This is a genomic window from Vibrio sp. YMD68, assembly GCF_029958905.1.
GTDB lineage: Bacteria > Pseudomonadota > Gammaproteobacteria > Enterobacterales > Vibrionaceae > Vibrio.
The window spans coordinates 1,438,642-1,553,984 of record NZ_CP124614.1 but is presented as its reverse complement, the minus strand read 5'-3'; the positions used below and the strand labels follow the sequence as shown (position 1 = coordinate 1,553,984).

The 115,343-nt window shown below is 44.5% G+C and carries 76 protein-coding genes, 1 pseudogene and 1 riboswitch; of the genes and pseudogenes, 42 read left to right on the top strand and 35 right to left on the bottom strand.

Features of this window, described 5'->3' with window-relative positions; all coding sequences use genetic code 11:
• Positions 1-151 precede the first annotated feature (151 nt).
• Both QF117_RS13175 and QF117_RS13170 read right to left on the bottom strand, forming a co-directional pair.
• Entirely contained in the window at positions 152-892 is a 741-nt protein-coding gene (locus tag QF117_RS13175; RefSeq protein WP_282389342.1) for a chromosome partitioning protein ParA, read from the bottom strand.
• Between the two features lie 19 nt (positions 893-911).
• Positions 912-1,070 (bottom strand): hypothetical protein, encoded by a 159-nt coding sequence (locus QF117_RS13170; protein WP_017034069.1) that lies wholly within the window; start codon positions 1,068-1,070, stop codon positions 912-914.
• A 362-nt stretch (positions 1,071-1,432) separates the two neighbouring features.
• Positions 1,433-1,544, top strand: a riboswitch (glycine riboswitch).
• Between the two features lie 114 nt (positions 1,545-1,658).
• Between QF117_RS13170 and QF117_RS13165 the strand changes: the two genes are divergently transcribed.
• Positions 1,659-3,029 (top strand): sodium:alanine symporter family protein, encoded by a 1,371-nt coding sequence (locus QF117_RS13165; protein ID WP_282389341.1) that lies wholly within the window; start codon positions 1,659-1,661, stop codon positions 3,027-3,029.
• 157 nt (positions 3,030-3,186) lie between these two features.
• Here the strand turns inward: QF117_RS13165 and QF117_RS13160 are convergent, their stop codons facing one another.
• Positions 3,187-3,831 carry a LysE family translocator gene (locus tag QF117_RS13160; protein WP_282389340.1) on the bottom strand — a complete coding sequence of 215 codons (645 nt, stop codon included), beginning with the start codon at positions 3,829-3,831 and terminating at the stop codon, positions 3,187-3,189.
• A 187-nt stretch (positions 3,832-4,018) separates the two neighbouring features.
• Here QF117_RS13160 and QF117_RS13155 point away from each other — a divergent pair, with 187 nt between their 5' ends.
• The gene (locus QF117_RS13155) at positions 4,019-5,500 is read left to right on the top strand and encodes a carboxypeptidase M32 (protein ID WP_282389339.1); all 1,482 of its coding nucleotides are present in this window, start codon (positions 4,019-4,021) and stop codon (positions 5,498-5,500) included.
• A gap of 161 nt (positions 5,501-5,661) precedes the next feature.
• Here the strand turns inward: QF117_RS13155 and QF117_RS13150 are convergent, their stop codons facing one another.
• From QF117_RS13150 to QF117_RS13140, 3 genes are all read right to left on the bottom strand, one after another.
• A complete protein-coding gene (locus QF117_RS13150; RefSeq protein ID WP_282389338.1) occupies positions 5,662-6,234 on the bottom strand; it encodes a hypothetical protein in 573 nt (190 codons plus the stop codon).
• Positions 6,235-6,683: 449 nt separating this feature from the next.
• Positions 6,684-8,870 carry a malate synthase G gene (locus QF117_RS13145; RefSeq protein ID WP_282389337.1) on the bottom strand — a complete coding sequence of 729 codons (2,187 nt, stop codon included), beginning with the start codon at positions 8,868-8,870 and terminating at the stop codon, positions 6,684-6,686.
• 117 nt (positions 8,871-8,987) lie between these two features.
• Positions 8,988-9,941, bottom strand: a complete 954-nt coding sequence (locus QF117_RS13140) for a LysR family transcriptional regulator (RefSeq protein ID WP_282389336.1) — start codon at positions 9,939-9,941, stop codon at positions 8,988-8,990.
• A 130-nt stretch (positions 9,942-10,071) separates the two neighbouring features.
• Between QF117_RS13140 and QF117_RS13135 the strand changes: the two genes are divergently transcribed.
• From QF117_RS13135 to QF117_RS13120, 4 genes are all read left to right on the top strand, one after another.
• Positions 10,072-11,670 carry an isocitrate lyase gene (locus QF117_RS13135; protein ID WP_282389335.1) on the top strand — a complete coding sequence of 533 codons (1,599 nt, stop codon included), beginning with the start codon at positions 10,072-10,074 and terminating at the stop codon, positions 11,668-11,670.
• A gap of 213 nt (positions 11,671-11,883) precedes the next feature.
• Entirely contained in the window at positions 11,884-12,462 is a 579-nt protein-coding gene (locus QF117_RS13130) for a hypothetical protein (protein ID WP_282389334.1), read from the top strand.
• A gap of 336 nt (positions 12,463-12,798) precedes the next feature.
• The gene (locus tag QF117_RS13125; RefSeq protein ID WP_282389333.1) at positions 12,799-13,713 is read left to right on the top strand and encodes a DMT family transporter; all 915 of its coding nucleotides are present in this window, start codon (positions 12,799-12,801) and stop codon (positions 13,711-13,713) included.
• A 416-nt stretch (positions 13,714-14,129) separates the two neighbouring features.
• The gene (locus tag QF117_RS13120; RefSeq protein ID WP_017033112.1) at positions 14,130-14,339 is read left to right on the top strand and encodes a hypothetical protein; all 210 of its coding nucleotides are present in this window, start codon (positions 14,130-14,132) and stop codon (positions 14,337-14,339) included.
• A gap of 256 nt (positions 14,340-14,595) precedes the next feature.
• Here the strand turns inward: QF117_RS13120 and QF117_RS13115 are convergent, their stop codons facing one another.
• Positions 14,596-16,062, bottom strand: coding sequence for a di-heme oxidoredictase family protein (locus QF117_RS13115; RefSeq protein WP_282389332.1), 1,467 nt, complete (start codon positions 16,060-16,062; stop codon positions 14,596-14,598).
• 70 nt (positions 16,063-16,132) lie between these two features.
• Positions 16,133-17,404, bottom strand: coding sequence for an imelysin family protein (locus QF117_RS13110; RefSeq protein WP_282389331.1), 1,272 nt, complete (start codon positions 17,402-17,404; stop codon positions 16,133-16,135).
• Between the two features lie 456 nt (positions 17,405-17,860).
• Here QF117_RS13110 and QF117_RS13105 point away from each other — a divergent pair, with 456 nt between their 5' ends.
• On the top strand, positions 17,861-18,712 hold the full coding sequence (locus QF117_RS13105) for a sterol desaturase family protein (protein WP_282389330.1): 852 nt from the start codon (positions 17,861-17,863) through the stop codon (positions 18,710-18,712).
• Between the two features lie 77 nt (positions 18,713-18,789).
• On the opposite strand, the gene QF117_RS13100 is transcribed toward QF117_RS13105, so the two are convergent.
• Positions 18,790-20,136, bottom strand: a complete 1,347-nt coding sequence (locus QF117_RS13100) for a hypothetical protein (RefSeq protein WP_282389329.1) — start codon at positions 20,134-20,136, stop codon at positions 18,790-18,792.
• Positions 20,137-20,290: 154 nt separating this feature from the next.
• Here QF117_RS13100 and QF117_RS13095 point away from each other — a divergent pair, with 154 nt between their 5' ends.
• From QF117_RS13095 to QF117_RS13085, 3 genes are read left to right on the top strand one after another with little or no spacing between them, the layout of a single operon-like run.
• Positions 20,291-21,625: a serine/threonine-protein kinase gene (locus QF117_RS13095; RefSeq protein WP_282389328.1), complete on the top strand. Its 1,335-nt coding sequence runs from the start codon at positions 20,291-20,293 to the stop codon at positions 21,623-21,625.
• A gap of 13 nt (positions 21,626-21,638) precedes the next feature.
• Complete coding sequence (locus QF117_RS13090; RefSeq protein ID WP_282389327.1) at positions 21,639-23,072, top strand: hypothetical protein; 1,434 nt, start codon at positions 21,639-21,641, stop codon at positions 23,070-23,072.
• Positions 23,073-23,079: 7 nt separating this feature from the next.
• A complete protein-coding gene (locus QF117_RS13085) occupies positions 23,080-23,631 on the top strand; it encodes an ECF-type sigma factor (RefSeq protein ID WP_282389326.1) in 552 nt (183 codons plus the stop codon).
• Between the two features lie 177 nt (positions 23,632-23,808).
• Here QF117_RS13085 and QF117_RS13080 read toward each other — a convergent pair whose 3' ends face one another.
• On the bottom strand, positions 23,809-23,937 hold the full coding sequence (locus QF117_RS13080; RefSeq protein WP_282389325.1) for a hypothetical protein: 129 nt from the start codon (positions 23,935-23,937) through the stop codon (positions 23,809-23,811).
• A gap of 20 nt (positions 23,938-23,957) precedes the next feature.
• Here QF117_RS13080 and QF117_RS13075 point away from each other — a divergent pair, with 20 nt between their 5' ends.
• Together QF117_RS13075 and QF117_RS13070 are read left to right on the top strand one after the other, a co-directional pair.
• Positions 23,958-24,176: a hypothetical protein gene (locus QF117_RS13075; RefSeq protein WP_282389324.1), complete on the top strand. Its 219-nt coding sequence runs from the start codon at positions 23,958-23,960 to the stop codon at positions 24,174-24,176.
• Between the two features lie 268 nt (positions 24,177-24,444).
• Positions 24,445-26,052, top strand: coding sequence for an ABC-F family ATPase (locus tag QF117_RS13070; protein WP_282389323.1), 1,608 nt, complete (start codon positions 24,445-24,447; stop codon positions 26,050-26,052).
• 174 nt (positions 26,053-26,226) lie between these two features.
• On the opposite strand, the gene QF117_RS13065 is transcribed toward QF117_RS13070, so the two are convergent.
• Positions 26,227-27,150 (bottom strand): glycosyltransferase, encoded by a 924-nt coding sequence (locus QF117_RS13065; RefSeq protein WP_282389322.1) that lies wholly within the window; start codon positions 27,148-27,150, stop codon positions 26,227-26,229.
• Positions 27,151-27,459: 309 nt separating this feature from the next.
• Here QF117_RS13065 and QF117_RS13060 point away from each other — a divergent pair, with 309 nt between their 5' ends.
• The 4 genes from QF117_RS13060 to QF117_RS13045 all read left to right on the top strand — a co-directional run bounded on the left by QF117_RS13060 (position 27,460) and on the right by QF117_RS13045 (position 32,467).
• Complete coding sequence (locus QF117_RS13060; protein WP_282389321.1) at positions 27,460-28,731, top strand: glycosyltransferase family 4 protein; 1,272 nt, start codon at positions 27,460-27,462, stop codon at positions 28,729-28,731.
• Between the two features lie 267 nt (positions 28,732-28,998).
• Positions 28,999-30,909: an arginine decarboxylase gene (gene speA / locus QF117_RS13055; protein WP_282389320.1), complete on the top strand. Its 1,911-nt coding sequence runs from the start codon at positions 28,999-29,001 to the stop codon at positions 30,907-30,909.
• Positions 30,910-31,839 carry an agmatinase gene (gene speB / locus QF117_RS13050; RefSeq protein ID WP_282389319.1) on the top strand — a complete coding sequence of 310 codons (930 nt, stop codon included), beginning with the start codon at positions 30,910-30,912 and terminating at the stop codon, positions 31,837-31,839.
• Positions 31,840-32,173: 334 nt separating this feature from the next.
• Complete coding sequence (locus QF117_RS13045) at positions 32,174-32,467, top strand: isoamylase early set domain-containing protein (RefSeq protein WP_282389318.1); 294 nt, start codon at positions 32,174-32,176, stop codon at positions 32,465-32,467.
• Between the two features lie 283 nt (positions 32,468-32,750).
• Here QF117_RS13045 and QF117_RS13040 read toward each other — a convergent pair whose 3' ends face one another.
• From QF117_RS13040 to QF117_RS13030, 3 genes are all read right to left on the bottom strand, one after another.
• Positions 32,751-46,016, bottom strand: a complete 13,266-nt coding sequence (locus QF117_RS13040) for a retention module-containing protein (RefSeq protein ID WP_282389317.1) — start codon at positions 46,014-46,016, stop codon at positions 32,751-32,753.
• Between the two features lie 326 nt (positions 46,017-46,342).
• On the bottom strand, positions 46,343-46,582 hold the full coding sequence (locus tag QF117_RS13035) for a hypothetical protein (protein WP_282389316.1): 240 nt from the start codon (positions 46,580-46,582) through the stop codon (positions 46,343-46,345).
• Between the two features lie 137 nt (positions 46,583-46,719).
• The gene (locus QF117_RS13030) at positions 46,720-47,748 is read right to left on the bottom strand and encodes a diguanylate cyclase (RefSeq protein ID WP_282389315.1); all 1,029 of its coding nucleotides are present in this window, start codon (positions 47,746-47,748) and stop codon (positions 46,720-46,722) included.
• Positions 47,749-48,238: 490 nt separating this feature from the next.
• Here QF117_RS13030 and QF117_RS13025 point away from each other — a divergent pair, with 490 nt between their 5' ends.
• Positions 48,239-50,002 carry a glycerophosphodiester phosphodiesterase family protein gene (locus QF117_RS13025; protein ID WP_282389314.1) on the top strand — a complete coding sequence of 588 codons (1,764 nt, stop codon included), beginning with the start codon at positions 48,239-48,241 and terminating at the stop codon, positions 50,000-50,002.
• Positions 50,003-50,142: 140 nt separating this feature from the next.
• Here the strand turns inward: QF117_RS13025 and QF117_RS13020 are convergent, their stop codons facing one another.
• From QF117_RS13020 to QF117_RS13005, 4 genes are all read right to left on the bottom strand, one after another.
• A complete protein-coding gene (locus QF117_RS13020) occupies positions 50,143-51,525 on the bottom strand; it encodes an ATP-binding cassette domain-containing protein (RefSeq protein WP_282389479.1) in 1,383 nt (460 codons plus the stop codon).
• Between the two features lie 79 nt (positions 51,526-51,604).
• Positions 51,605-52,426 carry an ABC transporter permease gene (locus QF117_RS13015; RefSeq protein WP_282389313.1) on the bottom strand — a complete coding sequence of 274 codons (822 nt, stop codon included), beginning with the start codon at positions 52,424-52,426 and terminating at the stop codon, positions 51,605-51,607.
• Complete coding sequence (locus QF117_RS13010; RefSeq protein ID WP_282389312.1) at positions 52,426-53,364, bottom strand: ABC transporter permease; 939 nt, start codon at positions 53,362-53,364, stop codon at positions 52,426-52,428. The genes QF117_RS13015 and QF117_RS13010 overlap by 1 nt, the downstream gene beginning before the upstream one ends.
• Positions 53,364-54,974 (bottom strand): ABC transporter substrate-binding protein, encoded by a 1,611-nt coding sequence (locus tag QF117_RS13005; protein ID WP_282389311.1) that lies wholly within the window; start codon positions 54,972-54,974, stop codon positions 53,364-53,366. Before QF117_RS13005 ends, QF117_RS13010 begins: the two co-directional genes overlap by 1 nt.
• Before the next feature lie 600 nt (positions 54,975-55,574).
• Between QF117_RS13005 and QF117_RS13000 the strand changes: the two genes are divergently transcribed.
• The 10 genes from QF117_RS13000 (at position 55,575) to QF117_RS12955 (ending at position 64,407) form a co-directional block, all read left to right on the top strand.
• Positions 55,575-55,961, top strand: a complete 387-nt coding sequence (locus QF117_RS13000; RefSeq protein ID WP_282389310.1) for a GntR family transcriptional regulator — start codon at positions 55,575-55,577, stop codon at positions 55,959-55,961.
• Positions 55,958-56,830 (top strand): ABC transporter ATP-binding protein, encoded by an 873-nt coding sequence (locus QF117_RS12995; protein WP_282389309.1) that lies wholly within the window; start codon positions 55,958-55,960, stop codon positions 56,828-56,830. Before QF117_RS13000 ends, QF117_RS12995 begins: the two co-directional genes overlap by 4 nt.
• On the top strand, positions 56,815-57,645 hold the full coding sequence (locus QF117_RS12990) for a hypothetical protein (RefSeq protein WP_282389308.1): 831 nt from the start codon (positions 56,815-56,817) through the stop codon (positions 57,643-57,645). Before QF117_RS12995 ends, QF117_RS12990 begins: the two co-directional genes overlap by 16 nt.
• 275 nt (positions 57,646-57,920) lie before the next feature.
• Positions 57,921-58,532, top strand: coding sequence for a thermostable hemolysin (locus QF117_RS12985; RefSeq protein WP_282389307.1), 612 nt, complete (start codon positions 57,921-57,923; stop codon positions 58,530-58,532).
• Between the two features lie 7 nt (positions 58,533-58,539).
• Entirely contained in the window at positions 58,540-60,099 is a 1,560-nt protein-coding gene (locus tag QF117_RS12980) for an AMP-binding protein (protein WP_282389306.1), read from the top strand.
• A gap of 10 nt (positions 60,100-60,109) precedes the next feature.
• Complete coding sequence (locus QF117_RS12975; RefSeq protein WP_282389305.1) at positions 60,110-60,808, top strand: iron-containing redox enzyme family protein; 699 nt, start codon at positions 60,110-60,112, stop codon at positions 60,806-60,808.
• An 8-nt stretch (positions 60,809-60,816) separates the two neighbouring features.
• Positions 60,817-61,641, top strand: coding sequence for an SDR family oxidoreductase (locus tag QF117_RS12970; RefSeq protein WP_282389304.1), 825 nt, complete (start codon positions 60,817-60,819; stop codon positions 61,639-61,641).
• 14 nt (positions 61,642-61,655) lie between these two features.
• Complete coding sequence (locus tag QF117_RS12965) at positions 61,656-62,345, top strand: hypothetical protein (RefSeq protein ID WP_282389478.1); 690 nt, start codon at positions 61,656-61,658, stop codon at positions 62,343-62,345.
• A 3-nt stretch (positions 62,346-62,348) separates the two neighbouring features.
• Entirely contained in the window at positions 62,349-63,005 is a 657-nt protein-coding gene (locus QF117_RS12960; RefSeq protein WP_282389303.1) for a response regulator, read from the top strand.
• Complete coding sequence (locus QF117_RS12955; protein WP_282389302.1) at positions 62,995-64,407, top strand: ATP-binding protein; 1,413 nt, start codon at positions 62,995-62,997, stop codon at positions 64,405-64,407. The genes QF117_RS12960 and QF117_RS12955 overlap by 11 nt, the downstream gene beginning before the upstream one ends.
• Before the next feature lie 54 nt (positions 64,408-64,461).
• Here QF117_RS12955 and QF117_RS12950 read toward each other — a convergent pair whose 3' ends face one another.
• Positions 64,462-65,121, bottom strand: a complete 660-nt coding sequence (locus QF117_RS12950) for a carboxylesterase (protein ID WP_282389301.1) — start codon at positions 65,119-65,121, stop codon at positions 64,462-64,464.
• 178 nt (positions 65,122-65,299) lie between these two features.
• Between QF117_RS12950 and QF117_RS12945 the strand changes: the two genes are divergently transcribed.
• A complete protein-coding gene (locus tag QF117_RS12945; RefSeq protein WP_282389300.1) occupies positions 65,300-65,920 on the top strand; it encodes a LysE family translocator in 621 nt (206 codons plus the stop codon).
• An 81-nt stretch (positions 65,921-66,001) separates the two neighbouring features.
• On the opposite strand, the gene QF117_RS12940 is transcribed toward QF117_RS12945, so the two are convergent.
• Complete coding sequence (locus QF117_RS12940; protein ID WP_282389299.1) at positions 66,002-68,392, bottom strand: EAL domain-containing protein; 2,391 nt, start codon at positions 68,390-68,392, stop codon at positions 66,002-66,004.
• Between the two features lie 168 nt (positions 68,393-68,560).
• Here QF117_RS12940 and QF117_RS12935 point away from each other — a divergent pair, with 168 nt between their 5' ends.
• The gene (locus QF117_RS12935) at positions 68,561-68,752 is read left to right on the top strand and encodes a hypothetical protein (protein ID WP_282389298.1); all 192 of its coding nucleotides are present in this window, start codon (positions 68,561-68,563) and stop codon (positions 68,750-68,752) included.
• 177 nt (positions 68,753-68,929) lie between these two features.
• Here the strand turns inward: QF117_RS12935 and QF117_RS12930 are convergent.
• A pseudogene (locus QF117_RS12930) lies at positions 68,930-69,321 on the bottom strand (nitroreductase family protein); the annotation flags it as partial.
• Positions 69,322-69,480: 159 nt separating this feature from the next.
• On the opposite strand from QF117_RS12930, the gene QF117_RS12925 reads away from it, so the two are divergent.
• Entirely contained in the window at positions 69,481-70,641 is a 1,161-nt protein-coding gene (locus QF117_RS12925) for an MFS transporter (RefSeq protein ID WP_282389297.1), read from the top strand.
• A gap of 75 nt (positions 70,642-70,716) precedes the next feature.
• Here the strand turns inward: QF117_RS12925 and gnd are convergent, their stop codons facing one another.
• From gnd to ptsG, 5 genes are all read right to left on the bottom strand, one after another.
• Complete coding sequence (gene gnd, locus QF117_RS12920) at positions 70,717-72,165, bottom strand: decarboxylating NADP(+)-dependent phosphogluconate dehydrogenase (RefSeq protein WP_282389296.1); 1,449 nt, start codon at positions 72,163-72,165, stop codon at positions 70,717-70,719.
• Between the two features lie 28 nt (positions 72,166-72,193).
• The gene (gene pgl, locus QF117_RS12915; RefSeq protein WP_282389477.1) at positions 72,194-72,910 is read right to left on the bottom strand and encodes a 6-phosphogluconolactonase; all 717 of its coding nucleotides are present in this window, start codon (positions 72,908-72,910) and stop codon (positions 72,194-72,196) included.
• Positions 72,907-74,409, bottom strand: coding sequence for a glucose-6-phosphate dehydrogenase (gene zwf, locus QF117_RS12910; protein WP_282389476.1), 1,503 nt, complete (start codon positions 74,407-74,409; stop codon positions 72,907-72,909). The genes pgl and zwf overlap by 4 nt, the downstream gene beginning before the upstream one ends.
• Before the next feature lie 494 nt (positions 74,410-74,903).
• On the bottom strand, positions 74,904-75,167 hold the full coding sequence (locus QF117_RS12905) for a YdcH family protein (protein WP_282389295.1): 264 nt from the start codon (positions 75,165-75,167) through the stop codon (positions 74,904-74,906).
• A 234-nt stretch (positions 75,168-75,401) separates the two neighbouring features.
• Entirely contained in the window at positions 75,402-76,844 is a 1,443-nt protein-coding gene (gene ptsG / locus QF117_RS12900) for a glucose-specific PTS transporter subunit IIBC (protein ID WP_282389294.1), read from the bottom strand.
• 441 nt (positions 76,845-77,285) lie between these two features.
• Between ptsG and QF117_RS12895 the strand changes: the two genes are divergently transcribed.
• The 5 genes from QF117_RS12895 to QF117_RS12875 all read left to right on the top strand — a co-directional run bounded on the left by QF117_RS12895 (position 77,286) and on the right by QF117_RS12875 (position 91,367).
• Positions 77,286-77,990, top strand: a complete 705-nt coding sequence (locus QF117_RS12895) for a response regulator transcription factor (RefSeq protein ID WP_282389293.1) — start codon at positions 77,286-77,288, stop codon at positions 77,988-77,990.
• A 24-nt stretch (positions 77,991-78,014) separates the two neighbouring features.
• On the top strand, positions 78,015-79,451 hold the full coding sequence (locus QF117_RS12890) for an ATP-binding protein (RefSeq protein ID WP_282389292.1): 1,437 nt from the start codon (positions 78,015-78,017) through the stop codon (positions 79,449-79,451).
• Between the two features lie 176 nt (positions 79,452-79,627).
• Positions 79,628-80,821, top strand: a complete 1,194-nt coding sequence (locus QF117_RS12885; RefSeq protein WP_282389475.1) for an ABC transporter substrate-binding protein — start codon at positions 79,628-79,630, stop codon at positions 80,819-80,821.
• A gap of 249 nt (positions 80,822-81,070) precedes the next feature.
• A complete protein-coding gene (locus QF117_RS12880; RefSeq protein ID WP_282389291.1) occupies positions 81,071-82,324 on the top strand; it encodes a leucine-rich repeat-containing protein kinase family protein in 1,254 nt (417 codons plus the stop codon).
• 274 nt (positions 82,325-82,598) lie between these two features.
• Positions 82,599-91,367, top strand: coding sequence for a VCBS domain-containing protein (locus tag QF117_RS12875; protein ID WP_282389290.1), 8,769 nt, complete (start codon positions 82,599-82,601; stop codon positions 91,365-91,367).
• A 198-nt stretch (positions 91,368-91,565) separates the two neighbouring features.
• Here QF117_RS12875 and QF117_RS12870 read toward each other — a convergent pair whose 3' ends face one another.
• The 6 genes from QF117_RS12870 to QF117_RS12845 form a co-directional block, all read right to left on the bottom strand.
• Positions 91,566-92,861 carry an HlyD family type I secretion periplasmic adaptor subunit gene (locus tag QF117_RS12870; RefSeq protein ID WP_282389289.1) on the bottom strand — a complete coding sequence of 432 codons (1,296 nt, stop codon included), beginning with the start codon at positions 92,859-92,861 and terminating at the stop codon, positions 91,566-91,568.
• Positions 92,851-94,899 (bottom strand): ABC transporter transmembrane domain-containing protein, encoded by a 2,049-nt coding sequence (locus QF117_RS12865; protein WP_282389288.1) that lies wholly within the window; start codon positions 94,897-94,899, stop codon positions 92,851-92,853. Before QF117_RS12865 ends, QF117_RS12870 begins: the two co-directional genes overlap by 11 nt.
• Positions 94,896-96,512 (bottom strand): ABC transporter ATP-binding protein, encoded by a 1,617-nt coding sequence (locus QF117_RS12860; RefSeq protein ID WP_282389287.1) that lies wholly within the window; start codon positions 96,510-96,512, stop codon positions 94,896-94,898. The genes QF117_RS12865 and QF117_RS12860 overlap by 4 nt, the downstream gene beginning before the upstream one ends.
• A gap of 297 nt (positions 96,513-96,809) precedes the next feature.
• Positions 96,810-97,295: an outer membrane beta-barrel protein gene (locus QF117_RS12855; protein WP_282389286.1), complete on the bottom strand. Its 486-nt coding sequence runs from the start codon at positions 97,293-97,295 to the stop codon at positions 96,810-96,812.
• Between the two features lie 142 nt (positions 97,296-97,437).
• A complete protein-coding gene (gene hrpA, locus QF117_RS12850) occupies positions 97,438-101,394 on the bottom strand; it encodes an ATP-dependent RNA helicase HrpA (protein ID WP_282389285.1) in 3,957 nt (1,318 codons plus the stop codon).
• A gap of 120 nt (positions 101,395-101,514) precedes the next feature.
• On the bottom strand, positions 101,515-102,918 hold the full coding sequence (locus tag QF117_RS12845) for a MipA/OmpV family protein (protein ID WP_282389284.1): 1,404 nt from the start codon (positions 102,916-102,918) through the stop codon (positions 101,515-101,517).
• 123 nt (positions 102,919-103,041) lie between these two features.
• Between QF117_RS12845 and QF117_RS12840 the strand changes: the two genes are divergently transcribed.
• Both QF117_RS12840 and QF117_RS12835 read left to right on the top strand, forming a co-directional pair.
• Positions 103,042-103,407, top strand: coding sequence for a hypothetical protein (locus QF117_RS12840; RefSeq protein ID WP_282389283.1), 366 nt, complete (start codon positions 103,042-103,044; stop codon positions 103,405-103,407).
• Between the two features lie 285 nt (positions 103,408-103,692).
• Entirely contained in the window at positions 103,693-104,139 is a 447-nt protein-coding gene (locus QF117_RS12835; RefSeq protein WP_282389282.1) for a TerB family tellurite resistance protein, read from the top strand.
• Between the two features lie 145 nt (positions 104,140-104,284).
• On the opposite strand, the gene QF117_RS12830 is transcribed toward QF117_RS12835, so the two are convergent.
• Positions 104,285-104,815 carry a 3'-5' exonuclease gene (locus QF117_RS12830; RefSeq protein WP_017033434.1) on the bottom strand — a complete coding sequence of 177 codons (531 nt, stop codon included), beginning with the start codon at positions 104,813-104,815 and terminating at the stop codon, positions 104,285-104,287.
• A gap of 328 nt (positions 104,816-105,143) precedes the next feature.
• On the opposite strand from QF117_RS12830, the gene QF117_RS12825 reads away from it, so the two are divergent.
• The 5 genes from QF117_RS12825 to QF117_RS12805 all read left to right on the top strand — a co-directional run bounded on the left by QF117_RS12825 (position 105,144) and on the right by QF117_RS12805 (position 112,799).
• Positions 105,144-105,776: a DUF2760 domain-containing protein gene (locus QF117_RS12825; RefSeq protein WP_282389281.1), complete on the top strand. Its 633-nt coding sequence runs from the start codon at positions 105,144-105,146 to the stop codon at positions 105,774-105,776.
• Complete coding sequence (locus QF117_RS12820; protein WP_282389280.1) at positions 105,776-107,725, top strand: Hsp70 family protein; 1,950 nt, start codon at positions 105,776-105,778, stop codon at positions 107,723-107,725. Before QF117_RS12825 ends, QF117_RS12820 begins: the two co-directional genes overlap by 1 nt.
• A gap of 51 nt (positions 107,726-107,776) precedes the next feature.
• Positions 107,777-110,611 carry an Hsp70 family protein gene (locus tag QF117_RS12815; protein WP_282389279.1) on the top strand — a complete coding sequence of 945 codons (2,835 nt, stop codon included), beginning with the start codon at positions 107,777-107,779 and terminating at the stop codon, positions 110,609-110,611.
• Positions 110,612-110,895: 284 nt separating this feature from the next.
• The gene (locus tag QF117_RS12810; RefSeq protein WP_017033441.1) at positions 110,896-111,105 is read left to right on the top strand and encodes a cold-shock protein; all 210 of its coding nucleotides are present in this window, start codon (positions 110,896-110,898) and stop codon (positions 111,103-111,105) included.
• Between the two features lie 332 nt (positions 111,106-111,437).
• Positions 111,438-112,799: a DEAD/DEAH box helicase gene (locus QF117_RS12805; RefSeq protein ID WP_282389278.1), complete on the top strand. Its 1,362-nt coding sequence runs from the start codon at positions 111,438-111,440 to the stop codon at positions 112,797-112,799.
• A gap of 123 nt (positions 112,800-112,922) precedes the next feature.
• Here QF117_RS12805 and QF117_RS12800 read toward each other — a convergent pair whose 3' ends face one another.
• Both QF117_RS12800 and QF117_RS12795 read right to left on the bottom strand, forming a co-directional pair.
• Positions 112,923-114,269, bottom strand: coding sequence for a diguanylate cyclase (locus tag QF117_RS12800; protein WP_282389277.1), 1,347 nt, complete (start codon positions 114,267-114,269; stop codon positions 112,923-112,925).
• Positions 114,266-115,255 (bottom strand): ABC transporter substrate-binding protein, encoded by a 990-nt coding sequence (locus tag QF117_RS12795; protein WP_282389276.1) that lies wholly within the window; start codon positions 115,253-115,255, stop codon positions 114,266-114,268. The genes QF117_RS12800 and QF117_RS12795 overlap by 4 nt, the downstream gene beginning before the upstream one ends.
• Positions 115,256-115,343 lie beyond the last annotated feature (88 nt).

Below are 115,343 nucleotides of genomic sequence, written 5' to 3'. Positions count from 1 at the left end.
ACTAAGAGCCTCTAATGTTGAGGCTCTGAGGTAAGTCACAATTATTTATAGGGTTTTATTTACAGGGTCTTATTTACAGGGTCTTATTTACAGCGCAACTGGGGCCAGGGTCTTGTTGACAAGGTCCAACTACATTTCTCTATGACTGATACTATAGGCCCAGATCATCAGATAGCGCTTTAATTTGTTCAAGATCCATTCTGTGGACTTGCAGCATTTGATCGACCTGACTAAGGCGAGAGTTTGCCTCATCTTGTTTATCACAAGAATCCGATGTCGCATCCCATGATGTGCCTTCTAAATAAATATCACATTGCGCTTTTAGCGACTCAATCACCGGAAGTAATTTCTCACGTTCCGTCTCTAAGCCTTCTACTTCTTGCTTTATACGCAGTTCTTTTTGGAAAAGCTCTCTAGACCGTTCGAACATCGTCGCTTGTATATCCGCTTGTCGATTGAGCCGGTTATTTTGCGTGTCGGCATCAGATAGCTGAACAGCCTGATTAGCTAACTGTGCATTAAGTGATAAGTTCGCTTTTTCAAGTTCAGTGACCAGCTCTTCGAGTTTTTTAATGTCCGATTGATATTGTTCTTGTTGCTTTGTTAACTCCAGGCTCAGTTGCTCAGCCAATTGCTCATCGACCTTAGCGACCTTTTTCTCCACTTGAACCACCAGCTGCTTCTTATCTTGAAGCAGTGTTTGATATTGAGCTTCTAACTTATGGTATGTCTCTTCCCATTTTTTCGCGGTCGTCGCAGAGCCAATGAGCCCGCCTGCTGCTAACCCAAGTAAACAAGCAATAACAATATAGGTGTAGGTTCTCTTATCACGTTCTTCGACCACAACAACATCGTCACCATCAAATTCTTCAGTCTCATTTTGCTTGTTCAACTTTCTCTCCTAGACACCGTTATCGTGTTAGCTCGGCAATCATGACTGATCCGGCGTAAACTAGAAAGCTCACAACCAGGGTCACAATGATGCCTTTTTGGATTTTTTCATTGGTGCGATACCGAATCAAAACAAACGCCAGTGCAGAAATAAATACAATCGCAATTAACCTTGTCATCCCATTTCCCTCTTACATCGCGTACCTACGTCATTGCTTTGTGACTGCGCCTGAGCGACGTAGACAGTTAGCATGTTCTTCTATTTTATACTATTTAGTCTGGCTGAATAAGACAAGAATAGGCTTTATGGCATTTAACTGAAGAATATGTGTTCAATTCATTTATTTTGCCCGTGACATCTCTTTTCCTTTTCCGTAGAATCTACAGCGCAAATTACCGTTATTAGGTAATTGTTCCGATGAAGACTGTAGGAGAGCGGTATTTAACCAATTATTAACACTTGGTTAGCATTACCCACCGAAGAAGTAAATCTTTCAGGTGCTTTGTACTAATGAGAATTAGAAAAGCGTGGACTGTAGTTGGAGGAACCTCTGGAGAGAGCCGTACTACTTTTTTGTAGAAATCGGCCGCCGAAGGAGCAAGCTTTGTGTACGCAAAGTGAAACTCTCAGGCAAAAGGACAGAGGAGTGGAAAGAACAATCAACAAGCGTCTATTCATAACACATGAATAGAGGTTGTGTGATGCTTATTCAATCGTCACACCCTTTCCCTCTTCTCCTTATATTTTGTTTTTTTAAGGGGAAACCATGAACAACCTTCAATCTGTATTACAAACAATCGACCATTTTATTTGGGGCCCACCGCTGCTCATTTTACTGGTAGGAACTGGCATCTATTTCACCTTTAGTTTGGGTTTACTCCAATTTAAGCACCTTCCTACTGCGCTCAAACTGGTGTTCACTAGAGACGCAAGTTCATCAAGTAAAGGGGATGTGTCGAGTTTTGCTGCGCTTTGCACTGCACTCTCTGCCACTATTGGTACAGGCAATATTGTTGGGGTCGCAACCGCCATTAAGCTCGGAGGTCCTGGCGCACTTTTCTGGATGTGGTTAGCAGCCGTATTTGGGATGGCGACCAAATATGCCGAATGTTTACTCGCTGTAAAATACCGTAAAGTGGATGACAACGGCCAAATGATCGGCGGACCAATGTACTATCTTCAATACGGTGTGGGCTCAAAAGCACTCGCGGTGATGTTTGCTATTTCTGCGCTCGGAGTCGCCTGCTTTGGTATTGGTACTTTCCCGCAAGTGAACGCCATACTCGATGCTAGCGAGATTTCATTTGGCATCACGCGAGAAATTTCTGCCCCCATCTTAACCCTATTAGTGGCAGGCGTAACGCTCGGTGGAATTCAATCGATCGCTAAAGTAGCGGGAAAAGTCGTGCCAGTCATGGCGGTGTTTTACGTGGTTACCTGTGCCAGCGTTATTCTTCTTAATATAGACAAGCTCTATGATGCTGTCGCTTTGGTTTTCGTGTCCGCTTTTACCTCTTCAGCGGCGACAGGTGGTTTCTTAGGCGCAAGCATCATGCTGGCGATTCAATCTGGTATTGCTCGTGGTGTCTTCTCGAACGAATCCGGACTAGGCAGCGCTCCAATGGCTGCGGCTGCGGCAAAGACTGATTCCTGTGTGAAGCAAGGCCTTATCTCTATGACAGGGACTTTCTTTGACACCATCATCATTTGTACCATGACAGGACTGGCTCTGATTTTGACCGGCGCATGGCAAAGTGAATTCTCAGGTGCTGCGATGACAACGCATGCTTTCGCTCAAGGTTTGAACTCGGATACTTTAGGACCAATGCTTGTTTCCATTGGCTTGATGTTTTTTGCCTTTACGACAATTCTTGGCTGGAACTATTATGGTGAACGATGCGTGGTTTACCTACTGGGTACAAAAGCGGTCCTCCCTTACAAAATTATCTTTATTGCTTTAGTCGCTTCCGGTGCGTTTCTTCATTTAGATATGATTTGGATTATTGCAGACATTGTGAATGGATTAATGGCTATCCCTAACCTGATTGGTTTAATCGCCCTACGCCACGTGGTGATTGAAGAGACAAAACGCTATTTTTCTGCCGCTGTACATTCCAAAGCCGTGGATGCTTTTTAAGACACTGAAAGCTTTTTAAGACACTGAAAGCTTCGAACACTGTACGTGTTGCCTAGGACATCAGTACCGCAAACTAAGATTAAAGACTAACGCTATTATCAAAGGCAAACAGATTCCATTGTTTGCCTTTTTATTTACCAGCGAAAAAAACATCCAATTAAGATTCTATAATAGGATCTTCTAGCATTAGCTTGACGCCTAACGCAACTAGCACGGCTCCCGTTGTGCCTTCCATCCACTTTAAGAATCGGACATTATTCAACAGAGACTTGGCGCGCACTAACACACTAGACAAACTGCATTGCCAAATCATTGCAATGACAAAATGAATCGATGCCATAAAAAGCGATTGAAGTAACGCAGAGCCTTTCGGATCAATGAACTGGGGAAGAAACGCCAAATAAAACACCGCTGTTTTTGGATTCAATACATTGGATAAGAACCCCTCACGCAAAGAGCGTAAAGCAACAAGCCCACTCCCATTAATTTGCGTGTCAACGGCAGTAGGAGTCGTGTTTCGAAGCGATAACAGACTGTTTGCCCCCAACCAAATCAAATACGCTGCCCCAACAAATTTCACGAACTGAAACAGCTCGGCTGATTGCGCCAAAACCGCTGAAATCCCTATTGCGGAAAAGAGCGCGTGAACATAAAGGCCGCTACAAATACCAAAACTGGTCATTACCCCATCAGACAACCCACCTCTTGTGGTATTTCTGATCACCATAGCCGTATCAAGCCCAGGCGTCAGGGTTAGGATGGTAATAGCAAGTATGAAAGCTTCAATATTTAAAATGGACATCAGAACATTGCTCAAAGGTGAATAAATCAGTCATTCAAAATAACCAGTTCCGTTCAAAAATACCATCAAAAAGACAAGCTGATGGAATATTAAATCAAAACAGTTTGTTAGGTTAGCTCGTCACCCTTGAGAATCAACGCAACATTGCTACACTGTGCATTCTTCCCTTTGTCACGGACGGCTTACCATGAGCGCATTCCAAAAATTAGTTGAACATTCAAAAACCATCTCTCACTTTAATCATCTCGCAGCGATTTGTGGCTGGGATCAAGCTTCTATGATGCCTTCTGGTGGGAACCAAGCTCGCTCTGAAGCCATGGCGCAGTTGTCTGTGCACATTCACGGCCTTTTAACTCAACCGCAACTTTCGGAATGGTTTGAACAGGCTGAATCTGAAGCACTGAATCCTCAAGAGGCGTCTTCTCTGCGCGAGCTAAAGCGTCAATGGCAACAAGCAAATGTCTTACCTGAAACACTGGTACAAGCGAAATCACTGGCTGGTTCTAAATGTGAGCATGCATGGCGAACACAACGTGGCAACAATGATTGGCTTGGCTTTGAAAAAAATTGGGCTGAAGTCGTTCAGTTATCTCAGGAAGAAGCGCAAATTCGTGCAGAAGCGACCGGGCTTTCCCCTTACGACGCTATGCTGGATATCTACGAGCCTGGCACAACATCAGCCTCATTGGACATTTTGTTTGCCGATGTTAAAACGTGGCTACCATCGCTAATTGATGATGTGATTGAAAAGCAAAAAGCGGAGTCTTTCATTACCCCATCAGGTCAGTTTGAAACAGATAAACAAAAAGCGCTAGGGTTAGAAGTCATGAAACTGTTGCAGTTTGACTTTGAGCATGGCCGACTCGATGAAAGTGTCCACCCTTTTTGTGGCGGTGTCCCTTCTGATGTCAGAATCACAACCCGATACGACGAATCTGAATTTGTGCAATCGTTAATGGGGATCGTGCATGAAACAGGGCATGCTCGCTATGAGCAAGGGTTGCCAAAACAACTCGCAGGCTTGCCGTCAGGTGAAGCTCGCTCTATGGGCATTCACGAGTCTCAGTCGCTATTTTTTGAAATGCAGGTGGGTCGAAGTGATGCTTTCATCCAACACTTATCTCACTTCGCAGGTAAGCAATTTACCTCACACGATCCAGCCCTGTTTGGATTTGATAACTTTCAAAAGCTATATACACGCGTTAAGAAAGATTTTATTCGTGTCGATGCTGATGAGCTTACCTACCCTGCTCACGTTATTCTTCGCTATGAAATTGAACGTGACTTGATCAACGGAAAAATCAAACATACCGATGTACCTGAACTCTGGAACGATAAAATGCAGCAATATCTTGGCCTTTCTACTCAAGGCAATTTTAAAAATGGCTGCATGCAGGATATTCATTGGACAGACGGCGCATTCGGCTATTTCCCTAGCTACACATTAGGTGCAATGTATGCCGCTCAGTTTATGGCGACAATGAAACAAACCGTCGACGTAGACAGCGCAATCCGCAGCGGTGACCTCTCCCCTATTTTCGCTTGGTTATCGGAAAACATCTGGAGTAAAGGCAGCTTGCTCACAACGGATGAGTTAGTTAAGTCAGCGACAGGGGAAACGTTAAACGCCCAGTTCTTCAAAGAACATTTGATTAACCGCTATCTATAAGTAAGTTGAGCACCCACAACATGAAGTCGTAAAAATGGATTGCTAAGCCTGAATGATCATTCGTCAATGATCATTCCGTTTTAGAATCTCTTTTGGTGGAATGCTCACAAAAAACCCCGCTATAGGGAGCGGGGAAATAACCAAAAATAAAACCTAATACATTAAAGAGCGAAGCTGAAACCAAGGTTATAATCTTCACCATTTTTTGCTGTAAACTCTTTATCTTCACTTGATGCATTTGTTCGACCGCTTTCATCGCTTTTCACCAAGCTAACCCAGTGTCTAATTCCAGACGAACGACTAGCGGTAGTTTGAGAAAAGGTAGTACATGTCTCTAGCTGAATATCTTCAATATCGACCAACTCTAAACACCCCGTGCCCTTGCTAGCACCTATCGTCACTTCAACATGTGTTCCGCTCTCATCACGAAATAGGATTGCGGTAGGCTTCGACTTGTCACCAGTGTAAGCCACAAAGTGTTTAGCGCGTTTCAGACCCGTGTGTTCGCCATTTTTGAAGTAAACCTGAATGTGTCTGTAGTCAATCTCATAGCTCACTGCATCTTCATGAGATCCCGACTCGAGAGGAAATAGAGTATCAAGCAACTGTTTCGCCATTGTCTGTTTTTCTAGCTGCTTGTCTGCTTTCACCATTTCTACGGCAAAGACAGCTTCAGCAATAAAAGTCGAATGGTTTCTGTGAAGTTCTGTTTTGTCTAGTGTCAGCATATTCATAATCGTTCCCTCATACGGCTTTGAATTTTATGTAGGCCAAAAATCCTGATTGACCCTTTTTAAAATTATTCTTTACTGTGTAATTTTCATGCTTTTCATACTACCTTCATTTTTAAAACAATTTCACAACAAAAATTTCACACTGTGAATTTTACTAAATCGTTTTTTACACACACCGGTATTTTTAGCCCCGAGCCCTTTATTTAACTGGGCTGAGAGCTCACTAGAGTCACTTTTACGTGTTGTTTGAATTTGTGTAATAACCCACTCCGACCAACTTATTATCGATTACTCGATGTTAGGTATGCTGAGTCTCTATTTTACTCGACGGCGGATTTAACAAAAAAAACCGCGCTATAAAGCGCGGCACCTTGGGCTCGGTTAAAGAGTTTTCTTTTTTAGTCGTTCATGTTCTTTGTTTTCGTTATTGGTTTGCTGCGCTATGTCATCTAGGCATTTTGTGCTTTCAGTTTTAGGCGCATCGCGTGTAACACGGGCTCAGTATAGCCATTCGGCTGAGCCCCACCCTCAAATACCAACTGACAAGCCGCTGAAAATGCAATGCTGTTTTCAAAGTCAGGTGCCATATTACGGTAGCTCGGGTCGCCAGCGTTTTGCTCGTCAACGACGGCCGCCATGCGTTTCATGGTTTTCATGACTTGGGCTTCATCGCAAATCCCATGGCGTAACCAGTTAGCAATATGTTGGCTAGAAATACGCAGTGTTGCGCGATCTTCCATCAAGCCCACATCGTTAATATCAGGTACTTTAGAGCACCCTACGCCTTGGTCAATCCAACGAACCACGTAACCTAGAATACCTTGCGTGTTGTTATCCAATTCGTTTTGGATATCTTGAGCGGTCAGCTTTTGATTACCTAATAACGGAATAGTAAGAATATCATCGACATTGGCTCTCACTCGCTCACGAAGCTCTTTCTGGCGGCTTGGTACACTCACCTTGTGATAGTGCAGCGCGTGCAAAGTCGCGGCGGTTGGGGAAGGAACCCAAGCCGTATTCGCGCCCGCTTGTGGATGACCAATTTTCGCGTCCATCATCTTCGCCATATTATCTGGCTCTGGCCACATACCTTTACCTATCTGGGCTTTACCTTGCAGGCCACAAGCCAAGCCAAGATCAACGTTTTGATCTTCGTATGCGCCAATCCAAGTCATGGTTTTCAGCTGTGTTTTAGGCGCAAATGGCCCCGCTTCCATACTCGTGTGAATCTCATCACCCGTTCGATCTAAGAAACCGGTATTGATGAACACAACACGATCTTTAGCCGCACGAATACATTCTTTCAGATTGACCGAAGTACGACGCTCTTCATCCATGATGCCGACTTTGATGGTGTAGCGGTCTAGCCCTAGTGCATCTTCAATGCGGCCAAACAACTCATTGGTAAACGCCACTTCTTCAGGGCCATGCATCTTAGGTTTTACAATGTTGATGCTGTTTGCGGTCGAGTTTTGGTAAGCGCTATTGCCTTTTAAATCATGCATCGCGATGAGCGATGTCACCATGCCATCCATAATACCTTCAGGTACTTCATTGCCTTCGGCGTCAATGATCGCAGGGTTGGTCATCAGGTGGCCCACGTTACGTATAAATAACATGCTGCGGCCTTTGAGCGAGATCTCACCGCCAGTGACACTGGTGTATTGGCGATCTGGATTCAAACTACGAACGATGGTTTTGCCATTTTTCTCTAGCGACTCTTTCAGGTCACCTTTCATCAAGCCTAACCAGTTACGGTAAGCCAGTGCTTTGTCTTCACCATCAACCGCAGCAACCGAGTCTTCACAATCCATAATGGTCGTTAAGGCAGCTTCAACTAATACATCTTTAATGCCCGCAACATCAACGCTACCAATCGGTGCGCTCGGGTCAATTTGAATTTCGATATGCAGGTTGTTGTGTTTAAGCAAAATGCAGGAAGGGGAACTTGCATCACCTTGATAGCCAATGAACTGGTCGCTATCAATGAGAGTGACTTCCTCACCGTTATCCAGTGTCGCTATCAGCTTATTGCCAATGCTAGCGTTACTGATGCTGTATTTGGTGACGTCTTTATGGGAAACGCCATTTAGTGGCGCTGCATCATCAAGGAACTCACGAGCATAAGTCACAACTTTAGCGCCACGAACAGGGTTAAAGCTTCCGCCCTTTTCCGCGCCGTCACTTTCGCTGATGACATCGGTGCCGTAGAGCGCATCATATAAGCTGCCCCAACGCGCGTTGGCTGCGTTAAGTGCAAAACGTGCATTCATAATTGGAACGACAAGCTGTGGCCCTGCTTGGGTGGCAATTTCTGGCTCGACATTTGCTGTTGTCACTTGAAAATCATCGCCTTCAGGGACTAGGTAGCCGATCTGTTGTAGGAACTGTTTGTACTCTGCCGCATCTAGCGTTTGTCCAGCACGCTCTTGGTGCCAGACATCAATTTGATGTTGAAGATCGTCGCGCTTTATAAGCAATGCGCGGTTCTTAGGAGCCAAATCTTCAAGGATGGTTGCAAAAGATTGCCAAAAGTCTTCAGCGACAATGCCTGTTCCAGGGATTACCTGCTCATTAATTAATTGGTAGAGGGTGCTATCAATGTTCAAGCTTCCCTGTTGAATACGACTGCTCATAAAATCTCTCTCAAGCTAACTGATGACTACTGAATAAATTTACGCAACGGACATAAATTTAGCTAATTTATGCCAGTTATATTGGATATTCATATAAAAAATACCCTACAAACTGTGTTATTCCGTCACTCCGCTCTCGATTTCATTGGCAACACTTTTAATCAAGCGACGCATCCACTGGTGGTCTGGATTGGTTTGTAATAATGGACTCCACGCCATTTTCACTTCAAACGGTTCAATCGCAAAAGGAGCGGGTTTGATCAACAGCCTTGGATTATTTCGCTGCAGTTGCGCGGCTTTGGTTGGAATGGTCAGGATCAGATTCTTCTGTTGAGCGAAGAGAATGGCTGATAGGTAATGTCGAGTAAACACCGTAATATTGCGTGTTTTTCCGATACGAATAAGGGCTTCATCTATCCAACCGAGCTTTTGTGCTTCACTTGGATTTACTCCCACCCCCGTACCCATACCCGTCTTACTTACCCAGATATGTTGCGCCTTTAAATAGGACAGAATATCGAAGTTGTCTGCAATTGGGTTGTCACAACTAAATAGACAAGAAAACCCGTCGTGCCAAAGGCTCATCTGGTGAAATGACTGAGGAATATCGTCAAAACGGTTGATAATTATATCAACAGTACCCTGCTCCACATCCTGATAGCTCACATCACTTGGCGTCATGATATCCAGCCGTATTTTCGGTGCTATCTCGCTCAACTTTTTTAATAACGGCTGAATAATGGTCGATTCCGCATAGTCACTCGCCATGATACGAAACACGCGTTCACTGTCTTCTGCATTAAACTCTGTGGTCGGTTGGAGTGTCTTTTCTACATTGGCCAGGATGTTTCGAATCAGTGGTTGCAACTTATGTGCTCGTTCGGTTGGTATCATCCCTTCACTTGTTCTCACTAATAGCGGATCCTCAAACAGATCACGCAATCGGCGAAGGCCATTACTCATGGCTGGCTGAGTAATACCCAATTGATTTGCCGCTCGTGTAACGTTTCTTTCACGTAGCAACATGTCTAAATACACAAGCAAATTAAGGTCTATACGAGCAATATTCATAAGAAAAATACCGAATATAATAACTATAAATTAACAAAATTATCACATGCGTGGTTATTCTTTGTCCATAGCAAAGTTTTAATCCAAGCCAATTTGGCAACCATACCCCACGTGAAACTAAGGAATAGTTATGTCGCAAATTACACAAGATATCGAAATGATAGAAGTTGCAAAAAGCGCTGCAGGTGCTCCATGGGATGCAATCAATGCTGAATCTGCTGCTCGTATGCGAGCTCAAAACAAATTCAAAACAGGTCTGGATATTGCGCAATACACGGCTGATATCATGCGTGCAGACATGGCGACTTACGACGAAGACAGCTCTCAATACACCCAGTCTCTGGGTTGCTGGCATGGTTTCATCGGCCAACAAAAGCTGATTTCTATTAAAAAGCACTTTGGTGGCAAGACAGACCGTCGTTACCTATACCTTTCTGGTTGGATGGTTGCTGCACTTCGCTCTGACTTTGGTCCACTTCCAGACCAATCTATGCATGAGAAAACATCCGTTGCTGGCCTAGTAGAAGAGCTATACACCTTCCTACGCCAAGCCGATGCTCGTGAATTGGGTGGTTTATTCCGTGAATTGGATACAGCTCGTGAAGCAGGCGATGTGGATCTACAAAACCGTATCCAAGACAAAATCGACAACCACGTGACACACGTAGTACCAATCATTGCCGATATCGATGCTGGCTTCGGTAACGCAGAAGCGACTTACCTAATGGCTAAGCAGATGATTGAAGCGGGTGCTTGTTGTCTACAAATCGAAAACCAAGTAGCCGATGAGAAGCAATGTGGTCACCAAGACGGCAAAGTAACGGTTCCACACGCTGACTTCCACGCGAAGCTTCGTGCCCTTCGTTACGCATTCCTTGAACTAGGCATCGATAACGGCATCATTGTTGCTCGTACCGATTCACAAGGTGCTGGTCTAACAAAAGAAATCGCAGTAGTGAAAGAGCCTGGCGACCAAGGTGACATCTACAACTCATACCTAGATGTTGAAGAGATTGATGTTGCTGATATGGCTGAAGGTGATGTTTGCTTCAACCGTGACGGCAAGCTAGTTCGACCTAAGCGTCTACCTTCAGGCTTATACCAATTCCGCGAAGGTACCGGCGAAGATCGCTGTGTATTTGACTGTATCGAAGCCATCAACGCGGGTGCTGACCTACTTTGGATTGAGACTGAGAAGCCACACATTGGTCAAATCAAAGAGATGATGGACGGCGTACGTGAAGTACACCCTAATGCGAAACTGGTTTACAACAACTCTCCATCATTCAACTGGACGCTAAACTTCCGTCAGCAAGCTTACGATGCAATGGTAGCAGAAGGTAAAGATGTTTCAGCTTACGACCGTGCAAACCTAATGAGTGCGGAATACGATGAAACTGAACTGTCTGCAAGCGCTGACGATAAGATTCGCACATTCCAAGCGGATGCATCTCGTGAAGCGGGTATCTTCCACCACTTGATTACTCTACCGACTTACCACACTGCAGCGCTGTCTACTGACAACCTTGCAAAAGAGTACTTCGGCGACCAAGGCATGTTGGGTTACGTTGCGAATGTTCAACGTAAAGAGATCCGCCAAGGTATCGCATGTGTTAAACACCAAAACATGTCTGGTTCAGACATCGGTGATGATCACAAAGAATACTTCGCTGGTGAGAATGCACTAAAAGCCGCGGGTGAAGCGAATACGTCTAATCAGTTTGATTAACCGCTAGCAATAAAGCCTCCTCCGCTATTGTTTCTTACTTGAGTAAGGAACCGGGGGAAGGCTTTGAGATAAAGCTACGACTGCCAGCTTTATCTCAAAGCCTAAGAATTGTGTTCTACACCACGGTCTGCTAAGCAACATCTGTTTAAGCTAACTGTATTCATGTTTGTTGAGATTCATGTTTGTTGATATTCCTTTTGATTGAGAGTGCCTATGACTTCAATACCGAAACACCTAAAAGATGCAAAAACGCTGCTATCAGAAAATGGATTCGAAACGGGTGATACTTGGTATCACGGCACATCTTCAGCTTTATTGGCTTCTATTCAGGGCCAAGGTCTAAAACGATCTGGAGACAAAGCGCTCAACGAAGCTGCTTCAAAAACCATGGCGACCATCGGCAACAACTACACAGAATCAGTCGAACCTGTGTTCCTTACTCAGAGTAAAGAGCTAGCATATTACTGGGCGCAACAAACTGTTCGTGAGCGTAGTGTTCGTTTCGAAGGAGAAGAACAACCTATCGTGTTAGCGGTAAACCTGTCTGAAAAGCAGCGTGCCAAAGTAAGACCGGACGTAGGAGCAATGAGCTTATTGATGATGAGTGTTGGCGAGCAGTTCATGTCTCACCTCACTGAAATTTATCAAGCCAACAACATTACAGGTCCCGACATCGATCTTCGCACTGCCGATCGCATGGACTACCTCAATAAACTCGGTATGGCTTACATTGATGAAGACATCAGCCGTGCTTGTGTAAAAGTGCTATCTGAACCTGAACTGGCTATCTAGAGCTGACGGGCTACTAAGCAAGCAAAGCCTGAATAGTTGGTACTAACAACGACGTTGCCACGCCATCAGGCCTCGCTTTATACGTCAATAGTTCATCCATCATCTAAATATCAAGATTAACTGCATACGCCAGCCCGGTAGAAGAGCCTTAGAATTTATTAAGGAAGGATAAATAGATGGTGGTTTCTATATCACCACATAAAACGAATAAGCTTTTGATGTGCTTGTTTTAATTTGACTGTGTAAAAATTTCGTTGTGAAGGATCATTCAAATAAGAGCGGTTCACCACTTTAGGTGTTACTATTTCCCTCCACACAAATTAGATCTGTCACTTTATGCCCTCTTTCTCTTTAACGCTTATCCCTGTTGGGGTTAGGTTTATGCTTCTTTCTGCATTTGGATTTGCGCTGATGTCCGCTTGCGTGAAGTACATCAGCAATTATGGCATTCCGGTATTTGAAATCGTTGCAGCTCGAGCATTAGTCTCTTTAATCATTAGTTATTTGGATGTAAAGCGAAAAGGCATTTCTGTATGGGGGAACAATAAGCCGCTGCTCTTTGTGCGTGGCGCGGTAGGAACCGCAGCATTGATGTGCGTGTATTATGCGGTTACAACGTTACCTTTAGCCGAAGCGACGATCTTGCAATACGTTCATCCTATATTTACTGCATTGCTCGGGGTTCTATTTCTCAAGGAACGTATTCAGCAATCAACCGTTATTTGTATCGCGTTCTGCTTGGCGGGTTTATTCGTCATGGTTCAACCTAACATCAGCAACGAAGTGTCAAGCGATCTACCAATGTTGAGCATTCTGATAGCATTATGCGGCGCGTTTGGCAGTTCTATCGCCTATGTAATCGTGAGAAAACTGAGTCAAACAGAAGACAGTTCGGTGATCATATTCTATTTCCCATTGGTCGCTTTGCCTATCTCGACTCTTCTTATCTGGAACCACTTTGTGTGGCCGAGTCTGTTTCTCACCGTCATGCTCATTTTAGTCGGTATCTTCACGCAAATAGGTCAATATGGCCTAACTAAAGCGATGCAAACCCAAGCAGCAGGAAAAGCGTCTGCCTATTCTTATATACAGATTGTATTTTCCGCACTCCTTGGGGTTTGGATATTTAACGAGATCCCTTCGGTGTGGACGTATTTAGGCGGTGGTTTGATTGTTACAGGGGCGCTAATCAACGTGTTTGGCAAACAGATTTTAGCCCCACTCACAAGAAAAACACGTAAAGTCTCATGATTTCAATTAGTTAATACACACGTGCATTTATTTTACTTCAACTCGAAATTAACGATAGCTTTTTATAAAACTAAGCGTATAGTTACTGCTTGGCTCTTGCATAAGAGTTGTTAATGTAAAATTCAGTCCAAGTTCCCTCATAGACAGTTCTCGATAAACCTCGTTACACCATCTTTGCGTCAGCTTTACCTCAATCGATCATTCAATAGCTTTACACCAACAGCCTCACTAAGACTTCGCCGATTTCCGTTGCCATTCATTGCGTAAAATTCATGCGCTTTAATCGCGATCTGTCATCGGCACTCAATAAACCTGTAATAAATAAAAGGCACACTTATGTCGAAAAGAACAACACGACAAATCCATTGGTATAAATTGTCACGAGAAAAATCACTCACTAAATCACAAGGTATTAAATGTTCAAAATTGAAATAAACTTGCTTAATGAAGACCTATCTTGGGTCGCAGAAATACGACAGTTAAACAGCGATATTTTACATCGCCATATATTGCCAAAGCTTCAAGACACAAGCTACCTGATCGACTTTGAATTCAATGATCGAGACAGTACCGGTACGATTTTATCAAATACCGGCAGCACGCTAGGACATTTCACAGTCCTATAGCGACAGAGACAACGCCATGTCTCTCATCGTCAAAATTAAGACCTATATAAAGCAAAAAAGAATCAAACCTAGTCACCGGCATTTCACCTCGCGGCTCACGCTAACTAGGTTATCCTCTTCTTTTTTGCTGAACTTTTTCATTCCCAAACACACCTTTCCTTTTGCGCCAATACAAGAACACGTCTTGCGATTAACAAGAAATACGTGTGACAAGAAATGCGTGTGGCAAGAAATATCTGAGGCAAGAAAGCCAGCGTTACAAATCGTTTAAGAACGCGATCAAACTTTCTCTTTGCGCTTTATCCAATTGCAATACTGCTTGTTGCTGAGTGCTCGCCTCACCACCATGCCATAGAACAGCTTCCATAATGGTTCGCGCTCGGCCGTCGTGTAAGAAGGTTGCGTTTGGATCCACGGTTTGCGCCAAACCCAACCCCCATAAAGGTGCAGTACGCCATTCGTTGGCTTGTGCCAAGAACTCAACTTGAATATCCCCTTGAACAAACTCGCTGTGTTTATCAAAGTCCGTTAATTCTAGCCCCATGTCATGCAGCAACATATCGGTATATGGGTAAATCTTTTGTCCGGACAGTTCTGGAAACTCTTTTGATTGTTGTGTCGTATAACTTTCGGTATGGCATTGATGACAACCAATATCATTAAAGAGTGCTTTGCCCGCCAATACCTTTTCATCATAAGCGTTACGGCGCTCGGGGACGGATAAATGACTAGAGTAGAAAACCACTTTTTCCAGCACTTTTGACGATACTTCATGGCTGTATTCGCCCGTCATATCCCCATTTCCACTCGGTGCCGCCAAACAATCTTTTTGATGTGGCATGCAATTTTCAGTCGTAAACAACTCCGTGGTGAGCCCCATATCCCCTAAGAACGCGCCAGCGGTTTGTTGTCGAATGGTTGGCTGACCCGCTTTCCAACCAAAGCGTCCCAAAGCAACCGCATCATCGTCAACCGACCACACAAAGTTTGCTCGGCCAGAAATGCCATTATTATCTTTATCTTCAATATCTTGCTGAGCGAGGATCTGAGCGTCATCGATCAATGCGAGTAAACCTAAACCGATCATCTGAGGGGCCACACGAGCAGATAACACGGTATCGTTATTGATTTCGCAACCATGCGCTTTGACATGCCATGTTGGGCGGCGTAATTCCACGCTTTCACCATCACTAAACTCGACATGGTAATATTGGTAGCTGACGGCTTGGCTTGCTTCTTTTACTATCCCAAAATTTGATTGATGCTGAAGCTGACCGCCGATACAAGTGTCAGGAACATTGGCCATCAACGACTGGTTGATCGCGTCTTTTTGATCTTGAGTAATGTCACTTTTCGATGCACGTAACAACATGCTGTTAAAATCGGTACCACGCACGCCTTTTTCTGCTTTAGATGCATGGCCTCGTCCATCACGAATATGACAATCTTGGCAGGCGTTATTGTTAAATAGTGGGCCGAGACCATCTTGTGAGCTAACGGAACCAACGGCTTGCGCCCAAGGCTCTTCAAAGAATTTGTTGCCGCCGTGGAATTTTAGAATATTTCTACCAGCGGTTAAATTCGCTGACGGTTGAGAGAATGCAGAGGCATGAACAGATTTTACTGAGGTCTCTCCAGCAGACAGGTGCTGCTGTTGATCAATGTCATTCGTCATGACGCAAGTGGAAAACAGGCCAATGAACGAGAATACTATTTTAGTCATTTTTTGAGTCTTTTAACGTGAAAAAGACAACCCGCAGGTTGCCTTGAAATTACCATTTAGAAAGGTGCAATTAGTCGCCACTTCCATCAAGCGTTAACGGCTGGATAGAAAGCAACTCTTCTACTGATGCAAACGCTGAAGTCAATTCAACAAGCTCGTAAACCGCGGCCAATGCTGCTTGCTTCTCTTTACCATTTTCATCTTGACCAATAATCTGGTCAAAGCGAATTGGGTTTGCTTGTTCACCTGCATCATAAACCACTCTCATATTTGTCTCGATGCTGTTCAACGCGTCATCAAACTGCTTGTAAAGAACTGGGCTTTTTTGCTTGATTAGGTCAGAGACACTGGCACCAGAGACAACAGAACCGTCCAGTTTTTCATAACGGCCGTAAAAAGCGTTACGTACACTTTGGTGGTTGTAATAAATAGCAACATGGCTTAAGTCACTAAAGCAATCATGCTCTTGTTCTGGATCGACACCTTCTAGGCCTTCATTCATTCGCGCAGAAGCCAGTTCGTCAGTCGCCATCGCTTTCATTGCGAATAAGATGTAACGGATGCCATCTTCTGAGTTATTGAAGTTATTCGCCAGTGTCCCTTCTGTCATCACCGCTTTTTCTGTCCATTCGGCTGTCATCGCTTTCAGGTCATCAACGACAAGTTGGGTTGCAACACTAAGGTATTGACGACGACGGTCACAATTAGACGCACTGCATTGACCGCTAGCGTCTGTTTGGAAATCATTGACACTGCGTTCGCCAGCCCCTGGGTTGGTTCCGTTCAAATCCTGGCCCCATAAAAGGAACTCAATGGCATGATAACCAGTGGTAACATTGGCTTCACCACCAACACCATTTTGATCAATCAAGTATTGCGCTGTAATTGCTGGACCATTTACTTGGTTGATGATGCCCGCATTCGCGTTGCCTTGAACATAATCAATCGCTTGTTCATCGAGTGGCCACGCATTGACTTGCCCTTCCCACTCATCAACACTGACTAATCCACCGTCTTTGTCTAACCCTGCTTCAAGCGTAATATCGGTATCCCAACGCATAATTTCAGACTGCTGATAAGGCACTCTCGCCAGCTTATAAGCGGCTTTGGCATTCTCTAAATTTTGCTCTGTCGGTTTCGCTAAAAGTGCTTCGATAGATTGTTGTAATGTCAGCGCTGTCGTCAGTGAATCCGCATAAGCCGCATGTGCCATGTTGATGTAGTTTGCTTTTACATCTTGCTCTGTCACAGGACTTACTTGCTTGGTTTCAGTCTCGTTAGTGCACCCGACGATGGCGGTCATTGATAAAACCGCAGCCGACATAGATTTTTTTGTAATCATTAAACTATCTTCCTGATATTGATTGAAGTTACGTTAGAGAATAAATGATTGATAATGGTTATCATTTAAATAATGATAGTGATTTGCATTTACAATTGCAAACATTTTGTTACTATCCTTAACGCCCGAGTTAACAATGCGTTATGGGCAATGCGATATGGACAATGCGTTATAAGCTTTACATTAAGAGTTAAGCATGCAAGACCAAACGTTAACGACAACGTATGACGACGAATGCTAAAGGCGTGTCTATTGGCATGCTCAGTTTCAAAGTGCTTAGGTTAAAAGTGCTCAGTTTCAAAATGCTTAGGTTTAAAGCACTTAAATGAAAATGGTGAAGTCGACGTTATTTCGATTAAGGCCGTTAGATTGAGACCGTTAGAATGAAGATAGCGAGGTTGAGATTCAGTAGTTTGGAAATCAGTAGATTGAAAAAAGTGATGTTAGGAAGAAGCCATGGCTTGGTATGACACGTTATTATCACCATTGACGTTTCTCGTGTCCGCCGAGAAGCGTATTTATTGGCTCTATCTAGTCAGCAGTTTCCTGATTGCATACTGGTTCTCAGGTACCCAATTATTCAGGCTGAAGTTATGGTTTAACGCATCAAGTGTCGTTGACGTAACTTGGCTATTCATCAATCAATGGCTTTTCAAGTTACTCATCTTGCCCTTGATGGCACTTCAAATCAGCTACGCCCTATCGGTCAATCAATGGTTGGTGCAAACTTTCGGCCATGGCAATTTCTGGAAAATTGATCAGGCACTGTTAATGTTGCTGTTTTCATTTTCCTTATTTGTAGTACAAGATTTTTTTAAATTCCTTGTCCATTTCTGTTTCCATAAGATCCCATTTCTATGGCGCTTTCACGCGGTTCATCACAGTGCAACCAGTATGACCCCGCTAACCTTGTACCGTATTCACCCTGTCGAAATGTGCGTTAATGCAGCTCGAAGTCTTATCGTTGGTGCCAGCGTTACTGGGCTATTTTTGTACCTTTTTGAGAACTCTCTTGCGGTGAGCCAAATCATAGGCGTCAATGTGTTCATCTTTGCCTTTAATCTTTGCGCCAGTAATTTAAGGCACAGCCCAGTTTGGCTCGGATTTTCCAAATTTGAACACCTTTTTGTTAGCCCCGCCCAGCATCAAATACATCACAGCAGTCAAACAAAGCATTTCGACAAAAACTTTGGTTCAGCATTAGCGATATGGGACAAACTTTTTCGTTGTCATGTCCTTAGTGAAAGGCAACAGGTGACGGAGTTTGGGTTAGATCAGTCTTTGGTTAATCGCCAAACCGTCAAATAACAATGGTCGGGAATAGGTCAGTAACTTCTGCTACTGACCTTTTACACAAACGCACATGTTGTAGCGTAAATCTTAGATTATTTCGTCCACTCAGCAAAAATAGCTTCTGCTAGTGCTTCATTTTCTGTCATGAAGTAAGGGACGTTAAGCGTGCCGTGACGACCTTCATTAAATATAATGAAATCTTCACTGGCGATAGTGGTGCGAGAGATTATCCAATCTCCACCATCTAGAGCACCTTTTATGACCAAATCATTCCCTTGAATGAGCCAATCTAAAGAACGAGTTTGGCCATCTTCAGTCAACTCGAGGCGGGTACCTTGCTCCGCAAAACTCAGCTTAACAAAAGAAGGATTTGGCGTGCCGGTGGTTGAATCATCCCAAAAGTGGTAGAACGTTTTCCCTTGATAGTCACTGGCAGAAACGTCTTGGTAAGCATTAACATAACCGGTTTTAACATTGGTTTTCGTCATAAATCCAAGCTCACCAAAACCCGTCACTAATATCGTAATATCGTCACTGACATAAATCACCTCATCCAAACGATCCGTCCCAACTTTAAATCCCTTGGCAAAGTATTGAATCGGCAAAGTGAACGTCCGGCCGCTACCATTGGTCACAGTTTGTTCAGTTTCTGCGAAATCCAGCTCAAAAATACCTTCATCATTAAATTCATATTGGTTGGTATGGACGTAATAAAAGGTACCCTCTAAGAAATGAGCTTTGAGCGTTTTAGGCATATCAACCGTAGAAATAACCCCACCATTGCCTACCTTATATAAGAGTTTGTCTAAGTTCTTTCCTGCATTTACATCACTGTCGATTTCACTTTTGATGCTACGCGCCACATCAATAAACTCAGATTGAGGAGCATCACTGCCAATGACTTGAGTTAGCGCTCTTGCCAATGCGTGTGCTTGCGACGCCACATCACCATTGCCTGCTGAAACCTTCTGCGACACATAGTCACCATTGATCACCTCAACAGGGAGGTTAACCTGGCTAGCAAGCTCTTCCAAAGATAGATTCTCATTACTTGCAATCGTAGAAAATGGGGTGACCAGGTTAATTCGGCTGTCCGCTATGAATTCAAAACTGCTCTTTAATCGTCCAGCTTTATCGGAATCATACGTTTGCCCCGCAACGGCTCTGATAATTACAGGGTATTGCTTATCCGCTTCATCAAGAACAAACTCCCCATTCTCATCCGTTTTAGTCGGGAGTAATTCACTCCCATCAGCCACACGGTTTTTGTTCCTATCTACATAAACGTCAGCCCCAATTAGGTAACCGTCTATCGCCTTATAGACTTCATTTCCTGAACCACTGGCACTTGGAGCAGTAACGCTTTCGTTATCATCACTACCACATGCACTAAGCGTAAGAGTCGCCATAATGGCCAAAAATAGATTCGTTTTTTTCATCGATTTCATTCCTAGTAATCGTATTTCTCTGCTTGATTTAAAGAGAGAATCTTCTGTAAAATCAGCGCCATCATAATGAATGGCCAGATATTCATTCAAGGAACGAATGTTATGGAAAAAACCGTAAATTTAATTCTCGTTTTGTGGACTCGAAATGAGTTCTACTGAAAATACGACCTCTCTGTTTTACGATTATTTGGATGTTAATGACAAAGATGCTTGGTTACATAAGCTGCAATCTGTTAATCCTACCGACTTCATGAAGTTGCAACCTCTCATTCAGGCTCACACGCTCGATGAATTACAATTAACCGCCATCATTGATGATCAGCTTGTCCAATGCGTCGATTCTGTGCCTAATCTCTCAGGTCATACCGTCGACAAATTCAAAGTTGGCGAACCGCTAGATGAAGGTGGAATGAGTGTTGTCTATCTAGCAGAACGCCAAAACAAGACCTTTGATCAGTCCGTCGTGATTAAGTTTTTTCGACGTTCCCTACATAAGCTGCTTGACCGCTCTACCATGTTTAATGAAGCCAAAATGTTGGCTCGCCTCAATCATCCCAACATTGTTAAAGTGATAGATGGCGGCAGTTATCAGGGCGTCAACTATCTGGTCATGGAACGGATTGAAGGACGAAAGCTCAATGAGTTTTTAGCGCAAACGCCTTATAGTAAAAAACAACGTCTTGAGCTGTTTCTTAAGATCTGTTCTGCAATCAGTCACGCCCATAAGCACCAAACACTGCATGCTGACCTCAAGCCCGAAAACATACTAGTCGAAGCGTATGGAACGCCAAAAGTGATTGATTTCAATATGATTCAACGGGATGACCAAGGTTCTAGAGAATCGTCAATTATTGCTCTTAGTCACCGTTATGCCGCCCCCGAACAAAAAAAAGGAGACTATCTCACCAATTCAGCCGATATCTATTCCTTAGGCGTGATCTTAAAAGAGTTACTCAGTGGTGTTGATGCTCAGGATGAAACGAATCAAAAGGATGAACTTAGGTTAATCATAGATAAAGCCACTCAATTAGACATCGGTGAGCGCTATCAATATGTCGAACAGTTTGCCGACGATATCCGCTGTTATCTAGCGTATCAACCCACTTCGCTCAATCGTTCGTTTAGCAAACGCTTGAGTCTTTTATGCCGTCGACGACCAATCGTAACCACCCTCTCTTCACTATTGGTCGTTTCAACGTTTGGCTTTCTAGCATTACTACTTGTTGCCAATCAAAAAATTGAACGCGAAAAAGCGACCGTTGAGAAGATGTTACTCGAACTCACTGCCATTTTTCATTACGAAAGTCGTCACCCGATCGTCACCAAAAATATCATTGATGTCGCTAAGAAACGATTGCTTTCCAACCCCTCGTTACCTGAAGAAATTCGTCACAAGTTGTTATTAAGTGATTTCATTGAACCAGAACAAAAACCCGACTCATTAATAAATTGTGATTCATCCCATTCATGTAAAGAGTAAAGGAGTCTCTTAAATGAAAGCTATCATCGCTGTGTTAAGCGCGGCACTACTGCACTGCACACAGGCAATTGCCGCCGTTCAAACTGGTTATTTTATTGACGCCCCCATCACTGGTATTCAATACATCACCAGTTCCGGAATAGAAGGACAAACGGATCAAGGCGCTTATCAATTTTCAGACGGCGATGTAGTGGAGTTCTATCTTGGTGAAGGCCCAAGTACATTTCACCTAGCTTCTGTATCTGCTGAGAAATGGGTTTCCCCTAACTCAATGTCGGTCACGCCCACGCGCACAATCAATATGACGCGTTTGTTATTGGCCATGAGTCATTTCAATAAAAGCGACAACGTTCTAATCGTTGACCAAGCCAAAATTTCGCAACCTGCGATTCAAGATTTTCTAGGGGAACTCAACTTAATTGAATTGGATACACTGGCTCAACGTTATGATATTGAGATCCCTTCCGTAGGTGAAGCGGCCGCTCATTTACAGTCCAGTTACCAATACATCAAACAATCCCTTTCATCGGACGAAATAGTCTTTGCTCCGCGTGATACAGAGTTGCGAGATATCTTAATCAAAACTCGCGACTATCAAGGTCAATTGTGTTTCTACAATGTTGATGACATCGATAACCCAAGCTATGTCGGCCCCGTTGGCAGTACGACGTATAAAATCACCAATAAAGGCATATTTGAGTACCCAGATAACGGCGATCGATACGGCAGTAACGACGGCGTCATTGCGAGCTGTGATGTTGATTTAAGAGCCAAAAGAACCGAAGAAGAGTTCCATGAAGTATCCAGTTTTGAGGGATGGTCCGGTTTGTTTGCGTGTGCTCTTAAAGGGTGTACTCGTACTAACCTAAGCGGCTATGTGGTGGAAGAGTACGATTCTGGCAACAGCTATAAATATCGAGCCAATGCGATGACTTTCAACCCACGCACACAAATCGTTCTTAATAAAAAACAAGGATTGGGACAACACGAAAAAGTAGATGGACCAAATAATGCTGAGTTCATCTGGTTTACCTTTGCCAGCCGTGATGTCACGCCCCTAGCATTTGAAGGGCAATGGCAAGAAAAACAGATAAACAAAGAAGGCGTAAGCTATCGTTGTCTAGACATTAAACAGGGCCAAGTTTGGGCTACGCCATTCACAGAGTCGCGTTGTGGAGCATGGAACAGCCATAGCTTTAAAAATGCCAGCGCAGAATTTGGTGACATGTGGTGGCTCCAAAACAGCGCTAAAGACCTGTACTTTTATCACCTAAATATCCCTGTGGCTTGGAAAGATAGTCATCAAATACAACACTACACAACGTGGGAATACCTGCCAGTGAGTGACAGCCTAGATAACGGCATCATCTACCGTTATCAGCAGATTTTGGATAAGAAAGATCAGTCACTTCGCACCTCTCAGGTGTCCGAACTAACCAAGCTGTGAGACAGACATGGACTTAACCGACCTAATTCTGAGGTGGCAATCGGGTGAGAAAGAAGTGGAACAACAACTCTATCTTTACGCTTACGAACACTTAAAAGTGATTGCTCAACGAGAAAGATTACGCTGCTCACACAAATTTGGAGAGCACAATCAAGTATTCAACGAGTTATCGAACAACACCACCGCGCTCATCAATGAGGCTTATGTGAAACTCAGCCAGTATTCTGATTGCAATGTGAGCAATAGAAAGCAGTTCTACCTGCTGGTGAGTAAAGTCATCCGGCAAATACTCGTGGATCAGGCTAGGTACTTTGGTGCTCAAAAACGCCAAGAAACACCCATGAGCGAGCGGCCTAAAGACTTGAACAGTATCATGGAGATCAATCAGGTTATCGATTCATTTTGTAGGAAATACCCTACCCAAGGAGAGGTGGTTAAGCTTAAGTACTTTCTAGGAATGAGCGTTAAAGAGATAAGCACTCTCTTACAAAGCAGCGCCAGTAAAATTGAAAAAGATCTCAGCTTTTCAAAAAGTTGGCTACGAGTAAATTGCTCGTAACTCTGACTCGCAGAGACCTAATCTGTATTTTCAATCCAGGCAACGCCTCATAAAAAGAGCAGCGGATTCACTGCTCTTTTCCATGCCTTTTTAGACCTGGCGACCTAGCAATGTCATCACGCCTTTTGCCTTCAAGCATAAACATACAAATACCTGGCATCACTCAACACTTCTAGATTAAGTATGGTATTGTGCGTCTTCCTTACCCCATTTTGCAGAGCGTTCAGCTTCATCTTGCCACAAGTATTTCAGTAACAAGTATTTCAGTAACAATGAAGCCACCACAGGCTGTTTACTTCGAGCCATCACCAATATTAGGAAATCAAATGGACGCAAAAGAGCACGAATTCTTTAATCTACTCAATGATATGATGCTACTGACATTCACCACTCTGAACGCTTGGGAAAAAACGTTCATCTCAGATATGCACCACAGAGCGATGACCAAGCAGTTGATTTCACCCAAACAAAAAATGTCAGTATTAAGCATCTCAGAAAAAGCGAGTAAAAGGCGTAAACCTTCCTCTAGAAAAGCCAACAGGTAGTGACAGCGTAACGTAGTGCTTATTCAATGAATCAGCATCGCATATTGCATCAGCAGCTCTGAACCGATGATTGATGAATGCCTTATACCGCTTTAACAGCACTTTATTGACCCAATCCCCCTTTTTACTATTCGTGACTTAGCTCTCAGAACTGTTCTTTCCCTAATAACTCTGTATAATTCGCCGCCTATTCATTCTTACTTTCGTTTTAGCTGAATTGGCGTCTACTACATGTGATTAGCCAGTCCCTACACCTAGGAATATTTCTTTGATATCTACTGCTAACATCACTATGCAATTTGGCGCCGAGCCACTATTTGAAAACATTTCGGCTAAATTTGGTAACGGGAACCGTTACGGCCTAATCGGAGCCAATGGATGTGGTAAATCAACGTTCATGAAGATCCTAAGTGGCGCACAAGCACCAAGCTCAGGTAACGTTTCGATAACACCAGGGTTAAAACTCGGCGTTCTTAGCCAAGACCAATTTGCTTTTGAAGAGCACAGCGTGATTGATGTCGTGATCATGGGCGACAGAAAGTTATGGGAAATCAAACAAGAACGTGACCGTATCTATTCGTTGCCAGAAATGAGCGAAGAAGACGGCATGAAAGTCGCCGAGCTTGAAAGTGAGTTTGCTGAAATGGACGGCTACACAGCGGAAAGCCGTGCTGGAGACATTCTCATTCAAGCAGGTATTGAAGAAGAGTTCCATTTCGGCCTCATGCAGCAAGTCGCTCCTGGTTGGAAACTTCGTGTGCTCTTGGCTCAAGCTCTGTTTGCCAATCCAGACATCTTGTTACTCGATGAACCAACCAATAACCTGGACATCAACACCATTAACTGGCTTGCGGAAGAACTGAATCAACGTAAGTGTACGATGATCATCATTTCTCACGACCGTCACTTCTTAAATTCAGTGTGCACTCACATGGCCGATATCGACTATGGTGAGCTTCGTATCTACCCAGGTAACTATGAATACTTCTTGGAAGCGTCTGGGCTTATTCGTGAACAACTTCTGTCAAGTAACGCAAAGAAAGCGGCTGAGATCAGTGAATTACAAGACTTTGTTAACCGCTTCGGTGCAAACGCATCTAAGGCCAAACAAGCAAGCTCACGCGCTAAGAAAATGGATAAAATCAAACTGGATGACGTTAAGTCGTCAAGCCGAATTAGCCCATCTATTGATTTTGGCGAAGGCAAAAAACTCCACCGTTTAGCGCTAGAATTGCAAGATTTGGGGCATGCATTTGATGACGAGTTACTGTTTGAAAAGGGCAACCTGCTGTTAGAGGCTGGAACCCGCTTAGCGGTCATTGGTGAGAATGGCGTCGGTAAAACCACCTTGCTTCGCTGTCTAGTTCAGGATTTAGAGCAAAAGCAAGGCATTGTAAAATGGTCAGAAAATGCGTCTGTCGGCTATTGCCCACAAGACAGCACCGCTGATTTCGATAATGACCTCTCTATTTTTGATTGGATCTCACAGTGGCGTACAGCCAAGCATGATGACTTGATGGTTCGTGGCATTTTGGGCCGCTTACTGTTTACCGCTGACGACGCGAATAAGAAAGCGAAAAACTGCTCAGGTGGAGAGAAGAACCGTTTGTTGTTTGGTAAGTTAATGATGCAAGACATCAACGTTCTCGTTATGGACGAACCAACCAACCACATGGACATGGAAGCCATTGAAGCGTTGAACAATGCGCTTAAAGGCTACCAAGGTACGCTTATTTTCGTGAGTCACGACCGTGAGTTCGTTTCTTCTTTAGCGACCTCGATTATCGATGTGAAAGACAAAAAACTCGTTAATTTCCAAGGCACCTACAACGAATACCTAGCCCATCAGAAAAAAGAACTGGCGGCTGCGGTATAAAATCATTGCGCTCCAGCTTTGTACTGGAGCGCGATTCAATCTTGCAATCGATGGACCTATGTTCTGCTTCTCGGCCTTCTATCAATCTGTCTTCTACCAATCTGTCTTCTGCCAATTAGCTTCTGATGATCACTTTTATACCTATCTGTCGCGCTGTGTTGCGAATGGTTTTTCTTAAGCGAACCAAAGCAAACTTTTACAATCTCCGAGTAAGCTTCTTATTCTTCGAGCTTTTGGGGCAAGCATCAGTGAAGCGATACCAAAAGAAATGGCTGTTGCATTCTGATGTAAGCCTCTATGGTAATCGGCATACCCTTCCATTAAGCGCGCTCTGGCACTTTTTAACGTAGACGGTGACAAATTCCATCGTTCACTTTCCTCCTCGTACCGCTGCAAAATCAACTCTATCGACTGTAAGTTCTTAAGCCGAAAACGGTGAGATTGAGTCGCCGAATTCTGGCGCATTAAGTAGCCTGATTGAACTGAATTCAGTACCCCAACGCCATGGCTTTCGCATATCCTCAGCCACAACTCCCAATCTTCCCCATAACGAATTTTGGTATCAAACAGATCTATCTTCGACACCACATTGGCTTTAAGCATAACGGTTGAAGTACCAATAACGTTGTTTTTAATGAGCAGCGCCAACGGGTTTTCTACTAAAAAAGACTCTTGAGTACAATCTTGGAACTGCTCCCAATAAGTAAAACTGTCGATGATCACCTGATTGCTCTCAGTGAAGTGATCGTAGTTGGTAAAGCTCAATGCCAAATCGGGATTGTTGTTATGGAGTTTCAGCTGCAACGACAATTTTTCTGGATACCAAAAATCATCGGCATCCAAAAACGCGATGAATTCACCACTCGATCTTTGTATTCCTAGATTACGTGCTTTAGAGGCGCCTACCCCATGTGTGGTCAAAATGTTTATCCGTGGATCACTCAATGCCTCTAAATAGTGAGCGGTGTCGTCACTGCTGTTATCGTCGATGATCAACAATTCAACATCTTGATGCGTCTGCTCAAGCACGCTACTTATCGCTTTTGGCAAATAATCCCGACAGTTATATGTTGGAATAATCACTGATACTTTAGCCATAATCCATTTCTCTTCATGAAGTTAACCCTGTACGAGTACGAAAAATGACAATGCATAGTTCAAGCCAAAACCTAACCAGTTGAATTAAAATAAATTTCACTGTCTTTTCTTTAAATGGGACATTGAAAATAGCAATGTCACCTCTGTAACGTCATATTGATTTTCATTTTGAGAATGGTCTCTCCATATTGACGACTTTCTGACCGCTTAAACTTAACCACTTGATTTTAATAATTAAATTAATTGGCGCGCCATTTGCTAACTTCTTACTGTACCGTTTAAGTGTTGAAATGTTCATAGGGCTTAATTATGAAAAAAGTGGCGTTCATTACCCCGACGTATCCCGTACTCAGTGAAACCTTTATTCAAACTGAAATAGACGCCATCAAACAATGTGGGCATCGCGTCTGCGTTTTAACCTTTGAAATAGAACAAAGCCAACAAACGTTTGATTACAGCGTCGTAAAGATTGGAGCGAAGGTCAACGCGGGCCTATACAAACATGTTCATCTCCCAGGGATATTAGACGCCATCAGATTTGTTCAGCAGCAAAAGAGCATGCCTAAACGGTCGCTTTTCAATTACGGCGTGAAGCTCGCTCTTCAACTTGCTGATCTTAACGTAGAGCACGTTCATGCTCACTTTTGTCAACATACCGCTGCTCATGCCATCGTGGCGGCTAAATTACTCAATATCACCTGTTCCTTTGTTGCTCATGGACACGATGTTTATGAGTCGGCTTACGACATTGAGCAAAAAATTCAGGCCAGTGACTTCGTTGTCGCGGTCTGTAAAAGCATGCACAGTGACTTTGTCAGTATGATGAGTGACAACAGCACACATAACGAATCAATAAAGAACCGATCAATAAAGAACCAATCAATAAAGAACCAATCACCAGACAGCAAATCACCAGACAGCAAATCACCAGAAAATAAAACAGCAAGCGCTAAGATTAAGCTCTTACACTGTGGGGTAAAAACCGATCAGTTCGTTCTAGAAACAAAGACAAGAGCCACACAACTTAGGCTAATTTTTCTAGGTCGGTTAGTTGAACAAAAAGGCATTCATCACCTCATTGAGGCGCTGGCGCCTATCGCTAAACCACTGTGTATACGCTTGGATATTGTCGGTACTGGAGAAATGCGCAATGAATTAGAACAAAAAGTGAGAGAATATAAATTAACAGAAGACGTGCATTTTTTAGGGGCCAAACCACACGAGTGGGTAAAACAGAATTTGGCCAAGTACGATTGTTTAGTTGCCCCATTTTGTTTCTCACAGACAGGTTGTGTTGATACGGGGCCATTAGTCTTAAAAGAGGCAATGGCGGTTGGAACACCAGTCATCACCACCAATATTATGGGATGCAAAGAAATTGTCGCCCCTGGAACGGGGTTCTTAGTCAACGAAAAAAGCGTTGATGAACTGAAACTGAGTATCATGCGATTTTCTCAATTCAGCATTCGAGAACGTACTCACATGAGTCAAAAGGCTCGAAAACATGTCACTGAGAATTTTGATGCTTTTTTACAAGCACAACAATTGTCTAGCTGGATTGAAGCACCAGCAACAGCGTAGTTTTTCTATCCTTACCCTCACTCTTTGCCCCCCACATTGGCTATCAATGTCCTTTCTCAATACATCAATTTTGAGATGTTCGTTTTTCTATCATAACGACAAAATCCTTTTGTTAGACAGAGCCTCGTTTTTATCCGTTAATGCGCCCCATAGTCGCACCCCAAACCTGCGAGATATTAAGTGTGATGAACACATAAAACATCACAATACATCCATCAAATGATGCAGATAATTAGTGTAAGTGCATCGAAATATGAGACTAACTTCGTGACCAAACTTTCTAAGCTAGACAACATTCGCGCTGACTACAATGTCCAATATTGGAGTCAAGATTTCTTTGGCATTAATGACAGTGGTGAAGTGTTTGTATCGCCTAGAAGTGACAAGCAACACTCAGTACCATTGGTTTCAATTGCTAATGAACTTGAGAAAAAAGGCTTAAACCTGCCTGCATTAGTTCGCTTTCCACAAATTATTCACCAGCGCGTGCACAACATTTGTGATGCGTTTAATCAAGCTATTGATGAGTATCAATACGATAATAACTACTTGCTGGTTTACCCAATAAAAGTGAATCAACAAAAAGAAGTGGTCGATCAAATACTCTCAAGTCAGGCACAGCTTGAAACAAAGCAGTTAGGCTTAGAAGCGGGCAGTAAACCAGAACTTCTTGCCGTCTTGGCTTTAGCGCAACAAGCGAGTTCGGTGATTGTCTGCAATGGCTATAAAGACCGTGAATACGTGCGTCTTGCTCTTATCGGCGAAAAGCTGGGGCATAAGGTGTTCATTGTTTTAGAGAAATTGTCAGAGCTCGACATTGTGCTTCGTGAAGCGAAAAACCTAGGAGTCAAACCCCGCTTGGGCTTGCGCATTCGCTTAGCCTCTCAAGGTGCAGGAAAATGGCAATCCAGCGGAGGCGAAAAGTCAAAGTTTGGCCTTTCTGCATCGCAAGTTCTCACTGTTTTAGATCGTCTAAAGCAAGAGCAACAGCTAGAAGCGATGCAATTGGTGCACTTCCATCTCGGGTCTCAAATGGCCAATATTCGCGATGTTAGAAATGGGGTCAATGAAGCCGCTCGTTTTTATTGCGAGCTTCGTGAACTGGGCACGCCACTGGATTATTTTGATATTGGCGGTGGCTTAGCGGTGGATTACGACGGTACACGTAGCCAGTCATCTAACTCGATGAACTACAGCTTAGCCGAGTACGCGAGAAATGTAGTGAGTACCATCAGTGATGTGTGTAATGACTACCAGCAACCTAACCCCGTTATTATTTCGGAGTCGGGCCGTTCACTGACCGCGCATCACGCTGTATTAATCACCAATGTGATTGGTACCGAGAGCTATGCCGTTGAGAAAATTGACGCGCCGAATGAAGACGCTCCCGTGCTATTACAAAACATGTGGCGCAATTGGCAAAACTTAACCGAACGCACCGATGCACGAGCGCTGATTGAAATTTACAACGACACGCAAAGTGATTTGGGGGAAGCGCATACTTCGTTTTCAACAGGGGTGATCAATTTAGAACAACGCGCCTGGGTTGAGCAGCTATCCCTGCGTATTTATGCTGAACTGCGTGAACTAATGAGTAACAAAAACCGCTTCCATCGACCTATTTTAGACGAGCTAAATAGTCGCTTGGCCGATAAGTTCTTTGTCAATTTCTCGTTGTTTCAGTCGCTACCTGATGCCTGGGGCATTGACCAAGTATTCCCTGTCTTGCCGCTTTCTGGCTTGCAGGATGTCGACGGTAAGCGTGCGGTCATTCTTGACATCACCTGTGATTCAGATGGTGTTGTCGAACATTATGTTGAGGGCCAGGGTATCGAAACAACCCTTGCAGTCCCTGAATGGAATAAAGATAAGCCGTACCTTATGGGCTTTTTCTTAGTGGGTGCCTATCAAGAGATTTTAGGTGATATGCATAACCTATTTGGCGATACACACAGCGCAGTGGTCACGATTGATGAGCAAGGTAATACGGTCTTTGAATCCATCGACGAAGGCGACTCCGTCGAAGACATGATGCGCTACGTTCATATCGACCTCGACACTATTCGCAGCAACTATCGTCAACTGGTTGATCGCTATGTTGATATCGATGAACAAAGCCTTGTGTTGCAAGAGCTTGAGCAAGGTTTAACGGGTTACACCTACCTAGAGGATTTTTAAATGAACGATTTGTTTACTAAAACGGATTATTCACTGTATTCAAATGCGATGACCTTTGTTCGCCGTCCATTGGTTAAAGATCCGATTAGCTGTGAAGCTGACGTCGTGGTTCTAGGCGTCCCTTTAGACATGGCCACGTCTGGTCGCCCAGGTGCTCGCATGGGGCCTGATGCTATTCGGAGAGCATCGGTCAATCTTGCTTGGGAAGGTAAGAAATTTCCATGGGACTTTAACGTATTTGACAACAATAAAGTCATCGATTGTGGCGATCTTGTTTTTGATTGTGGCGATGCTGAAGACTTTACGTATCGCTTGGAAGCGGCAACGAGTGAAATATTAAAAAGCGGAAAAACCATGTTGGCACTAGGTGGTGACCATTTCATTACATTGCCGATACTCAGAGCTTATGCCAAACATCACGGGGAAATGGCGCTGATTCACTTTGACGCACACACAGACACGTATGCGAACGGAAGTGCTTATGATCATGGAACCATGTTCTATCACGCACCGAACGAGGGGTTAATCTCGGCTAAGCATTCAGTACAGATAGGAATTCGTACTGAATATAGCTATGACAACCACAGTTTTAATGTGATTAACGCTATGCAAGCCAACGATATGAGTGTGGATGCCATCGTTGAGCAGATCAAGGCGACCATTGGCGATAAGCCGGTTTACATCACCTTTGATATTGACTGTCTTGATCCAGCGTTTGCTCCTGGAACAGGCACCCCCGTTTGCGGCGGTCTTAATACCGATAAAGCATTGAAAATATTGCGAGCTCTTGCTGGTATCAATGTCGTTGGGATGGATGTTGTGGAAGTTTCTCCCCCTTACGATCAAAGCGATCTGACTGCCTTAGCAGGTGCGACGATAGCGTTAGAAATGCTTTATGTATGGGCTTCTAGGCCTAAAGCTATTGACTAAAGCCATTGACTAGACCCTCAGCAACGTGCCCAAGTATGGGCACGTTGTCTTTTAAGTACCGCTATCTCTTTCTCATTTCTCATTTCTCTGTCTGTATCTATTTCTATTGCTATTTCTTTTAATAAAACGATGTTTGAACACCTTGACGAACCGGTTCAGTAACGTAAAATCAAGCAAATTAGATACTCAATCAGTTGCACCAAATTACACCATTTTGCACCATATCAATGCAAATTTTGAGGCCGCATAAAAGCGACCATAGGGTATACGGGCACTTTTGGGGTGGCATTCAATTTGCTTTGTTTTAGGTAGTTAACTTCTAATAGGAATAGATATGTTTATAAAACGGTATTTTAAAACAAAAGATGAAGTCGAAGTGACGTTTCAATGGCCAAAAGAAGATCCCACGGTGACCAGCATTGCAGTGTGTGGCGATTTTAACCAATGGCAATCCACCCCAATGAAGCTCAACCGCCAAAAAGTATTCACCACTAAAATTCGTCTGCCTAAAGAGAAACAGTTTGAGTTTCGCTATCTAATTAACGACCAAGAATGGCAAAATGATCCCGCGGCAGACGGGTACGTGGGTAACTCCTACGGTAGTGATAACAGTGTGTTAGCGACATAATCCCTTTAGATGACCGCGGACTATCGTACTCAACACAATAATGCGGGTGCCTATGAGCAGAGTTCCCCACCATAGATTCTCCGCCATAGATATAAAACCGAAAGATATAAAACCGAAAGATATAAAACCGAAAGGCCATGATAATTCATGGCCTTGTACTTACAAAATTCATTGCCTTTTAATTGCAGACAGCAGTATTGCCGACATAAACAAGGTTAAGTTTTGTTTACCAAAAAACCTCGTCTACAGAGTCAAACTAAACAAACAGTCTACAAAGCTAGCCTCAAAGATCATGAATAATCACTTGTTGATCGAGTAAGGCCGACAGAATATCACTGGAATCACTTCCCCCTAACTGGAGTTGCGGTGCAAGGTCTTCAATCAATATTGATTGCTCTCCTGAACCGGCGCCATCAGGGTGAATGGTTAACGTAACATCATCACCAGCAATCGCAGCATCGACATGCGCGAGTAGCGTCTCCATGTTGACATTTTCCGCGTTTAACTCAGGCAACACATCCCGAAGATCAATTTTGTCGCCCTCATCAATGTGGAAGTCGGTGATTGTATCCGTCACCCCATCATCGATTTCATGCCATACAAAGGTATCCATTCCGGTTCCTCCCGTCAGCACATCGTAACCAAGGCCACCTTCTAACGTGTCATCACCCTGCCCACCAAGGAGCGTGTCATTCCCTGCACCGCCGACCAGAACGTCATTACCTGAGCCACCTTCTAAACGATCATCACCGTTACCAGAAGTTAAAGCGCTGTTCTCTCCTTCTCCTAGCAACTGCTGAGCGTCTGTTTTATCCGATGTATCAATCACCGTCGCATCTAGAACAACATTAAGCTGTACATTAACGGGGTCAGAGAATGCTGTGTCCCCATTCGACTCTTCCGATACCGCGATGACGCTTAAAGTATGCTCACCAACGGGAGCGCTATCGATTTTTAACGACGCTATGTCCTCAGGGTTTACCGTCCAAACGCCTGCATTAGGGGTTATTTCACCATTCTCGCTGGTTAGCTTAGCCCCATTTGGTAACCCAGAAAGCTGTAATGTCAGCGCTTCGGTAGAGTCTGTCAATGCGGCTAATAAGCCCACAATCGCAATGCCATTAGAGCTTGCAGTTTGGCTCGCCGTTATGTTTCTGATGTAGTTAAAGTTGGGATCAACGCTCAATGTTGGAGCATCTGCCACCGGAGTCACAGTGATACTGTATTGTTCAGGTTCGCTTTCAATGCTAATTCCTGATGGATTCCCACTGTCTTTAGCGACCACTTGCAAATCAATCGCATTACCCGTGACAAGGCTGGCATCGATGTGGACACCGCTTGGATCTTCGGGGTTATCCAGTAACGCATTAAGTTCGGTTAAGGTTCCGGTTAAAGTCAGCGCATCGCTGTGATCACCAGACACCGATAGCGTCGATCCAGTAGGCAAGCTGACCGACAACATACCATCGCTGACAGTTAGGGTCACCGTCATCAAATCACCGGCAAAGCCGCCAACATAATCGGGGTCACTGATGCTAATCCCGCTAATGAGTTGTCCTTCCGCTTCGTTAATAACATGAGTCACGGTATCGCCGTTCACGACCGGTTGATCATTGACGCCTTCAACGACAAAATTGACACTCGCTGTATCGGTTAAAAAGTCATTATTGCCATTGGTTGTCCCATTGTCTTCTACGGTATATTTGAGTTTTACGTCACCACTAAACTCATCGGCAGCGGTAAACGTCCAATAAGTACCATCTGCACTCTTAACCAGTTGGTGTCCCTCTCCACCTTCAACAACCAAATCGATTATACGAATATCATGACCTTCTTTATCGGCCGTCGCATCAACCAAATCTTTTGCATAGATGAGGATACTGCCTTCTTCATCGATTGAACCTAAATCGATATCACTGGCGGTCGGTTGGTCATTCACCTCCGTCACACTGATTTGAAATGAGGTTTGATTGCTCAAAGAAGCACTCGTACCACTTGAATCGACACTACCGTTGTTTCCGTTATCAGCGACAACCGCAGTCATGGTGATCGCGCTGCCCGAGTTAATGTCATTACTGTCGTCGGCAGGTTTGAAAGTGACATTCCCTGCCGCTAAAGCCGCATTTATATCAGCGACTTTTCCGCTCAGCTGTAACTGATTGCCATCATTCAATATCACGTCAACACCCGGGTACGAAGCGTATTCCAGCAATCCATCGTGAACATCGGCATCGAAGCTCAACGTTAAGGTGTAGGTGGCATCTGGGTCATCGTAGATAGCATCAATATCGGCAATAGAAAATTGATTTATCGCGATGGTGGTGTCTTCTTGAGTTTCTAGATCACTGACGGCCACAAACGTCGGTTGATCATTGATAGGATCGATGTCGAGCGCAACGTTAATTGTTACGGGCGCACCAAGATGCTCTCCATTATCCGCGTCTTTATCGACCGATTGAATCGTGATCGTCAGTGGGTTTGTAATACCAAGAACACTGCCATCATCACTGTTGTGCTCGCCAGAGTTAAAGACGATTTTATTCAGTTGCGGTGCTGGAATATCCAGCGTCCATACTTTGGTTACGTTATCAAAGGTGGCCAGTGTAGTGCCATCAGGATAATAAATAGACGCATTATCTGGGACTCCCGTCACCTCAACCCGCAAGACCTCTGGGCCGTTTTCGCTATAGATTCCACTTCCCGAGATGGAATTGACTTTATCGACCACCTCCGCATTAAGATCAATATCAATATTAATGCCTTCTGAACCCGATACCGAATCGGTGGCATCCACATCAATATCATCACCAACTGGCACCACATCCAAAACGAACTTAGGCAAATCTGTTGCAAGCGTTGGGACACCAAGCAATGATTCTTGGGTAAAGACCGCAATGCCAAATTCTGCGCTACCACTGAAGTTTTTGGGCGGTTGAACAGAGATAGCACCAAGGTCAACAGACGCACCAGCATCCGATGGAATTTTCACACTCCACACCCCATCGCCGTTATTCTTAACGGTGTAACCCGAATCGGCCAGTAAGAAGAACCCTTCCGGCACTCCTGTGAACTTGAGTGACACAAACTGCTCTGAACCGTCGAGGTCCATCAGTGAAATGGCAACCGGAGATAACAACGAACCCAGTGACACCACTTGATCTTCATTGGTCGTTATTTGTATCTCTTTTACTGGCTCACCATTTTCATCTAACAACGGGTTACCATCGTTGTCTGTGACAATAATATCGTCAACCACAGGAACAACTTCAAAGCTTGCTGTGATTGTGAAGGTGTCCGAGTGTTCGGATGACGTTGTAGGGTCAAGTACATCAAACACAGCTGTATCCGCCACGGTTCCAGTGATAGTCAGGGTGACTTCATTTTGGTCATCATCGCCGGGGTAATTTGGATTTGCTCTAAACAAAATATTGCTTAATGCACCGCTGCTTATTTGTGCTTGGTCAAACGTTAATGACGTACCGAGGTTGCTACCATCTGGCGCATAAAAAGCACCGACGGTTGGATTGCTTGGTAGCGTAATAGTGACCGAAGACAGCGCTTCTTGACCGCCTTCTATGCCACTCACTTTATCCGCCAGCTGATAACCCAAATCAAGCTGTATAAAGCTGTCTTCATAACCAACCTTATCAGGCTGTCCATCATCATCTTGATCAAGGGCATTCATATCATCATCAAGCGATCCCAACACCTCTAGTGTGAGTTTGAGATTATTACCCGCAACATCGGCAATCGGGTCAACATGGATAATCACATTGCCACTCTCAACGTTCGTATCGCCTGATGTTGTATCTTTGGTGATAACCGTAATAGGCAACCTAAAGTCACCCGAAAAATCTTTGGGCAATGTTAGCGTTAAACCGTTCAAAGAGCCGACAACGCCTGATTCGGAGATATGAGTTTGGAAAACATACTGCCCATTAACAAAGTCTTCCTCTGCCCCCCCAATTGAAATTGGGTAAGTCACGCCATCGATCGTGACGGAATCATCAATCACAATGGTTACTTCATCTTGGGAGCCGTCTTTGTTATTGAAAGTAATGATGTCCTCTAACTCTAACTGCTCGCCTAGATTGACCTGAATATCTTCAGTCGCATCAATGAGCCTGTCCGGATCAATGGTCGCCTTGGCCGCGACTTCCGCACCAGTATCAAGCGTTTCAGGGAACTCGAGGTTAACGGTTGTTTCTCTGCCTACATTAGGGGAACGTTCGTTGGCGTCCTCACCGATATCACTGACTAACGTTTCTATTTTCAACTGAAGCTGGTTGACGCTATTTGCAGGCGTTAAATCCAAACCATGCGGTGCACTAATGCTAAACGCAGCTTCATTGGTGATGATCCAGCGTCCATTTCCTTCATACGCAGCACCCGTTACCAGTAGTTGGTCGATAACGCTGTCTTCCAATGCAGTTCCATCTGTATGAGTAAGTTGGATGATGACATCACCAACAACTTCTGCAGAAGACTCATCGGTTTCATTGTATTTAACAACGTATTCACCGCTGAGACTCGGATTCTCAGCATTAGTCGTAAAACGAATCACTCCCTTATCGTCTGCAGAGATTGGAGGGTATTCAAGTTCACCATTTCCATTAGTCACAGGGGAATAGTCGGTATCACCGTTTTCATTAGTCACAGTGAGCTTATTGTCGTCATCTTCTGGCTCTACGATTGCGCGAACGACAACATTCACCGTCCCAGTTAACGTTGCTGTGACTCGACCACCTTCGCCAACGATGTCATCACTGGTGTATTCATGGTCGCGCTCTTCGATTTCAACCGTAGTACTGAGCTCGAAATCTGTACTGGAATCTTTTGGTGGCACGATTTGAATGAAGTCCGGTTTCATGGCTATGTCGGTGAAGTCACCTGGAGCTAAGCCATTAGGGTCTATCGTCAATGTCTGAGACACCACCAGGCCATTTGAGTCCATGACATCTATGACATTCATACTAACCGACGCATTGTTAACGATGACCTGAGCGCCGACAGGAATGTTTTCGATCATGATGGCGGTAAAGTGCTCATCGCTGTCGATGTAATCAAGCCCTTCTGGATGCCAGTGAATATTAATCGGGCTATCTTCGTTGCCTAGTGAGGTTGTCTCATAGCCATCAGTCGTATTAATCACTGGTACGACTTTGACTCGAATCTCTTGGCTGAATATATGAGCGTGCCCATCGTTTTCAGTCACAATAATATTGGCAGTCACATGAATATTCTCAGTGGAAGAGTCCACCGGTCTGATGATGATGCCAGAGGTATTATTACCGCCAGTAATATTGGCTTCGTAAACCGGTTGCCCCTGACTGTCATAGCCAACAAAGTTTAGGTCGATCTCGGTTCCATCACTGTCTTCAATAACCACCCCTGCTGGGATATTAGCTAAAAGAACGGTGACCGATTCCGAGTCATCAAGTGGCTTATCTGCCCTTTCCCCAGAAATGATACTAAAATCTAGCACCGCAAAGTTCTTACCACTTTGGCTTTCATCAATGGTAGTTTGTAGCCCTTGAACATCGCCATCATCAAAGTTTTCCCAATCGCCTCTAAACTTTTCTCCACCAGGGTTATCGGCGACGCCTTTCACTGCAACATTGACGACTTTTGAGCCCAGCACTTCTTCATCAATATGAACATCCCCATCCGACAAAGTCGCACTGTCTTTAATGACACCCGTGACTTTAAACGTAAAGTCCTCGTTACTGTGTTTTTCAGGCACGACATGCACATTGGAGAGCTGATCAAACGGAATTTCGACATAGACAATACCATCAATGTCTATGGTTTCAATTTGGCTGTCACCGTTACCTTTCCATACCAATTCTGCGTTTTGAGTCACCTCGGAAATACGAACAAACAGAGTTTCTGACCCATCTGCATCAACAGAAGGTGCCATTGTAATCACTTGATCTAACGTAAACGGCTTGTAATTGTCATCACGTTCGTAGTCGTTAGGCTCAGCAATATTGTCTTCATTAATTTGGATTCGTTTAACGCCAAAGTTTCCACTATCCGCACTTGGCTTCACATCGATAATGAGTTCTTTCGGTTCTGATACTGCTGTCGATTTATCAATATCGTTAGCATCATCTTTATAAGCGTTAGAACGTTCTTTCGTGACTGCGGTGGCTTCGAATCGAATTTGACCTGAGAAATCATCGTTTGGATTCACACTCATTCGGTTTATCTGATTTGAAGCTATGATATACACACCATTTTCTGGCGTAATGACACTACCATTTCGATCTAACAGCTCAAAATTACCCTCGCCTTGTGTCACTCTTAGCTGATAAGTGATGGTTTCCGGTCTGCTCGTATCTAGAGATTCCGCACGAAGCTGTAGCCTAACGTTGCTATCATCCTCATCGGCTTCATAGTAGTAAGTACTTCGATCGTCATTCCAAGTCGCTATGTCAGCAACACTTTCAATTTCAATTCTAAAGTTCGAGTCGACAGGGGCAGCATTGCCGCCTTCTTTGTCAATTTCAACTTGGTAACGAACAGTCACGCCACCATTTCCCGTTGAATAATTCTTGTCTGGAACAAAATACAGATTGTCAATTGTCGCTATCGTATTGTTGCCTTCCAAGCTTGTACTTTGTTGCAATACTGAACCATCGAATACAATATTTTTCGTAACAGGATCCGCTTCCAACTGATGAAATTCACCATCTTTCAAATAGTAAAATGTCCCGTGATGATCGCCTTCTTTGATCGTCAGAGAGCCGATTGATTCATCGTTATCATCATCATGCAGGTTTACTTTCAGTGAAATCTGAGCTGGCGTATCAGCCAAGCCCTGTTGGTTATCTTGATCGTTTTCTGTTTCTGGCTCATCACCTGAAGCGTACTTAATACTCCGATCTCGGCCTGCATCTTCAAACGTCGTCACTTTGAGTCGAACAGGACTGGCTTCTCTATCCGTTATGGTGATATTCACTGGGGCTATCGAGGTATCAAGGTCTCCATCCGTTGCAGTGACATTGATAGCAAAATTGATGTCTTTACCATCATGCTCGAGGTGGTTACTTGCGCGGAAATCTATCTCGCCATTAGAATTGATCCTTAACACACCTAATTGGCGTGTCTCTGTGCCCCCTGAGGCATCATTTATTTGCTCATAAACACGGACATTTTGTTCGCCATCTCGTAGATTAATGGAGCCCTGATAGGAGTTACCAAAAACTATTGTGGCGCCGTTAGAGGTGGTGCCTTCAATTTGAGTAAGCTTCGCACCGTCAGCACCCGCGTCATTACTCGATTCAAACATGTTTACTGTAATGTCATCGAAGCCATCCCCTTCAACGCGCAAAATATCGACACCGGCTATGGTCGGCACATCATCTGTGATCGTAATCGGCAATGTGATTGAATTGGAAACATCCCCATCAAAATCAATGGCAACAACTGAAAAATCCAGTTGAATACTGTCTTCGCTATTTGCAATCGGGTGGTCAATTGGACCGAGCAATTCAAACTGATAACGGTTATCTGCAGCGTCAAACACAATGTTAAAAATGGGCGCGCCACTCGTTGTTTGCGCGGTATAGGTAAACGTGGTTCCACTTTGAGACGAAGTGCCCCATTCTAGAGGCTCTTGTCCGCTGGTAAGATCTTTGATGGTCGCTGAAGCATCGACGAGTCGATATTCGACCACTCCATCGGCGCCTTCATTGATGTTAAACTGGCCAGAAATGACTGTATCGTTAAGTGAGTCGGTACGTTGATCGGATCCAATGCCACTTAAATCATCTTCATCCACCCGCTGCTCACCCGTAAACCCTGATAGATTTGGCGTGTCGTCAACGATTTCAATCGGTAAATCGAATGCCTGTGATGCATCACCATCTCGGTCAACCGCCACGACATCAAATGGAATCGTTAGGGCCGTGGCATCGTTTAAATGATCGAGAGGCTCCAACAAGGTAAAGGTATAAGCGCCATCATCGCCAAGTGCTAATGTAAAGATGGTTTTACCGTTAGCCACCCCTTGATAATGGGTTGTGTTAGCTGTCCCGTTGACTTCTTCAATCGTCACTTTATGACCAGAGGAATACAGGTTTTCTGCCGCGCTAACCAAATTGTCCAGTTGGTAAGATTCAACCCCATCTGCGCCCTGTGTCGTGACAAAACCGCCACTGATTTGAGCACGATTATCGCTTATATTGTTTTCATTGAGGCTAAATTCACTCGAATCTGTGGTGTCGTCAATCGTTGCAATATCATCTGCAATGGTCACTGAAAGCGGCATCATGACAGAATCGTCACCATCGCTGTCAACCGCGTAAACCGGTAGATCAAAACTGAGTGAATCCTTCTCGGTGGCATCGATGTGATCAACGGCCTCAAGCAAAGTAAAAGTATAGTGGCCTTTATCTGTGCTGTTCGTATCCCCGTAATTATTAAACGTTAACGTAAATACTTGCGTTTCAACCCCTGATAGACTGGTCGTAAAACCAATGTACTGACCTGAATCCTCGACTTCTCGAAGCTCTACTTTCAGACCATTTGATGAGAGTGAAGTACCCGAATTAAATTCATCGGTGTCGATTCTGAAGTGGCTAACGTCATCACTTCCCTCCGTATAATCAATTGACTCGGTTGTACTCACTAGTGCGCCATTGGGTCCTGAGCCATCAGCAAGCACAGATTCAGATAACGACACCGCAGGTATCTCAGTAATTTCAGGGTCTTGACCATCTTTAATCGTGAGTTCTACCGTTGCCGTTGCGACGTCTTTATCGCCATCACTTGAGGTAACCACGATGGATTTCGTGATATCACCACCGGAGTGATCTAAATCTCTGTTCGGCTCAAATCGTAATTCACCCGAAACGGTAATGAATAATGTACCCTCATCAAAATCGAAGGACTGCTCACCAGAAACCGTTGGGTTAAGTGAAATAGCATCTCCACCACCAAAGGTAAATTGAGTAATGGTTGCGCCGTCAGCACTTTGAGCAGAAATTAGCTCAATGGTATCTGTTGTTGGATTAGCCGCACCACCAGTCAAGTCATCCAAAGTTGGCTCTGTGATTGTCAGACTACTGCCCTGCATCGTTTGCACGTCATCTTCGATCGTTACTGCAAGATCTTTTTCATCAGAGACGCCACCATCAGTATCGACCGCGTACACGGGTAGGACGAAATTGAGTAGATTACTTCCTTGCACAACCGCATGATCGAACGCTTCGATTAAGGTAAAGGTGTATCGGCCTTTGTCAGTGCTGTCTGCATCACCGTAATTATCGAACTTAAGGGTGAATACTGGTGTTTGTTGACCTAGCGGACCTTCAGTAAAACCAATGTATTCCCCTGAATCCTCAGATTCTTCACGAAGCTTAACCACTAAACCATTCGACTTGAGTGTGTCACCCGGATTAAAGTCACTGATGGCAATTTTAAAATGCTTAATATCATCGCCACCTTCAGCGTAACTTATTGACGCAGAACTGCTGACAATAGAACTACTCACTGGCGTGCCATTGGGTGCTGAGCCATCAGCAAGCGAAGATTCAGATAAAGACACCGCCGGTATCTCAGTAATTTCAGGGTCTTGACCATCTTTAATCGTGAGTTCTACCGTTGCCGTTGCGACGTCTTTATCAGCATCACTTGAGGTCACAACGATAGATTTTGTGATATCACCATTGACATGATCTAGATCTCGGTTTGGCTCAAATCGTAATTCACCCGTGAGGGTAATGAACACGGTGCCCTCATCAAAATCAAAAGACTGCTCACCTGAAACCGTTGGATTAAGTGAAATAGGATCACTGTCGCCAAAGGTAAATTGAGTAATGGTTGCACCGTCCGCACTTTGTGAAGAAATGAGTTCAACCGTGTCGGTACTAGGTCTCGCACCAGAAGCGAGTTCATCAGCGCTCGGCTCTGAGATAGTGAGACTGCTGCCCTGCATGGTTTGCACGTCATCTTCAATTGTGACGGCAAGGGGTTTTTTCACCGAAACATCGCCATCAGTGTCTATCGCGTAAATAGGTAAAACAAAACCAATGGGGTTCTTACCTGAACCGTCTTGATGATCAAGCGCCTCTATAAGGGTGAAGGTATAAAGGCCTTTGTCTGTGCTGTCTGCATCATCGTAATTATCAAACGTGAGTGTGAATACTGGTGTTTCCTGATTTGACGAATCCATCGTAAAACCAAGGTATTCCCCTGAATCCTCAGGGTCCTCTCGAAGCTTAACCACTAACCCATTAGACTTAAGCGTATCATCAGAATTAAAGTCACTAATGGCAATTTCAAAGTGCTTGATATCATCGCTGCCCTCTGTGTAAGTGATTGATGCCGAGTGACTAACGACAGACGCACTCGCTGGCGTGCCATTAGGTTCTGAACCATCGGCCAGTGCAGATTCAGAGAGAGACACCGTCGGTACTTCGTTGATCTCAGGATTTGCGCCGTCTTCAATCGTGAGCGTTACCGTTGCCGTGACTTCGTCTTTATCGCCATCACTTGAGGTCACTACGATGGATTTCGTGATATCACCACTGGAATGATCTAAATCTCGATTCGGCTCAAAACGCAGCTCACCGCCAAGGGTGATGTATAACGTACCCTCATCAAAATCAAAAGATTGCTCGCCAGTTATCGCAGGATCAAGGGCAATAGAATCACCACCGCCATAACTAAACTCGGTAATCGTCGCACCATCAGCACCTTTGGCAGAGAAAAGCTCTATCGTGTCAGTGCTTGGGTTAGCCGCATTTGAACCACTTGAAATTTCAGAATCGCTAGGCTCTGTAATCGTCAGGCTGTTACCCTGCATGATCTGAAGATCATCTTCAATGGTCACCGAAAGCGGCATCATGACAGAATCGTCACCATCGCTGTCAACGGCGTAAACCGGCAGATCAAAATCGAGTGGGTTATTCACTTGCCCGTCAGGGTGATCGAGAGCATCAAGCAACGTAAACGTATAGTGGCCTTTATCCGAACTATTTACATCTCCGTAATTATTAAACGTTAACGTAAATACCTGCGTTTCTACCCCGGTTAGACTGGTCGTAAAACCAATATATTGACCTGAATCCTCGACTTCTCGAAGCTCGACTTTCAGACCATTCGATGAGAGTGAAGTACCCGAATTAAATTCATCGGTGTCGATTCTGAAGTGGCTAACATCATCACTTCCTTGCGCATAAACGATCGATGCGGAACTGCTGACTAAAGCGCTGTTTGGCGATGTTCCATCCAACAATGAAGCTTCAGAAAGGTCGACTTTTGGGACCACTTTTATTTCAGGGATTTGCCCGTCTGTAATAGCAATATCGACCGTCGCGGTATCGATATCACCGTCTCCATCTCTCGCAGTAAACACAAACTGTTTATTGATTGTCTCATTGGTTGAATGATCAATATCGCGAGCAACGTCAAAAGAGAAGTCACCATTGAGTGAAATGGTTAACGTCCCTTCTGTCAGAGTGAACGTTTGAGAGGCATTATCTTCGGCGCTTTGGTCTAAATTGTATGTATTTCCCGAGTAGGTGAACGATTGAATGGTCGCAGTGTCTGCCCCTTCCGAGCTAGGTGCATCGGTAAACAGACGGTGTGAGAAAGTGGTGTCACCTTCTTCTGTTGGCTCGGTTACAGAAAAAGTGTTGTCCACTAATTCCAAAGCATCATCCGCCACATTGATTTGAATCCATGCCGCTTCGTTGGTTAAAGAACCTTCAGTGATACTCGAACGATCGCCATCGGTATCCACTGCATAAATCGGTAAATTAATCGTTAGAGAAGTGTCTTGGCTCCCTAAATGATCAAGTTGCTCAAACAAAGTAAATTGATATTTACCTAATTCAGGGGTATCAATTTGAGCTTCAAAAACGGTGACTCGAGTGCCATCAAGGACAATATAACCTTGGTAACTGCGGACGCCGTTGTCGCTGCTGACTAATTCCAGCTGTATCGCTTGCCCTTGCGATGTCAGCGATCCATCCGTATTAAACTCGCTCGGTTCCAACTCAAAATGATCAATCGCGTCGCTGCCTACATTAGCCGTAATGTCACCCGTTCCACTGACCGCTGAGATACCTTCATTGGAACCACCTGAAATCCCGGATTCATCCACTTCGATGGCCGTTACATTGGTAATAACCGGGTTTTGACCATCAACAATGGTGATATTAATCGCATTGGTGACCGTATCTGAATCAAAGTCAGTTATGGTGGTTGGCAGCGACAGGATAAGCTCATCAGACTCGTTATGTTCTAATGATTTAAATTGTTGAAATTGGTAACGGCCGTCAGTATCAATAGTAATAACAAGTACTGGTTCATCACTTTCCACTAACGAAAGCGTAATGGTCTTCGCATCATTTGAAAGCGCCGCCTGCGTCGCTTGATTATCACTTAATACGCCATCAAATTGAGCTAAAGCACTCAGCTGAAAAGCAACGGTGGACAGTGAATCACTGCCTATTTGAACAAACTCACCTGCGAGTTGCTGTGTATTCGATTCCGTATTTTCAACATTAACAGTTGTCGGTGCCGGATCCGCGCCATCAATGACGGCGACTTGTGCTTCAATGGGCGCTAAAATCGGATTACCCGCAGAATCTGCACCTTCAATATCAAATGTGATGAGAATTTGATCGTCGACCAGTGAAACCAATCCTCCACCAATCGATGCAACATGATCGATGGGTTGGCTGATGATCGTCGTCAGTTCGAGGGTGACATCATTACCGCTTTGCGCTGTGTTGAGATCGATGCGCAACACTTCGCCATCACTGCTTTGACCTACGATGGCATTCTCTGCTAAATCATAACTGAAGGTGACTGCCTGACCTGTTGACGTAATATCGGAATTTAGCTCCGAAAGAAGAGCGGCTAAAGACGTTTGGTCAGGAATAAATGAGTCAGGGTCTAAGGGTAAGTCCCCTGAAAAAATGGTTGTGGTCGTTGTGATAGATTGAGGGTAGCTATCAAGAGAAAGGACTCCCTCTTGCAGTGAGGCGGTGATGCTCTCGCCTCCTCCTGCTAACGCCGGCGCCCTTCTTTCATCAGCCGTTATCTCTTGTTCTTCAGCAGCCAGCGCAGACGTTTCAAAGAACGTACTGGCTAAAACTTCGGCTCCCGTATAATCAATGGTTACAAAGCCTGCATTGGCAGAACCGGCTGCCCCACCGGCGGCTGTTGCTTCTAAAAGTTCGGTTGGATCCGCACCAGCTAAAATAGCGTCTTGAATGGCAGCCAGGTCATCTTCACCAAACTCAACACCGCTCAGTTTATCCAGATCGACACTCACATCACCCGCAATAGGAGCTACATTCCAAGTGGAAGTTTCATCGACACAGGCAACACAATTCTCATCGATAATGCTAAGTTGAGACTCTGCATTATTCATAACAACGCTCGCGCCATTGATCGTGATAACAATGTTGTCGCCATCAATGGTCTCCCCGGCTAACACTTTACGAGCACTTCCAGCTGGTGAAACTGCGATAACATCCCCAGAGACTTCTTTAACTAATTGACTGTGTCGTAAAACGTTTACATCCATAAAAACCTCAAGCGCCATTTTTAAAAATCAACAGCAAATAAATTAATCGTTACAATTTAATTGTTATAACGTCAAAGTAACAAATTATTGGTGTGACGTCATGTTTTTACACTAATTGTGATAATCAGTTTCATATGCATATTATGAACCAGATTAAGAATTTTAGTTGATTCTACCGTCTCAAAAATAAGTCGGATTAACAGATAAAAAGGAGAGTTTTATTTAGGCTTTGGGATCGGGATTAGGATTAGGATTAGGATTAGGATTAGGATTAGGATTAGAAATGTAACGACAAAAAATAAGGACGCATTAGCATCCTTATTTTCTTATTTGTACTCTATTTTTTTTTCGATAAAGTCGGACTCACTAAACCAGCCCACGGTACCTATATATTGGCTTTCAATAAGTTGAGCATCTATCTGGGCTGCGTAACGCGGTGTCATGGTGATCCAGTCATCCTGTTCTTCTGAGTTAACGTCTTGTATATCAGCATCTTCTATTCGAAGGAGTAACTCTTTCACTAAATCTTTTGCTTTATCATCAAGTTGCAAGCACATACAGTTCATTATTTATTATCCAATCATTTCTAACAGGCTCATTAACGTTAAGGCCCGTAAAGTACTTCCCAGCTTAACGTCTTATTAAGCGGAGATTAGAACGGAATGTTCCCTTAATTTCACTTCAGTTCAAGGCTAAGTAACGCCTACTCAGCTATCACAGGTTCAGAAACTTCTCGTTCACTGGATGCGATAACTTGGTCCTTTCCTTGCATTTTGGCTTTGTACAAAAGCCTATCTGCGCGTTTGAGCAAATCACTTTCTGATAAGCCTTGTTTATTCTTCACCAAACCTCCGCTGAATGACAAACTGATCATACTGCCCTCAATATTCACTAGAAGTCTCGCCACGTTATCACGCAACCCATCAGCCTTGGCCAATGCACTGTCGATATCACTGGCTGATAGCCAAACACAAAACTCTTCACCACCGATTCGAAATATTCGATTTAGCTCAACATCTTTCATTAATTGTTGACTGATTTTTTTTAGCACGAAATCACCAATATCATGGCCATAGTCATCGTTTATCGACTTAAAGTCATCAATGTCGAGCATTAATAAATAATCATCGCGATGAGATTCCAAAGACTCGGTAAACGCCAGGCGGTTATTGCATCCGGTTAACGAATCTGTCAAAGCCAATTTCTGTAGTGATTCATTGGCTTGGGCTCGACTCAATTCAAAGAAATGGCTGATACACCAGATCGCTAAATAGCAAGTAAAAAAGTTAATAAATACAGGCGCCAATGGTAACCCTTCGGCTCCGATGACTTTATAACAGACGGCCGATAAAACAAACACGAGCACAATAAGGCTCAGTTGAAACCCTAAACGCCCGCCTAACAATAAATAGGCGATGGTTGGAAAAAAGAAGCCCCACAAAAACAAGACATCGGTGATAGGGAGCAATGCCGTACCCAGTATGATCAGTACAGCGATAAACAGTAAGTACCAATAAACAGACACTACGGAATACAGCCCTCTTCGGCACCGAATGAACATGTACAGTGAGAACAAAGCAAATACCATCTCTAAAGCGGCAAATAGGTATTGGCTATGATAAACAACATTAAAAAGGGCCAATGCAGTGACGATAAAGAAAAAGGCAAAGCTAACCGAACTAAGTACGGTTTTCCTGATTCGATCCGTCGAATCCAAATAGTTAGAACTCATATTTTCCCTTTAAATAGACCTAAGGTCTCAATCTCTTTACAAAAATCTCTCGGACTGTATCAGTTTTCTCTAACCTAGGATATTTCGCAACGTTATTTACTGTTTTGTTATTAAAAGTTTGCAAACCAAATAGGGCTTAATAATCGTGTGCACTCGTATATTCAATAGTCTAGACCAAACCTTAACAACTGGAGCATAAAAACCGTCATAAAAAAGTTAAGTAAGATAGTCGGGGTATTATTCATCTTAGATTAATGAACACGCCAACTCACTAACGTGCTTGTTCATCTTCTGCATTTCCTTTCACTGCACTGACCGTCTATGCTATTTCACTGTTACAATATCAGGGAGTGCGACAATCTCAGGCAGCGCTACCGTCTCTAACTGAATACAACTTGGGCGAAACAACCACTTGAATCACGCATTTTTTCATCGAAGTCGGCATATTCTGTATTTTATGTGGCATAGGCTTAAAGCTAGTGGTTTACAAATGCTAGCCAGCTTTCTTCTCGTTCGCAGTGCTCTTATTACTCTTTTTGTTCCATTCGATTTATGGATCAGTTCCAAATTGATGGGATTCTATGGCGTCAATGCCATTGCCAACCAGGAATTACTCGCTTTTTTTCTTTCACCTGCGGGCTTTCTACTTAATTTATGGTTTGTGACTCAATTGAGCTTTGCTTTTTTTGTAGAGCAGTCTGCGATCAGCATCTTACTCGCTCAACATGACTTAGGTAAACGGTCAATCCTCGATACTTTTGCACTGATTGCTCAACGCAGTTGGCGAGTGGTTAAAGTTGTCCTTGCGCAGTCAGTGGGGATCAGCTTGCTCTTTGCTACCTTGCTTTGGTGTGGGCGCTGGATCTTTGGGCTCATGCTTAATGACTGGGATATCAACTACTATGTCAGTCATCAACTGAGTTCGCTTTGGATGTCTGTTGGCTTACTGATTTTAATCAGCTTACCGGTTGTATTTCTGGTTCTTCGCTATTGGGCCAATTGGTGGCTTGCCCTGCCCCTAAGCTTGTTACAAAATTGCACCCAATGGCAGCTTTTCAAACAATCTCAACGTTTAAGCCAAGCGATTTACCCCCATATTCTATTCGGTCATATTGCGTGGTTATTTGGTCGGGTCGCCATTACGGCTATTTTAGCAGGCAGTCTTTTATTTGCGCTTGAACCAATACTGAACTGGGCGACTTCCGATCAGGAGCGTTATTCTTGGCTTGTGTTAGCCAGCTTGCTGCTTATTGGCGTGACCTTACTGCTCAGTTTCATCGACCGGTTTATCTACGCTAGCTGTCAATATTATGTACTGCGTTTACAAACAAAACGCCTCAAGTTGGTGAATGACCAAGAACGGTTTGTTGGTTTGAAACAAAGTACACAAAGGCGCACTTTGTTAATCGTTACGATGCTATCTGTCCTAGTATTTGCCGTATTCAATAGTTATACCGAAGTTCGCCACTTCGTTAAGCACCTGCAAACGGATACAACAAGCTATATTACCTCGCACCGCGGCGGTGGTTTTAAGCACCCTGAAAACAGTGAAGCAGGCATTCTGTATTCCATATCGTTAGGGGTTAAAAGCACAGAAATTGATGTACAGATAACCAAAGATGGGCAAATCGTGGTATTTCACGATCGTGATTTAGGCCGTATGCTCGGTGATCCCTTGCTCATTGAACACTCTACCTATGCTGACATTGTTGAAGCCTATCAAAGAAAGGCACGCGTACCTCCTCCCTTATTAACACAGCTACTAGATAACTATGCCCAAGATATAGAATTTAACATCGAACTAAAACGCTATAACCAAAGCTTGGATCTTGCCGTTGCTATGGCCAAGTTATTGCCGAATTATCAGCAAGCAATGATTGTTTCAAGCCTTGATGTCGAGCTCCTGACACACCTGATGAGTGAGTTAAAACACTCGCGTCCAGACAATCTTCGTTACGCCCTGATCTATGCGGCCAGCGTTGGTGAAGTCAGCTTAGAACGTGATGTGGATATGTTAATGGTAAGCGAACAGTGGCTAGAGCCGTGGCGAGTTATTGAAATACAACAACGTCAGCAAGAAGTGCTGGTTTGGACCATTAACAACCCAGCCGCTATGAGACGACTTTTATTGCTGGGCGTGGATGGCATTATTACTGATGAGCCCAAACTGGCTTTGGAAGCCAAATCAGCGATTGATGATATGGAGTTTTCCGAGCGGGCCCTGCTCACATTACGACATTGGTTGTCTTTATAAACAGCGATAAACAAAGATTTAAACAGGCGTGTAAATTCCCGAATTCATAACAAAACCGTCACCTTTACATGCTAGACATCGAGACAACTCAGGTTACGCCCGAGTTGTCTCGACATCCATGATGTTTGCCTCCCAGCCACTTACAAACGCAGCACAGTATCGCAGCAATTTTCAATCATATAAGGGTCATGACTGACCAATAGCAACGAACAACCTTGCTCTTTCGCTAGGTCAACCAAAAGGTCCATGACTTCTTTTGCCGTTATAGGATCCAGCCTTGAAGTGGGTTCATCAGCAAACAAAAGTACCGGTTCAAGCAATAGTGCGCGCAAAATAGCAAATCGTTGAAGCTCCCCTCCGGAAACCTCGGTGCTCCTCCGCTCTAAAAGTTCTGGCGTTAACTTCAGTTTTTTCATCAACGTTGAAATCCGTTGGCGTTCAAGCTTATGCAAGGTGACTAAATCATCCAGTAGCACCCCAAGCGTTACACTGGAGGTGAAAGCAGCGGGAGGATCTTGAAATAACTTCAGCCACTGATATGAGTGTGCGCCTTTAACCCGTCTCTCGACCGTACCTTCTATCGGTTGCAAAAGACCCAGCAAAGTATCGCCTAAAGTACTCTTGCCACAGCCGCTATCCCCTACAACGCCGACTATTTCTCCAGTATGAATGGTAATATCGATTCCTTTTACAAGCGCAGAACCATTGCGACCAATCGTTAAACTCTTGGTTTCAATAACTGGACATCGATCTACCGTCATTTTGTCTCGTTCATCCCAATGCCGCGGGTCGGCGTTCACTAGAGACTGAGTGTATTCATGGTGAGGATGATTTAAAACCTGCGCTGCACTACCTTGTTCAACGATTGCGCCGTCCTTCATGACGATAATATCGCCACCAATCTGGCGAGCAACCTCAATATCATGCGTAATCGTAAGTAAACCACCGCCTTGTGTACTGTTCATCAACAATTGGATGATGTCATCTCGACGACTTACATCAAGCCCTTTGGTTGGCTCATCCGCTAAGACCAGATTAGCACCGCCAGCTGTTGCACACATAACAGCCAAACGCTGCGCCATACCACCAGAAAGTTGTCCGGGTCTTTTTGACGCGCTATTTTTCAACCCAATTTTTTCTAAATCATCCATCGAACGGCCAAAAGCAGACTTTTCCTCTAAGCCATGCAAACATTCATACACCTCGAGGACTTGTTTGTAAGCCGGCATTAACGGATCAAGAGCTCTCCACGGCTCTTGAGGTAACATAACCATTTTTTTGCCCCATAAAGCCTTTAGAGAATATTGATCATGAGTTTGACCAAAGATTTCTACCTTACCTTGTTGCGACAGTTCACTTGGCAATAAACCCATGACCGCTTGAGCCAACAGACTTTTTCCCGAGCCCGTTTGACCCAAAATCGTGATCGGTTTGCCTTGGTATAGCTTCAATGATAGCGGTTGAAGTAATTCAACCGTGTCACCACCCGCTGGTAGAGCAATCGTGGTTTCAACTCGACTCAATGGATGACGTATCGCTCGAGTACAACTTTCTTTAAAATACCTTTTTTTAGAACGACTGGCCTGAGCTCGGATAGAAAGGTCAGTGAGCTGAATTAAGAGGGTCACGGCTCGCTCCTGCTAATAAATGAAAACCGAGTACCAACAGAGCAACTACCAACAGCGGTTGAGCGAGCACCCAAGGAGCTTCAATGTAGAACGGAAACAGTTCGACACTCATAAGTCCAAGTTCGGCCAGTGGGGGTTGGATTCCGACAGAGATAAAGCCAAGTGAAGCCATCATTAAAATTGCATTTGCGCCACCAAACGCCGCCATAGTGAAGACAGCGGGCGCAACCTCAGGCCAGATGTGTCGTTTAAACTGATACCATTTACCAAAACCCATCATGGCTGAAGCCTGCCTTTCTGGGCTCCCTATTAAGGTACGGGTGATGGCGCGAGTCACACGATAATATTCAACCCATTGGACTAATGAAATGGCGAAATACAGGACAAAAAACGAACCCGGAACAATCGCGGAAAGCAATAACACCAGCACCAATCCAGGCAAAGCCAGTAAGATATTCACCAAGACATCTAATCCTTGCTCAATACGGCCACCAGACCATGCTGAGCAAACACCTAATACCACCCCCAGAAATGAAGCGCTGAATACGCACAGCAATCCTAAGCTAAATGACAACCCAACCGCACTGGCTAATCGTGTCATCATATCTCGACCAAAATGATCCGTACCAAACCAATGATTCGCGTTTGGGGCAGTTAACCGAAGTGCGAGGTTTTGTTCATCAATGCTGTAAGGCGATAACCAGCCAACGAGTATAGAGAACGTAAACAGCCCAAGCAGTATCGATAAGCCAAGCTTTTGAGCGAGTTTCATTTGAATTAAGTTACGTTGTTTCATCACTTTTCTTGCTGACCTCTTGGATCAATCCAGTAACATAGCCCATCAATAAGACTGTTTAAGAGCACAAACAAAACCCCCATTGCCAGCGCACAACCTTGAATAACCGGAATATCACGGGCAAATATGGCGTGAGCAAGCCCATGCCCAACACCAGGCCAAGAGAACAGGGACTCGATCATGACAATACCTTCAATGACACTCACCAATTGAATACCGATAAAGGCCACGATTGGAACGGCCATGTTCCGCATGCCATGACGAAAGAACGTCTGCCCTTCGGTTAATCCTTTTACTCGTGAAAATTGATAAAAAGGCGAACGAAGGACATTCCGCACACTGCTGTGCACGACTCGATTTGATACAGCTGCCAAACTTATCGCCAAAGTGACCCCAGGAAGAACAAGATGTTGCCAAGTACCAAAGCCCGCAACAGGTAGCATCTGCCATTCCAATGCAAAAAGTAGGATAAGCATCAGACCAAGCACAAAAACAGGCATGGCACGGGTAAACGTTGAGAGCCAGATCAATAACGAATTCACTACGCCACCCTTCTTTGCTGACCAGATGCCCAGCGGAATGGCGATGAACACCGACAAGGTGATACCGAAGCCAGCAAGCAGCAGTGAATGACCCAGTTGATGAGCCACGGCTTGACTCACTGGTAATCCACTCACCAACGAATGACCTAAATTGAATTGCATGATGTCGAACAACCAGTGGATATAGCTGGTCAACAAGCCTTGATCTAGGTTCAATTCTTGGCGAACCAATTCTGCAGCCAGTGAATCCACATTATCTTGACCGTAACGACTTGCCGCGATTCGATACGCCATATCACCCGGTAAGCTATGCATTAAAACAAAGGTCAACGTCCCCACTCCCCACACAACCAAGATCAGTTGGTACAAACGTTTTTTCACTCGCTCCCACAACATTACTGATTTACCGTTTGCTCAAACGACATTTGGTTAATGAAGTAATTGCGCTCAAATGGGTCAAACTTAAAGTTCATCACACGATTATTCACTGAGGTATGCTGGGTGTAGCTAGAAATGGGAATCACTGGTGTGTCTTGGTAAATCTCTTTTGCCACCGTTTGGCTAAGATCAAACGAACGCCCAGGGTGATTCGACTCCACTAATTTAGCAATCGCACTATCCACAATTGGATTGCTCCAGTTCATGGTTCCCCAGTCGCCCCCACCGTTTGAAAAATCAGTGCTGATGATCGGTAATGGATCAGCAATAAACCCAAAGTTGCGAGCAATCAATGCCATTTCTAACGAACCATCGGTATGACCTGCTGGGATCATGCTTGAGTTAGTCACATCAACCTTCAACTCGACACCCAACTTTGCCCACTGTGCTTGAATCGCAGTCGCAACAACCGTGAGTTCAGGGCGGTCTGCATAGGTGATCATTGTCAACTTGAATGGCTTTCCTTCTCGCTCTAACACTCCAGATTGGTTACGTTTCCAGCCTAAACCAGAGAGTAAATTCTGTGATTTTTCTAGGTCATATGGATTGTTATCAACCCCCTGGAGGAACCACTGCGACATAGAACTTGGCATTAACTGTGCTGTTTCTGATCCTTCAGCATCAAGAACATTTTTTGTTATAGCCGCGCGATTCAGAGCAATACTCAAAGCTTGACGAGCCGCAACATCATTTAAGAATGGGTGGCTTGCATTGACCTTCACAAACATCGTTCTCGGAATAAGATTACGATGCAGTGTCACCTCATTACTGTCTTTAATCTGAGCAAGCATCGAAGGATCCAGGGTAAATACGATATCCGCTTCACCAGACTTCGCTTGCAAAATTCGACTCTCGGCGCGATGGCCAGTCAGGTAAGTGGCAAAGTGTATTTGTGCTTTTTCCCCCCAATAGGCATCAAACTTTTTCACCGTCAATTGATGAGGCGGAGAAAAACTCTCCATTTGATACGGCCCGGTCCCGTATAGTACTTCCACCGTTCCATCAGGATTATACGATTTAGGTGATAAAATCACCGTCGAGTAATTCGTTAACAACGATGCAAAGGCGGTATAAGGTTTCGCCAGCTCTATTTGTATCTCATTACCCTTCACAGCTGAGATATTTATCACTTGAGCCTTATTCAAAGTGCCATGTTTACTCTTCGCGTGTAAAAGCGCTGTCACTACCGCTTGTGCATCGAGTTCCATTCCATCATGAAAAACGACACCTTCACGTAGGATGAACCGCCAGATAAGCCCATCTTCACTGCTGCTCCATTGTGTCGCTAAACCCGGTGTAATAACGCCTTGCTCATCAACATTAAGCAGGGTTTCAATCACTTGCATTCGAGTTAATATGTACCCTTTTTTAGATGGATCTAAACTGGAAATCTCCCAGGGGCCACTGATCGATAACGTGTTCGTCTTATTCGGTGTAACAGGTTCAGTTGGCTTCTCGGAAACCAGAGTTGTCGCCGCGAAAATAACAGCAATCGCGAGGGTGGCAAACATAAGGCCACGTTTCAGCTTCTTCTTTCTTGAGATAGAAGCGTAAGATATTTCAGTCATAACAAACCCTAACGTATTAATGTAACGCTATAAAAATGAATAGTTTTTAGGTGTTCTCTATAGAGAAGAAAGTCAGACTGATGGGGGTGGAGAGCGTGTTCTTGGAAGCGATTTAGAGCGAACAATTGGATCCAATGTGTCAAAGCGACGAACGCACTGTGCACTGTCTAATAACGGTTCTAAAAAGGCTGAATTGGTTAATGCATTGTGGATCGCATCGTAGATTTCACACTGGTGCTGTTCGTGAATACCGTGATCCATCTCCATTGCATGAACGAGTGAGAGGCTACTCAACCCAACGGGGAGTACCAGCATCGTAAGCAATAATATGCGATTGAATCGAGGGGATCGGAAGTAAAACACAGTCAGATAATGAAAAATGAAATTAGATGATATTGTTATAATATAACAATTATCAATTAATCACACCTAAAGAATATATTTAAAGTTAAGGCCTTAAAACTATCAACTATCAACTATCAACTGAGAACTAAGAACTAAGAACTAAGAGTGACGAGCTAGAAGCGAATTTTTCCTTCTCATCTACCTGGATTGGTGTTATACATAACTATAACACCAATTCAGTCAAGGAAACCGTTCATGACACATTGGCATGATCACAAACCGATTTTCCGTCAGTTGGCTGATCAAATCACTCAACAGATACTGCAAGGGATTTGGCAAGAAGGGCAAGCTTTACCTTCCGTGCGCAGTGTTTCTGCGGATATGAAAATTAATCATCTGACCGTCATGAAAGGCTATCAGCTGTTGGTCGATGAAGGATTAGTCGAAAAAAAGCGGGGTCAGGGCATGTTCGTCGCCAACGGTGCCAAGAAAAAACTGCTCGCCGATGAAAAAACACGCTTTCTTCAACAACAAATTCCGCAGATCGCGGCCACCCTAGAACGGCTCAACATGTCACTTGAAGAGTTCAGTCAGCAACTTAAACCTCATTTACTTGAAACGCACATAAAAGGTGACCAATGAGCGCATTAATCAGTGTAAAAAACGCCTCTAAGCAATATCGCCAGCAGGAAGATGCTCTGCATGACGTGAGCTTTGATTTGCAAGCGGGCCAAGTGCTTGGACTGCTCGGTCATAATGGCGCAGGAAAATCGACCCTTATTAACGCCCTTCTTGGAGCGCATGAATATCAAGGCACTATTCGCATCAAGGGTTTTGAGCCCATTATGCAGCGCGATAAAATCATGCAGAGCTTATCGTATATCTCAGATGTAAATGTTCTTCCCGGTTGGATGACGGTGGCACAGCTTCTCGACTACTCCGAAGGTGTTCACCCAGAATTCAATCGTAGCAAAGCGGATGAACTGCTTCTTCAGACCGATATTAAACCACGTGCTCGCATTAAATCACTTTCAAAAGGAATGAAAGTGCAGTTGCATTTGGCCATTGTCATTGCCACCAATACTCAAATTCTTATCTTGGATGAGCCGACTCTGGGGCTGGATCTAGTCTACCGAGATACTTTCTATCGGCACTTATTGGAATGGTTCCACGATGGTGAACGCGCGCTAATCATCGCCAGTCACGAAGTCGCTGAGATCGAACACCTGCTTACCGATGTACTGATTCTCAAACGCGGTCGACCGGTGCTTCAAACATCGATGGAGCGCATCAGCGAAGAGTATTTTATCTTGGATGCCAGTGACGAGTACCGCGAGCAAATCGAAGCGCTAACACCGCTCTCTTCACAAAAAGGACTGGGCACCACTAAATGGCTACTTTCCTCTCAATATGCAGCGCAAGTGGAAGAACTGGGCAGCATTTATAGTGTCAAGTTAGCGGATCTGTTTTTAGCTTTACAGAAGGAGTCAGTGTCATGCATTCAATCTTAGCCATGCTGCGTAAGGAGTGGATAGAAAATCCGCTGATTACGCGTATTCCATTATTTATGTTTGCTTGTGGCTTACTACTATTTGTCAGTTTGATGAGCAGCTCGACCTTACAGCACGATCTGTTTTTTCAAATGAGCGTCAGTGGTGATATTAGCGATATACACCGAGAAATGGGCGATGATATCAATATGCTGATAATGGGTGGTGCAGGGTTATTATCCATCTTACTTGGTACACAATACTTCCCTAGAACGCTGCGTAAAGCTCGTTCAGAAGGCAGCATTATGTTTTGGCGCAGTATGCCGGTCAGCGACACTAAGACTCACCTCGTTAAGCTTTCCTTTGGTTTGTTGGTTATCCCTTTAGTGTGTTCGATACTGGTCTTATCCGCAGACTTAATGTTGTGGGTTTTAAACATCTCCACTGACCAGCAATTGGCTCTACTCTATCGCCAAGCTTCACTCGGGTACGTATTATTGAATTGGGTGGAGTTTCTACTCCGAATGGTGCTGGTAGGGATTCTACTGTTGCCACTATCACTCGCTGCGATGTCCGTTTCGCAAAAGGTAAACTCGCCGCTTTTGGTCCTCTTAATTGCCGTTTACGCATTGCGATGGATGCCGATAGCGATGTTCAACTACGACGGCTTGGATCAGTTTTTCTCAGCGGTCTTCTACCTACCCCTGCATGCGCTTCTGGCTCCAAACCCATTCACTGCGATTCCAGAGGCAGGTTGGATCAATGTCGGTATTTACAGCGTCATCGGCTTACTTGCATGGATGACGAGCTTGAAATTCAGCCGTACCGTACATTAAATTTGATTTGATTTGATTTGATTTGATTTGATTTGATTAAGCTAGCTTGATCCACCAATAAAGCGAGGGAGTCCCTCGCTTTTTACGTTTACCTCTAATCGCTATCTTCTTGTTTTTCCGGCTTCTTTTTTCAACACTCCTTTACCTGAAACCTTGATGGATCGACGATTAACCACGACCTATCAACCCTTTATTTAGTTTTTTTCCATTTCTTAAGAGTTTCTTAAGTTTCGCGTTTTATTGTGTTCATAATCCATAAAGCAAAGGAAGCGCTCATGAAACACAACACGAAAACTTCTGTAAAGAACGTAACGTTAGAGATTGTGTCCCCTATGCATCCACTCTGGGAGCAAGTTATCAATCATGTTTCTCAACGTTATTACCAGGCATTCAATGCTGACCTAAAACAATTTATGCCTGCGTATTTAACGCTCATGAATCATGATGACATTCTTTCTGTTTGTGGTTTTAGTGCGGCACAAGACCAACGACTCTTCCTGGAGCAATACCTAGAGGATGATGCCCAAACGTTGGTTTCTTCAACCTTTGATTGTGCCGTAGAACGCTCCAACTTAGTCGAATTTGGACACTTAGCATCGTTTGCGAACGGCATGTCGTCCCTTCACTTCTATCTCATTGCAGAAATGTTAGTGGATAACGGTTTTGAGTGGTGCATTTTTACCGCAACCGATCCTCTCCACGCCATGATGGTTCGTCTTGGTCTAGAGCCGAAAATCATCGCAAACGCCGACCAAAACAAAATCCCTGATGCAAAATCAACATGGGGATCTTATTACGAACACCAACCCCGAGTGCTTGCTGGAAATTTGCGTAAAGGGCTCGAACGTCTTCAATTGATTCAAAAAAGAATGCGCAAGCAAGCATAGGTGAGCCATGAATACTCTTTTAAAAACCATCAATAAATGGGCGAAAACCACACCAGAAAACCTGGCTTTTGTTGGTGAGGATAACTCAGGTCAATCAGTTAAAATTAACTATTTTGAACTGCAAGAAAAAATCCTAAAAACAGCAAAAGCGTTAAAAGCACAGCACATCAAAGTACTGGCATTACGTTCAGAAAACAGCCCAAACTGGGCGATAATCGACCTAGCGGCCATGCATGCAAATATTGTCGTTGTGCCTATTCCAACCTTCTTTTCTAGCGCGCAGGTGGAGCACACATTACATCAATCTGGCGTTGATGCTTTGATCGGCGATTGGCAAACATTTTCAGACTTATCACAAAAAAAGTTCAGTGCGGTTCAGGTTAACAATATTGTCATCGCTGGGCTTCCTCTCATGTTCAGAACCGCCCCTGAGCAGGTTTCTTATCTCAAAGGAACGGGTAAAATCACCTTCACTTCTGGGTCAACAGGGCAACCCAAAGGCGTGTGTTTGAGTAACGAGCACCTTTATCAAGTCGCCAACTCGCTGGCGCAAAGTGTCGGCCACATCGCTCGAACACACCTTGTCTTGCTGCCTCTTTCTACGCTTTTAGAAAACATCACGGGCATTTATGTCCCGTTACTCTTAGGAGGAACCTCATACATCCTTCCCGGAGAGCAAACGGGGCTAACCGGTTCCAGTCAGTTTGACGCGACTATGTTTGCGAAAGCTTTAGCAAGAGTAAAGCCCGATAGCTTGGTGTTAACCCCTGCGTTGTTACTTGCACTTATCCAGATCATTCAGCAGCAACCTGAGCTTTCAGCCTCCTTGACGTTTGTCGCGGTTGGGGGCGCAAGGGTTTCATCGCAGCTAATTAATGCGGCGCACTCTTTACACATTCCCGCTTTTGAAGGGTATGGTTTATCAGAATGTGGATCGGTAGTTTGCCTAAATACACCTTCTCATTTCAAACCAGGCACCAGTGGAAAGCCGTTACCCCACGTGCAGGTGCGTATTGCAGAAGATGGAGAACTGTTAGTCAGTGGTAATACGGCTCTTGGCTATTTAAATGAGGCATTCGCCCAAGAATGGTTAGACACAGGGGATTTAGCGCAAATAGACGATCACGGCTACATCACCTTATCTGGCCGTAAAAAAAACCTCATCGTCACCGCTTACGGAAGAAACATTTCGCCGGAATGGGTGGAATCTGAAGCCCTATCATTCTTGCCAAGTACACCATTAATTGTCACTGGCGATACTCAACAAGCCTTATGTGCGGTGGCCGCAAGTTACAACGGCATTAACGACGGAACTCGCGAAAGTATTGAAGCACAAATATCAGCGCTAAATAGCACTCTCCCCGATTACGCACAGATCAGAACGTTGCTGATTATTGAAAATCCACAAGCGATCACTCGCTGGTATACAGAAAATGGAAAACTCAAACGAGATCAAATCGAGCACAGCGTTTCTCAGTTTCTTTCTTGTAAAACATCTGAATTAACACTGGATGGCCAAAAGGTCCAAACAATCGACCTGCCATTCCAGCAATCTATCGCTTCTTAAGGAGAACATTATGACTCTATTTTTTGAACAACTTAAACAACACACTTCATCGGCTCAGCAGGCCATGTTGACCGCGCCAATCATTACAGAGGTTCAAAAAGGGAACATTTCTAAAGAGATGTACATTGCCTTCCTTACTCAAGCTTATCACCACGTAAAACACACCGTACCGTTACTTATGGCGTGTGGAGGGCGATTATCAGACCAATATGAATGGGTTCGTGAAGCCATTGCCGAATACATTGACGAAGAAAAAGGCCATCAAGAGTGGATATTGAATGATATCGAAGCGTGTAATGGTGATGCGCAATCAGTTCGTAATAATCTGGGTGAAGGTGCCGTTGGTCAAGCGATTGAACTGATGGTGGCGTACCTCTATAACTCTATTGATCGGCATAACCCAATGGCATTGTTTGGTATGGTTTGGGTTTTAGAAGGGACCAGTGTTGGTATTGGGGGGAGAATGGCAGAACAGATCCAATCCACCCTTAACCTCCCCCCTTCCGCGATGACTTATCTCGTCTCCCACAGTGTGTTAGATCAAGACCATTTACACTTCTTTGAGCTATTGATGAACAAAGTCACCCGCAGCGAAGACCAGAAAGCCATCATTGACTCCGCCAATATGGTGTTTTCACTCTACGGGCAAATGCTTAGAGCCCTACCCGCTGCCCCGGTAAACAAGCAAAAAAGTCAACAAGCCGCGTGAGGTGAACCATGAAAATTAAAAACAGCACGATTTTAATTACCGGGGCGACTGGCGGTATAGGTCAGGCCATTGCCATTGAGTTAGCCCACAGCGGTGCTCAACTCATTCTCGTAGGACGAAACGAACAAAAGCTAATGACGCTGAAAGCATCGCTGCCGAGTGAAAACAATCACACGGTGTTGATCGCAAATATCACTACCTCAGAAGGGCTTGATGTCATAAACCAATACGCGCGAAACAAGCACCCGGGAAGCAAGCACGCGCGTCAGGGGCAAAAAATCGATGCTCTGATTAATAATGCCGGATGCAATGACTTTTCATTACTGAGCCACAAACATTCAGGACAAATTGAGAAAGAGATTCAGCTCAACCTTATCGCTCCGATTCTTTTGAGCCAATCGGCACTCACTTGGCTAAATCAGCCAGGAATTATCCTCAACATGGGTTCAACGTTCGGATCTATTGGTTACCCGGGCTATACCTCCTACTGCGCAGCAAAAGCAGGGCTTCATCGCTTTACAGAATCACTCGACAGGGAACTGTTTTCCACGGGTATTCGAGCGTTATATTTAGCACCAAGGGCAACCAAAACATCGCTAAATAGTGATGCCGTAAACGAGATGAATCACCAATTAGGCAACCAAACCGATGACCCGAAAATTGTCGCACAGCATGTCGTCACAATGTTAGAGAAGGAAATTTCATCAAAGTGGATAGGCTGGCCAGAGAAACTATTTGCACGTATCAACCAACTGTTTCCTAGCGTTGTTTCGTCGGCCATTCGAAAACAGCACAAAACCATCCACCAATTTGTAAACCGAATTAGCCACTAATAAGGATATTAATGATGAATACCAAGAAACTGTCTTTTCATTTAACAGTATGTAGAATCTTCACAATATCGAACATCCTCAAGGCATACAGCACCTTAACGGTGGGTTTAGCGCTGTTTTCAGCGAGCGTGTTTGCCAGCATGCCTCCGCTTGAAGATGTGCAAAAAACCTGGGCTGAATGCCAATACCACACTCCTGATGGCGATGATAAAGAGCGTTGCTTCCATCGAGCCATCGTAAAAACTGACCGTTATCTGAGCCGCTCACCAGATAACTCTGAACTGACGGTTTGGCTTGCAATTAATAAAGCCTCCTTAGCGGGTGCTCAGGGCGGTTTAGGAGCGCTATCTTTGGCCAAAGAAGCGAAATCTCTGCTTGAAAAGGTCATTGAAACGTCGCCGCAAACATTAAATGGCTCTGCTTACACCAGTTTAGGCTCTTTATACTATAAGGTACCAGGATGGCCAATTGGGTTTGGTGATGATGACAAAGCCGAAGAAATGTTAAAAAAAGCGTTAGAGATCAACCCAAAAGGTATCGATCCGAACTATTTTTATGGGGATTACCTTGCCGAAGAAGGCCGAGAGAAAGAAGCGAAGGTCTATCTTGCTCGCGCCATGCAAGCGCCTATACGCCCTGATCGCCCATTGGCCGATGAGGGCAGAAAACTGGACATTGAAGCGACACTAAGGAAAATGAAATAGCCTATGCGCTTATTACTCGTAGAAGATGACAAACTGCTAGGTGTCTCTATGGTGACGTCATTAACTCGCCATGGATACACCGTAGACTGGGTTGAAAGGGGATCCGGGGTGACAAGTGCTCTAAAAACTGAGGTATTTACAGCAGTGATTTTGGACCTCACTCTACCCGACATTGATGGTTTAGAAGTCCTGCGGAATATTCGCCGAGCAGGATTCACTCTGCCGGTGATGATACTGACAGCAAGAGACGACATACGAGACAGAGTTCAAGGTTTAGACGGTGGCGCCGACGATTACTTGGGTAAACCTTTCGCGTTAGAAGAATTACTGGCCCGGCTACGAGTGTTAATTCGACGCCAATCTGGCTGCGCCGACGAAATTATTCAAGTGGGGTTGCTGTCGTTGTCGTTATCGGAACAGTCAATTCGTTATGACGGTGCGCCGCTCAACCTCACTCGTAATGAGTTCAAAATTCTCACCAGCTTTATGACCAACGTAGGGCGTGTTCAAAGTAAAGAGCAGTTACAACAATCACTTCATGGCTGGGATGAAGGCTCCAGTGATAATGCGATTGAGGTGCACATTCATAATCTACGTAAAAAGGCGCCAAACGTTGTCATTAAAAACATTCGTGGTGTAGGGTACATTCTTGAAAAATAAAAAGCCGTATTCGATCAAGCGCCAACTCACTCTGTCTGTCGGCATGTTGGTCAGTGCTCTACTCATCATCGCTCTCTATTTTAGCTTTCAATCTGCGAAGCATGAAGTTGAAGAAGTTTACGATGCAAGGCTTGGACAATCTGCCAAGCTAATGCTCTTTACTCTGTCTACTGCAACAGACAAACAAACACTGTCTAGCCACATCAAACAATTCGAACAATGGATGGCCAATATCGATCAGCTCGCGCAAAACGATGAAGACGAGGCGACAACATTCGGCCACCCCTATGAACAAAATCTCGTCTTTCAGTTTTACCGCAACAATGCACTGCTTTGGAGCTCTTCCTCCCACGTTAATCCGTTATCTTCTTCCGCTAATGACAGCGGTTACGCAGACGTACTACAGGAAGGAATTGAATGGAGAACATTCCAGCTCTCTTTTCCTCACTCCACTGACCAAAGTGAATACGTTGTTGTCGCCGAAAAACAAACAATCAGACAAGAAATCATTAGTGAAATTGCCCTGTCCACTTCCATTGAACAGTTTTTACTCCTACCGACTTTATTGCTGTTGCTATTTTGGTTGATCGACAAATACTTTCGTCCAATTAGCGAGCTGAGAACGGCCATAACCCAGCGCAATGTTCACCATTTGGACCGAATCCATGTGAATCAACACACCTTAGAACTTGATCCATTAGTCGATGCCCTCAACTCGTTGCTATCAGAACTTGAACTCGCGTGGCAACGAGAAAAACGTTTTACCCATGCCGCGGCACATGAACTAAAAACACCGTTAACGATCTTACGCCTAAACGTAGAAAATGCACTGCAAAGTAACGACCCAGAGCAATTACACGGTGATTTACAAAATATCTTACAAGGCATTGAAAGAACCGATCGACTGATTCATCAGTTGCTTACCCTCGCCAAAGTAGACAGTCTTTCAGAGCGTATTTTTGATCCCGTCGAACTCATGCCTCTTTTACAGACGGTCATTGCTGATCTCGCCCCACTCGCTTTGAGGAAAAATCAAGACATCAGTCTGAACCCATTTCAAGCTCAACTCTCCGGCGATAAAATGCTGCTAGAGGTGCTATTTCGAAACCTCATTGATAACGCCATTCGATATTCTGGGACGCGCAGTGAAATTCTGGTCAGTGTTACTCAAGATCAACACTCAACCAAAGTATTCGTTACAGATAGCGGACCCGAAATCCCCCAAGAAACACGTGAAAGAATGTTTGAACAATTTTATCGCGGTCAATCAGAAAAAGGAGATGGTGCGGGTTTAGGCATGGCAATTTGCAACGACATTGCTGTACTGCATAGTGCAACGATTGAGATTGCCCCTAGAACCAACAATGTAAATACCTTTGTCGTGAGCTTTGCCAACGCATAGCCTTGTTGATGCCAACACTCTAGCTTTCAACAGCGAGACCTACCGCCGCTTTGTTTAGCTCAGACGTCTTTGTATCCACTGTGAAATGTCGTTAATTTGCTGGGCACAGACACCGTGTTCCATCGCATACTGATGATAAGCGGGCTGATAGCCTTTACTTTCAAGAGCGTTAAGAGCTTGCTCGCCCAATTGTGGAGCCACCACCGGGTCTAGAGAACCATGCATAATATTGATATCAATATGTTTATTGCTCTCGTGAAGCTCAATTGTCTCTTTGGTCGCAAAATACGTCGACATCGCAAGTAACCCTGCCAAGGGCTGTGAGTAGGTCAGTGCCGCTTGATAGGCAACCGCTCCACCTTGAGAAAAACCAGCAAGAATAATGCGATCAGATTTGATCCCACGCTCTATCTCACGGTCAATCAACGCTTGCACCGCGCTTGCAGACGCATTTAATTGTGATAAATCGACCTTACGCTCAATGCTCATATCTAAAATATCGTACCAAGCAGGCATGACCACTCCGCCATTGATGGTGACGGGAATCGAAGGTGAATGAGGAAATATAAATCGAATCGCGCACGCTTTCGGAAGAGCTAACTCTCTAACGATAGGTTCAAAATCATGGCCATCGGCCCCTAGTCCGTGCAACCAAATAACGGAAGCATTTGCTGTGGTCTTTGGTTCAACTTCCGCTGTCAATAAAGTCGTCATTGTTGCTCTCTTTGCCGTTGATACAGGATAAAGGCTTTAGTTTACCGCTAATTGGTTATTGCGCCCACATCTGTCTGCCTCATCGACTCATTATGCTTCATCGACTCATATTGATATTGGCTTTAGTCAGGCATTGCTTTATGTTAACGACACATTTAACAATAAAAATATAACGATTATGAATACCGCTTTGCTGGGAATGTTTATTCCAACCTTCTTCTTTGTCTCGATCACTCCAGGCATGTGTATGACGCTCGCACTCACATTAGGTATGAGCATTGGCTATCGCCGCGCCTTATGGATGATGGCAGGTGAACTTGTGGGCGTCGGCTTGGTTGCTGTTGCAGCGGTATTGGGTATTGCAGCGGTCATGCTCAATTACCCCTGGCTGTTTGTCGCACTCAAATTCATTGGTGGTAGCTACCTATTTTATTTGGGCATACAAATGTGGCGTTCGAGAGGAAAGCTAGCCATCAACCTCAATGACACATCACCCGTCACACACAGTGATTGGGACTTGGTGGTTCAAGGCTTTGTGACAGCCATTGCCAACCCGAAAGGCTGGGCATTTATGATTTCACTCTTGCCGCCCTTTATCGATCAAAGTGCTGATTTAGCGCCTCAATTGGTTGTCTTGGTTTCGATCATTCTTTTGTTCGAGTTCATCTGCATGACTCTGTACGCCACTGGTGGTAAAGGGTTGAAGAGTCTATTGGGCCAATCACACAATGTGCGATTAATGAACAGAATTGCAGGAACCCTAATGATGGGCGTCGGTGTTTGGTTATTTTTGACTTAATACAGGGCACTCATACCAGCGCCCTCTTTCGCCAGTCAAAGCAGTGAAGCCATGAATTAATTAAATGTGGCTCACTGCCCTCTAGCTCGCTTGAAGGGCGTAACTTGGTTTATAAGTCAAATACTCCCCCATAACGTCACTACTCACCGGTTTTGCTTTTAAGAAACCTTGGACATAATTACAACCGCAACCTCGCAAGGTCGATAACTGCATTTCCGTTTCAACCCCTTCAGCCACCACTTCGAGCGAGATAGAATGCGCCATTGAAATAATCCCTTTGCACAAACGACTCGACTTATGACCTACGTTATCAATATGACGCACAAAACTCTGATCGATTTTGACCGTATCCACGGGATACTCACTAAGCACCGATAAAGACGAATAGCCCGTGCCAAAATCATCGAGATAGATCTTCGCACCTAAGTCTTTTATTTCCTTTAGCGCATTGACCGTACATGATGAATCGCTCAGTAGCAGTGACTCTGTTATTTCAATCCCCAGTAAGCTGGCTGGAAACTTCGCCTGGCTTAACGCACATTGCAAAGTATGAATGATATGATTTGACTCGAATTGCTTGGCCGACACGTTAATATTGATCCGAGGTATATAGCTTAATGATGAGTCATGCCAAAGCGATTCTAATATCTCACAGACTTGCCTGACCACCCAGTCGCCCATTTTGATGATCAAACCGGCTTCTTCCGCTACAGGAATAAATTCGGCCGGGGATATTGGCCCTTTTTCAGGATGATTCCAACGCAGTAGAGCTTCAAACCCAGACACTCTCTCTGTCTTTTGACAAAAAATAGGCTGGTATACTAAAGATAACTGATTGCTTTCTATGGCAATAGCCAGCTCTTGCTCCAATACAAAGCGCTGCTTCGCTTGTATGAACATAGAGTCATTAAAAAACACCACTTTTTCAGTGCCGGATTGCTTGGCCTTGTACATCGCGGTATCGGCTTCTCGTAAGATGCTCGCGAGCGACTCAGAAGGCGAGGTAACAATCGACACCCCGATGCTCGCGCCTAAATGACAGGTTTGCCCTTTAATGCTATATGGCTTAGACAAAAGATCAGAAAATCGCTGACATAAATCTCCCACGATTTTTTCATCCACTTGATTGGGTAAGCAAATCACAAACTCATCCCCACCAAACCGAAAGCTAATATCGCCTTTCCGTGCATTATTCTTTAAACGAAACGCGACCTGCTGCAATACATGGTCACCAACAATATGCCCCATTGAATCGTTGATGACTTTGAATCTATCGAGATCGATAAAAAGAATGGAAAAACCACGCGTTTTTTCTTGGCCAATGAGTTCTAGTTGATGCTCTATTTTCTCACTCAATGACTGCCGATTAAATAGGCCTGTCAATTCGTCTCTTGTGGCCTGAATTTCAAGGCTTTCCGTTTTTTCTTTAACAATCCGATCTGAAATTTGCAAACGATGGGCATAAAAACTGACACCAATCGAAACCGACACGGTCAGCAACAGTATCAGGATCACTGCGGTTGAACCGTAAATCAGTAGTCTCGTTTTGTCATCTATCATCGAGATCGATATTGTCCAGTTTTGGCCTATGAGTGGTAGCTCGACCAACTGAGTATAAACAAGCACCTGATCATAATAAGAGGCTTTCTTTAGAGCTAAATTGACATGCGATTGAAAAATAACGGAATCATTTTGTGTGCTGGTGTTGGCAACCGAAATATTGAGCTTGTTAGAATTGATTTCACTTTTCCATGTTACGCCCAAAAACTCATGGAATAGAACGCTGGCCACCACGAATCCCTGCAGTTCATTTTCACTCCCTAACACCGGAAGAAACAATTTTATCCCTTGGTTGTTCTCATCTTCAAAAGCACTCGTCGCGATACCTTGCTCCAGGAGTGACGATTTCATCGCGGCTGAATAATCGCAGTGGGTATCCAGCCTTTGCCCCAAAAAGTCACTGGCTTCAAACTGAGGTGAAACATAATAAACAGGTAACGTTGCGCTGCCCAACCCAAACGCACATGAATTCGTTTGATCCATGCTGGGCAATAATCGAAAACCGAGTAGCCCCTCTTTTTTGGCTTGCTGTTCAAATTCAATCACGTCATCGGACGCCACTAAAGGCACCCACAATACAGAATGAATGCCCGACCCTATTCCCGTTCGGGCATCAAGGAATCGTTGAAACTGTGATTGAGACGGGCTGTTACCGTTTTGCATAAACTTTTGAGTCGCATAGATCAACTCAGACAATGAGCGTATTGATTGCTCGAGCAGTTTCATCTTGCCGTGAAATTGGATTTCTAGTTGATCGTGCAACTTGCGGGACTCATAAAACTCGACGGTGCGAAAACTGAAAAAGGCGACGACAAGCCCTATCACCCAAATTAAGAGAAAAGATTTACGAAAAAACAAGACCTTCAATGCGTCATGCTCTATTGATAGATTACATGAATACCACTCTATCATAGCCTTTTCTCTAATGATAATGATTCTTATTTATTTAACATTCACGATGTGTCTGAATACATTCCATCTGGATCACTAAATCAGGTTTTTTGATAACGATTTAGATTAATTTCTCACCGCCAATGAGATACTGCCCATAAGGAAAACAGACCTTATTCGGGAGGCGTTATGAACACAAAACTGGGTCATGTTATGTCATCTAGCCGGTTAGTTTGCTTTAGTGCTTTTCTTGCTGCTACCTTTGCATGGATATTAAAAATGCCCGTACTCTTCTTTGTTTCAGCGGCCTTTTTATTATTCAGCGCTTTTATCTACCTCGCTGATATCGTAAAAAATAGGACCAAAGAAAAAGGCACATAATTCGTAACAGGAGTAGGTGCGCCCTAGCCTGACTTTGAATAGACGACTTTTCTTACTGTTGGGTTTAACGGATATCTGCGAATGGCGCTATCTGTTGTATAGTGAGTGGTCGGTTGTTTTTAAGAAAGAGCTGGGGGTGCTGCATCTTAGCCGGTCTACCCGTTCTTTTTCGTTAACATCGGTATTTAACTCGACAAAACCGAACGCGCCTTCAAGCATCTCATTGTAACGTTCCACAGGAAGATGACCTGAACTGAATGCAGTATCAACCACTTTGCGATACTGCTCTTTATCAAACTTAGGATGATGAGCGAATAGAATGATATGGGAGGCACCTTTCGCATGAGGTTGATTGAACTGGAACATATTGGCGAACGTTCCGTGAAAACGCTCTTTGGCGTGATCGAATTCATGAATGATAAACTTTAAAGGTTGCGAGTTGATGGAAGACGCAGATAGGCGGATCGCTTCTTTGATACGTCCATATCTTCCGCTGAAATTCGCTTTTGTGCATCGTATTTTTTTGCCGTATAGCGAGTATTAAGATCGGCAATGATCGAGTGTGTCATGCCTACTCTTTTTGGCTCTATTGCTTCTTTATATTCATAACGATTTCAACGATAAATTATTTTTGTCGTTAAGAAAAAAATGATTCGTTTTACCTTTATTTCAATTCCGTACATATTCGCCCCGAAAATACCCCACTTACTTTTTCGGAGGCTCCTACATTGGAAAACATTCTTATCACCGAGCCTAAAGCTCGCATCTCTGTACCGGTTATTGCGCTCTCTCTTTACGCAATTGCATCCGGTTATTTGATGAGTTTGATGCCTCTGATGTTACCTCACTATGGCCTAGAAAGTAGCTTGGCCAGTTGGCTAGCCAGTATATTCTATGCAGGGCTTTTAGTCGGCGCGATCGCCATTGAACCAATGGTAGTAAAGCTCGGGCATCGTAATGCGTTTATTTCGTGCTTGTTGATCTTTATGATCTCAATTGTTGTGTTACCAATTCTCTCTTATTCATCTATTTGGTTAGGCGCTCGTTTTGTGGCGGGTATCGCAGTCGCTGGTGTTTTCGTTATCGTCGAATCATGGCTGTTACATGGTGATGAGTCCAGCCGAGGAAAACGCTTAGGCCTTTATATGGGGGCCTTGTATGGCGGATCGTCTTTCGGGCAACTGGGTATTGGTTACATCGGCGTTATTGGCAGCGTTCCTTACATCGCTATTTTTTCATTATTATCACTGGCCGTCATGGTCCTGATTTTCGGAAAATCGGATCAACCTGAAAGCGAAGAAGCATCGAGACTGTCCATCCGACAAATAGCTAAGTTGAACCATGCTGCCATAATGGGGTGCATCGTCTCCGGCTTAGTGTTAGGCGCTGTTTACGGGCTAATGCCGTTAGAGCTTAGCCACCGCGGAACTGGAAATAGTGAAATAGGCAGCTTGATGGCACTGGTCATACTCGGTGGGATGGCCGTTCAACCCACGGTTCCTTGGTTGTCGAAATACCTCGGCAGAACACTTCTTATGGCAATGTTTTGTTTATTAGGTGTCGCCGCCATGGCACTTTCTGCCATGAGCACCGACATGGGTACGTTTGCTGTTTGCTTATTCATATTAGGAATGGCGAGCTTCGCGCTCTACCCGATCGCCATCAACCTAGGGTGCGATGGTCTTGATGCTAACTACATTGTTTCAGCCACTCAGGTGATGCTATTTAGCTACAGCATCGGCTCAATACTTGGGCCAGTACTTGCGGATTGGTTTATGCAGTCACAATACGGATTAATTGGGTATTTATTCGTGTCCTTACTGTCGACCTGTTTATACATGTTGTTTGCTAGTATGAAAGGCAAACGCCAAATCATTGCAGGCGAATAATTCAATTTTGTCACGATTAAAAAAGGATGCCGTTTGGCATCCTTTTGTTTTTATGGTTTCAACATGAACTAACGATTATACGTCGTATGTTGTAGAAGCAGTGTCGCCGCCTGTACCAGTCCAGTTTGTGTGGAAGAATTCACCACGCGGACGGTCAGTACGCTCGTAAGTGTGAGCACCGAAGTAGTCACGCTGAGCTTGTAGAAGGTTCGCTGGAAGACGAGCTGTAGTGTAGCCGTCTAGGAACGTCAGTGCAGAAGTCATGCATGGCATTGGAATACCAGATTCCATAGACTTAGCGGCTACTTTACGCCAAGCGCCCATGCAGTTGTCTAGGATACCTTTGAAGTAGGCATCTGAACCTAGGAAAGCGATCTCTGGGTTCGCTTCGTAAGCATCACGAATGTTGCCCAGGAATGCAGAACGGATGATACAACCGCCACGCCACATAAGAGCAACGTTACCGTAGTTTAGATCCCAACCGTTTTCGTTCGACGCTTCACGCATTAGCATGAAACCTTGAGCGTAAGAGATTATCTTAGAAGCCAGTAGAGCCTGACGGATTGCATCAACCCACTCTTGCTTGTCGCCTTCAACTGGAGCAACAGTCTTGCCGAACAGTTGCTCAGCTTCAACACGTTGATCTTTCAATGCAGACAGGCAACGAGAGAATACAGACTCAGTGATTAGAGTCAGTGGGATACCCATGTCTAGTGCGTTTATACCTGTCCATTTGCCCGTACCTTTTTGGCCAGCAGTGTCTAGGATTTTCTCAACGAGCGCTTCACCGTCTTCATCTTTGTAGCCAAGGATGTCAGCCGTGATTTCTACTAGGTAGCTATCTAGCTCAGTTTTGTTCCAGTCAGCAAATACAGCCTGCATTTCGTCGTGGTTCAACCCAAGGCCATCTTTCATGAACTGGTAGGCTTCAGTGATAAGCTGCATGTCACCGTATTCGATGCCATTGTGAACCATCTTAACGAAGTGACCAGCACCGTCGTTACCCACCCAATCACAACAAGGCTCACCCGCGTCAGTTTTCGCAGAGATACCTTGGAAGATAGGCTTAACCGCTTCCCAAGCTTCAGGAGAACCGCCTGGCATGATAGAAGGACCGAAACGAGCGCCTTCTTCACCACCAGAAACACCCGTACCGATGAAGTGAATGCCTTTCTCACGAAGAGCAGCAACACGACGGTTCGTGTCTGGGAAGTTAGTGTTACCACCATCAATGATGATGTCACCTTTGTCTAGAAGTGGTACAAGCTTGTCGATGAACGTATCTACAACGTCACCCGCACGAACCATCAACATCACTTTACGTGGCGTTTCTAGCTTCTCAACGAGCTCTTCTAGAGAGTAAGCACCAACAATGTTAGTCCCTTTCGCTGGGCCTTCTAGAAACTCGTCTACTTTAGCAGCAGTACGGTTGTGAGCCACAACTTTGAAGCCGTGGTCGTTCATGTTTAGGATAAGGTTTTGACCCATTACTGCTAGGCCAATTACACCGATATCACCTTTCATTATTTTATCTCCTTGCGGCTATTCGCACTTATGCGATAGCACTTGCTGCATTTGAATCTAGGAACCACTCTGTTTCGCCAGTTTTAGACTGGATCTTCGCTGCCGGGTAAGGCAACTCTGAAGCAGGTGTTGTATGAATTTCTTTAACGATGTCAACTTTACCGGCACCCAGTACTAGGTAGCTGATTCGTTTTGCGGCTTCTAACACTTTCGCGGTCTTAGAAACTCGGATCTGCCCCGACTCTGGGTGAGAAGCTAATACAGATAGGTTCTCATCTTGGTAGTCCGTTGTGCCCGGGAATAGTGACGCTGTGTGGCCGTCTGCGCCAACACCTAGCAAAATCCAATCGAATACAGGCGTACCGTTTTCAGTTGGAATCACGTCTGCCATCTCTTTCGCGAAACGCTCAGCTTCTGCTTTAGGTTCATCTTCACCACGAATGCGGTGGATGTTTTCAGCTGGCAGGTTTACTTTTGAAAATAGCAATGCGTTTGCTTCACCAAAGTTACTTTCAGCGTCGTCTGCTGCCACGCAACGTTCGTCGCCCCACCAGAAGTGAAGGTTATTCCATTGAATACCTTCTGCGTATGGTGCTTCCGCTAAAAGCTTGAAAAGCATTTTTGGCGTGCTGCCACCCGACAGTGAAATGTGTACAGGTTTGCCCTGTTCGCTGTACGCTTTCATTTCGTTTGCTAGGTTTTCAACAACCAGTTCTGGCGTTGCAAAGATCTTGTGATTGATCATAGTTCGCAGTAATCCGTATCCGTTAAGTTTTTGCATGGGAAACGCCATGCTCGATTATCTCTCTCCAGAAGTTCAAACGCTTCTTGAGGGCCCCACGTTCCACACGCGTAACCAAAAAGTGCTTGTGGATCCTGTTTGAAATCTAGAATAGGTTGCACATACTTCCAGCATGCTTCGACCGCATCGGTACGTGCAAACAGGGTCGCGTCACCGTTTAGCGCATCAAGAAGTAAACGCTCGTAAGCTGTTAGCATCTGAGTTTCTGGCAGATCAGAGTAAGAGAAGTTCATTTTCACTTCTTTTGCTTTGAAGCCTGCTCCTGGCTCTTTCAAACCAAAGCTCATCTGAATACCTTCATCCGGTTGGATACGGATAATCAGTTTATTTTCAGGCGCATCTTGGCCGAAAACAGGGTGCGGTGTGTTCTTAAAGTGAATCACGATTTCAGTGACACGTGTCGGTAAACGCTTACCCGTACGCACGTAGAAAGGCACACCGTTCCAACGCCAGTTGTTGATGTAAGCTTTTAAACCAATGTAGGTTTCAGTACGCGAGTCGTCGGCTACGCCGTTCTCTTCACGGTAACCAAGTAGGTGTTGACCACGAACGTCAGACGCTGTGTATTGACCTAACACGAGGTCTTTACGCAGGTTTTCTTCTTCAAGCGGTTTCAAACACTGAAGGACTTTCACCACTTCATCACGAATTGAATCGGCATTGATTTGCGCAGGTGGCTCCATACCCACCATGGCCAAAACTTGCAGCAAATGGTTTTGGAACATATCGCGCACGGCGCCAGATCCATCGTAGTATCCACCACGCTCTTCTACGCCCAAGAACTCTGCGCCCGTGATTTCAACGTAATCAATGAAGTTACGGTTCCACAACGGTTCGAACATGGCATTAGAGAAGCGCAGTACCAGAAGGTTTTGAACCGTTTCTTTACCTAGGTAATGGTCGATTCGGTAAATCTGGTGCTCTTTGAAATGATGATGAATTTCTTCATCTAGCTTCTGGGCTGATTCAAGGTCGTAACCAAAAGGTTTTTCGATAATAAGACGACGCCAACCATTGGATTCATCATTCAAGCCATGTTCGGCAAGATTAGCTGGAATTACGCCGTACAAGCTAGGCGGTGTCGCCAGATAGAATAATGTGTTGTGGTTGTCGAATTGATACTCTTGCTCGATTTGCTCTAAACGTGTCGCTAATCGACCATAATCTTCTGCATCCGAGGTATTAATCGCTTGGTAATGCAGATGCTCAATAAAGGCATTCAACACTTCTGGTTCGGTTTTTTCCATTTCCTGAAGCGATTGCTTTAATTTTGAGCGGTAAGATTCATCGCTATAATCAGTTCGGCTTACGCCAAGGATCGCAAACGATTCTGGCAACTGATTATTTGCATAAAGGTGGTATAAAGCAGGGATCAACTTACGATAAGTAAGATCGCCCGAGGCACCAAAAATTACGATGCTGCTATTTTCAGGTATTACCATCATCTTTCCTTTGCAAACGAGGTATTAAGTATGCGCTAAAGGTAACAGCGACATCCTTAAATAGATACTAGGCTCTGCCTATCGTAATGATAGATAAAACCGATGACGTTGATTGGTAACAGAGTTGAAAAGTCACCTAGATATGGGCGCGTATTGTCTATTACAAATTGATTTACATCAAGTCAGGTTTGTGAGGTAAGTCCTGTTTTTTTTCTCATTTCGGCGTGCACTAGGAAAATACGGTTCGAAACATACCGTCAGGTCATTGAATCGTTTTCGTCGTATTGAAGGTGCTAGTGAAATATTGAATGTAAGCGTATTAATCCATTTAATACGCTTATTGGATGGGTTCAGAACGCTTTGGGTTCGTTCAATATACTTTTGATTGCATACACTACAATCGAGGCTGAATAAACGGCTGAATATAACAGGGACTAAGCAAAACAGCCTTCAGCGAAAACAGAAACAGAGAACAGAGACAGAGAACAGACGAATTATGAACCGCTCACCGCCTGTCCATGATGTTTCGTCAGTTGAACATAGAGTGCGTCTTTTAATTCCATTCGCTGGAGTTTGAGCGTATGCATACTGTTGTCGTCGATAGGACTGCCCGATATCTCTAACTGTCGAATATCGTAATCTAACTGGTGATATTGCTGAAGGTCAGCTTTAAAGGTGGGATCGTCGTGGTTAAGCTGGACAATGTCTAATTTCAGCTCTGGGAAATCTAAGATAAAAGCATGGTTTTCATTTAGCATCGGCATTCACTCTTTCATTGATTCTTTCGCTATTGTAGAGCCATTTGACCACTAAAAATGTGGCTTAATACGCAACCTGAACGAAAAAAAAGCAGCAACGAAAACGAAAGCAACAACGAAAAAAGCCAACTCATAAGAACGACTAATTCAAAGAGTTGGCTGAAATCTTACCGGATGCTATAGCGCATTACTCGAGTTGCTAATGCACGTCTAGCACATAGGGGGGTGGTAAGATCAGGAGATCGCTAGCACTCCGTGTATTTCGGTTTTTATACTGTCGGACTGCGTACCAAAGATGGCTTGTAAGCTGTCACCTATAACAAGAACCTCTCGTGCACCTAGCTGTTTAAGCTTCGTTTTGTCTACGTGAGCGATATCTTTTACACTTACTCTCAAGCGAGTAATGCAAGCATCCACAGACTTAATATTCGCTTTACCGCCTAACGCCGCCACAATATCCACTGCGATCTCATCAGGCTGACCTGCGATGACCACTTCCGCTATGTCTGTCTCACGACCCGGTGTTTTTAGATCTAGCTTAGTAATTAAGAAACGGAATAAACCATAGTACAAACATGCCCAAATTGGCCCAATGATAAAGAACATCCACGCATTACTCGACATTGGGTAATACAAGAAGAACTGAATGGCGCCATGAGCGAAATCGGTACTGTGTTTAATTTCCAGGAACGCTGTTAGTGCAAATGCAATCCCCGTTAAGAAGATATGGATGATATAAAGCACTGGAGCCACGAATAAGAAAGTAAATTCAATCGGCTCGGTGATACCTGTTAACCAAGAGGTTAAAGCCGCGGTTAACATCAAACCGCCCACGACTTTTTTACGCTCTGGCGTTGCACAATGGTAAATGGCTAATGCAGCAGCAGGGAGTGCCCACATTGAGTACATAAAGCCACCAGACAAGTACCCTGCTGTTTTGTCGCCAGCAAAGAATCGAGAAAGTTCACCAGTAATTTCTTTTCCTGTTTCTGGGTCAATGTAACTCCCCACTTCAAAGAAGAATGGCGCATTCCAAATATGATGTAAGCCAACAGGCAGTAACGAGCGTTCGCCAGCGCCATAGATCGCCCAGGCTAGAACAGGATTTTGATACGCAGCCCAGTGAGAGAATGCATCAAGCATTTGCCCAACAGGCGGCCACAAGAACGCAAGCACTGCGCCTACCGCGATGGCTGTAATACCGGTAATAATGGGAACAAAACGTTTTCCGGCAAAAAAGCCTAGGTATTCGGGCAACCGAATATTATAAAATCGGTTATACATCATGGCGGCAAATGCACCGATGATAATACCGCCAAAGACGCCCGTTTGGAGTGTCGAAACTCCCATAATGGTCGCATCGGTTTCAAGCCCGCGAAGCCCAGTGACAATACCAAGCGACGCATTCATGATGATAAGTCCAACAAGGCCCGCCAAAGCAGCAGCCCCATCATTACCTTTTGATAGCCCAAGTGCTACGCCCACAGCAAACATGAGCTGCATGTTGCCAAAAACGCCATCGCCTGCCGCTAACATTATTTTACTTAACGCGTCGGGTATAAACGCAAATCCAGCATTACCGATCCCCAACATTAAACCTGCTACGGGCAGTACCGCCACAGGCAACATTAACGATCGCCCTACTTTTTGTAATTGTCCAAAGAGATTACTAAACATTCTTCCCTCCTAGTTGGAGATTGTTTTTTGGTATGAGCCACTTGAACCCAAACAGCTCGATATGTTCACCATTAGTGTTTTATAAATGTGTACTTATAACTAGGTACTTATAAATAGGTGCTTATAAAAATGGGTAGTTAATAAAAATGTGTGCTGTAAACGTTGTCTTGTTTAGCGCCCAATGATCATATCGAGAGATTGAAAAGCGAAGGTTACAAATGAATAGGATTTTGTAAGCTTTCACTTACAAAAAATGTGCTTTGTAAGTGGCAAATTACATTAACAACAATTGAGTTCATGAATAGGTCAATGCATGATGTTATCCATGATATTGATAAGATTATTTTTATCTGAGTCGACAGTTTGTTCTGGATGCGCATTGTTACGAGGTAGACCATGCGTTGATAGCGCCCTCTGTCAAAACACGATGGGTAAAGCAGTATGGATAGTAAACAAATTCTGGTTGTCGACGATAATATGGAACTGCGTGATGCACTCATCGATTATCTCGGAAGAGCAGGTTTTGAGGTGGTTGGTGCAGAGAATGGCGAGGCAATGTGGCGCGTTTTAGACAGCCACCAACCTGATTTGATTATTCTGGATATCATGATGCCTGGCGATGATGGTTTCACTTTGTGCCAGCAATTACGACGTCTATCTGATGTACCCATTATTATGCTGACTGCGGTCACAGAGGAAGCAGACCGTGTAGCAGGCCTAGAAATGGGCGCGGATGATTACATTACCAAATCCTTTAGCCCACGGGAGTTGCTTGCCCGTATCAAAACCATTTTACGTCGCAGTCACGTTTCAAATTCAACCAAGTTGGCTCGTAAAATTCGCTTTGGAGAATGGCAGATAGATACGGTGACGCGTCAGCTCATCCATATACCAAGTTGCTCTATTAAACAACTGAGTGGGGCCGATTTAACACTACTCTTGCTGTTCGTCAGCCACGCTGAGTCAATATTATCGAGAGATGATATCGCCCGTGAGATTTGGGGACGAGAAGCGGATCCACTAGAGAGAGGAATTGATGTTCAGATCAGTCGCTTACGTCATCACTTAGAAGATAAGGATCGCTCACTCATCATTACAGTGCGTAACAAGGGCTACATGCTTACGACTCACGTTCTATATGAATAACACTCTATATAAACAAGGCTAGATATGAAGGCTAAACGGTGGTCAAATTCTTTAGCGGTACGCACGAGCTTATTTTTACTGTTGGTGATCATGCTGGCGCAAATCCTCGCTGGAATTATCTGGTATCAGCACAGTAGCGAACGTGACAAACAAGGGCTAACAACCACTGTGCATAGCTTGGCACGCAGCGCTTCTTCCACTATTTCTTTTTTCCAGACGTTACCTTCGGAATATCGCCACTTGGTTCTTAACCAGCTACGCAGTATGGGGGGAACTCGATTTTTTGTTTCCCTTAATAACCATGAAATCCCAGTAAAACCGCTGCCTCAAAGTGCACGAAAAACGCTTGTTATTAATGAAGTAGAATCGGTGCTTCACAATGAACTTGAAGGAACCCCGGACATTAAAGTGGAATTCACCCTGCGTGATGACCTGCGTGTATTTAACAATGAACTCTCCATTGATGGACTCCCCCTATTATGGGCCCACTACTCTCTTTCTTATGGCGATCTCAACCCGCCAATATTGGTGATGCAAGTTGAGGTTGCCGACGGAGAATGGTTCTATTTAGCCGCCGTATTACCCGCCCCATATGTCGCGCTCGAAACCAGTTATTTTGAGCTGCGAGAATGGTTCACCCTATTATTATCCGCTGTGTTGCTTATGCTTTGCACATGGTTTGTTGTGCGTCGAGAAATACGCCCTATTCGGCAATTGGCAAAAGCTGCGACCTTGATGTCGACACGATTAAAAGTACCAGAAGTGAAAGAAGAAGGTAGCGCCGAACTGAAAGCCGCGGTTAGAGCCTTTAACAAAATGAACCGCAGAATTGACAGCCATATTAAAGATCGAGAAATGCTCTTTGGCGCGATTTCTCACGATCTAAAAACCCCAATCGCCTGTTTAAAATTGCGATCTGAAATGCTGGATGACGCCAAGGAGCGAGAACGATTTATTCGTATTACCAATGACTTGGATCTGATGGTCAAAGGTGCGCTGCAATGCATTAAAGAAACCGATATTCATGAAGAAATTGAACCCATTGATATTGTGCAACTGCTTCACCATATCGCCTCTTACCTATGTGAAGATCCTAGCATCATTACCATTAGTGGCCACGCCAATGCTCCATTCGCAGGCAAACCTTTAGCCATCAAGCGATGCATACAAAACTTGGTCGACAACGCACTGAAATATGGTGAACGAGCCGACATCTTACTAACCGATAGCGAAACAGAATTAAGAGTCACAATTGAAGACCAAGGCACCGATGTTGATAGTCGCGTCCTTGAAAAACTCTGTGAACCCTACTTTCGCGCCACTGGCAATACCGAAAAAGAAGGGAATGGCTTAGGGCTAACGATTTCTCAAAGCATCATCAAAGCCCACGGGGGTAGCCTTGATCTAACCATAACCCAGCGCGGTGGTCTTCGCGCCACATTACTGTTTCCAAGAGATTAATTCCCAAGAGATTCGCTATGACATTTTTAATTCGTGATACTTCTTCTGCTCTAAATCCGTTTTCTGCGCTAAATCCGTTTTCTGCGCTTAGTCCGTTTTCCGCGCATAGTGTTTTTTCTGAGATACGCACTTTGGCGATTCTCGGATCAAGCCTTTTGTTACCCAGCTTTCATGTTATGGCCGACGTCGAGTTTTTACATTGGTGGACATCAAAAGGTGAGCAAAAAGCACTGACAATACTTGAAGAACACTTATCTAAATCACCAGAGAATATCACTACTTCCTCTGTTTTAGGTGGCGGCGGTGACAGTGCGATGACCGTCTTGCAAGCGCGGGCGTTAGCAGGGAACACGCCGAGTTTTGCTCAAATAGAAGGACCAAGTATCAAGGCATGGGATGCCATTGGAATTTTACACAACATCAATGAAGTCGCCCAAAAGCACGAGTGGAATGACGTGCTCTATCCGCTATCTATTAACATCAATAAAACAGATAATGGATACGTGGCGCTACCATTAACATTACACCGATTAAACTGGCTATGGGTAAATCACCGTCTGCTCAATCAACTGGCATTGGAGACACCAAAAACCTGGCCTGACATGTTTGATGCCATGCACAAAGCCAAGCAGCAAGGAATCATTCCCCTGGCCATTGGTGAGCAACCATGGCAAATCGCCCAGTTGTTTGAAAGTTTTGTTATTGCGTCAGGCGGAGTCGATTTTTACAAAACCGCGTTAGTGGATCTAAACCGAAACAATATTGACTCAGTACAGATGCGTCATGCCCTTAAGCAATTAAGGCGTTTGAGCCTGTTACTTAATGAATCTCAAGGTGAGCCGCTGGCTAATCAAAAGTGGGACACCGCCACAGCCGCACTCGCGAATGACAAAGCGTTGTTCCAGCTTGGCGGCGATTGGATTTTGGGTGATCTACTGGCCGCTGAAGTATCCGTTCCGTCCCATATCGGCTGCTACCCTGCTCCGCAGTCGCACAATATTTATCTCTATAATATGGACAGCTTTATCTTTATGGAGAGTAAAAACTTCTCACAACAAGACGCCATCGAATTGGCCGACATTCTTGCCGACAAACCGTTTCAAACCCGATTCAATAAAGCCAAAGGCTCCATACCAGTTCGTTCAGATATTGATATTACGTCGTTCAACCCTTGCCAAATCCAGTCCTATCAAGACTTCAACTATGCAATGGAGCATGGCTTGGCCGCGCCAAGTATGACGGATTCTATGGCCGTCAACCCAATGGCTCAACAAGCCATCAACTCAGAGATCTTCCGCTATTATCGCGATGCGAGCGTCACTGAGAACGAAGTCGTAAAGCGGATCATCTCTATCGCCGAGAGCAACTGAGAAATGTGGCAAAGCATAGACAACACCGAAAACCAACCATAAGAACGAAAATACAGTTTGATTGCTTTGATTGATTTGATTTGATGTGATGACAGGACGATAAAAACAACACATCCTTAATCGGATGAAATCGCTGCTCATTATACCTTCAATCAACCGCTAATATTTAGCTCTAGAGGCACTCGCCTTTCCTAAAAGTTACGCGTAGACTACCCGATTCAAAAATAGGTCGAGTATTAAGGTTTCAGTTTGCACACAATAGAACAACTAAAAAATGGTCAGCTTAAAGGCGTTAAACGCCTAACAATGTCACAGCAACTGACTGAATTTCCATTAGAGATTTTGCAACTGGCCGACACTCTCGAAATCTTGGACCTTTCTAACAATCAATTAAGTGATTTGCCTAGTGAATTATCACAACTGGTTAATCTCAAAATTTTGTTTGCCTCACAAAACCAGTTCACTCACCTTCCAGAGGTGCTTGGCCGTTGCCCTCAACTTGAAATGGTCGGTTTTAAAGACAACCAAATCACCGAAGTATCAGAGCACTCACTTCCTAAGCGGCTTCGCTGGTTGATCCTGACGGATAATGACATCGAAGTCCTGCCTTCTGCGCTTGGCGATAGACCTCGATTGCAAAAATTGGCATTAGCTGGCAATAAGATACAACAACTTCCCGACTCAATAAGCCAATTGAACAACTTAGAGCTGATTCGTTTATCGGCGAACCAGTTAACTGAATTTCCCAAGCCGTTACTGGCACTCCCTCGCCTTGCTTGGCTCGCGTTCGCTGGCAACCCTTTTTGTGAAAATAACGAGCTAACAACCCAAGTTCCGCAAGTGAGCTCTGACAGTTATCAATTAAACCAAGTGTTGGGCCAAGGAGCCTCGGGCATCATTTCACACGCAGATTGGTTGAACGAAGAGTACGATTTCCCTAAGCACGTCGCGGTTAAAGTATTTAAGGGCGCAGTCACCAGCGATGGTTACCCGCAAGATGAACTGCACGCTTGTTTGCAAACAGGATTCCACCCAAATCTTGTTAAATCTATCGCTCAGGTCAGTGAGGAGAACTCTCTTTCGCTCGTCATGGAACTCATTCCAGAGAACTATTTCAATTTAGGTTTAGCGCCTAGTTTGCAATCGTGCACACGAGATACATTTAAGCCCGATTTCCAGCTCGGTATTCATGAGATAAAACGGATTGTTGAACAGATGACGGATGTATTTAATCACTTGCACGAGAACAAAGTCTGCCACGGAGATTTATACGCGCATAACGTGTTAATAAACAGCGACAATCATATGATCTTTGGCGACTTTGGTGCCGCGTCAACCTATGGGTACTTGCCCCTTGAGCAGCAACAGGCAATTAAAGCTATCGAATCAAGAGCGCTCAGCTTTTTTATTGACGATCTTCTTGGCATTTGTAAACCAGGTGACATTGATGGTGACGACTTCAAAGCACTGTCACAATCGGCAAAAATAGCATTCACCGGTTAGATCACAAACGGTGTTCATTTCTATTACTCAATAACATCTTTTGTTCAATAACGGCTTTCGCTCAAATTCCATCATGAGTTTGAGCGAAAGGAACCATCATTTCTCCTTTTACCTTTTACCTTTAACTTCTCAATATTTCACCTTGCTTTTCATCAAAATAAGATAACCCATCTGTTATTCACTAATTCTGTTAATAATTAGAGAATTAGTTCGCAAAAACGCCATTCTTGTATTTAACTAAAATAAGGTTAAATAGAATTCATGGATGCAACCAATGGCAGAGAAGAACAAGGTTGAGAGACCTCAGAAAACAACGAAGACAACAACGAAGACAACACCAGCAAATCGCAGTGCAGGCGTCGGGAAAAAACGCAAAGATAAAAAAGTCAGAGTGAGTTCAGCACTCAGCATCAATGTACCCATATCTCAATCGTTACTGCTTATTTTGCCTTCTCTTGCTAGGGCTGTTTCTGCTAATGATATTTCTGCCAATGCTGTTTCGGCTAATAAAAGTAACGAAGAGAACCACAAGACTGCCGACTCTTTGAACGACCGACACGATGAGAGCATTTCCGAACGAACAAATGGTCCAAAAACAACAGAGGCAATGAGCACAGAAAATCGTCAAGAATCACACAAGGCTAGCAGTAGCAGCCATAATGAAACTGATGAGACGATTCAAGAAACAGCCGCTGCAAACCAAACCGGGGGATCTCATTCCTCTCGTTATCTGTCCGTTGCCTCTCATCCGCAAGTGCATTATGTTCCATCGGTCTCACCGCCTGTTATTACTAATGAACACGCCCAACCTTCTGGCACACCCACTCCGGGGCCAACAAATACAGCACAACCAACGACTTTTGCGCCGGTGACATTTATTGCCGAAACCATCAAAGGAAAATACGGAGAACTGCATGTCGATGAAAGTGGCAAATATGTCTTTGTTCTCGACCCACACTCTCCTCAATATATTTCATTGCAAGAGCTTCAACATGGAACAGATCCATTTACGCTGCATCTTTCAAACGGCTCAACACTTGTGGTTCAAATCCCAGTAACCGGGCACCAAGATACTCCATCTGTGTCCGGCGATTTACTCGGTTTTGTAACAGAAGATCACAACGTAGACGCAAACGGATTCTTGCAAGCCAACGGTAAAATCGATGTTATCGATCCCGATCAAAATGAAAGCTCTGTCACTCCCGAAACTCTTACAGGACGATACGGCACTCTGACTATTGACGCTCAAGGACACTGGCAATATCAAGCTAAAAATTCGAGTCAAGATATTCAAGCCTTAGTGAACCAAACCAGCCTCCATGAAACATTCATTATTCACACCAAAGACGGGACACCACAAACGCTTGAAATGACGATTGGAGGCACCGATGACAACGCTGTAGTGTCCGGCACTGATACGGCAGTTTTAACGGAAGACTCTCATATTCAGGCGCAAGGTAAACTCGACATTAGCGACTCAGATTTGGGACAAGACCATTTTCAAGCGGGGAACTTTCTCGGCCAGTTGGGATCCTTAGTCTTAACCTCACAAGGGAGTTGGACATACCAACTGGATAATGCCAACCCAACCGTTCAAGCGTTAGGTCAAGGAAAAACCACCACCGATACCATTACCGTGTATTCAGCCGATGGCACGCCACATCAAATTACCATTACCGTAAACGGCACCAACGACAGCGCTGTGATTTCTGGCACCAATGCCGGTGTAGTGACCGAAGAGTCGCAACTGCAAACCTCCGGTACGCTCACCATCACCGATACCGACAAAGGTGAAGCGCACTTTTCAGATACAGATATTACAAGCTCGCTGGGCACCTTACACCTCAAAGACAATGGCGATTGGAGCTACGACTTAGACAATACTAACCCAACGGTGCAAGCCTTAGGGCTAGGTAAAACAGCCACCGATACCATCACCGTGCATTCGGCCGATGGTACTTCCCATCAAATTACGATCACCGTTAATGGCACTAACGATAATGCAGTCATTAGCGGCGTCGATACTGGCAGTGTCACCGAAAATTCCGCTGGTAAAGATATGTCACCTGACTATGCACAACCGGGTATGGCTCACCTTGGCCGTAACCCTCTGTATGCCAGTGGTACATTAACCATTTCAGACCTGGATTCCGGCGAAGCAGCCTTCAACACTCACGGGGTCGGCTTTACCTACTCGGGTAAATTTGGTGACCTACTGCTGCAAGAAAATGGTCAATGGACTTATTATGCTGATGCTGGCGGTGTGCGCATTAAAGGTGGCTACGCGTCCAACAGAGGATCGACAATTGACCAGCTAGGCGAAGGCCAAACCCTAACCGATACCATTACCGTTTATTCAAAAGATGGGACATCTCATGACATTGTTATCACCATTCATGGCAGTAACGATCGCCCTTACTGCTCATCTGAAGTTGTACTTGCAAATGGTAGCGAAGATACGCGTCAAACCTTAACCACCGCGCAACTATTAGCGAATACCGTCGATGTTGATAAAAATGATGCCGGACTGCTGACTATTGAAAATCTGCACGCCAACCACGGTTCTATTTTAAATAATGCCGATGGCACCTTCACCTTTACCCCAGAGAAAGATTACAACGGTCAAGTTCACTTTAGCTATGACGTCAAAGATGCTCATGGAGGGGTAACCCATACAAGTGCTAGCACGACTTTAGCTGCGGTAAACGATAACCCTGATGTTACGCCTTTGACTGACAGTGTAACTGAAGGTACTGACAACCATCACATCATAAATCTGCTATTGGGCGCAACCGATAAGGAAGGTGATGCGTTAACCATCAGCCATCTGGAATATGCCATTGATGGTCAGCCTCAGTCGGGCCAACTTCCAACGGGCATTACCTTAGGTGCTGATGGGCATACGTTGATTGTTGACTCTACTGATGCCGCATTCAATCATTTAGCAAATGGTCAGTCGCAAAAGGTGGCTATCACCTATCAAGTAGAAGATGGTCATGGTGGGAGTACACAGCAAACCGCTACGCTCACTATTGTAGGTACTGATGATAAAGCCACACTGGTATCTAATGTTATTCAGTTAACCGAAACACAAGCGATCGATAGTCAGTTCACAGCCTATAAAGGCAACCTTCAGCTTATCGATCCTGATAGTGGTGATCACACTCAGTTCTCTCAATTTAGCGGTACTTATTTAGGACAAGGATTTGAGCCTGGGCATCTTAATATCTGGCCTGATGGCTCTTATCAATTCATGTTAAATGCAGGCACTAATCGCCATGCAGATGATCTCATTAGTAGCCTACATGCTGGTGAGTCGATGGAAATCCCTTATGAGTTTATTACTAGCGATGGTCAAAAACTCACCATAATGGTTAAAGTTATTGGTGAAGATGATAAAGCAAAAATAGAACTCGGCAAATATTCAAGCTTTAATGAAAATGCTTATGAAGACAAGCTTTCACCAGGAAGTACGCCTAACCAAGTTCGTGCAGGCGGCACGTTACAGGTGATCGACCCAGATCATGACCAAGCCGGTTTTATCGCGCAAAATATCACTACCGCCGATGGTGGACATTTCAATATCAACGCACAAGGTCATTGGGCTTACACGATTGATAATGACAAGTTACAACATCTAGGTGCTGGCGAAAGCTATCAAAAAATATTTAACGTGGAATCTATCGATGGTAGTGCACATAAAGATATCACAGTGACCGTTCACGGCACCAATGATGCCCCCGTCGCAACAGCTGAAGTACGTTTAGCGAATGGCTTAGAAGATAGCCAAATTGTCCTCACCTCTGCACAATTGCTTGCCAATACTACCGACATTGATGACAACGATATTGGCAAATTATCCATTGAAAACCTACAGGCTGACCACGGTTCAATTGCGTCAAATGCCGATGGCACCTTTACCTTTACCCCAGAGAAAGACTACAACGGTGATGTGCACTTTAGCTATGACGTCAAAGATGCTCATGGCGGTATTACACATACAGGGGCAACGACCAGTTTAGCAGCGGTCGATGACCATACAGTATTTGGTGGAATTACCACAGCAGCAGCCAAAGAAGATGTTGACCCTGGAGTGAGCTCTTATGGTAATTTTGGCGGCAATAGTTATTCAATGTCACAATGGCATCAATTGACGATTACCGATACTGACAATAAAGTCGATCACGTTAACATTGAATTTGGAGGGAATACCTACTCTTGGCAAGTCGGATCGCCCATCGATATCGATACCCAATATGGTAAATTTGAATTAATCACTGTCGCCTCTGGCGCTCACAAAGGTGAACTCGCTTGGCTCTATAACGGCGATAATACAAACACTTCAATTCAAGGCTTAAAAGAAGGAGAATCTTTACACGAAAGTATTACTTTAGTCGCCCCTGATGGCACTCGCCAGTCCTTATCTGTCGAAATTAAAGGGACCGAAGACCACGTTGTTATCGATTCACCCAATCATCTTGGTGATGTGATTGAAGATCAAAACTCGGGTGCACAAATTACAGGGCAGCTACTCGCACATGATACTGACGCCCATGACTTGGTGAGTTGGACTGTTACCCAAACTGCTGGCAAATATGGTGAGTTTTCGGTTGATGCTGATGGCAACTGGCAGTTCATTGTTGATCAATCTAAAGCGATATCTTTAGGTGAAGGCGATGAATGGAACGAGCATTTCACCATTGAAGCGTTATCGACTGATGGAAGCAAAGTAAGTAAAACGGTCACTGTCGTCGTGCACGGTAGTAACGATGCTCCAACTGTGACCGGTGGACTTGTGTTGACCCAAGGCAGTGAAGATACACAGGTTATATTAACCCAACAGGATTTGTTAGCTCATGCCAGTGATAGTGACCGCAACGATCAAGGCTGGCTAAGAGCCACCCACTTAAGCGCCGACCATGGTTCAATCAGCACCAATGCCGATGGCAGTTTCACCTTTACGCCAGAAAAAGACTACAACGGTGATGTGCACTTTACCTATGATGTCATTGATCGCCACGGCGGGGCTACGCACACAGACGCAACGATCAATTTAGTTGCTGTCAATGATGCTTCAGTACTTGCGAGTGCGCTATCTAGCAACGAAGTGATTGAAGATCATCTTAGCGGTTCCTCTTCTGATACGTTAACTTCTTATTGGAAAAATCTTGATATTACTGACACCGATGCTCAAGCAGATGCACAAATTGTCAAAATTGAAATTAATGGTGTTGAGCATAGCGTCCCCGCCAATTTTGCAATGACTTTACAGGGGGCTCACGGTTCATTTGTCACCACTCATGGCGTTGATGGACATAATAAATGGCGTTATATCGCAGATAATAATCACCCTGAAATTCAACAATTAAAAGATGGTCAAAGTCTCACCGATCACATGACATTGATCACCGCCGATGGGACGCGAATTCCTATTACAGCGACGATTAAAGGCACAGAAGATAGCGTCATTATCGATACTCCTGATTCGTTAACAGCATCGATAGGCACTGCCATTGAAGATCAAAAAACCTCCCTATCGGGCACATTACAAGCACACGATGTTGATAAAGATGACAGCGTGCATTTTCAAACGCAGAATTTAACCGGTAATTTTGGCAGTTTCAGTGTCGCTAAAGATGGTACTTGGCATTACCAATTAGATGCTACCAAAGCACAGCACTTAACGGCGGGACAAAATCAAACAGAAGGATTTGATATTGTCGCTATTTCAAGTGATGGCTCTACAGCAACACAACATATTCAAATAAATGTTCAAGGTAGCAACGACTCTGCGATCATCGCAGGTGTCGATACTGGCAGTGTTACCGAAAATTCCGCTGGTAAAGACATGTCTCCTGATTATGCACAACCGGGTATGGCTCACCTTGGCCGCAACCCTCTGTATGCCAGTGGTACATTAACCATTTCAGACGTGGATTCCGGCGAAGCAGCCTTCAACACTCACGGGGTCGGCTTTACCTACTCGGGTAAATTTGGTGACCTACTGCTGCAAGAAAATGGTCAATGGACTTATTATGCTGATGCTGGCGGTGTACGCATTAAAGGTGGCTACGCGTCCAACAGAGGATCGACAATTGACCAGCTAGGCGAAGGCCAAACCCTAACCGATACCATTACCGTTTATTCAAAAGATGGGACATCTCATGACATTGTTATCACCATTCATGGCAGTAACGATCGCCCTTACTGCTCATCTGAAGTTGTACTTGCAAATGGTAGCGAAGATACGCGTCAAACCTTAACCACCGCGCAACTATTAGCGAATACCGTCGATGTTGATAAAAATGATGCCGGACTGCTGACTATTGAAAATCTGCACGCCGACCACGGTTCTGTTTTAAATAATGCCGATGGCACCTTCACCTTTACCCCAGAGAAAGATTACAACGGTGATGTGCACTTTAGCTATGACGTCAAAGATGCTCATGGTGGTATTACACATACAGGGGCAACGACCAGTTTAGCAGCGGTCGATGACCATACAGTATTTGGTGGAATTACCACAGCAGCAGCCAAAGAAGATGTTGACCCAGGAGTGAGCTCTTATGGTAATTTTGGCGGCAATAGTTATTCAATGTCACAATGGCATCAACTGACGATTACCGATACTGACAATAAAGTCGATCACGTTAACATTGAATTTGGAGGGAATACCTACTCTTGGCAAGTCGGATCGCCCATCGATATTGATACTCAATATGGTAAATTTGAATTAATCACTGTAGCCTCTGGCGCTCACAAAGGTGAACTCGCTTGGCTCTATAACGGCGATAATACAAACACTTCAATTCAAGGCTTAAAAGAAGGAGAATCTTTACACGAAAGTATCACTTTAGTTGCGCCAGATGGCACTCGCCAGTCCTTATCTGTCGAAATTAAAGGCACCGAAGACCACGTTGTTATCAATTCACCCAATCATCTTGGTGATGTGATTGAAGATCAAAACTCGGGTGCACAAATTACAGGACAGCTACTTGCACATGATACTGACACACATGACTCTGTAAGTTGGACTGTCACCCAAACTGCTGGCAAATATGGTGAGTTTTCAGTTGATACCGATGGTCACTGGCACTACGTGGTGGATGAAGCAAAAGCAGGTGCTTTAGGGCAAGGTGATGAGTGGAACGAGCATTTCACCATTGAAGCGTTATCGACTGATGGAAGCAAAGTAAGTAAAACGGTCACTGTCATCGTACACGGTAGTAACGATGCACCAACTGTAACCAGTGGACTTGTGTTGACCCAAGGCAGTGAAGATACACAGGTTATATTAACCCAACAAGATTTGTTAGCCCATGCCAGTGATAGTGACCGCAACGATCAAGGCTGGCTAAGAGCCACCCACTTAAGCGCCGACCATGGTTCAATCAGCACCAATGCCGATGGCAGTTTCACCTTTACGCCAGAAAAAGACTACAACGGAGATGTGCACTTTAGTTATGATGTCACCGATCGCCATGGTGGAGTGACACCAGCCAACGCAACCATGAATCTGGCAGCGGTGGCAGATAGCGCCACCTTCTCTGGCCAGTTGCAAGGAGAGGTTATTGAAGATAAAGGCATGTTCTTAAATAACAATAACAATGATGTTATTGAAGTAAACGGGCATATTTTTGTCAATGACCCCGATGCAGGTGAACAAGGATTTCGATATGGTACGGGAACAAAGATCGATGACCCTTTTGGGGGTGTTCTGCATATCTCAGCCAATGGCACTTGGACATACGATGTGCATAACGACAAACTACAACACCTTTCAGCCAACGAAGAAGTACTGGTCACTCACCGGGTATACAGTAAAGACGGTAGCGCACAAGATATTGTCATCAAAGTCACCGGCACCAATGATAAACCGATCGTAACAGAGGTACAGCAAGGCCCTCATGTTATCAGCGAAGATTCCAATCGTGATGTATCAGGGCAGATAACGATTAGCGATGTTGATCATAGCGATCAACATTCTGTCAGTATTGATAGCCAACATCAGCCACAGTATGGTTCGGTTACCTATAACAGCAATACACAAACTTGGGTCTACACACTTAATAACAGCAATAGCCATGTTAATGCTTTAAACAATGGTGAACAATTGACCGATAAGTTTTCACTTTTGGTCGATGATGGGCACGGGGGCGTTACAACTCAAGAAATTGAAATGCGTATTGATGGACACAGCGATGCTCCACCAATGCCCACCCTAGTTGCCCCTGCAAAAATTACCGGCAGTGCAGGCAACCAGGACCTACATGCGTCAATCGGAATTCCGCCAATTATTCACCAAGGTACCCCTACGTCAATGACAGGCTGGGGAATATCGGATGGTCATGGGCATTCATTGACGAACTTACATGGGCAATTCGGCACTTTGCATGTCAACCCTGCAACGGGAGAGTTGAATTACGATTACCAACAATCTTCAGGGGTCGTTAAAACACATACAGGAGGCTCATACGGTAGTGGTACAGACGAAACCGACTCGTTTGTTTTAACCTTAGGAGGCGATCAAAACTCACAAGTCGCGGTGCACCTGCATTTGCATTCGCAATCCGTCCATGGAAACAGCGGACATCACATTGACCAAACCACACTAACTGGCATGGATTTATCGCCAATCGCTCCGCCGCCTCCTCCTCCAGCACCCGGCATGAGCCAAGCGGATGAACCGGATGCCTCTTTCGGCACCCCTGATGAAGTTACTCTTAGTTTTGATGAGGTGACGGCAAACCTGGAACATACAGCGATAGGTGAACACGAACAACGCTCTGGTGCCCATGCCTATCTAGATGCTCTGGGTATTAATGTTGACGCACCGTCTATGGATTCACCATTACACCATAAGCCAATGGCGCAGGATATCGATATCATTTTCAGTGACGCTGAGAGTGCTTCTGGGGCCGAGCAAACTGACGATGGTATGAGTGATGGGCTGTCTCACCATACCGATAACCCATCTTTTGATGATTCTTTACACCATCATAATGACGTTGACGGACTGCCTGACATAGACCCAAATAACTAGGCCGCGTTGATCATTCGCGGTTAAATTGGGGTCGAGATGAAATCATTTTAGGCACGGCGAGAAGTATGGCGCCTAGTGATTCTAAGTAAAATTCTTCTTCACAAAGCATAAAACGATTTTTGCCGACCCCTTCGGTTAGATAAAAAAAGGAGCACGACATGTGCTCCTTTTTTTACTCTAGCCAGAATGGGGGGGACTTTATCGCTCTCCAAAGGCCACACTCACGTTGGTATAAATCGGTTTCCATAAGTATTGGAACACCGACTTCTCACCCGTTGTAATGTCAACCTCACCGGTCATACCCGGTAAAATAACAAACTGTTCAGGGTTATCCCTAAAGTACGGCTTGTCTACCGACACGATCACCTCGTAGAAAATTTCTCCTCTCTCACTTTGACTCGTCGTAGGCGAGATACTTTCAACTAATCCTTTTAGTGCACCAAATCGGCTGTAGTCAAAGGCGTCTACCTTGATGCGGGTTGGCTGCCCAACACTCACAAAGCCGATGTCTCGTGGAGATAAACGCGCTTTGAAGGCCGCTTTTCCACCAACAGGAACGATTTCAACGACAGTCCCTCCCGGTTGAATCACGCCACCATTCCTGGTGCTAGGAATACTTTGAACCAAGCCTTGTACCGGAGATTCCATGACCGTATTGACTAACTTAGCTTGACTGGATCGCACTCTTGCGTTCAAAGCGGACAAGTCTGAAACCGCTTTGGAACGCTGATCGCTCACTTCCACTTTCGCCTCGGCGAGTAACTGCTCTATTTTTTGCTCATTACTCTCACCTTGACGAATCAACACGGATTTTTTACCTCGTGCTTCTTCAATCTTTTGTTCAATGGTGGCCAGTTTCTGACGCATTTCGAGCACTCGTAAACGAGATATATTCCCCGCTTTGAAGCCTTTCTCAAGTATCACTAATTCTTGCTTTGTGGCGCTGAGCTCTTTTTCATAGCTGGGCAACGTCTTTTCAACACTTCGTAGCTGCTCTGATATTTGCTCGCTCTCTTTTTCCAGTACGATTCGTTTTTGCAAATACAACGCTTTCTGGGCATTCAGCTGGGCTTTTTGTTGACTAACAATATCGGGGAAATCCACTTCAAACTCAGCAAAGTTCGGATCTCTTTGTTCAAGCAACGCATTCATTCGCTCAACACTCATTTGAAGTGTGACTTGTTGTGACTGCAACTCTTCTAGCGCCGTTTGCTGAAACGTTGCATCAAACTCCACCAACGGCTGACCAACCTCCACCAGTTGGCCTTCTTTCACAAGAATACGCTTCAGTTTCCCGCCGATGTGGCTTTGTAGTACCTGCTTCTCTCCTTCAGGAATCACTGCGCCTTTTGCTTTAGCAATTTCATCCACTTGAGTGACCAAAGACCAAGTGACAAACGCGATAACGCACAACGCAACAGACCATGTCGCAATGGAAAGTGATCGAGCCGTGTTCTGTGATTCAACCAATTCACCGTATAATTTATCGCTCATTCACTGTCTCCTGTTCTATTTCGTTACTCTCTTGGGCAAGAGGCCCTGCATAAACCACCACTCCTTCATTAAGCACCACCACTTTATCGGCCAGCTTTATAAGATCAGGGTCATGAGAGGTAAACACCAGCGTGGCGTTGCCGCTTTTTGATTGAAGAAATTCACCCAATATTTTTTTTGAATTTGGGTGGTAATCGGGAACCGGATTATCGAGAAAATACAATTTGTAGTCATAAACGAGAGCCTTGGCATCTATCAGTATCTGAGCCACACTTCCCGACAAGATATCAAAAAGGCTGTCTGGCATAACACTGCTAATCGGGGTATCTAGATCGTCAGCTAAAGAGCGTAACCAGTCTCCTCCGCCCACCGTTTCAATTGATTGACGCATTTTTTCTTCGGGTATGTCGTGCCCATCATTAAGCCATTCTCGTATGCTCAATGTGAGCAGATCGGGGTAAGCCGTACGAATAAAACACCAATGACGATAAAGCTGAGAATCGTATTGCGCGAGATTAACGCCTTCAATGTCTACCATCCCATTTTGAACTGACTGCAACCCAGACATCACTTCGAGCAAAGAGGATTTACCACTGCCTGACGGGCCAGTAATAGCAACAACTTCCCCCGCCTGAATGTCAAAACTCACCCCATTTAATGCGGGACGGCTTTGTTTAGGATAACGCAAGGTAACCTGATCGACTTTCAATGTTGGCGCATGTTTTGGTAAAGGATGGTGCTGATAGCGGAATTCTCGCTCAGAAGGCTGAGAAAGTATTCTATTCACCTGTTGCTTGGATTGATTGAAACCATTAAAACGTAATGCACTGTTCGCGAGCATTTGAGCAGGGCCCGTTACTTTAGAAATCAACATCATCGAGGCGATCAAGCCCCCTGGCGTCATGACTTGTTCGAAAATCAAGCCAATCCCAAGCCCCATGATTGCAAGCGTAGAGCCTACCCCTATCATGTAATAAGCGGAGGTATAGCGGCTTTGTAAAACCGATTGAGAAAAATTGACTTTAGAGGCAAGTAAATTTGCCTTATCAAAGCGTTGCATCCAATGCTGAGCGATTCCCGAACTGCGTATAAATGTCAGCTTAGACGACAGTTCGTTGGTCATATTTTGTCGGTTTGTCCCAGCAACGGTCGATTGCATTGAGCGTTTACTGCTTGAGTAAATTGAACGTTTCGCTAAAACGTAATAGAGCGTTAAAGACAGTATTGGCACTAATACAAGCCAACCACCCAACACACCAATTGCCACAACAAATAAGAGAATAAAAGGAAGATCAAACAGAGCGTTCCCCAAAGGGCCAGACAACACGCCTGAAACTCGCTCTGATAAGAGTACTTGGTTTTGCTGACTAGAAGTCGCGACTTGCTGGTTTTGTGTATAACTGTTTAAAAGCAACTTATGAACCAACGCTTGTGAGATTTCTCTGCTCACTCGATTTGATACCGTGGCAAATACGCGACTTCGCAGCGTTCGTAGCCAACCCATCATAATAAATAACAATGCCGCCCCGATCGCGATACCTTGTAGCTCATGCCCAGCATCGCCTCCGATCACATGGTCATAAATAGACATAGTGATAAAAGGGACCGCGAGGGCAAATAGGTTAGTCACAAAACTAATCAATAACAGTTTTGGAATAATAGGTCGGAAAGCGTGCAAGCGTTCCCCTACCCAATCACTCGCGGGCTTCTCTAGTGGCATCCCTTCTATCACAATACAAAACTGAAGGTTTGATGTGAGCCCTTTCTCTCCTTGTAGCGACTCCCATTGCCCAGAGACCATCCGTCCGATGGTGACTTCCTTACGACCGTCAACAGCCAAAATGAGTTGATGCTCACCCACATTATTAAGATTAGGAATAAGTTTGTAAGGCAGAGACAGTCGGTCAAATAAAGCGAACACATCGTCTAAAGTCTCAATGCCATTTTCATCGACCCACTGATCCGCGAACAATTGTACATTAGCATTGACTTCCATCTCTTTAAGGATGGATAAGATCAGTACCTCTAAGTTTGTCATGCAGCCTCCCCCTTTCCCTTTATGGCAATATCGTTAACCTTCGCACTCTGATGGGCCAGTGAGCGTAACGTAGAATGATAGGTCACCATAAAAATGGTTCTCCCATCGGCTAATTCTTGTTTGAGTACGCTCACTAGCCGTTCCAAACCATCAAGATCCAGAGACGCGTCTGGTCGATCGAGCATTAGAATAGGCTTAGAACTGGCCAGTTGTGCAGCGATATTGAGCAGCTTGACGTTACCCATGCTAAGAGGGGAAGCACTAGTATGGCCTATCTTGGTCTCCAACCCGTCGGGCAGACGAGTAATTTCTTTGGTTAATCCTAACCTTTGGGCATAGTGTGTCGCTTTATCCGTTTGGGCTGAATTGAATCCACAAAGATTGTCTAGTATTGTTCCCGACACTAATTGCGCTTTGGCTCCGCAAAATGCCGACATTGAGCTCAACGCCGATACACTCATTGGCTCCCCATCAGCAAGAACACTCCCTCCAACGGGTTGGTCTACACCCGCAAGTGAAGACAGCGTAAAACTGTCTAGGCGGCGAACATCGCTATCGATGAGGACCATTTGACCGACCTCCGCTTTCAGTGCCAATTGATGGCTCAAGCCATACCGCTCAACAGTCACCTCTCTTAACTCCAAATTTGTGAATGGAATTCCCTCTTGCTCTTCAGCATGAGAGACCGACAAAGTATCCAGTTTTTCAATCGCTTGTGTGGCGCTGTGAATACCATTCATTTTAATTCTGACACCGACTAATGCGCTCAAAGGGGCGACAGCCCGACCTGCTAATATTGAGCATGCCGCCAATCCGCCAGTGGTTAAGTCGCCATCCAATACCCACAAGCTTCCGCTGATCACCAACAAAACAGAAGTCGCTAAAGCCGCAAGTTGAATGCATTCTTGTGCAAACGCGTTTTGTTCTTCCTCTTTCGCTTTAGATTGAGATCGAGCGTGATTGATAGATTTAAATTGGCTGAAAATTCTCGATTCAACAGCTTGACGCTTGATTCCTTGTATCGTCTGCCCTAGTAGAATAAGAAAGGCTTTCCTTTGTTTTTCGTGTTGTGACGCGTGTTCACTGAGCACTTTCACTTTTTTAGACGAAAGCCAAACCACGCAAAGCGTCAAACACCAAACCACGATCGGAATGGCAACGAGTTCGCCTCCTATATATCCGACTAGCGCTAAAAAAATGAGCGCAAATGGAAGATCGATAAAACCCGAGATAATGCCACCTGAATACCAATCTTTGACTTTAGACACCGCACCAAGCCCTTCCTCAATGCCACCGATACCCACATGGCGAATTTGGCTTGACGGAGCGGTGGTGATCTTGTCGATGATATCCTGATACGTTGCTTTTTCGGTGTTACTGGCGGCCGCCGACAGTATCCAACTTCGCACAAAACGAATGAGAGATTCCATCACTACAGCGAGCAGCGCACCCGCTAACAGAAGCGTTGCGGTGCCATAGCTTTGATTGGGTAAAATTCGGTCGTAGATTTGAAGAACCGTTAATGGAACCGCCAATGATAATAGGTTAATCAGGAGCGAAGGCAGTAGAACTTTACCTACTACAGCCCCCTTTTTTACAGAGTTGTCTCGCATACACCGTCCTTATTCACGCTTATGGAATAAGGTTGGTACACGCTGTCCCTTTAAGCAAGGTAACAAGCTGATTTAAATTAGATTTATCGCACAAAAATGAAGTCAGCATCAATATAACAATGTGAACCAAAGGTGAGGCAAAAGCGGCTAACGAACAAGATCCAAAATGAGTCAATGATAATGATAAGGCGACCACTACTGAGAATTTGACGCCTATCGGCAGTAAAAGATATGGGTTCAGAAAACAAAAACGCCAGCATCGAAGGCTGGCGTTGACTTAACTGGTTAAGCGACGTTTTATAAGAAGTTAAAAGACGCCGTTAGAGAAAACGTATTCACATCTTCTTTGTCCATCACATACGTCATGTAGTTTGCACCCAGTGAGATAGGACCAAATACGGCGTAATCTGCGCCAACACCATACATCATGTCGTAGCTATCATCGTTGCTAAAATCTGAACCATTACCCGTTAAGTCCCAAGAGTGTACGCCACCTTTGGCGTAGACTTGAAGTGGGCCAAAGTTAATGCTCGGTTTAATCGCAAAGTAAACAGAAGAGGCTTTTACGTCACCAGCAGCAAACTCAAATTTACCGTGGTCTGTATAACCGGCTTCTAGGCCAATGAATGGTAAAATTCCTGTACCCGCATGGATGTTGTAAGACGTTGCGTCTTCGCTTCCTAGGCTAGATTGACCAGCAGAAGCTCCACCATATACCCAAGAGTCAGCCATCGCTGTCGAAGATGCACCAATAAGAGCAAGCGCTAAAAGAGTCTTTTTCATAATAAACCTTTTTTGTTATAGCTAACCATTACGCTAACTAATACGTGTTGTTATGAACAATGGCACTTTAATGGCAGGCCATTGCCGTAATTTTGCCAAATTATAGAGTTATGTTTACAGTATGCAAGGTCTATGCCGCCAATTAACAGGCATCAATGGCGTTCTTAACCCGCTTATCCGATACCGGATACGGCGTTCCCAGCTGCTGAGCAAAGAAGCTAACCCTAAGCTCTTCAAGCATCCAGCGTACTTCTTTGACGTTATCAGGGATCGCCACGCCTTTTGGTATTTTATTGAGTAACTCTTTGTAATCTTTTGTGGCTGATTCCACTTTCAGCATGTGCAAGCGATCTTTATTGGGATCGATAGGCAGTTTTTCCATTCTCTTTTCAATGGCTTTCATGTAGCGCAAAATATCTGGAAGTCGCTTCCAACCGCACTCTGTCGCAAATCCTTTAAAGATCAAGCTTTCTACTTGAGCTTTGATGTCAGAGAGCGCAAACGCCATCGTGAAATCTACTTTGCCCTTAAGCTTTTTATTGATATTAAAAGCAGTGGTTAAAATCGTTTCAACTTGCTTTGCTATGTCAACAACCGTGTCGCCCAGCTCTGCTCGAATATGTTCTTTCAACGTTTCAAATTGAGCCGGCTCCCAGACCAAGCCACCTTTTTCTTCGATCAACTTATCAATGCCACACGCAATACAGTCATCGATCAAATCCAATACTTTGCCGTAAGGGTTAAAGTAAAGGCCCAACTTGGATTTATTCGGCAAGTTTGAATGCAAATATTTTATCGGTGACGGTACGTTGAGAAGCAAGAGCCTACGTTGACCAGCGCGCATTGCAGAGATCTGCTCTTGTTCGGTTTCAAACAGCTTAATTTCAACGCTGTCTTTAGTGTCCACCAAGGCTGGGTAGGCTTTAACCTCAAAACCGCCGCGTTTCTGTTGATACACTTTTGGCAGTTCGCCAAAGCTCCACGTGTGCAAACCTTGCTGTTCAATGTCGTCGTCTGCGACTTTAGACAGTGTTTCTTGAACCTTCTCTTTCAAGCTTTCTTTCAGCGCGTAAAGATCTTTGTTCTCTTTGAGTTTACGGTTTCGGTGATCCACCGCTCTGAACGTGACTTTCAAATGTTCAGGAATCTGGTTTAGATTCCAATCATCACGTAATACCTCTACCCCGGTCATTCGACGTAACTCTTTTTCAAGCGCATCAAGCAAAGGCATTTCCATCGCGGTGACACGCCCTAAAAACGCATCGGCGTAGTTGGGAGCGGGAACAAAATTCTTACGCAACGTTTTGGGTAACGCTTTGATCATGCTGACGATCAGCTCATGACGAAGCCCTGGAATTTGCCAATCAAAACCTGCTGGCTCAATCTGATTCAAAATAGGCAGCGGCACATGGACCGTGACACCGTCACTATCCTCTCCCGGCTCGAACTGATAACTCAACTTGAGTTTGATACCGCCTTGGTGCCAGAAGTTCGGGTAATCCAAATCAGTAACATGGCTCGCATCACCTCTGAACAGCATTTCTTTTTCAAAGTTTAGAAGTTCTTTGTTCTCTTTCGCTGCTTTTTTCCACCAGGTATCAAAGTGACGACCAGAGACGACTTCCGTCCCGACTCGTTGGTCATAAAAATCAAACAGCTCATCGTCATCGACCAAAATGTCACGACGGCGAGATTTGTGCTCTAACTCTTCAACTTCCTCTAAAAGCTTTCGGTTTTGCTTAAAAAATGGATGTTTATTTTCCCACTCACCCTCAACCAGAGCGCTGCGAATGAAGATTTCTCGGCTGACCGTGGCGTCAATCTGGCTGTAGTTGACCATTCGTTTCGGCACAATCGCAATGCCATAAAGCATCACTTTTTCATCGGCCATGACGGCTGCACGTTTTTTCGACCAATGCGGTTCGCTGTAGCTACGCTTAATTAAGTGCCCAGCTAACGGCTCAATCCACTCAGGTTGGATTTTAGCGATGATGCGCCCCCAAAGTTTAGAGGTTTCAACAAGCTCGGCGGACATGATCCATTTCGGCTGCTTTTTAAATAGACCCGACGCAGGGAAGATGCTGAATCGCGCGTTTCTCGCCCCTTGATATTCATTTTTCTCTGGATCTTTGAAACCAATATGAGAGAGCAAACCGGCCAAAATAGAGCTATGCACTTTTTCGTAAGATGCTTCTTCCTCATTAAGTTTGAAATCCATTTCTCGCATTGACTGATGAATCTGAAAGTACACATCTTGCCACTCACGTACTCTGAGATAATTCAAAAAGTCTTTCTTACATTGCTTACGGAATTGGTTGCCATTCAGCTCTTTTTGTTGCTCTTTTATGTAATTCCATAAATTCACAAACGTGAGAAAATCTGACTCTTCATGGAAGAAGCGCTTGTGCTTTTCATCGGACGCTTGTTTTTTCTCTGACGGTCTTTCTCTAGGGTCTTGTATGGAAAGTGCCGAGGTAATGATCATCAACTCTTTCAAGCAACCGTTGCGACTCGCTTCGAGCACCATTCGAGCCAGACGAGGATCAATCGGCAAACGAGCCAGTTTTCGACCCATTGGTGTTAAGCGCTTTTTGTCGCTACCAGTGTCTTTACCTGGTTTGTTGTCACTGGCAATAGCGCCCAATTCTTCTAAAAGACGAACACCATCTTGAATGTTGCGCTTATCTGGCGCTTCAACAAATGGGAAGGCTTGAATATCTCCAAGACCCAGTGACGTCATTTGTAAGATAACCGACGCTAAGTTGGTACGCAGAATTTCCGGATCGGTGAACTCAGGGCGCGATTCAAAATCTTCTTCTGAATAGAGACGAATACAGATGCCTTCGCTAACACGACCACAACGACCTTTACGCTGGTTGGCGCTGGCTTGAGAAATAGGCTCAATCGGCAATCGTTGCACTTTGGTTCGGTAGCTGTAACGGCTGATTCGAGCGGTACCCGGGTCAATTACGTACTCGATACCCGGAACCGTAAGCGAAGTTTCCGCTACGTTGGTCGCCAGGACAATGCGTCGGCCATTGTGTGGCTGGAATATCTTGTTTTGCTCGCTTGATGACAACCTTGCGTACAACGGCACGATTTCAGTATCACGCAGGTTGCGTTTCCCGAGTGCATCAGCGGTGTCCCGTATTTCTCGCTCACCATTCATAAAGATAAGAATATCACCAAGGCCTTCACAGCAAAGCTCATCGACCGCTTCAAAAATGCCCTCTAGCTGATCTCTGTCGGTATCGTCTTCCCCACTTAATGGGCGGTAACGTGTATCTACTGGGTACGTTCGACCTGATACTTCAATGATTGGGGCGTCATTAAAGTGCTTTGAAAAACGTTCAGGATCGATGGTTGCCGAGGTGATAATAATTTTAAGGTCAGGGCGACGTGGTAACAGCTCTTTCAAATAACCAAGAATAAAGTCAATGTTCAGGCTGCGTTCGTGCGCTTCATCAATAATGATGGTGTCGTATTGGTTCAAAAACCGATCGTGGCTAATTTCAGCCAATAAAATACCGTCTGTCATCAATTTGATTTGGGTATTGTCTGAAATCTGATCGTTGAATCGAACTTTATAGCCGACAAACTCACCCAGTGGCGTTTTCATCTCATCAGCAATACGGTTCGCAACTGAACGTGCAGCAAGGCGTCGAGGCTGAGTATGACCGATTAGCCCATACTTCCCGCGGCCCAGCTCTGCACATATTTTCGGTATCTGCGTGGTTTTTCCTGAGCCTGTTTCACCAGCAACGATGACCACCTGATGATTTTCTATCGCTTTGGCAATGTCATCACGTCGTTGGCTTACGGGTAAAATATCTGGGTATTCAATGGTGGTTTTATAATCGAAGCGCTGCTGTGCCGTCATCATCGATTGGGCGATGTCTAAGGCGATTTCATCAAATACGCTATTACGGGCGGCTTCTTTTTTTATTTTGCTTGCGCCACTAATACGTTTGCTAAGGCGAAATCTATCGCGCAGCATGCAGTCTTTCAGTGCTTTACGTAATGATTGAGCGTTATTGGCCGACCGATCAGCATTGGCAGGCTGGGGATGCGATTCTTTTTTAGGCTGAGACGAGGTCAAAGCGATTCCTATTTAACTGAGCAGATAAAACTGCACGAATTGTAGCATTTTCCTGATTCGAAAAAACAAAAAAACGCCCACTAGCAATGAAGCCAACGGGCGTTTCTCTTATTTTACGATTTAGAAATCGAACTGAACATAAACCGTGTTGTAGTTGCTGCCACCTTTAATTCGACCATACTGAGAGGATTTTTCAAAAATCGCGGATCGATGATGAAGCGAATAGCCAACCCACATATTATTCAAGTCGGTTTGATTAAACAGATCACCCACATTCACATCAAAAGAGAAGTCCAAGTAATTCAATAAATTACTCGGAACTTTGTCTTTTTCAACCATCTCTTTGCCTTCGAGATAGGTGACATTATCAATATAAGACAAACCTTCAGCCACACCAACACGCCACTTTGTCGGCCAATTCATTGTGTAATACGCTTTGATCGCAGCAACATATTCCGTACTTGATGATTGAACATCTGACGACCAATGATGCACCAGGCCTGGCGTTAAATAGATATCAAGCGGAATACCAAACAATTCGTCAGTGAGCGGATGACCATAAAACACCGAACTTAATTGATTATTAAATTCATCCTTCTCGACATTGAATTTCATGATGTCGCCAATATTTGATGGCGTTCCCCAACCATGTGCGACCCGAACATAACGCTTGTTGTTCAGCTCTGTTTTAGGCGCTTTGGTTTTATCGTTAAAGAAGCCAAAACCAAGGTAGAGCTCCCCTTGGTAAAGATCTTTAACCGCATCACTGGCATAAGCATTGCTATCAAGTCGAGTGACCGCGGTTGAGCCAAGTAAGTAGAGATTAGAAATGACATGATAACGAGCTTCAATACCTATAGTGGCATCTATGCCTGCATCAACAATTTGTCCTTCGGGATAATTAGAGAATCCATAGTAAGTGCTATTAAAGTCCTTACTTTTATAGCGTAATGTCACCCTAGGTTTAAGCTCCCAATCGCCAGATTCAAACTCCCCTTTTATGGTCACGTTACTGTGCCAATTAAAATGGCTGTCGGACATAAATTCAAAATCAGTCGTCCATGTGTCGTCTAATCGGTACCCGAGCTGAAAACCGATATCCCCGGTATCCCCTTCATAACGATTTTGAGTACTCGCAGGAATATCAACAAAGCGCATGCGAGCCAGTATATTGAGCTCAAAACGCTCATCGTCTGGCTTATAGAGATACGCACCAAATTCTGTGCCCTCAATGAATACATAATCATTTTTAAAAAACAGCATAGGGATAAAAGTACCGACAGAGCGGTCACCAATATCGTTGTGATAGGGAATAGAGGCAAGCCTTGTCATGGCGGCGATGCCCCACTCTTGCTCAGAAACCACCGTCTTTGTGGTTGGCTTTTTCGCATCTTCAGTGGCCACTGAATGTTCGGTTGTCACTGAGTTTAAGTCGCTTTCCAGTTGCGTCGAAGCACTCAGCGCAAAAGAGCAGGCTGCAAAAGAACAGAATGTCGCTTGAATGAGCCTTTTTTGTTTTATCATCGTTTTATTTCTCGTGTTCCTTGCTCAATATCACCAAAAAAAGACAATTTTAGAAGGAAATTTTATGTTTCGAGTTCAATCACCGTTACAATGGTAATATATGTTCTTCTAAATGACACAAATGTGAAAGCATCTGATTTAAAAAATATTCTCGACAACCTGCCTGAAGGCCAAGATCCAGACATTGTGATGGGCGAAGAATGGCTGCCTGAACGCCTTATAGATACGCAGTTAAACGAAGAACTGCTGTTTTTAAAATTCGATAATGCGCCGGAAGAATCACAAGGTGATGAAGAAGCGCGTGGGTTTGTTGAGCATGAAGTCACCATGATTAGGCATCGATTTGAACAAATCATAAACGATGCCTCGGATACAAAAACCAAAGCCGATGCCATGGTCGCGCTTTTTTTGATGGGTCATGAATCCTCAAGCTCTGAAATCATTGAAATTTTAGAAGACCCTGACGTTCCTGAGAATCCAACTCACTAGTCGCTTCCCTTCATCCACATCTACATCTACATCTACATCTACATCTACATCTACATCTACATCTACAAACCATAAAGGCCAAAATAAACCATAAAGGCCAAAATCGTTCACTAACAACAGGGATTATTAACGGTCTTTCCTTTGATTTCACCCTAAAATGCCGAACCGTGTAATAGTTTGACACAATCCTGACTTGTGAATTTGTTCTCTCACCCCTATTACTTAATCACTGGCCTATTCACTAAACAAAAAGTGAGTAGCATAACGAACCACAAAGGAGCCGCCATGTTTAATGCGATCACCTCCCTATTCAAACAGCTTATCGAAGGTGAAGATTTAGCTGGAAGCAAAAATGATAATCCCAATCTCGCCATTGCATGCTTATTGTGTGAAGTAGCGGGAGCCGACCACCAAATTGACCAAGCAGAGAAAGAGGCAAAACATCATTTGCTTGAACGCTTGCTGGAATTAACCGCACCAGAAGCCGATCAATTGCTTACTCAAGCCGAAGAACAAGTGAAAGACGCGGCATCACTGTATGAGTTCACATCGCAACTTAGAGAGCTTTCTAGGCCGACTCGTTTCGAACTCATCAAGGCCATGTGGGAAGTTGCACACGCGGACGGGGAAATCGACCCCATTGAGGAAGCCGTGATTCGAAAAACAGCGGAGCTTTTGTATGTGGATCACAGTGAATTTATTCGCGCTAAACTGTCTGTTATCGGCGAATAACCGAGTGATGTAGACTTTTTGCAAAGTCACCAAAATAAGCGGCTGATACAAGCAGTAAGAATCCTATCATTGGCTCTAAATAGAGCCTAAAGCTTAGACATTCATAGAACTGAGATATTCGTAGGGCATTAGATTTTCATAGAACCTAAAGCATCGTAAGGGCTAGCTTTGCTAGGTTATACGCATCGACATAACCGGAATGCTGTCGCCCTTCCCATTCAATGTCTTTGGCTTCTTGCGCCGCTCGATGTCCAATTCTTTTATCTTTTAATCGATTTTGAATTCGATATAACGTGGCGAGGTTAATGAACTCTTTGAAAGGTAAGTCGATGCCTTTTTCACGACACTCATTAAACAAAATTTGATCATCACGCCCCCAAGATGCAAATATCTTTTTAGGGCCACCAAAATTCTTGAGTACTGACTGTAATACATCCTTTAATGGACGGCCTTGCTTTTCAATTTTTCGAGGCGTAATACCCGTCAATTCAACACAAAACAGTGACACTTCATCACGCTCAGGTTTGACATAGTATTGAGCACGTTTGACGATTTCACCTGACGCAACATCGATTTCTGCGAGGCCAATTTCAATGATTTCACCTGTAGTGCCAACGCCATCTACATTCCAACAACACATCTCTAAATCGAAACACACGACTCGGTTATAGTTCATTGCCAACCTTTATTGCCCGCCTAACCTCTTAAAGGCGAAGGATTCTACCTCATTTGCGTTTAAAAGTAGAGTTGTCGGCATATTTTAACGTAGAAGAATTGAAACCTATCCGTTTCACGTTATATGTCCTTGTTCGCGTGCTCAAAAAGCCACCAATCGAACCGTATTCCTAGACGAATCCGGCGTTTTGTCGAGCCAAGAACCTTGAATGTGATAATATCCGCCACCATAAACTACTTATATTCGGCATGATGCGAACGATTTTCTCAATGCATCAACGCCAAAGGTGCAACATCACCTTAAACATAACCTCCAAAGAGAATTCATCATGAACTTTGATATTAATATGGTTCCTCAGACAATCGATATGCTTCACATGGGTTTAGCAGCATCGAGTTTTCTACTGCTACTTATTGCGGTGTCACGCAAATCAACCGTCATTGAAAAAGTGGTAGAGAAACCGGTTGAAAAAATTGTCGAAGTAGAAAAGCCCGTAGAGAAGATTGTTGAGGTCGAAAAAGTTGTCGAAGTAGAAAAAATCATCGAAAAGGTCGTTGAAGTTGAATCCAAACTTGCGACCGCTTCAACGGACTCTGCAATGCAGTTCCTTTCTCTTATGCAACAAGAAGCTCGGTTAATTGATTTCCTAAAAGAAGATCTTACCTCGTTTTCTGATGAAGAAGTTGGCGCAGCCGCCCGAGTCATTCACACTGGCGGACAAAAAGTATTGAACGATTATGTTTCATTGACCGCCATCCGCAGTGAAGAGGAAGAGACTCGTATTACGATTGAAGAAGGTTTTAACGCACAGCAAGTTCGTTTGACAGGCAACGTAACCGGTGCCGCGCCCTTTACCGGAACTCTCGTGCATAAAGGTTGGAAAGCAACAAGCATGAACTTGCCTAAACTGGCCAAGAACTACGACGCTTCTATTATTGCCCCTGCTGAGGTTGAGCTGTAATGGACAATACACACATCGCTCGATTCAGTGTTGGTATCGATTTGGGTACGACTCACTGTGTCCTCTCTTACACGGAAAATGCCACAGAATCAGATCCTAGCGTACAGCCTGACGTTCATGTGCTGTCTATTGACCAACTAACAGCACCGGGAACGGTTGAAAGCAAAGATCAACTTGGCTCATTTTTGTATCAGCCTCACGAACATGAGATGAACCCAGCCTCAAGGGTGTTGCCTTGGTCAACAGAGCCAACCGCACTTGTGGGCGCTATTGCACGCAACTTGGGAGCAAAGACCCCTATTAGATTGATTGCTAGTGCCAAATCTTGGTTATGCCACGGTGGTGTAAACAGACGCGATGCTTTTCTACCTGCGGGTAGCCCTGAAGATGTCGAGAAGGTCTCTCCTCTTAGAGCGACAGAGCTTTATCTTGAGCATTTAAAACAGGCGTGGAATCATTCACATCCAGACGCCCCGCTCTCTGAGCAAGACGTCACCATTACCGTTCCTGCCTCTTTTGACCCTGCGGCAAGAGACTTAACGGCTGAAGCCGCGCGGAATGTGGGGTTTAATCAACTGACTCTGCTTGAAGAGCCGCAGGCCGCACTTTATTCATGGATCAACAATAATGGTGATGCATGGCGTGAGCAGGTGTCGGTCGGCGATATTGTTCTTGTCGTCGATGTGGGTGGCGGTACGACCGATTTATCGTTAGTTGAAGTCACCGAAGACCAGGGCAATTTATCGCTCAACCGCATTGCTGTCGGTGAGCATATCTTGCTCGGTGGTGACAACATGGATCTTGCTCTGGCCTTTCGCTTAAAGATGAAATTAGCGCAGCAAGGTAAAGAACTGGCACCTTGGCAGATTCAAGCAATGACACACGCGTGTCGTGATGCCAAAGAAGCCTTATTGAACGATGGCGAACTACAATCTGTCCCTATCGTCGTGCCTAGTCGAGGCTCTAAACTTCTTGGCGCAACGTTAAAAACTGAATTAACCCAGGAAGAAGTGCAACAAACGCTGGTTGATGGTTTTTTTCCAAGCATTGACATTTCTGAGCACCCTGTTCAAAAGCCGCGTGGCGCACTGACACAAATGGGCTTACCGTATGCACAAGATGCAGGTATTACACGCCACATTGCCGCGTTCTTAACCAAACAAGCGAATGCTCTAGGCAGAGAAGCCCACACTCAAAGCGAAGAAATAAACGCATCTCAACAAACCTATGACCCGTTTGCGAATATGGCAGGGTTGCCGGGCATGCCGAGCACAACCGCAGCACCCGACTTTATCAAACCGACCGCGATTCTGTTCAACGGTGGCGTACTTAAGTCGACACTGCTGTCCAACCGCCTGCGTGACACAATAAACTCATGGCTAACAACGGCGGAACAACCACCCGCTAAATCTCTGTCGGGTCTTGATCTAGACCTAGCCGTAGCCAGTGGGGCTGCCTACTATGGTTGTGTCCGCCACGGTCAAGGGGTTCGTATCCGAGGCGGTATCGCTTCTAGCTATTACGTAGGTATTGAAAGCGCGATGCCCGCTATTCCAGGAATGGCACCTCCACTTGAAGCATTATGTATTGCTCCGTTTGGAATGGAAGAAGGCTCCGTAGCTCAAGTTCCCAGTCAAGAGTTTGGTCTTGTGATTGGGCAACCTGTACACTTTCAATTCTTTGGTTCGACCACCCGTCGTGATGATGTGGCAGGTACACACCTCGATCATTGGGCACCCGATGAACTCGATCAACTTCCTGAAATTCAAGTGACTCTGCCGATTTCTGAAGGCCGACGTGAAGGTGAAGTGGTTCCTGTGACCTTAGTGTCACGCGTTACTGAGCTTGGCACCTTATACTTAGAAGCCATAGCTGCAGATAACGGACAAAAATGGCATGTCGAGTTTGATGTGCGAGAAGATTCAGCTTCAGAACCGCTGACACAGTAATCATAAACGGCATCTCTTATTGGATGCCGTTTTTCAATCAAAGGTTGGCATATGGCATCCTCTCGTTTTCTTGTTGGTATTGATTTGGGCACAACCAATACCGTTGTCGCTTTCTGTGAAAATACCGACCCATTAGAACAAGCACCTGTATCCTTATTTGAAATCGACCAGCTTGTTGGCCCGGGTGAAGTGGCGCGACGCCCTTTGCTCCCTTCATTTCGTTATCACCCCGCTCCTGGGCAAATCTCTCCCTCTGACATCACTCTTCCTTGGGATGATCAACGAGTCAAAGGCGACATCGACCACCTGATCATTGGTGAATGGGCTAGAGAACTGGGGGCGAAAGTCGAAGGCAGACAGGTATCCAGTGCGAAAAGCTGGCTATCACACCAGGCGGTAGATCGACGTTCAGACATCTTACCTTGGGCGGGTGCAAGTGATGTTGAAAAAATCTCGCCCGTAGTTGCCAGTGCCAGTTATTTGAATCATATCCGTTTGGCATGGAATCATCGTAATCCAAGTAATCCGCTTGAAAATCAGGATGTAGTTGTGACGGTTCCTGCTTCCTTTGATGAAGCGGCACGAAAACTCACTATCGAAGCGGCCAAACTTGCAGGTTTAGACACGATATTTTTGCTCGAAGAACCTCAAGCAGTTTGTTATGACTGGCACTCTCGCCACAATAAAACCGCAGAGCAAGAGTTGGAAAATCTGCCGTTGATTCTGGTTTGTGATGTGGGTGGAGGCACGACCGACCTTAGCTTAATTGAAGCGGATCAATCGACACAATCCTCTTTGGCCTTGAATCGTATCGGGGTTGGCGATCACTTAATGCTTGGTGGTGACAACCTCGATTTAGCCCTTGCTCATTTAGCCGAGCAGCGTTTCAATCAAACCAAGAAATTGACGGCGGCAGGGTTGACGAAACTCATTCAGCAAACGCGCCGAGCAAAAGAAGTATTGCTGTCAAATGACGCGGCTGAAGAGATAAAAATTACCATGCTGGGCAGTGGATCTAAGCTGCTGGGCGGTACACGAAGTGTGAATTTAACCAGGCAAGAAGTCCATAAGATTGCATTGGATGGTTTTTTCCCACTCAGCGACTTCGATCAAACCCCCGACAAACGTCGCGGGGCAGTGGTAGAGTTTGGTTTACCTTATGTTTCAGACCCTGCGATCAGCAAGCATTTAGCTGAGTTCTTATCTCAACATCAGCAGGTTTCTCATTCGGCACTTTCTCGTTCCGGTGTAAACGCAGGATTAGAGCCGCTTTCTGATTCTGCACCCGCCATTCCTGTCGCATTGCTGCTAAACGGGGGCGTATTTAACAGCGAATTAATCACGACACGTGTAACAACACTGCTTGAACAGTGGCGTGGGGGTCCGATCACGCTGCTTGATAATCCTCACCCAGATCTTTCGGTTGCATTAGGAGCCGTTGCTTTCGCCAAATCAAAGCGAGGCGCACAGCTTAAAATTGGCGGCGGTTCTGCTCGCTCCTACTTTTTGCATTTAGAGCAAAAGAACAAACAGCACCAGGCTTTGTGTCTTTTGGCAAAAGGCACAGAAGAAGGGCAAGAGATTCGTTTAAGTGGCCGCAAATTCTCATTAACACTTGGTGAGCCAGTCCGATTTAATCTCCTGACGTCGACCCACGATACGGTGGCCCAAAATACACAAGTACAAAATGGCGTGCTCGTGGACGTGGATGCCGACCTGTTTTCCCCTCTTCCGCCTTATGTTACAACCCTTGAAAGTGAACACAGCACGACACTTCATGAAAACCAAAAAGAACGTGTTGAAGTTCAACTGGCTTGTCAACTTACCGAAGTCGGAACCTTGCAACTTGAATGTGTCGGTGTGAGCGACGACAAGCGCTGGCGTTTGGAATTTGAAGTGCGCAATCAGGCCGTCGATGACCCCGACGCCTCACCACTGAGCTCAAAGCTTATCGAATCCAAGGCGCTGATCACTCGATTGTACAGCGGCAATAAAAAAAGTGCCGACAATAAAGAGATCAAAACGCTGACAAAAACACTTGAGAAGTCACTCGGTAAACGAGATCGGTGGGAATTCTCAACATTACGCCACCTTTTTGATAGCTTGGCCCAGGGTAGAAAACGTCGTCGCCGCTCTGAGCCCCATGAAAAAAACTGGCTTCGACTGGCCGGTTTTGCAATGCGCCCGGGGTTTGGCGATGCAACCGACAGTTGGCGCATGGACCAAATCTGGCCTATCTATCAACAAGGTATTCAATTTCAAAACCACCAAGGTTGGACCGATTGGTGGGTATTCTGGCGTCGGATAGCCGGAGGATTAAACCAAGAGCAGCAAGAAACTATTTTGGCAGACATTGCGAAATACTTGCATCCCGGTGCGATGAAGAACCCTAAAACTGCCACGACGGCTCAAGAACACGGTTATGAATCGATGGTACGGCTCGCTGCGTCGCTAGAGCACTTAGACGTAGAAGATAAGGTTCTGCTCACCAGCTGGTTTATGAGCAAGGCCATTAATCACGGCCAGTTTGAACAGGCTCATTGGTGGGCAGTAGGAAGATTGGCTTCCAGAACACCATTATATGGTAGCCAGCATACGGTAATACCTCGTGAACAAGCCGAGCAGTGGTTACCAACATTACTTGAACAAGACTGGCAAAAAGAACCCATGATTGCTTTTGCTTGCGTGATGATCTGTCGAAAAACTGGGGACCGTTTATTTGATATTTCCGACGACTATAGAACCGATGTCATCGCGAAACTAAAGAAGAGTAAAGTGCCGGAATCATGGCTAAGTTTGGTGCAGGAAGTGACCGAATTATCAGAGACAGAAACAAAGAAAATCTTTGGTGATGCACTCCCTCATGGGCTGCGACTCATTAACTAAACAAAAATTGCTCAATGGCCGTGACCATTGCTCTGAGAGTGTTCGATTTGCTAATTATTTCAAAGAAACACTCCACATTCTCTTCGAGTGTGCTAGTATTCGTTTCGGCCTGATATCAGACCTATTTATATGAATGACGTGTTATGTATTTGAAAATCCTCGAGCATCAGCTTACCAGCTTGTTCATGGAGTCTTTCCTTCCATATATCGCAACACCACATAAATGATTCTATTGGCTACAACTGCATTTATATGCGAATTATTTTGAAAATTAAGGAGACATCATGTCTAAAGCAACTGGTAACGTAAAATGGTTTAACGAAACTAAAGGTTTCGGTTTTATTTCTCAAGACGACGGCGGCGCTGACGTATTCGTTCACTTCCGTGCAATCGTTTCTGACGGTTTCAAGACTCTTGCTGAAGGTCAAAAAGTTTCTTTTGACGTTGAACAAGGTCAAAAAGGTCCTCAAGCTGCAAACGTTGTTTGTCTATAAGCTTGTCGATTTTGACAGAATATTGAAAAAGCAGGCCTAGGCCTGCTTTTTTTTGTTTGTCATTCTTGAATGAATTTATTTCAACTCTCTGATGCTTGAGCAGGACGTCGGTATATTAAGAATTCAACGCCTTTTCATTGAATTACCCGTTGTTTTTCGAGATCGTGAAATATCGGTTGATGTTAACGACCAAAAGCCTCAAAATGGCGCACTTTTTGTCGCACCTAGTAAGTTATTCCTAGCAAATCTTGCTTTCTATTTCTTATTCACAATAAGAACACATGCGACTTGCAAGCCACTATTCATTTCATTGTTAATTGAGAATCATATATATGGGTTTTACCTCACTCGGTCTTTCTGCTCCAATTTTAAAAGCAATTAAAGAACAAGGCTATGACACGCCTTCCCCAATCCAAGCTCAAGCTATTCCAGCCGTGCTTGAGGGAAAAGATGTAATGGCAGCAGCTCAAACTGGGACAGGTAAAACAGCAGGATTTACACTTCCAATTTTAGAAGGCCTTATTAACGGCCCGAAAGTGAAAAGTAACCATGTACGTGCACTCATTTTGACACCAACGCGTGAGCTTGCAGCTCAAATCAATGAAAACGTTGTTCGTTATAGCAGCCACCTGCCACTAAGCTCTTCTGTGGTTTTTGGCGGAGTTAAGATTAACCCTCAGCTGATGAGATTACGTCAAGGCTGCGATGTGCTTGTTGCAACACCAGGGCGCTTACTCGACTTATTTAATCAAAACGCGATTAAATTCAGCCAACTTGAAGTGCTTGTTCTTGATGAAGCAGACCGTATGCTTGATATGGGCTTTATCCGCGATATTCGCAAGATTTTGAACCTACTGCCTAAACAACGTCAAAATTTGCTGTTCTCTGCGACTTTCTCTGATGAAATCAAAGAACTGGCGAAAGGCTTAGTGAACAACCCTGTAGAAATCTCAGTGAGCCCGGCGAATTCTACGGCAAGAACGGTTGAGCAATCTATTTACCCAGCGGATAAACGCCAAAAAGCACCCATGCTGGTTAAATTGATTAAAGACGGCGGCTGGCAACAAGTCTTGGTGTTTAGTCGCACAAAACATGGCGCAAACAAACTATCCCATTACCTCAATGACCAAGGCATTACGTCTGCTCCTATTCATGGTAATAAGAGCCAGGGTGCAAGAACCAAAGCACTGGCCAACTTTAAATCCGGTGAGATTCGCGTTCTCGTTGCCACTGATATTGCTGCTCGCGGTATTGATATCCCTCAACTTCCTCAAGTTGTGAATTTCGATTTGCCCAATATTTCTGAAGATTACGTTCACCGTATCGGACGCACAGGAAGAGCCGGAGAGGTAGGAAAAGCCATTTCGTTAGTGTGCGCTGATGAAGCCATTGATTTATTTGGTATTGAACGTTTGATTAAGCAAGTTCTTACTCGTCATGAGCTAGAAGGATTTAAACCAACGAATGCGCTACCTGAATCGAAATTGGACACTCGACCGATTAAACCGAAAAAGCCAAAGAAACCGAAAAACAACCACGCCGATGGTCAGCGCTCGGGGGACAACGCTCGTGGTCATAAGCCAGCAGGAAAAAATAAACGCCATGTGGGTGGTAACAGCACCGAAAGTGCGACGAATAAACCTAAACGTCGTCGCCAATTTAAAAAACCTGAGCAAAGTTCTAATAATCGCTAATCGATTTTGTGACGATAGCAATTAAACAATGCGTTAAGAAACTATCGAATAATAGACGGTGATCGTTGTCACCGTTTATTATGACGGTTCCTTGCTGCTAAACATCAACCATTCGTCTCTGTATCATTCAGCTTTATTCGCTTTTCCACTCATCAAAAACTGTCCATGATACGCGCTACTACTCTGTTTTTTTGCTTGGTACATCGCTTTATCCGCCAAATCCAACAGTTCATCAAGGCTCTCAGACTCTGTGGGATAAATGCTCACACCAATACTGCTATTTACAAATACATCTTCATCATCAAGTGCAATCGGCTTATCCAGCTCTGTAAGTAACGCTTGCAGTGTTGACTCAACCTGATGTGTATTGCTCAGTGACGTTAAGCACACAGCAAATTCATCGCCGCCTAGACGACCGATGATATCTGTCGGTCTACTCGCTTCCTTCAGTCGAGAGGCATACGTTAAAAGTACCTTGTCTCCCGCTAGGTGGCCTTTGGTGTCATTAACCAGTTTAAATTTATCTAAATCAATAAAGATAATAGCGATTTTCGTTTCTGATTTCGACGCTTCACTCATCGCTTTTTCCAAGCTGACATGAAATGCTCTTCGATTGAGAACCCCTGTCAATGAGTCCCGCTCAGACAAATACTGCAGTTGATCGGTCTGTTTTCGTAAGGTTGAGGTTTTTAGTTTAATTTCTTTCTCTAACTGGTCTTTTGTTACGGTGTGCTCTTGAAGTGACCCTTTCATCTCATTAAAAAAGTCTACAATGATTGCAAACTCTTCATCTAATTTGGGTTGGGCTATACGGCTTGAAAAATCGCCGGCTGATAGCTTATATATTCCCGATTTAATCACATTCGACCCGATCCTAAACTGCTTTAAAATGAGCAGCGCTAATACTGCAACCATTATTGAGAAGAACAACAATATTAGCGCGGTTTTTACTATCGATTTTTCATTGTGGGCACTGTGTGTACGAAGCACATTCGTTTGAAGATGAAACAGTTCTTCTTCCATCGTTTGAACAATCATATTATATCGAGAGTGTAAAAGGAGAATAGCTTCCTCATTAGGACTTGGGCTTGAGTTTGTCGTGTTGCTCAATGACGTTGAAAATGAATATAAGTTTATCTCTTGGCGTAACAAAACCGCCAAGCTATGGTTCATGCGTTTCAAGTTATTAATCGATGCCGGGAAATCCATTTTCTGACTTAAGTTTTTAGCCAGGTTTTGCTGGGCTATATACACTTCCTCTAAACTTTCTTGATCACCATGTTGCAGAAAAACCCACAGTTGACTTCTCAACATATCAACACGTAACTGTATTTCAAGAATCGTTTTCAGTTGGCTATCGCCCAATTGGTGTTTATCTCTAATATTCAGTAATGATGCGGTCACCAGCACCACCAGTAAGAATGCGCTAACCGCCAAAAAACTCAACTTGTGGAGAATAGAATTCATCATTCATAACTCACTGTTCTATTCATGACATGCTCCAAAGCCTCAGGTGAAAGTACACGTCGATAGTTTGGTAACGCCCCTTCTACTAACTCGGTTTCTATCGCCCACCGAGCTTGAAGCTGCAAGTTTGATAACAGTGCATTGCCAATAGAAAGTCGAAATGTGTAATCTTGCCAAGACCAATCGAGTTGTGTTCTAGGGATATTCAATGCTTTCGCCACAATACTTTTTGCTTGCTCTGGCTGGGCGTTCATCCACTGTATGGCTTTGTTCAGCTGTTCCAAAATAATGACAGAATTGGTCATATGCTGTTCTTCTGGCGAGGACCGAGTCAAAAGGTTAAATGTTAAGTTGTACACGCCTTCTAAACCCAAGTTAATAATATCGGGCGACTCTAACATAACGGCATATCCATAAGGTTCCCAAACAGATATAGCGTCTACACCCCCTGTTATCAGTGCATTGTTAAGTTCATTCGGCGCTAAGTAAACACGTTGAACCTGAGCGCGTATTAGGTTGTGAGCAATAAGCAATGAATCAAAATAGAATTCACTGGCGCTCGCTTTTACAACGCCCACTTTCTTCCCTTCTAATTCATCAATAGACGTTATTTTACCTTTGCCTAATGCCAACAACTTCAAATCATTACTCGACTCAGCAAAGCTCGTCAGCACAGAAAGATCATCGTGTTTAAAACTCTCAAACATTACAACGGATTCGGAAGCAGTGGCAAAATCGACTTCATTATTAAATAAAGCGTTTGCGCAAGCGACACCACCTGAACAAGAAACAAACTCCACATTGATGTGTTTTTGATCAAATAGCTTTAAATGCTGAGCAATAATGAAAGGAGATGATAACGGCGTTTGGGAAACGGCAATTTTAATCGGACTAGAATTGGGCACCACAGGAGAACTGCTGGCTTGGATAAAAAATACAAAAGCAGTCAGTAGAATAAACAAAAAGCCGAGGCCCATTTTTATCTTCATTAATTTAAAACCTACGCCAACGAAAATTCTCATTATTAGATAGAATAAATATAGTAGAGACTGCGGTACTCGTTGGAGCAAATAGTAG

Excerpts from the sequence above, each read along its gene's own strand:
- QF117_RS13035 (WP_282389316.1), bottom strand. The coding sequence starts at position 46,582 with ATGAACTGTATGTGCTTGCAACTTGATGATAAAGCAAAAGATTTAGTG.
- QF117_RS12965 (WP_282389478.1), top strand. The coding sequence starts at position 61,656 with ATGAATACCAAGAAACTGTCTTTTCATTTAACAGTATGTAGAATCTTC.
- QF117_RS13145 (WP_282389337.1), bottom strand. The coding sequence starts at position 8,870 with ATGAGCAGTCGTATTCAACAGGGAAGCTTGAACATTGATAGCACCCTC.
- QF117_RS12985 (WP_282389307.1), top strand. The coding sequence starts at position 57,921 with ATGAAACACAACACGAAAACTTCTGTAAAGAACGTAACGTTAGAGATT.
- QF117_RS12795 (WP_282389276.1), bottom strand. The coding sequence starts at position 115,255 with ATGAAGATAAAAATGGGCCTCGGCTTTTTGTTTATTCTACTGACTGCT.
- QF117_RS13095 (WP_282389328.1), top strand. The coding sequence starts at position 20,291 with ATGAGTTCTACTGAAAATACGACCTCTCTGTTTTACGATTATTTGGAT.
- QF117_RS13170 (WP_017034069.1), bottom strand. The coding sequence starts at position 1,070 with ATGACAAGGTTAATTGCGATTGTATTTATTTCTGCACTGGCGTTTGTT.
- QF117_RS12995 (WP_282389309.1), top strand. The coding sequence starts at position 55,958 with ATGAGCGCATTAATCAGTGTAAAAAACGCCTCTAAGCAATATCGCCAG.
- QF117_RS12830 (WP_017033434.1), bottom strand. The coding sequence starts at position 104,815 with ATGAACTATAACCGAGTCGTGTGTTTCGATTTAGAGATGTGTTGTTGG.
- QF117_RS13090 (WP_282389327.1), top strand. The coding sequence starts at position 21,639 with ATGAAAGCTATCATCGCTGTGTTAAGCGCGGCACTACTGCACTGCACA.
- QF117_RS13165 (WP_282389341.1), top strand. The coding sequence starts at position 1,659 with ATGAACAACCTTCAATCTGTATTACAAACAATCGACCATTTTATTTGG.
- QF117_RS13125 (WP_282389333.1), top strand. The coding sequence starts at position 12,799 with ATGCCCTCTTTCTCTTTAACGCTTATCCCTGTTGGGGTTAGGTTTATG.
- QF117_RS13025 (WP_282389314.1), top strand. The coding sequence starts at position 48,239 with ATGCTAGCCAGCTTTCTTCTCGTTCGCAGTGCTCTTATTACTCTTTTT.
- QF117_RS13150 (WP_282389338.1), bottom strand. The coding sequence starts at position 6,234 with ATGAATATGCTGACACTAGACAAAACAGAACTTCACAGAAACCATTCG.
- QF117_RS13160 (WP_282389340.1), bottom strand. The coding sequence starts at position 3,831 with ATGTCCATTTTAAATATTGAAGCTTTCATACTTGCTATTACCATCCTA.
- QF117_RS13065 (WP_282389322.1), bottom strand. The coding sequence starts at position 27,150 with ATGGCTAAAGTATCAGTGATTATTCCAACATATAACTGTCGGGATTAT.
- QF117_RS12890 (WP_282389292.1), top strand. The coding sequence starts at position 78,015 with ATGAAGGCTAAACGGTGGTCAAATTCTTTAGCGGTACGCACGAGCTTA.
- QF117_RS12855 (WP_282389286.1), bottom strand. The coding sequence starts at position 97,295 with ATGAAAAAGACTCTTTTAGCGCTTGCTCTTATTGGTGCATCTTCGACA.
- QF117_RS12945 (WP_282389300.1), top strand. The coding sequence starts at position 65,300 with ATGAATACCGCTTTGCTGGGAATGTTTATTCCAACCTTCTTCTTTGTC.
- QF117_RS12960 (WP_282389303.1), top strand. The coding sequence starts at position 62,349 with ATGCGCTTATTACTCGTAGAAGATGACAAACTGCTAGGTGTCTCTATG.
- QF117_RS12980 (WP_282389306.1), top strand. The coding sequence starts at position 58,540 with ATGAATACTCTTTTAAAAACCATCAATAAATGGGCGAAAACCACACCA.
- QF117_RS12875 (WP_282389290.1), top strand. The coding sequence starts at position 82,599 with ATGGCAGAGAAGAACAAGGTTGAGAGACCTCAGAAAACAACGAAGACA.
- QF117_RS13075 (WP_282389324.1), top strand. The coding sequence starts at position 23,958 with ATGGACGCAAAAGAGCACGAATTCTTTAATCTACTCAATGATATGATG.
- QF117_RS12805 (WP_282389278.1), top strand. The coding sequence starts at position 111,438 with ATGGGTTTTACCTCACTCGGTCTTTCTGCTCCAATTTTAAAAGCAATT.
- QF117_RS12860 (WP_282389287.1), bottom strand. The coding sequence starts at position 96,512 with ATGCGAGACAACTCTGTAAAAAAGGGGGCTGTAGTAGGTAAAGTTCTA.
- QF117_RS13040 (WP_282389317.1), bottom strand. The coding sequence starts at position 46,016 with ATGGATGTAAACGTTTTACGACACAGTCAATTAGTTAAAGAAGTCTCT.
- QF117_RS12815 (WP_282389279.1), top strand. The coding sequence starts at position 107,777 with ATGGCATCCTCTCGTTTTCTTGTTGGTATTGATTTGGGCACAACCAAT.
- speB (WP_282389319.1), top strand. The coding sequence starts at position 30,910 with ATGAACGATTTGTTTACTAAAACGGATTATTCACTGTATTCAAATGCG.
- QF117_RS12950 (WP_282389301.1), bottom strand. The coding sequence starts at position 65,121 with ATGACGACTTTATTGACAGCGGAAGTTGAACCAAAGACCACAGCAAAT.
- QF117_RS13005 (WP_282389311.1), bottom strand. The coding sequence starts at position 54,974 with ATGACTGAAATATCTTACGCTTCTATCTCAAGAAAGAAGAAGCTGAAA.
- QF117_RS12820 (WP_282389280.1), top strand. The coding sequence starts at position 105,776 with ATGGACAATACACACATCGCTCGATTCAGTGTTGGTATCGATTTGGGT.
- QF117_RS12810 (WP_017033441.1), top strand. The coding sequence starts at position 110,896 with ATGTCTAAAGCAACTGGTAACGTAAAATGGTTTAACGAAACTAAAGGT.
- QF117_RS12845 (WP_282389284.1), bottom strand. The coding sequence starts at position 102,918 with ATGATAAAACAAAAAAGGCTCATTCAAGCGACATTCTGTTCTTTTGCA.
- QF117_RS12885 (WP_282389475.1), top strand. The coding sequence starts at position 79,628 with ATGGCCGACGTCGAGTTTTTACATTGGTGGACATCAAAAGGTGAGCAA.
- gnd (WP_282389296.1), bottom strand. The coding sequence starts at position 72,165 with ATGAAAGGTGATATCGGTGTAATTGGCCTAGCAGTAATGGGTCAAAAC.
- QF117_RS13105 (WP_282389330.1), top strand. The coding sequence starts at position 17,861 with ATGGCTTGGTATGACACGTTATTATCACCATTGACGTTTCTCGTGTCC.
- QF117_RS13060 (WP_282389321.1), top strand. The coding sequence starts at position 27,460 with ATGAAAAAAGTGGCGTTCATTACCCCGACGTATCCCGTACTCAGTGAA.
- QF117_RS12935 (WP_282389298.1), top strand. The coding sequence starts at position 68,561 with ATGAACACAAAACTGGGTCATGTTATGTCATCTAGCCGGTTAGTTTGC.
- zwf (WP_282389476.1), bottom strand. The coding sequence starts at position 74,409 with ATGGTAATACCTGAAAATAGCAGCATCGTAATTTTTGGTGCCTCGGGC.
- QF117_RS13120 (WP_017033112.1), top strand. The coding sequence starts at position 14,130 with ATGTTCAAAATTGAAATAAACTTGCTTAATGAAGACCTATCTTGGGTC.
- QF117_RS12800 (WP_282389277.1), bottom strand. The coding sequence starts at position 114,269 with ATGATGAATTCTATTCTCCACAAGTTGAGTTTTTTGGCGGTTAGCGCA.
- QF117_RS12940 (WP_282389299.1), bottom strand. The coding sequence starts at position 68,392 with ATGATAGAGTGGTATTCATGTAATCTATCAATAGAGCATGACGCATTG.
- QF117_RS13015 (WP_282389313.1), bottom strand. The coding sequence starts at position 52,426 with ATGAAACAACGTAACTTAATTCAAATGAAACTCGCTCAAAAGCTTGGC.
- QF117_RS13000 (WP_282389310.1), top strand. The coding sequence starts at position 55,575 with ATGACACATTGGCATGATCACAAACCGATTTTCCGTCAGTTGGCTGAT.
- ptsG (WP_282389294.1), bottom strand. The coding sequence starts at position 76,844 with ATGTTTAGTAATCTCTTTGGACAATTACAAAAAGTAGGGCGATCGTTA.
- QF117_RS13135 (WP_282389335.1), top strand. The coding sequence starts at position 10,072 with ATGTCGCAAATTACACAAGATATCGAAATGATAGAAGTTGCAAAAAGC.
- QF117_RS12865 (WP_282389288.1), bottom strand. The coding sequence starts at position 94,899 with ATGACAAACTTAGAGGTACTGATCTTATCCATCCTTAAAGAGATGGAA.
- QF117_RS13080 (WP_282389325.1), bottom strand. The coding sequence starts at position 23,937 with ATGGCTCGAAGTAAACAGCCTGTGGTGGCTTCATTGTTACTGAAATAC.
- QF117_RS12905 (WP_282389295.1), bottom strand. The coding sequence starts at position 75,167 with ATGCTAAATGAAAACCATGCTTTTATCTTAGATTTCCCAGAGCTGAAA.
- QF117_RS12835 (WP_282389282.1), top strand. The coding sequence starts at position 103,693 with ATGTTTAATGCGATCACCTCCCTATTCAAACAGCTTATCGAAGGTGAA.
- QF117_RS13030 (WP_282389315.1), bottom strand. The coding sequence starts at position 47,748 with ATGAGTTCTAACTATTTGGATTCGACGGATCGAATCAGGAAAACCGTA.
- QF117_RS13045 (WP_282389318.1), top strand. The coding sequence starts at position 32,174 with ATGTTTATAAAACGGTATTTTAAAACAAAAGATGAAGTCGAAGTGACG.
- QF117_RS13155 (WP_282389339.1), top strand. The coding sequence starts at position 4,019 with ATGAGCGCATTCCAAAAATTAGTTGAACATTCAAAAACCATCTCTCAC.
- QF117_RS12825 (WP_282389281.1), top strand. The coding sequence starts at position 105,144 with ATGAACTTTGATATTAATATGGTTCCTCAGACAATCGATATGCTTCAC.
- QF117_RS12970 (WP_282389304.1), top strand. The coding sequence starts at position 60,817 with ATGAAAATTAAAAACAGCACGATTTTAATTACCGGGGCGACTGGCGGT.
- QF117_RS12990 (WP_282389308.1), top strand. The coding sequence starts at position 56,815 with ATGCATTCAATCTTAGCCATGCTGCGTAAGGAGTGGATAGAAAATCCG.
- QF117_RS13115 (WP_282389332.1), bottom strand. The coding sequence starts at position 16,062 with ATGACTAAAATAGTATTCTCGTTCATTGGCCTGTTTTCCACTTGCGTC.
- QF117_RS13010 (WP_282389312.1), bottom strand. The coding sequence starts at position 53,364 with ATGTTGTGGGAGCGAGTGAAAAAACGTTTGTACCAACTGATCTTGGTT.
- QF117_RS13085 (WP_282389326.1), top strand. The coding sequence starts at position 23,080 with ATGGACTTAACCGACCTAATTCTGAGGTGGCAATCGGGTGAGAAAGAA.
- QF117_RS12975 (WP_282389305.1), top strand. The coding sequence starts at position 60,110 with ATGACTCTATTTTTTGAACAACTTAAACAACACACTTCATCGGCTCAG.
- QF117_RS12870 (WP_282389289.1), bottom strand. The coding sequence starts at position 92,861 with ATGAGCGATAAATTATACGGTGAATTGGTTGAATCACAGAACACGGCT.
- QF117_RS13100 (WP_282389329.1), bottom strand. The coding sequence starts at position 20,136 with ATGAAAAAAACGAATCTATTTTTGGCCATTATGGCGACTCTTACGCTT.
- QF117_RS12895 (WP_282389293.1), top strand. The coding sequence starts at position 77,286 with ATGGATAGTAAACAAATTCTGGTTGTCGACGATAATATGGAACTGCGT.
- QF117_RS13130 (WP_282389334.1), top strand. The coding sequence starts at position 11,884 with ATGACTTCAATACCGAAACACCTAAAAGATGCAAAAACGCTGCTATCA.
- pgl (WP_282389477.1), bottom strand. The coding sequence starts at position 72,910 with ATGATCAATCACAAGATCTTTGCAACGCCAGAACTGGTTGTTGAAAAC.
- QF117_RS13110 (WP_282389331.1), bottom strand. The coding sequence starts at position 17,404 with ATGATTACAAAAAAATCTATGTCGGCTGCGGTTTTATCAATGACCGCC.
- QF117_RS13140 (WP_282389336.1), bottom strand. The coding sequence starts at position 9,941 with ATGAATATTGCTCGTATAGACCTTAATTTGCTTGTGTATTTAGACATG.